Origin of the sequence: Nocardia sp. PE-7 (assembly GCF_030486425.1) — a bacterium.
Classification (GTDB): Bacteria; Actinomycetota; Actinomycetes; order Mycobacteriales; family Mycobacteriaceae; genus Nocardia; species Nocardia salmonicida_A.
In genome coordinates this window covers 4,866,448-4,981,790 of sequence record NZ_CP129614.1, presented here as the reverse complement: position 1 = coordinate 4,981,790, position 115,343 = coordinate 4,866,448, and the positions used below count along the sequence as shown (strand labels likewise).

At 67.3% G+C, this 115,343-nt stretch carries 100 protein-coding genes, 2 tRNA genes, 3 pseudogenes and 1 riboswitch (2 of these 106 only partly in view); of the genes and pseudogenes, 71 read left to right on the top strand and 34 right to left on the bottom strand.

Features of this window, described 5'->3' with window-relative positions; genetic code table 11:
• Positions 1–244 carry the 5' portion of a serine hydrolase gene (locus QX204_RS23470; RefSeq protein ID WP_301902349.1) on the bottom strand. The gene continues 653 nt to the left of window position 1, outside the view, so the window shows 244 of its 897 coding nt (coding positions 1–244); it begins with the start codon at positions 242–244; its stop codon lies beyond the left edge, outside the window.
• 156 nt (positions 245–400) lie between these two features.
• Between QX204_RS23470 and QX204_RS23465 the strand changes: the two genes are divergently transcribed.
• Positions 401–3,163, top strand: coding sequence for a serine/threonine-protein kinase (locus QX204_RS23465; protein ID WP_301902348.1), 2,763 nt, complete (start codon positions 401–403; stop codon positions 3,161–3,163).
• 59 nt (positions 3,164–3,222) lie between these two features.
• Here the strand turns inward: QX204_RS23465 and QX204_RS23460 are convergent, their stop codons facing one another.
• The 3 genes from QX204_RS23460 to QX204_RS23450 are packed head-to-tail and all read right to left on the bottom strand — an operon-like array spanning position 3,223 to position 6,785.
• The gene (locus QX204_RS23460; protein ID WP_301902346.1) at positions 3,223–5,715 is read right to left on the bottom strand and encodes an ABC transporter permease; all 2,493 of its coding nucleotides are present in this window, start codon (positions 5,713–5,715) and stop codon (positions 3,223–3,225) included.
• Positions 5,712–6,434 carry an ABC transporter ATP-binding protein gene (locus QX204_RS23455; protein ID WP_301902345.1) on the bottom strand — a complete coding sequence of 241 codons (723 nt, stop codon included), beginning with the start codon at positions 6,432–6,434 and terminating at the stop codon, positions 5,712–5,714. Before QX204_RS23455 ends, QX204_RS23460 begins: the two co-directional genes overlap by 4 nt.
• A 27-nt stretch (positions 6,435–6,461) precedes the next feature.
• Positions 6,462–6,785 (bottom strand): hypothetical protein, encoded by a 324-nt coding sequence (locus QX204_RS23450; RefSeq protein WP_301902343.1) that lies wholly within the window; start codon positions 6,783–6,785, stop codon positions 6,462–6,464.
• A gap of 157 nt (positions 6,786–6,942) precedes the next feature.
• On the opposite strand from QX204_RS23450, the gene QX204_RS23445 reads away from it, so the two are divergent.
• From QX204_RS23445 to QX204_RS23435, 3 genes and pseudogenes are all read left to right on the top strand, one after another.
• On the top strand, positions 6,943–8,262 hold the full coding sequence (locus tag QX204_RS23445) for a sensor histidine kinase (protein WP_301902342.1): 1,320 nt from the start codon (positions 6,943–6,945) through the stop codon (positions 8,260–8,262).
• Positions 8,259–8,948, top strand: coding sequence for a response regulator transcription factor (locus QX204_RS23440; protein ID WP_301902341.1), 690 nt, complete (start codon positions 8,259–8,261; stop codon positions 8,946–8,948). Before QX204_RS23445 ends, QX204_RS23440 begins: the two co-directional genes overlap by 4 nt.
• 101 nt (positions 8,949–9,049) lie before the next feature.
• A pseudogene (locus QX204_RS23435) lies at positions 9,050–9,820 on the top strand (serine/threonine-protein kinase); the annotation flags it as partial.
• A gap of 2,062 nt (positions 9,821–11,882) precedes the next feature.
• On the opposite strand, the gene QX204_RS23430 reads toward QX204_RS23435, so the two are convergent.
• Together QX204_RS23430 and QX204_RS23425 are read right to left on the bottom strand one after the other, a co-directional pair.
• A complete protein-coding gene (locus QX204_RS23430) occupies positions 11,883–12,383 on the bottom strand; it encodes an NADPH-dependent FMN reductase (RefSeq protein WP_301902339.1) in 501 nt (166 codons plus the stop codon).
• Positions 12,383–14,710, bottom strand: coding sequence for an FdhF/YdeP family oxidoreductase (locus QX204_RS23425; RefSeq protein WP_301902337.1), 2,328 nt, complete (start codon positions 14,708–14,710; stop codon positions 12,383–12,385). The genes QX204_RS23430 and QX204_RS23425 overlap by 1 nt, the downstream gene beginning before the upstream one ends.
• Positions 14,711–14,856: 146 nt before the next feature.
• Here QX204_RS23425 and QX204_RS23420 point away from each other — a divergent pair, with 146 nt between their 5' ends.
• The 7 genes and pseudogenes from QX204_RS23420 to gatB all read left to right on the top strand — a co-directional run bounded on the left by QX204_RS23420 (position 14,857) and on the right by gatB (position 21,369).
• Positions 14,857–15,027 carry a hypothetical protein gene (locus tag QX204_RS23420; RefSeq protein WP_165610217.1) on the top strand — a complete coding sequence of 57 codons (171 nt, stop codon included), beginning with the start codon at positions 14,857–14,859 and terminating at the stop codon, positions 15,025–15,027.
• A 69-nt stretch (positions 15,028–15,096) separates the two neighbouring features.
• Positions 15,097–15,448, top strand: a pseudogene (locus tag QX204_RS23415) (DUF1345 domain-containing protein).
• Between the two features lie 69 nt (positions 15,449–15,517).
• The gene (gene fdhD, locus QX204_RS23410; protein ID WP_301902336.1) at positions 15,518–16,327 is read left to right on the top strand and encodes a formate dehydrogenase accessory sulfurtransferase FdhD; all 810 of its coding nucleotides are present in this window, start codon (positions 15,518–15,520) and stop codon (positions 16,325–16,327) included.
• Positions 16,328–16,435: 108 nt separating this feature from the next.
• The gene (locus tag QX204_RS23405; protein WP_301902334.1) at positions 16,436–17,320 is read left to right on the top strand and encodes a serine hydrolase; all 885 of its coding nucleotides are present in this window, start codon (positions 16,436–16,438) and stop codon (positions 17,318–17,320) included.
• A 28-nt stretch (positions 17,321–17,348) separates the two neighbouring features.
• Entirely contained in the window at positions 17,349–18,383 is a 1,035-nt protein-coding gene (locus tag QX204_RS23400; RefSeq protein WP_062986953.1) for an ATP-dependent 6-phosphofructokinase, read from the top strand.
• A gap of 38 nt (positions 18,384–18,421) precedes the next feature.
• Entirely contained in the window at positions 18,422–19,801 is a 1,380-nt protein-coding gene (locus QX204_RS23395; RefSeq protein ID WP_301902333.1) for an alpha/beta hydrolase family protein, read from the top strand.
• A 44-nt stretch (positions 19,802–19,845) separates the two neighbouring features.
• Positions 19,846–21,369, top strand: a complete 1,524-nt coding sequence (gene gatB / locus QX204_RS23390; RefSeq protein WP_301902332.1) for an Asp-tRNA(Asn)/Glu-tRNA(Gln) amidotransferase subunit GatB — start codon at positions 19,846–19,848, stop codon at positions 21,367–21,369.
• A gap of 106 nt (positions 21,370–21,475) precedes the next feature.
• On the opposite strand, the gene QX204_RS23385 is transcribed toward gatB, so the two are convergent.
• Positions 21,476–22,597 (bottom strand): PQQ-dependent sugar dehydrogenase, encoded by a 1,122-nt coding sequence (locus QX204_RS23385; RefSeq protein ID WP_301902331.1) that lies wholly within the window; start codon positions 22,595–22,597, stop codon positions 21,476–21,478.
• A 197-nt stretch (positions 22,598–22,794) separates the two neighbouring features.
• On the opposite strand from QX204_RS23385, the gene QX204_RS23380 reads away from it, so the two are divergent.
• The gene (locus QX204_RS23380) at positions 22,795–23,643 is read left to right on the top strand and encodes a DoxX family protein (RefSeq protein WP_301902330.1); all 849 of its coding nucleotides are present in this window, start codon (positions 22,795–22,797) and stop codon (positions 23,641–23,643) included.
• Between the two features lie 84 nt (positions 23,644–23,727).
• Here the strand turns inward: QX204_RS23380 and QX204_RS23375 are convergent, their stop codons facing one another.
• Entirely contained in the window at positions 23,728–24,219 is a 492-nt protein-coding gene (locus tag QX204_RS23375; RefSeq protein ID WP_301902329.1) for a MarR family winged helix-turn-helix transcriptional regulator, read from the bottom strand.
• Positions 24,220–24,305: 86 nt separating this feature from the next.
• On the opposite strand from QX204_RS23375, the gene QX204_RS23370 reads away from it, so the two are divergent.
• A complete protein-coding gene (locus QX204_RS23370; protein WP_301902328.1) occupies positions 24,306–25,925 on the top strand; it encodes a DHA2 family efflux MFS transporter permease subunit in 1,620 nt (539 codons plus the stop codon).
• Between the two features lie 201 nt (positions 25,926–26,126).
• Here the strand turns inward: QX204_RS23370 and ilvD are convergent, their stop codons facing one another.
• Both ilvD and QX204_RS23360 read right to left on the bottom strand, forming a co-directional pair.
• A complete protein-coding gene (gene ilvD / locus QX204_RS23365) occupies positions 26,127–27,968 on the bottom strand; it encodes a dihydroxy-acid dehydratase (RefSeq protein ID WP_301902327.1) in 1,842 nt (613 codons plus the stop codon).
• A gap of 292 nt (positions 27,969–28,260) precedes the next feature.
• A complete protein-coding gene (locus QX204_RS23360) occupies positions 28,261–29,028 on the bottom strand; it encodes a PH domain-containing protein (RefSeq protein ID WP_301902326.1) in 768 nt (255 codons plus the stop codon).
• A gap of 315 nt (positions 29,029–29,343) precedes the next feature.
• Here QX204_RS23360 and QX204_RS23355 point away from each other — a divergent pair, with 315 nt between their 5' ends.
• From QX204_RS23355 to QX204_RS23325, 8 genes and pseudogenes are all read left to right on the top strand, one after another.
• Positions 29,344–31,272, top strand: coding sequence for an acetolactate synthase large subunit (locus QX204_RS23355; RefSeq protein ID WP_301902325.1), 1,929 nt, complete (start codon positions 29,344–29,346; stop codon positions 31,270–31,272).
• Positions 31,269–31,772: an acetolactate synthase small subunit gene (gene ilvN / locus QX204_RS23350; protein WP_019048314.1), complete on the top strand. Its 504-nt coding sequence runs from the start codon at positions 31,269–31,271 to the stop codon at positions 31,770–31,772. Before QX204_RS23355 ends, ilvN begins: the two co-directional genes overlap by 4 nt.
• A gap of 75 nt (positions 31,773–31,847) precedes the next feature.
• Complete coding sequence (gene ilvC / locus QX204_RS23345; RefSeq protein WP_174551969.1) at positions 31,848–32,849, top strand: ketol-acid reductoisomerase; 1,002 nt, start codon at positions 31,848–31,850, stop codon at positions 32,847–32,849.
• 120 nt (positions 32,850–32,969) lie between these two features.
• The gene (locus tag QX204_RS34470; protein WP_367620143.1) at positions 32,970–33,125 is read left to right on the top strand and encodes a hypothetical protein; all 156 of its coding nucleotides are present in this window, start codon (positions 32,970–32,972) and stop codon (positions 33,123–33,125) included.
• Entirely contained in the window at positions 33,122–33,706 is a 585-nt protein-coding gene (locus tag QX204_RS23340; protein ID WP_301902324.1) for a nucleotidyl transferase AbiEii/AbiGii toxin family protein, read from the top strand. Before QX204_RS34470 ends, QX204_RS23340 begins: the two co-directional genes overlap by 4 nt.
• Positions 33,707–33,749: 43 nt before the next feature.
• A pseudogene (locus QX204_RS23335) lies at positions 33,750–33,860 on the top strand (ketol-acid reductoisomerase); the annotation flags it as partial.
• Positions 33,861–34,018: 158 nt separating this feature from the next.
• Positions 34,019–35,098: a DUF4185 domain-containing protein gene (locus QX204_RS23330; RefSeq protein ID WP_301902322.1), complete on the top strand. Its 1,080-nt coding sequence runs from the start codon at positions 34,019–34,021 to the stop codon at positions 35,096–35,098.
• A 109-nt stretch (positions 35,099–35,207) separates the two neighbouring features.
• Positions 35,208–36,566: a DUF2252 domain-containing protein gene (locus QX204_RS23325; RefSeq protein ID WP_301902320.1), complete on the top strand. Its 1,359-nt coding sequence runs from the start codon at positions 35,208–35,210 to the stop codon at positions 36,564–36,566.
• Here the strand turns inward: QX204_RS23325 and QX204_RS23320 are convergent.
• Positions 36,536–37,204 (bottom strand): hypothetical protein, encoded by a 669-nt coding sequence (locus tag QX204_RS23320; protein WP_301902318.1) that lies wholly within the window; start codon positions 37,202–37,204, stop codon positions 36,536–36,538. The genes QX204_RS23325 and QX204_RS23320 overlap by 31 nt on opposite strands.
• A gap of 103 nt (positions 37,205–37,307) precedes the next feature.
• Here QX204_RS23320 and QX204_RS23315 point away from each other — a divergent pair, with 103 nt between their 5' ends.
• From QX204_RS23315 to QX204_RS23305, 3 genes are read left to right on the top strand one after another with little or no spacing between them, the layout of a single operon-like run.
• A complete protein-coding gene (locus tag QX204_RS23315; RefSeq protein ID WP_301902316.1) occupies positions 37,308–38,033 on the top strand; it encodes a TetR/AcrR family transcriptional regulator in 726 nt (241 codons plus the stop codon).
• Between the two features lie 54 nt (positions 38,034–38,087).
• Positions 38,088–38,972: an AAA family ATPase gene (locus tag QX204_RS23310; RefSeq protein WP_301902315.1), complete on the top strand. Its 885-nt coding sequence runs from the start codon at positions 38,088–38,090 to the stop codon at positions 38,970–38,972.
• The gene (locus QX204_RS23305) at positions 38,972–40,345 is read left to right on the top strand and encodes a vWA domain-containing protein (RefSeq protein WP_301902314.1); all 1,374 of its coding nucleotides are present in this window, start codon (positions 38,972–38,974) and stop codon (positions 40,343–40,345) included. Before QX204_RS23310 ends, QX204_RS23305 begins: the two co-directional genes overlap by 1 nt.
• A gap of 1 nt (position 40,346) precedes the next feature.
• Here QX204_RS23305 and QX204_RS23300 read toward each other — a convergent pair whose 3' ends face one another.
• The 3 genes from QX204_RS23300 to QX204_RS23290 all read right to left on the bottom strand — a co-directional run bounded on the left by QX204_RS23300 (position 40,347) and on the right by QX204_RS23290 (position 42,069).
• Positions 40,347–41,000, bottom strand: a complete 654-nt coding sequence (locus tag QX204_RS23300) for a hypothetical protein (RefSeq protein ID WP_301902313.1) — start codon at positions 40,998–41,000, stop codon at positions 40,347–40,349.
• A 125-nt stretch (positions 41,001–41,125) separates the two neighbouring features.
• Positions 41,126–41,581 (bottom strand): nitroreductase family deazaflavin-dependent oxidoreductase, encoded by a 456-nt coding sequence (locus tag QX204_RS23295; protein ID WP_301902312.1) that lies wholly within the window; start codon positions 41,579–41,581, stop codon positions 41,126–41,128.
• A gap of 32 nt (positions 41,582–41,613) precedes the next feature.
• A complete protein-coding gene (locus tag QX204_RS23290) occupies positions 41,614–42,069 on the bottom strand; it encodes a carboxymuconolactone decarboxylase family protein (protein WP_301902310.1) in 456 nt (151 codons plus the stop codon).
• Between the two features lie 176 nt (positions 42,070–42,245).
• Here QX204_RS23290 and QX204_RS23285 point away from each other — a divergent pair, with 176 nt between their 5' ends.
• A complete protein-coding gene (locus QX204_RS23285) occupies positions 42,246–44,735 on the top strand; it encodes a tetratricopeptide repeat protein (protein ID WP_301902309.1) in 2,490 nt (829 codons plus the stop codon).
• Here the strand turns inward: QX204_RS23285 and QX204_RS23280 are convergent.
• Positions 44,695–45,222, bottom strand: coding sequence for a DinB family protein (locus tag QX204_RS23280; RefSeq protein WP_301902308.1), 528 nt, complete (start codon positions 45,220–45,222; stop codon positions 44,695–44,697). The genes QX204_RS23285 and QX204_RS23280 overlap by 41 nt on opposite strands.
• An 89-nt stretch (positions 45,223–45,311) precedes the next feature.
• Here QX204_RS23280 and QX204_RS23275 point away from each other — a divergent pair, with 89 nt between their 5' ends.
• Both QX204_RS23275 and QX204_RS23270 read left to right on the top strand, forming a co-directional pair.
• Positions 45,312–46,271: a helix-turn-helix transcriptional regulator gene (locus tag QX204_RS23275; RefSeq protein ID WP_301902306.1), complete on the top strand. Its 960-nt coding sequence runs from the start codon at positions 45,312–45,314 to the stop codon at positions 46,269–46,271.
• Positions 46,272–46,308: 37 nt separating this feature from the next.
• Positions 46,309–46,686: a hypothetical protein gene (locus tag QX204_RS23270; protein ID WP_301902304.1), complete on the top strand. Its 378-nt coding sequence runs from the start codon at positions 46,309–46,311 to the stop codon at positions 46,684–46,686.
• Positions 46,687–46,693: 7 nt separating this feature from the next.
• On the opposite strand, the gene QX204_RS23265 is transcribed toward QX204_RS23270, so the two are convergent.
• The gene (locus QX204_RS23265; RefSeq protein ID WP_301902302.1) at positions 46,694–47,965 is read right to left on the bottom strand and encodes a hypothetical protein; all 1,272 of its coding nucleotides are present in this window, start codon (positions 47,963–47,965) and stop codon (positions 46,694–46,696) included.
• Positions 47,962–48,177 (bottom strand): hypothetical protein, encoded by a 216-nt coding sequence (locus tag QX204_RS23260; protein WP_301902300.1) that lies wholly within the window; start codon positions 48,175–48,177, stop codon positions 47,962–47,964. Before QX204_RS23260 ends, QX204_RS23265 begins: the two co-directional genes overlap by 4 nt.
• A 351-nt stretch (positions 48,178–48,528) precedes the next feature.
• Between QX204_RS23260 and QX204_RS23255 the strand changes: the two genes are divergently transcribed.
• From QX204_RS23255 to QX204_RS23220, 8 genes are all read left to right on the top strand, one after another.
• Positions 48,529–49,557: a DNA cytosine methyltransferase gene (locus QX204_RS23255; protein ID WP_367620204.1), complete on the top strand. Its 1,029-nt coding sequence runs from the start codon at positions 48,529–48,531 to the stop codon at positions 49,555–49,557.
• 45 nt (positions 49,558–49,602) lie between these two features.
• Entirely contained in the window at positions 49,603–50,712 is a 1,110-nt protein-coding gene (locus QX204_RS23250; RefSeq protein WP_301902299.1) for a DNA cytosine methyltransferase, read from the top strand.
• Between the two features lie 164 nt (positions 50,713–50,876).
• A complete protein-coding gene (locus QX204_RS23245) occupies positions 50,877–53,435 on the top strand; it encodes a Z1 domain-containing protein (protein ID WP_301902297.1) in 2,559 nt (852 codons plus the stop codon).
• A complete protein-coding gene (locus tag QX204_RS23240) occupies positions 53,435–54,451 on the top strand; it encodes a PD-(D/E)XK motif protein (protein WP_301902295.1) in 1,017 nt (338 codons plus the stop codon). Before QX204_RS23245 ends, QX204_RS23240 begins: the two co-directional genes overlap by 1 nt.
• Complete coding sequence (locus tag QX204_RS23235; RefSeq protein WP_301902293.1) at positions 54,448–56,442, top strand: hypothetical protein; 1,995 nt, start codon at positions 54,448–54,450, stop codon at positions 56,440–56,442. Before QX204_RS23240 ends, QX204_RS23235 begins: the two co-directional genes overlap by 4 nt.
• Positions 56,442–57,338 carry a hypothetical protein gene (locus tag QX204_RS23230; RefSeq protein WP_301902292.1) on the top strand — a complete coding sequence of 299 codons (897 nt, stop codon included), beginning with the start codon at positions 56,442–56,444 and terminating at the stop codon, positions 57,336–57,338. The genes QX204_RS23235 and QX204_RS23230 overlap by 1 nt, the downstream gene beginning before the upstream one ends.
• Before the next feature lie 113 nt (positions 57,339–57,451).
• Positions 57,452–58,159: a DUF6339 family protein gene (locus QX204_RS23225; RefSeq protein WP_301902291.1), complete on the top strand. Its 708-nt coding sequence runs from the start codon at positions 57,452–57,454 to the stop codon at positions 58,157–58,159.
• A 160-nt stretch (positions 58,160–58,319) separates the two neighbouring features.
• Entirely contained in the window at positions 58,320–59,210 is an 891-nt protein-coding gene (locus QX204_RS23220; RefSeq protein ID WP_301902289.1) for a hypothetical protein, read from the top strand.
• 16 nt (positions 59,211–59,226) lie between these two features.
• On the opposite strand, the gene QX204_RS23215 is transcribed toward QX204_RS23220, so the two are convergent.
• Entirely contained in the window at positions 59,227–59,871 is a 645-nt protein-coding gene (locus tag QX204_RS23215) for an ABC transporter permease family protein (protein ID WP_301902288.1), read from the bottom strand.
• Positions 59,872–59,948: 77 nt separating this feature from the next.
• Between QX204_RS23215 and QX204_RS23210 the strand changes: the two genes are divergently transcribed.
• Positions 59,949–60,392 carry an NUDIX hydrolase gene (locus QX204_RS23210; protein ID WP_301902287.1) on the top strand — a complete coding sequence of 148 codons (444 nt, stop codon included), beginning with the start codon at positions 59,949–59,951 and terminating at the stop codon, positions 60,390–60,392.
• Here the strand turns inward: QX204_RS23210 and QX204_RS23205 are convergent.
• Complete coding sequence (locus QX204_RS23205) at positions 60,382–61,674, bottom strand: hypothetical protein (protein WP_301902286.1); 1,293 nt, start codon at positions 61,672–61,674, stop codon at positions 60,382–60,384. The two genes, QX204_RS23210 and QX204_RS23205, sit on opposite strands and share 11 nt — an antisense overlap.
• A gap of 168 nt (positions 61,675–61,842) precedes the next feature.
• Between QX204_RS23205 and QX204_RS23200 the strand changes: the two genes are divergently transcribed.
• Complete coding sequence (locus QX204_RS23200) at positions 61,843–62,046, top strand: cold-shock protein (RefSeq protein ID WP_056815711.1); 204 nt, start codon at positions 61,843–61,845, stop codon at positions 62,044–62,046.
• A gap of 13 nt (positions 62,047–62,059) precedes the next feature.
• On the opposite strand, the gene QX204_RS23195 is transcribed toward QX204_RS23200, so the two are convergent.
• A complete protein-coding gene (locus QX204_RS23195) occupies positions 62,060–62,842 on the bottom strand; it encodes an MHYT domain-containing protein (protein ID WP_301902285.1) in 783 nt (260 codons plus the stop codon).
• A 421-nt stretch (positions 62,843–63,263) separates the two neighbouring features.
• Here QX204_RS23195 and QX204_RS23190 point away from each other — a divergent pair, with 421 nt between their 5' ends.
• The gene (locus QX204_RS23190; protein WP_056812000.1) at positions 63,264–63,467 is read left to right on the top strand and encodes a cold-shock protein; all 204 of its coding nucleotides are present in this window, start codon (positions 63,264–63,266) and stop codon (positions 63,465–63,467) included.
• 73 nt (positions 63,468–63,540) lie between these two features.
• Here QX204_RS23190 and QX204_RS23185 read toward each other — a convergent pair whose 3' ends face one another.
• Positions 63,541–64,344 carry a nucleotidyltransferase domain-containing protein gene (locus QX204_RS23185; protein ID WP_301902284.1) on the bottom strand — a complete coding sequence of 268 codons (804 nt, stop codon included), beginning with the start codon at positions 64,342–64,344 and terminating at the stop codon, positions 63,541–63,543.
• Positions 64,345–64,479: 135 nt separating this feature from the next.
• On the opposite strand from QX204_RS23185, the gene serA reads away from it, so the two are divergent.
• From serA to QX204_RS23170, 3 genes are all read left to right on the top strand, one after another.
• Positions 64,480–66,078, top strand: a complete 1,599-nt coding sequence (gene serA / locus QX204_RS23180) for a phosphoglycerate dehydrogenase (RefSeq protein ID WP_301902282.1) — start codon at positions 64,480–64,482, stop codon at positions 66,076–66,078.
• Positions 66,079–66,312: 234 nt separating this feature from the next.
• Positions 66,313–67,320 (top strand): 3-isopropylmalate dehydrogenase, encoded by a 1,008-nt coding sequence (locus QX204_RS23175; protein ID WP_301902281.1) that lies wholly within the window; start codon positions 66,313–66,315, stop codon positions 67,318–67,320.
• A 226-nt stretch (positions 67,321–67,546) separates the two neighbouring features.
• Complete coding sequence (locus QX204_RS23170; protein ID WP_301902280.1) at positions 67,547–68,155, top strand: Uma2 family endonuclease; 609 nt, start codon at positions 67,547–67,549, stop codon at positions 68,153–68,155.
• Between the two features lie 185 nt (positions 68,156–68,340).
• Here QX204_RS23170 and QX204_RS23165 read toward each other — a convergent pair whose 3' ends face one another.
• Positions 68,341–69,516 (bottom strand): MFS transporter, encoded by a 1,176-nt coding sequence (locus QX204_RS23165; RefSeq protein ID WP_301908085.1) that lies wholly within the window; start codon positions 69,514–69,516, stop codon positions 68,341–68,343.
• A gap of 303 nt (positions 69,517–69,819) precedes the next feature.
• On the opposite strand from QX204_RS23165, the gene QX204_RS23160 reads away from it, so the two are divergent.
• The 4 genes from QX204_RS23160 (at position 69,820) to QX204_RS23145 (ending at position 72,452) form a co-directional block, all read left to right on the top strand.
• Positions 69,820–70,593: a fumarylacetoacetate hydrolase family protein gene (locus tag QX204_RS23160; protein ID WP_056811986.1), complete on the top strand. Its 774-nt coding sequence runs from the start codon at positions 69,820–69,822 to the stop codon at positions 70,591–70,593.
• A 19-nt stretch (positions 70,594–70,612) separates the two neighbouring features.
• Positions 70,613–72,088 carry a glutamate--tRNA ligase gene (gltX, locus tag QX204_RS23155; RefSeq protein WP_062986898.1) on the top strand — a complete coding sequence of 492 codons (1,476 nt, stop codon included), beginning with the start codon at positions 70,613–70,615 and terminating at the stop codon, positions 72,086–72,088.
• Between the two features lie 191 nt (positions 72,089–72,279).
• Positions 72,280–72,351, top strand: a tRNA-Gln gene (locus QX204_RS23150).
• Between the two features lie 28 nt (positions 72,352–72,379).
• Positions 72,380–72,452: transfer RNA gene (locus QX204_RS23145), tRNA-Glu, on the top strand.
• A 51-nt stretch (positions 72,453–72,503) separates the two neighbouring features.
• Here the strand turns inward: QX204_RS23145 and QX204_RS23140 are convergent.
• Complete coding sequence (locus tag QX204_RS23140; RefSeq protein ID WP_056811980.1) at positions 72,504–73,205, bottom strand: IclR family transcriptional regulator; 702 nt, start codon at positions 73,203–73,205, stop codon at positions 72,504–72,506.
• Between the two features lie 63 nt (positions 73,206–73,268).
• Here QX204_RS23140 and leuC point away from each other — a divergent pair, with 63 nt between their 5' ends.
• The 3 genes from leuC (at position 73,269) to QX204_RS23125 (ending at position 76,140) form a co-directional block, all read left to right on the top strand.
• A complete protein-coding gene (leuC, locus tag QX204_RS23135; protein WP_301902278.1) occupies positions 73,269–74,693 on the top strand; it encodes a 3-isopropylmalate dehydratase large subunit in 1,425 nt (474 codons plus the stop codon).
• Between the two features lie 34 nt (positions 74,694–74,727).
• Entirely contained in the window at positions 74,728–75,336 is a 609-nt protein-coding gene (leuD, locus tag QX204_RS23130; protein WP_301902277.1) for a 3-isopropylmalate dehydratase small subunit, read from the top strand.
• 156 nt (positions 75,337–75,492) lie between these two features.
• Positions 75,493–76,140 (top strand): HU family DNA-binding protein, encoded by a 648-nt coding sequence (locus tag QX204_RS23125; protein ID WP_056811975.1) that lies wholly within the window; start codon positions 75,493–75,495, stop codon positions 76,138–76,140.
• Between the two features lie 121 nt (positions 76,141–76,261).
• Here QX204_RS23125 and QX204_RS23120 read toward each other — a convergent pair whose 3' ends face one another.
• The 3 genes from QX204_RS23120 to cofC all read right to left on the bottom strand — a co-directional run bounded on the left by QX204_RS23120 (position 76,262) and on the right by cofC (position 80,118).
• Positions 76,262–77,209: an NUDIX hydrolase gene (locus tag QX204_RS23120; RefSeq protein WP_301902276.1), complete on the bottom strand. Its 948-nt coding sequence runs from the start codon at positions 77,207–77,209 to the stop codon at positions 76,262–76,264.
• Entirely contained in the window at positions 77,206–79,374 is a 2,169-nt protein-coding gene (locus tag QX204_RS23115; protein WP_301902274.1) for an RNA degradosome polyphosphate kinase, read from the bottom strand. The genes QX204_RS23120 and QX204_RS23115 overlap by 4 nt, the downstream gene beginning before the upstream one ends.
• A gap of 72 nt (positions 79,375–79,446) precedes the next feature.
• Positions 79,447–80,118, bottom strand: a complete 672-nt coding sequence (gene cofC / locus QX204_RS23110) for a 2-phospho-L-lactate guanylyltransferase (protein ID WP_301902272.1) — start codon at positions 80,116–80,118, stop codon at positions 79,447–79,449.
• Between the two features lie 31 nt (positions 80,119–80,149).
• Here cofC and QX204_RS23105 point away from each other — a divergent pair, with 31 nt between their 5' ends.
• On the top strand, positions 80,150–81,145 hold the full coding sequence (locus QX204_RS23105; RefSeq protein ID WP_301902270.1) for an NAD(P)H-dependent glycerol-3-phosphate dehydrogenase: 996 nt from the start codon (positions 80,150–80,152) through the stop codon (positions 81,143–81,145).
• A gap of 44 nt (positions 81,146–81,189) precedes the next feature.
• Complete coding sequence (locus tag QX204_RS23100; protein WP_301902268.1) at positions 81,190–82,281, top strand: D-alanine--D-alanine ligase family protein; 1,092 nt, start codon at positions 81,190–81,192, stop codon at positions 82,279–82,281.
• A gap of 69 nt (positions 82,282–82,350) precedes the next feature.
• On the opposite strand, the gene QX204_RS23095 is transcribed toward QX204_RS23100, so the two are convergent.
• On the bottom strand, positions 82,351–83,094 hold the full coding sequence (locus QX204_RS23095) for a DUF3515 domain-containing protein (RefSeq protein ID WP_301902266.1): 744 nt from the start codon (positions 83,092–83,094) through the stop codon (positions 82,351–82,353).
• Between the two features lie 146 nt (positions 83,095–83,240).
• Here QX204_RS23095 and QX204_RS23090 point away from each other — a divergent pair, with 146 nt between their 5' ends.
• Genes QX204_RS23090 through QX204_RS23080 form a run of 3 tightly spaced genes read left to right on the top strand, consistent with a single transcriptional unit; the run spans position 83,241 to position 85,214 of the window.
• Positions 83,241–84,218 carry a thiamine-phosphate kinase gene (locus QX204_RS23090; RefSeq protein ID WP_301902265.1) on the top strand — a complete coding sequence of 326 codons (978 nt, stop codon included), beginning with the start codon at positions 83,241–83,243 and terminating at the stop codon, positions 84,216–84,218.
• 11 nt (positions 84,219–84,229) lie between these two features.
• Positions 84,230–84,913: a uracil-DNA glycosylase gene (locus QX204_RS23085; protein ID WP_301902264.1), complete on the top strand. Its 684-nt coding sequence runs from the start codon at positions 84,230–84,232 to the stop codon at positions 84,911–84,913.
• 49 nt (positions 84,914–84,962) lie between these two features.
• Positions 84,963–85,214, top strand: coding sequence for a hypothetical protein (locus QX204_RS23080; protein ID WP_062986963.1), 252 nt, complete (start codon positions 84,963–84,965; stop codon positions 85,212–85,214).
• A 186-nt stretch (positions 85,215–85,400) separates the two neighbouring features.
• Here QX204_RS23080 and QX204_RS23075 read toward each other — a convergent pair whose 3' ends face one another.
• The 3 genes from QX204_RS23075 to rpmB all read right to left on the bottom strand — a co-directional run bounded on the left by QX204_RS23075 (position 85,401) and on the right by rpmB (position 87,052).
• A complete protein-coding gene (locus tag QX204_RS23075; RefSeq protein WP_301902261.1) occupies positions 85,401–86,189 on the bottom strand; it encodes an enoyl-CoA hydratase/isomerase family protein in 789 nt (262 codons plus the stop codon).
• A gap of 86 nt (positions 86,190–86,275) precedes the next feature.
• Entirely contained in the window at positions 86,276–86,764 is a 489-nt protein-coding gene (locus QX204_RS23070; RefSeq protein WP_301902259.1) for a GNAT family N-acetyltransferase, read from the bottom strand.
• A gap of 96 nt (positions 86,765–86,860) precedes the next feature.
• Positions 86,861–87,052: a 50S ribosomal protein L28 gene (rpmB, locus tag QX204_RS23065; RefSeq protein ID WP_011210730.1), complete on the bottom strand. Its 192-nt coding sequence runs from the start codon at positions 87,050–87,052 to the stop codon at positions 86,861–86,863.
• 315 nt (positions 87,053–87,367) lie between these two features.
• On the opposite strand from rpmB, the gene QX204_RS23060 reads away from it, so the two are divergent.
• Both QX204_RS23060 and recG read left to right on the top strand, forming a co-directional pair.
• On the top strand, positions 87,368–89,215 hold the full coding sequence (locus QX204_RS23060; RefSeq protein WP_301902242.1) for a fatty acid kinase ATP-binding subunit FakA: 1,848 nt from the start codon (positions 87,368–87,370) through the stop codon (positions 89,213–89,215).
• A complete protein-coding gene (gene recG / locus QX204_RS23055; RefSeq protein WP_301902241.1) occupies positions 89,216–91,474 on the top strand; it encodes an ATP-dependent DNA helicase RecG in 2,259 nt (752 codons plus the stop codon).
• A 14-nt stretch (positions 91,475–91,488) separates the two neighbouring features.
• On the opposite strand, the gene QX204_RS23050 is transcribed toward recG, so the two are convergent.
• Positions 91,489–92,913, bottom strand: a complete 1,425-nt coding sequence (locus tag QX204_RS23050; RefSeq protein WP_301902239.1) for a short-chain fatty acyl-CoA regulator family protein — start codon at positions 92,911–92,913, stop codon at positions 91,489–91,491.
• Between the two features lie 383 nt (positions 92,914–93,296).
• Here QX204_RS23050 and QX204_RS23045 point away from each other — a divergent pair, with 383 nt between their 5' ends.
• Genes QX204_RS23045 through QX204_RS23035 form a run of 3 tightly spaced genes read left to right on the top strand, consistent with a single transcriptional unit; the run spans position 93,297 to position 96,879 of the window.
• Entirely contained in the window at positions 93,297–94,820 is a 1,524-nt protein-coding gene (locus QX204_RS23045; protein ID WP_301902237.1) for an MmgE/PrpD family protein, read from the top strand.
• Complete coding sequence (gene prpB / locus QX204_RS23040) at positions 94,820–95,734, top strand: methylisocitrate lyase (RefSeq protein ID WP_301902236.1); 915 nt, start codon at positions 94,820–94,822, stop codon at positions 95,732–95,734. The genes QX204_RS23045 and prpB overlap by 1 nt, the downstream gene beginning before the upstream one ends.
• Positions 95,735–95,736: 2 nt before the next feature.
• Positions 95,737–96,879, top strand: a complete 1,143-nt coding sequence (locus QX204_RS23035; protein ID WP_301902235.1) for a bifunctional 2-methylcitrate synthase/citrate synthase — start codon at positions 95,737–95,739, stop codon at positions 96,877–96,879.
• A 71-nt stretch (positions 96,880–96,950) separates the two neighbouring features.
• Here the strand turns inward: QX204_RS23035 and metE are convergent, their stop codons facing one another.
• Positions 96,951–99,215 (bottom strand): 5-methyltetrahydropteroyltriglutamate--homocysteine S-methyltransferase, encoded by a 2,265-nt coding sequence (gene metE / locus QX204_RS23030; protein WP_301902234.1) that lies wholly within the window; start codon positions 99,213–99,215, stop codon positions 96,951–96,953.
• A gap of 140 nt (positions 99,216–99,355) precedes the next feature.
• A riboswitch (cobalamin riboswitch) is annotated at positions 99,356–99,553 on the bottom strand.
• A gap of 290 nt (positions 99,554–99,843) precedes the next feature.
• Between metE and QX204_RS23025 the strand changes: the two genes are divergently transcribed.
• Genes QX204_RS23025 through coaD form a run of 3 tightly spaced genes read left to right on the top strand, consistent with a single transcriptional unit; the run spans position 99,844 to position 104,291 of the window.
• On the top strand, positions 99,844–103,242 hold the full coding sequence (locus QX204_RS23025) for a pyruvate carboxylase (RefSeq protein WP_301902233.1): 3,399 nt from the start codon (positions 99,844–99,846) through the stop codon (positions 103,240–103,242).
• Positions 103,239–103,802: a 16S rRNA (guanine(966)-N(2))-methyltransferase RsmD gene (gene rsmD / locus QX204_RS23020; RefSeq protein WP_301902231.1), complete on the top strand. Its 564-nt coding sequence runs from the start codon at positions 103,239–103,241 to the stop codon at positions 103,800–103,802. The genes QX204_RS23025 and rsmD overlap by 4 nt, the downstream gene beginning before the upstream one ends.
• A gap of 3 nt (positions 103,803–103,805) precedes the next feature.
• Positions 103,806–104,291 carry a pantetheine-phosphate adenylyltransferase gene (coaD, locus tag QX204_RS23015; RefSeq protein ID WP_063055873.1) on the top strand — a complete coding sequence of 162 codons (486 nt, stop codon included), beginning with the start codon at positions 103,806–103,808 and terminating at the stop codon, positions 104,289–104,291.
• Here the strand turns inward: coaD and QX204_RS23010 are convergent.
• Positions 104,288–104,836, bottom strand: a complete 549-nt coding sequence (locus QX204_RS23010) for a GtrA family protein (RefSeq protein ID WP_063055874.1) — start codon at positions 104,834–104,836, stop codon at positions 104,288–104,290. The genes coaD and QX204_RS23010 overlap by 4 nt on opposite strands.
• A 252-nt stretch (positions 104,837–105,088) precedes the next feature.
• Between QX204_RS23010 and QX204_RS23005 the strand changes: the two genes are divergently transcribed.
• The 10 genes from QX204_RS23005 to QX204_RS22960 all read left to right on the top strand — a co-directional run bounded on the left by QX204_RS23005 (position 105,089) and on the right by QX204_RS22960 (position 115,280).
• Positions 105,089–105,862, top strand: coding sequence for a DivIVA domain-containing protein (locus tag QX204_RS23005; RefSeq protein WP_301902225.1), 774 nt, complete (start codon positions 105,089–105,091; stop codon positions 105,860–105,862).
• An 87-nt stretch (positions 105,863–105,949) separates the two neighbouring features.
• Positions 105,950–106,555 (top strand): YceD family protein, encoded by a 606-nt coding sequence (locus tag QX204_RS23000; RefSeq protein ID WP_301902223.1) that lies wholly within the window; start codon positions 105,950–105,952, stop codon positions 106,553–106,555.
• A gap of 80 nt (positions 106,556–106,635) precedes the next feature.
• Positions 106,636–106,818, top strand: a complete 183-nt coding sequence (gene rpmF, locus QX204_RS22995) for a 50S ribosomal protein L32 (RefSeq protein WP_040708879.1) — start codon at positions 106,636–106,638, stop codon at positions 106,816–106,818.
• A 24-nt stretch (positions 106,819–106,842) separates the two neighbouring features.
• Positions 106,843–107,574 (top strand): ribonuclease III, encoded by a 732-nt coding sequence (gene rnc, locus QX204_RS22990; protein ID WP_056811913.1) that lies wholly within the window; start codon positions 106,843–106,845, stop codon positions 107,572–107,574.
• Between the two features lie 3 nt (positions 107,575–107,577).
• Complete coding sequence (gene mutM, locus QX204_RS22985; protein ID WP_301902220.1) at positions 107,578–108,438, top strand: bifunctional DNA-formamidopyrimidine glycosylase/DNA-(apurinic or apyrimidinic site) lyase; 861 nt, start codon at positions 107,578–107,580, stop codon at positions 108,436–108,438.
• Positions 108,439–108,502: 64 nt separating this feature from the next.
• Positions 108,503–109,084: a dihydrofolate reductase family protein gene (locus QX204_RS22980; RefSeq protein WP_194824137.1), complete on the top strand. Its 582-nt coding sequence runs from the start codon at positions 108,503–108,505 to the stop codon at positions 109,082–109,084.
• Between the two features lie 5 nt (positions 109,085–109,089).
• Positions 109,090–110,127 (top strand): PHP domain-containing protein, encoded by a 1,038-nt coding sequence (locus QX204_RS22975; protein ID WP_301902218.1) that lies wholly within the window; start codon positions 109,090–109,092, stop codon positions 110,125–110,127.
• Positions 110,128–110,219: 92 nt separating this feature from the next.
• A complete protein-coding gene (locus QX204_RS22970; RefSeq protein ID WP_301902216.1) occupies positions 110,220–111,683 on the top strand; it encodes a PstS family phosphate ABC transporter substrate-binding protein in 1,464 nt (487 codons plus the stop codon).
• A 286-nt stretch (positions 111,684–111,969) separates the two neighbouring features.
• Positions 111,970–113,139, top strand: a complete 1,170-nt coding sequence (locus tag QX204_RS22965; RefSeq protein WP_301908084.1) for a glycosyltransferase family 4 protein — start codon at positions 111,970–111,972, stop codon at positions 113,137–113,139.
• Positions 113,136–115,280, top strand: a complete 2,145-nt coding sequence (locus QX204_RS22960; protein WP_056811896.1) for an amylo-alpha-1,6-glucosidase — start codon at positions 113,136–113,138, stop codon at positions 115,278–115,280. Before QX204_RS22965 ends, QX204_RS22960 begins: the two co-directional genes overlap by 4 nt.
• A 54-nt stretch (positions 115,281–115,334) precedes the next feature.
• Here the strand turns inward: QX204_RS22960 and QX204_RS22955 are convergent, their stop codons facing one another.
• Positions 115,335–115,343 carry the 3' end of a potassium-transporting ATPase subunit C gene (locus QX204_RS22955; RefSeq protein WP_301902215.1) on the bottom strand. Its footprint extends 861 nt past the window's final position, so 9 of the gene's 870 nt are visible here — the last part of the coding sequence; the start codon falls outside the window, past its right edge — the gene reads right to left on this strand; its stop codon occupies positions 115,335–115,337.

Below are 115,343 nucleotides of genomic sequence, written 5' to 3'. Positions count from 1 at the left end.
TCAAGGCCATGCCCACCTGTCCGGGGAGCTTCGATTGCAGCTGGGTGAACTCCGCGGCCAGCGAATCGGGCAGCACGATGGACATTCCTGGATGCCAGGCGTCCTCGCTGTTGACGGTGACCGTGGGCGCGCTCACCGCCGTCGGGGTGCCGGGCGTGGCACACGAGGTGGCCAGCGCGGCCGTTGCCAGCGCCCCACAGAGCAGCAGCCTGCGACAGGCAGCCGCCGTTCCGGTCGACTTCACCACCGAATCCTCCCCACCACCCAGTGCGCGTGTGCTTCGGCGGTGCAAACTTCTCGTCGAGCGCGCCCGGACGCTACCGGACGACTGTTAGCAAGTTTCACCGATTTTCGGCGAGAATTCGAATGAGCGTGGTCACACGGTCGGAAGGGGGTCACAGTGCACGACATCGGTGAGGTGTTCGCCGGGTTCACCATCGAGGCGATGTTGGGCCAGGGCGGCATGGGCACGGTGTATCTGGCCCGGCATCCGCGCCTGGATCGGCTGACCGCGCTCAAGCTGCTCAACCGGGACCTGTTCGCCGACGAGCGGGTTCGCGCGCGGTTCGAACGGGAGGCCGACCTCGCCGCCCAGCTCGACCATCCGGGCATCGTCACCGTCTACGACCGGGGGACCGAGGGCGAGCAACTCTGGATCAGCATGCAGTACGTCGACGGGATCGACGCCGCGACCGTCGACCCGATGGCGTTGCCGCCCGAACGGGCCGTGCAGATCATCGAGGGGGTCGCCGACGCGCTCGATTACGCGCACGGCAGGGGAGTGCTGCACCGCGATGTGAAGCCCGCCAACATCCTGCTGGCCCGCTCCACCAGTGGCCAGGGCGAACGCGTCTTCCTCACCGATTTCGGCATCGCCCGCCTGCGCGCCGATTCCACCCACCTCACCCAGCAGGGAATGTTCACCGCGACACTGGCGTACGCGTCGCCGGAACAGATGACCGGCGCCGACCTCGACCACCGCTCCGACCAGTACTCGCTCGCGTGTTCGCTGTACTGGTTGTTCACCGGGTCGGCGCCCTTCGACTCCGCCGACCCGAACGAGATCATCCGCGGAACCCTCTACGCCGCGCCGCCGCCGCTCGCGCTGCGCCGTGCGGGTCTACCGCCGATCATGGACGCTGTTCTCGCCGCCGCGATGGCGAAACATCCTGCGGCACGGTTCGATTCCTGTGCGTCGTTCGCCAAGGCGGCCCGCCAAGCGCTGACTTCCAAGACTCCACCGGTCCTGCCGCGCCCACCCGCCAACCCGGCGCCCGGCTATTACCCGCCCGTTCCGCAGCAGGCACCCGTCGCGCCTTTCGCCCAGCCCGGCATGGCGCAGCCCGGCTACCAGGCGCCGCCGATGCCGCCTGTGCCACAACCTCATTGGCAACCCCCCTCCCGGCCGTTCGGGGCCGTCCCGCCGGTCGCCCAGCGCCCAGCCGCGCCCAGCCCCGCGGTGCCGCCTGGAGAGATGCCTCCGGTGGTCCAGCGTGGGGTGGCGGGTCCCGTTGCCGCACAGTCGAATGTGGGGCAGCCTGCGCCCGCGCCCGGCGCGACGCCCATGCCCGCTGCTTCGTCGGAGGTGGCCTCGCCATCGGTCGGCGCACAGCCCGCCCCGGGTGCCGCCGAAGCGACACCGGCGGAAGGGCGAGATTCCGGAATACCCGCCGGCCCAGTGTCTCTCGACAAGTCGCACGCCGAGGTGGCTCGATCGGACAGCGGGGAGGCGTCCGCTGACGAGGTATCAGCCACCGCGGCAACCGATGTGGTGTCGATGCGCGATGCGGGCGAGTTGGACGCGGCGAACGCGGCGGCCCTGACCGAGGTGACATCGATCGTCGGGTCATCGAGCGCGGCCTCAGCGGGGCCCGCGGTGCCGGACGCAGCGGCTGGGCAGTCCAGCCAGGCAAACCAGCCGGGCAGTGCACCGCAGAACCATCCGGGGCAGCCAGGCAGTGCCGCTCCGCTGGGTGGTCCAGCTCAGCCAGGTGGGACGGGTCAGTCAGGTGGCGCGGGCCAGTCAAGTGGCGCGGGCCAACAAGGTGGCGCGGGGCAACCAAGTGGTGCGGGGCAACCAAGTGGTGCGGGCCAGTCGGGTGGTCCAGCTCAGTCAGGTGGCGCAGGTCAGCCAGGTGGCGCGGGTCAGCAGGGTGGCGCCGGTCAGCAGGGTGGCGCGGGGCAGCCAAGTGGTGCGGGTCAGTTGGGTGGTGCGGTTCAGCCAGGCGGCGCGGGGCAGCCGGGCGGTGGTGCTCAGCCGGGTGGCGTGAGTCTGCCGAGCAGCGCGGGTCAGCTGGGTGGCGCGGGGCAGCCGAGCGGTGCGGGGCAGTCGGCCGGTGCGGGCGCTCAGGGTGACGTGGGTCGGCCGGGGGTGGCGGGGCATCCCGGTGGGCCGGTGGTGGCGGGTCCGCAGCCGGGTGGGGTGCGACCCGGGCCGCGCGGGCCTTGGATGGTGCCGCATCGGGGGTACTGGCCGGTGCCTCGGCGGGTGTCGGGGATCCAGCGGTTCGGGTGGGTGTTGTTGGTGGCGCTGGTTCTGGTGCTGGTGGCGTTGGTCGTCGCCTTGGTTGTGGTGGTGTTGCCGGGAGACGGCAGCGACGATCTCGACGCGGAGGGTGGCGCGAACGGTCCGTCGAATTCGGTGGCGGAGGTGGCGGATTCCTTCGCGGAGAGTCGGCGGGTGTTTCCGACCTTGGTTCCGCAGGGGGAGATGAGCGACGGTGTGGGGTATCGGGGGGCGCGGTGTGTGGGGGTACGCACTGTCAGTGAGTTGGCGTGGAAAGAACCCGCGCTGCAATGGACTCCGATCACCACCGGGTGGCAGTGCGAGCGCGCCGACAATCAGGCGGGTGCGGTGAGTTACCTGGTGCTGGAGTACGCGAACAAGAGCCAGGCGCGGTCGGTATTGGAGGCGCTGCCCTCGGCGGTTCGCTACGCGGGGGACAAGGACGGCGTGCCGTTCTCGTTGCAGCGGTGGGTGGTTCAGGATCCGGCGAGCACCCGCACGCAGACCGCCCATCAGGTGCTGAGCTTCCCCGACGACTCGGTCCGCGCGAATTACCTTGTCGTGGTGAGTCGCCGGGGCAGCAGCGGTATCGGCGGAGCCCCGCGCCCCTCCGCGCAGGACGAGGTCGTCGCGTGGTGGGAAGAAGTGCCGCTCTGATCCACCGCACCGGTCACTGCGGCGCCGGGCAAACCTGCCAGACGCCGCAGCGACCTGCTTCAGTCGACTGCCAGTGCGGCCACGATCGGCATCCTGGCCGCGCGCAAGGCGGGCGGGATCGATCCCAGCAGTGCCAGCACCAGCGCGACCGCACCGTAGACCGCGATCAGTGGGCTCGGGCGGTAGACGATGTCGATGGTCATCGCGTGGCCGATCGCCACGGTGGCCAGATACTGCACCGCGATACCGACGACGAGACCGATTGCCGCGCCGATGAATCCGATGCCCGCGGCTTCGGCCAGCACCGAGCGCAGCAGGAACTTGCGGTTGGTGCCCATGGCCCGCAGCACCCCCAACTCTCGGCGTCGCTCCAGAACCGACAGCATCAGGGTGTTCAGCAACGCCACCGTCGCCACCAGCACGACGATCCACAGGATCATGTTGCTCATCGCCGCGCCCTGCTGGACGCTCGACGAGATCGCGTCGACCATGTCGGCGCCGGTGTCGACATGGATTTCCTGGGGGACCATCGCGCGGACCGCGGCGCGCACCGTGTCGGGGTCGGCACCGGGCGCGTAGTGGATCGACAGGATCGTCTCGCCGGGCCGCTGATACCACTCCCGCATCTGGTCGAGGTTCATCATCACCACGCCGGAGACCGCGGTGAAGTACGGAATCACCTGCAGCACCGACGTTTTACGCTCGCCGGAAGGGGTGGGCATGGTGATCTCGTCGCCGACGGCGAGCGAGAGCGAACGTGCCACGTCACGGGTGATGACAACACCTTCGCGCCGCTCCATCCGGTCGATCACCGCCCGGTCCACCGCGCCGAGGCGAGTGTCGGCCGGGCTCGGCGGATAACCCTGCAACATCACCCGACCGCTGCCGATGGTCGCGAAGGCCATCTGGCCGGGGTTCACCCGTTCGACTCCGGGCACTGTCGCTACCCGCGCGGCCAGGCCGTCGGGCAGCACGGGGCCGGTCGGGAACTGTTCGACAGGGCTCGGGCTCACGTAAAGGTCGGTGTCGCCGAGACTTTCGAACGAATCGGTCGCCGACTTCACCATGTTGCCCGACGCTCCACCGAGCGCGACCACCGCCGCGACCCCGATCATCACCGTCATCGCGGTCGCCCACACGCGGCGGGGCGCGCGTTCCAGCGTCGTCGCCCCGAGCGCGCCCGGCGCACCGAACCAGCGGGCGATCGCCGCGGACCCGCGCACGATCGGCCCGGTCGCGGCGAAACACAGAAACACCGTCGCGGTGAACGACATCGTGATCGCGGCCAGCGAGAGCCGCCCGAGATCGAGGAACGCGACAACAACCGCTCCGGCGCCGAGGAGCAGCCCGACGGCCAGCCCCGCCCAGCGCAGCGTCGAATGGGTGGCGGCGGCATCGCTGGCCTCGACGGGGGCGAGCGCCTCGACCGGGGCCACCTTGTACACCTGCCTGGCCGCGATCGACGCCGCCAGCACCGTCGCCACCACACACGCGGTGATCGCCACCGGTATCGCATAGTTCGGCACCTGGAATTCGGTGCGCGCCTCGACCGATTGCACGATCGCGGCGGGCAGCCTGTCGATCGCGAATCGGCCCATCAACGCACCGATCCCCGCGCCGATCGCGCCACCGATCAACCCGAGCAGCGCCGCTTCGACGAGTAGATCCCGCACCATCGGCGCACGCTTGCCGCCGATCGCGCGCAACAGCGACAGCGTCGGCCTGCGTTGCGCCACCGCCATACTCATCGCGTTGTAGATCAGGAAGGCCGACACGATCAGCGCCGCCGCCGATGACATCAGCGTGGAGTACCGCATGATCTGGATCGCGCCGCCGGCCTGCGCGGTGCGCAGACTCGGCTCGGCCACCACGGCACGCCCGTCCACCGCTTCGGTGAGCGCGGTGCGCAGGGCACCCACATCGGTGCCGGGCAGCACGACGATCTGTACCGAATCGAGCTTGCCGACCCGGTCGGTGAGGATCTGGAGCAGCGGCAGCGGCCCGGCCACCACGTGGCCGCTGTTGAGTCGGTCGGTCGCCTCGGAGTCCAGGACGGCGGCCACCTTGGCCGTGCCTGCCCCGATCCGCACCGGGTCACCCTCGCGCAGGCCCATGGCCGCGCCGACCAGCACGCCGCGCTCGGTGCTGAGCAGCTTGGTGGTGTACTGCGACATCGGCCCGGCCAGATCGCTGCCGAGCGCGCCGATCGTCTGATCGGCCCCGATCAACAGTGCCCGATCGGGGCCCGCGCCCAGCGTTCCGCGCAGCATCGGCACCGCTGTCGCCACCCCGGGCGTCGCCGCGATCCGGGGGAGCAGTGACTGTTCGAACCCCGCGTCGGTGATGCCGGTGACCTCGAGCTCGGCGGTGCCCGCCAGGCCCTTGGTGAGCTTGTCGACCGAGCCGGTGACCGAGCCGGAGATACTGAGCACCGCCACGATCAACGCCGCCGACACCCCCATCACCGCCCCGGACATGAGAGTGCGCCCGGGATGGCGGAGCAGTTCACCGAAGTTGAACAGCCGCAGCCGATCCCATGCCGCGCCGATCATGCGTCGACCCGCGCGGAGGACAGCTCGTCGGCGCCGATCCGGCCGTCGCGCAACGTGATCACCCGGTCGCAGTAGTCGATCGAACTCATGTCATGGGTCACCATGACGATCGAATTGCCCTGCGCCGTGATGTCGCCGAGCAGGGCGAGGATCGCGGCGCCGGTCTTGGAGTCGAGGTTGCCGGTCGGCTCGTCGGCCAGAATCAGAGGCGGATCCATGATCAACGCCCGGGCCACCGCCACTCGCTGCATCTGCCCGCCGGACAGTTCCCCCGGCCGATGCTGTGCCCGATCGCCGAGGCCGACGAGGTCGAGGAGTTCCAGCGCGCGCGGCTTCGCCTTGCGTAAACCGGTGCCGTCCAACAACTTCGGGACGGCCACGTTCTCCCACGCCGACAGGGTCGGCAGCAGGTTGAAGAACTGGAAGACGAAGCCGACCTGTTCGAGCCGGAACGCGGCCTGCTTGTCCTCATCGAGATCGCCGATCTCGGCGCCGCGGAAGCGGATCGAGCCCTCGTCGGGGCGGTCGAGCGCGCCGAGCAGGTGCAGCAGGGTGCTCTTGCCGGACCCCGAGGGTCCGATGATCGAGGTGAACTGGCCTGCTTCGATGCGCATACTCACCTCGTCGAGCGCGCGTACCTCTTGATCGCCCACGCGGTACTGCTTGACCACCCGGGTCAACTCCAGCATCGGCTGCTGTGGCGATTCGATGTCGGGCATATCTTGTCCCCCAGGGAGTTTCGGATTTCAGCGTACGAGTGCGCGGTCGCGGGTAGTCTGCCCGATCGTCGTGCGCGCGTCGAGAAGCGCGCGCAGCGCCGGTTGTTCGGCGGCCAGCTCGAGATAGGCCTCCATCGGGGTCCGGCCGTCGATCTCGGCCAGTTCGAGCTTGACGCGAAGATGGTTGTCCCAGCGGTTGGCCAGGGCTCGCAGCAGTCCGTCGACGCCGCCGAAGAGCGTGTCGAGTTCGGCGATGTCGGCGAACAGCGCGGGGTCGTTCGGGTCGATCGTGGCCCTGGCGAGCACGGTGTGCACGATCTCGGTGCGGTGGTGCAGATCGGTCCAGGTCATGGGCTTCACCTTCCGTGAGCGGGTGAACCGAACGCTACGGGCGGTGCGGGGTGGAATCGTCGTGCCGGGGACCCGACTTCTTCTCCTACTGCGGTAGGAGATCGGTACCGTTCGCGGGACGATGCTACGCCCGGTAGGCGGCGACTAGCCTTAGATCATGGATGTGAGCCACGCCATCCCCGCGAAGGCGCCGGGTCGTGCGAACCTGCGGCAGCGGTTCGTGGCCAAGGCCGAGGCGTCACGTCTGTTCACCACAGTCCGCGAACGCATCGAATCGTTGCCCTACGACTATCCGCCCGCGGTGATTCTCGGCGCCGACCTCGCACTGCTGGTGATCACCGGTGCGGCGGTGATCCAGCGACATTCGTATTTCCCGAGCCCCCTGCCGTTGTTGGCGATGGCCGCCGCGTTCCTGCCGATCCCTCTGTTCGCGATCTTCGGCGTGAACCCGCACCCCTTCCTGTTGAAGGCGAGCGCGCTGCTGTCGTGTGGCCTGTTCCTCTTGCAACCGGTCAATGCCGACTTCGCGCCGTTCGTGCTGGTGATCGTCGCCGGTGAGGTGGCCGCGATCGCCTCCCGCGGGATGACGGTGGGGTTCACCCTGCTCGCGATCCTCGAACTGGTCGCCTTCGACCTCGCCGGGCATGTGCACTGGGGTGAGCCGGGGCAGCGGCTGCAAGGGCTACCGATGTACGTCATCGGCATCCTGCTCGGCATGTTCGTCGGGGTGCTGCTGCAGTATCAGCGGCGGTTTCTGTACCAGGAACGGGAGAATCAAGCCATCCGGTTTGGCCAGGCCGCCGACGAGGAGCGGCGCCGGATCGCTCGCGAAGTCCACGATGTGATCGCCCATTCGCTCTCGATCACCCTGCTGCACCTGACCGCCGCCCGGCGCGCGCTCCAGACCGACGACGACCCCGCCGAGGCGGTGGAAGCGCTCGTCGAGGCCGAACGCCTCGGCCGCCAAGCCATGGCCGACATCCGGCGCACCGTCGGCATGCTCGATGCGGGCCCGGCGCAGACGGCCCCCGAGCCGGTCGCCGCCGATATCGACGAGCTCGTCGGTGACTTCCGCCGGGCTGGGCTCACCGTCGACTACGCGCGCACCGGCGACTTGTCCACCGTCACCGGCGCCATCGGCCACGCGCTCTATCGGATCGGCCAGGAATCGCTGGCCAACGTCACCAAACACGCGCCGGGCACCGCCGCCACGGTCCGCCTCGACGTCACCGCCGACGCGGCGGTGCTGGTCGTGTCGAATCCGCTTCCGCTCGGCCCCGCGCCACGTCGCGATACCGGGATGGGACTGCGCGGCATGCGCAAACGCACCGAACTGCTCGGTGGGAAGATCACCGCGGGAAACGGTGACGACGGCTGGACGGTGCGGGTCGGCTTCCCGCTGCGGACGGGCGCGTGCGCCCACCTCTCGTCCATGCTGCCGGGCAAGCTCTGGAACAAACCCCAGGAGGACACGTGACAACCGCTTCGCCCATCGAGCAGTTGGTGGCAGTGCTCGTGGTCGACGATCAGGAACTCGTGCGCGGTGGACTGCGCCGCATCCTGCGCCGCCGCGACGGTTTCACCATCAACGAGTGCGCCGACGGTGACGAGGTCGCTGCCGCTGTCGCCACCCAGCGACCCGATGTGGTGCTGATGGATCTGCGCATGAAGCGGGTCGGCGGCATAGATGCGACCCGGTTGCTGCGCGCCCGCCCCGATGCTCCGCCGGTCCTCGTGCTCACCACCTTCGACGACGACCAGCTGCTCTCGGGAGCGTTGCGCGCGGGCGCCGCGGGATTTCTGCTCAAGGACTCGCCCGCGGAGGATCTGATCCGCGCGGTCCGCACTGTGGCGGGCGGGGGCGCGTGGCTCGATCCCTCGGTGACCGGACGGGTCCTCACGGCCTACCGAACAGTGAAACCGGTCGGTACCCGAACCGACCGCCGGCTCGGCGAACTCACCGCCCGCGAGTACGAAGTGCTCGAATTGATCGGTTCGGGCCGGGTCAACAGCGAGATCGCCGCCGAACTCGGGATCTCGGAAGTCACCGTGAAAAGCCACGTCGGACACATATTCGGCAAGCTGGACCTGCGCGACCGGGCCGCCGCGATCGTGTTCGCGTTTGACCACGGCGTAGTGACACCGGGAGAATCTTCCTACTGAGAAGCAGGCCCGGCGGACCTGCCAGAAGTGGGAGGCGGACGCTGGTGCAAGCACCTGGGTCACGGGCGGGGACCAGATTCGGCCCGTACGAGTTGCGGTCGATGCTGGGCAAGGGCGGGATGGGCGAGGTCTACGAGGCCTACGACACCGGCAAAGATCGAGTGGTCGCTCTGAAGTTGCTGGCGCAGGAGCTCGCGGCGGACCCGGCCTATCAGGTCCGATTCCGCCGCGAATCCCAAGCCGCGGCCAAGCTGGCCGAACCGCATGTCATCCCGATCCACGACTGGGGTGTGATCGACGGGGTCCTCTTCATCGACATGCGCCTGGTGCCCGGCAACGACCTGCGGACCGTGCTGCGCGGGGGCGGGCCGATGAGCCCGGACCGCGCGGTCGCTGTCGTCGAGCAGATCGCCGCGGCACTGGACGCCGCCCACGCGGGCGGCCTGGTGCATCGCGATGTGAAGCCCGCCAACATCCTGGTCACCCCCGCCGATTTCGCCTACCTCGCCGACTTCGGCATCGCGCACACCGAGGGTGACAGCGCGGTGACCCAGGCCGGGATGGCGGTCGGCTCCTATATCTACATGGCCCCCGAACGCTTCGACGTCGGCCCGATCTCGCATCGCGCCGACGTGTACTCCCTGGCCTGCGTGCTACACGAATGCCTCACCGGCGCTTCGCCTTTCCCCGCAGCGAGCATGAGCGTGCTGGTACGCGCGCACCTGTCCGAGGCACCGCCGCGGCCGAGTGAGTTGCTCCACGGAATACCCGTCGCACTCGACGACGTCATCGCGACCGGCATGGCCAAGGACCCGGCCGATCGGTATGCCTCGGCCGGTGAGCTGGCTGTCGCCGCTCGCCGCGCGCTGGCCTCGGCCGTGCGCGACGGTGGCGCGCCCGCGCCCGCACCGCCGGACGCTTTCGCGTCGTACGCCGGGGCCCGCCGAGTCCCCGGTGCGCATGATGTGACTCCGGGTTCCGCGCAAGGGCCCACGCTCCGCGGGCCAGCCGGTGCTCCGAACCGGGCGCCCGGTGGTGCAGGCTCCGCGCCCGGAGCCGGACGCGGGTTCGCCGCCGCGGCCGGGTTCGCCGCCGGTGCGGGACGTGGTGCCGCCGGGTCGCCGCCCGGTGTCCCCCCTGGCGCCGAGCGTGGCGTCCCGGCCGCGCCCGGTCCGGCGCGTGCGATGCCCATCGGTTCCGCCAGTGGCGCCCGGAAAGCGACGCCCGACTCGGACGAGCCGGAAAACGTCGGTCAGGTGCCGACGCCGACGGGGGAGTTCCGGGTGATCGGCGCGGTGACCGCGACCGGTGGCGTGGAGACCTCGCGCAGCCAGTCGTCCGCGACCGGCGCGCAGCCGACGTTGATCATCCGCCCACCCGCCGAGACACGCACCGGGGCGAACGACACCACCGGTTTCCGTCGCGTTCCCGCCGAGGGCACGGGCGAGATCTCGATCCCCGCGGTCATCCAGCCGACGGGCCCCGCCGAAATCCGGCCCGCCGACACCCACTTCACCCCCCTCCCGTCCGCCGATGAGCCGGAAGCGCCCGCGCCGCCTCCGGCCTACACTCCCGACCAGGGCCTCCCGCGAATGCGCCCGTTCCCGGACGCACACCTCTACGACGGCGCGCAGCCGGGCGAGACATCGGCTCCGCTTCTGCAACCCCCGCGGCCCACGTCGGCCACCCCCTACCCGGCGCCCACCGGCCCGCACCGCCTTCCGCCTCAGCAGGTCGGCCAGGAGCCCCACCGGGCAGCCCCCACTCAGCGCTACTCCGCTGAACACCCGCTCCCCGCGGCGTACACCCCGCCGACCGAGCAATACAACGCCGCCGCCTCGAACCCCGACCCCCGGTTCCCCGCCCCGGCACCGTTCGGTCCGCCGACCGAGCAATTCAACGCCCCCCCGTCGAATCCGCCCACGGGCTTCGCGCCGCCGACGCAGAAATTCGGTGCCGACCCCGACGACCCGCACGACCGATTCGGCGGTCCCGCCGAGCATTTCGACGATTACTCCGAGGACCGGTTCGGTGGCCCGCCCGGGCAGTTCAGTCCGCCGACCGAACAGTACGACCCCGCCGAGATGCAACGATCGGCGCCGACCCAGCAGTACGGCGCCGACGAACCGGATCCGCAGCGCTCGCAGCAGACGCACCGATACCGTGGCGGCGCGGCGCCTTTCGCCGCGCATCAGGCCCCGCCGGAGTACGACGATCCGGCGCGTTCGGCCGCGACCCGGCAGTACGTGGGTCAGGAGAACGCGTACTCCGACTACGACGAACCGCCCAGCGCCTACGGTGATCACGCCTACCGCGACCAGGCCTACGACCCCGGATACGGTCCCGATCCGGCCTATGGTCCCGACCCGGCCTATGGTCCCGATCCGGCCTGGGCGCACCAGGATTCGGGTCGCCGACGATCGGTCCTGCTGCCGGTACTGGTCGGCGTCCTCGGCGTGGTGGTACTGGCGGTCGCCGGTGCGATCGGCTGGCGCATGATGTCGGCCGCCGAACCCGACCGGACCTCCACCGCGGCGGCGACTTCGCAGGCGCCCGGTGGTTCCACCCAACCCGCGGGCACCACCCCCCGTGCGACCACCGCCGCTCCCACCACCTCGGCGGGACCGGTCACCCTACCGGCGGGCGCGCAGCTCTGTGAATCAGGTTCCGGCACAGGCTCGTACAGCAAGGTCGCGGTCGGCAGCGCGGTCACCAGTTGCGGTTTCGCCGAGGCGGTCCGGGAGGCCTACGCCGGCGCAGGCTCGGGAGCGCGCTCCGTGGTGGCGACGAGTCCGGTGACCGGGCGCACCTACACGATGACGTGCGCCACGGAGGGCAAGCTCGTCACCTGCACCGGTGGCGAGAACGCTGTGGTCTACGTCTACTGACCCGCACCGGCCGCGGCCCGACTTCGGGGCCGCGGCCGAAACGATCTCAGCTCGCCGAGGCGACCGCGACGACCGTGTTTCCGAGCAGACTCACCGTGTCGGGATCACTCCACGACCCGGTGATCGACACACCGTCGGCCACCACCTCGGCCCCTGCCTCGCGTAACGCATCCGCCAGGTCCTGATTGACCGCCTCGCCGGGTCCCACCGTGATCACCGCGACCGGTTTGCCCGCGACGGTCGACGCCGACTCGGGATTGGCCAGCCAGGCGATCACATTCGCCGCCAGCGGCGGCACGCTCGCCGCCTCGGCCGCGAACAGCAGCACACCGTCGGCTTCCAGTGCGGAGCGGCGTAGCTGGCCGGCGATCGGCGGGCGTTCGTCCTCGGTGTCGATCGCGGGCCGGTAGGTGGGCAGGGTATCGAGCTCGGCCAGGCTCACCACGTCGACCTTGTTGCGGATCGCGACCCGCTGGGTCTCGCTCGCCAGCTGTTGCACGGTGGAGTTCTCGCCGGGTTCGGCGACGAGTGCGAGCAGATAGGCCATCAGCTGTCCTTCGACGGTGTGACAGTCACTTTCACGCTTTTCATCATGGGCTGATCGCTCTCGGTGCTGTAATCGCCGATCGCGCACAGCACATTCATCTCCGGCATATACCCGGCGGCGCATCCCGGCGGAATGTCATAGGTGACGACCTTGTATTTGTAGAGCGACCGCGTCGACCCGTCACGGGCGGTGCTGGTGATGTCGACCTGGTCGAACTCTGTCAAGCCGCGGTCGCGCATGTCGCGAGAGTTCATGAAGATCAGCGTGCGCAGGTTCTTCACTCCGCGATATCGATCGTTGTTGGAATAGATGGTGGTGTTCCACTGGTCGTGCGAACGCTGCGTCGCCAGGGTGAGCACCCCGGCGGGGTTGGTCGTGTCGGGCAGCGTCGCCGCGGAGAACTCCGCCTTGCTCGACGGGGTGAGGAAGATCAGCTCACGCGCGGGCTGGCGGATCCGGAATCCGAGCCCGAGCCGCACCCGCCGGTTGTAGTCCTCGAAACCGTCGAGGACCTTCGACATGGTGTCGCGGATGCGGTCGTAATCCTCGACGTAGTACTCCCACGGCGTCTTCGTCTGCGGCAGTGCGGCTTTGGCGATGCCGGCCAGGATCGCGGGCTCCGACAACAGATGGGGCGACGCGGGCTTCTTCATGCCCTTGGACAGGTGCACCACGGCCATGCCGTTCTCCATCGAGACCACCTGCGGGCCACTGCGTTGCTCGTCGTATTCGGTGCGCGCGAGGCAGGGCAGGATCAGCGCCCGCTTGCCGTGCACGACGTGGCTGCGGTTGAGCTTGGTGGAGACCATGACGGTGAGGTCGGCCTTCTGGAATGCCTCGAAGGTGTAGGCGCTGTCGGGCGCGGCCTGGACGAGATTGCCGCCCATGCTCATGAAGAACTTCAGCGTGCCCTTGTGCATCGCCTCGATCGCGCCGACCACGTCGTAGCCGTTGGCGCGCGGCACGTCGATCCCGCACACCGCGGCCAGCCGGTCGAGAAACGCGGCGGGCGGATTGTTGTCGATGCCGCAGGTTCGGTTGCCCTGCACATTGCTGTGGCCGCGCACCGGCGACGGGCCCGCGCCCTCGCGACCGAGGTTGCCGCGCAGGAGAAGCAGATTGACGATCTCGCGGATCGTCTCCACGCCGTGCTCGTGCTGGGTGACGCCCAGACACCAGCTGATGATGCTGCGGTCGGAGTCGCAGTAGATGCGGGCGGCCTTGCGGATCTCGGCTTCACCGAGCCCCGACTCGGTCTGGATATCGGCCCAGGTGGTCGCCTCCACCTCGCGCACGTACTCGTCGAAGCCCACGGTGTAGCGCTCGATGAATTCGTGGTCGAGGGCCTTGGGGTCGGTCGCGGACTCCTCGAGGACGGCTTTGGCCATGCCGCGGATCAGCGCGAAGTCGCCGCCGATGCGCACCTGCAGGTTGAGTGTCCCGGTCTTGGTCGGGTGGAAGGTGGCCATCGCGAGGAAATCGTGCGGGATGATCGTGTTGCGCGAGCCCGCCTCGACCAGCGGATTGACGTGCACCACCTGGGCGCCGCGCTGATAGGCCTCGGCGAGCGAGGTCAGCATGCGCGGCGCGTTCGAGGCGACATTGAGGCCCATGACGAACAGGGCGTCGGCCTTGGCCCAGTCCTCGAGGTCGCAGGTGCCTTTGCCCGTGCCGATCGAAGCCTGGAGCGCGCGGCCACTGGCTTCGTGGCACATGTTGGAGCAGTCGGGCAGGTTGTTGGTGCCGTACTCGCGCACCATCAACTGGTAGAGGAAGGTGGCCTCGTTCGCGAGCCGACCGGAGGTGTAGAACGCGGCCTCGTTCGGGTCCGCGAGCTCGCGTAGCGCCTTGCCTGTCATCTCGAACGCGTCGGCCCAGCTGATCGGCACATAGTGGTCGGTCTCGGGGTCGTAGACCATCGGCTCGGTGAGCCTGCCCTGATCCTCGAGATCGAAGGAACTCCAGGTAGCCAGCTCGGTCACGGTGTGCTGGGCGAAGAACTCGGGGGAGCAGCGCTTGTGCGTCATCTCCCAGGTGACGTGCTTGATGCCGTTCTCGCACACATCCAGGACCAGGCCGTCGGTCGCGTCGGGCCACGCGCAGCCAGGGCAGTCGAAGCCGCGCTCCTGATGGTTCATCTTCAGGATGGCCTTGGTGCCGATGAACGGCTCGTGCTCCTTGCCGACCATGAACTTCCCGACCGCGATCGCCGCGCCCCAGCCCGCCGCGGGGTGACGGTAGGGCTTGGCTTTCGGCACGGCCGCCCGGTCGGCCTCTCCGCTCGGACCTCGATCGGGATCCCAGGTGGTGTGCGGACCGTCAGCCATGACAAATCTTCCCTTCGCGTGCATGCGGGTCGAGAAAGATGAGCTCTGTCCAGTGCCTCGCTTGGATTCTCTACCGCCGAGATCACGAAAAGGGTTAGGTGCCTACCTTCGGGACGCCGGTATGCGAAACGTTGCATACTGTCGGCATGGCTGACGACAACGAGTGGTACTACTGCCTCAAGCACCACAAGGCCGAACAGGGCAAGGCCTGCTGGTACGGCGATCGTATGGGCCCCTACCCGGACCAGGCCACCGCGGAGAAGGCGCTCGAGATCGCGAAGGCGCGCAACAAAGCGGCCGACGACCAGGACGACTGACCCGCCGCCTGGATGTCGGCTGATCCCGTTCGGCTATAACCCGGCAACTGTTGGGTACTGTCCACGACCATGAGCGCCCGGTTGCTGCTGTCGGCGGTCGCCCGCCTGGTCGGTTCGGTGGTCATCGGGGTGCTCGTCGGGCTGGCCGTCGGATCGATACACGAGCCGCCGCTGGGAGTTCTCGCCGGAATCGCTTCCGCAGCAATGGTATTCGTCATCACCGGGTGGTTCGTTCTGTGGCCGATGAGTCCTGAGGAGACCGAACGGGCGCCTCGGCATGACCTATCAGGTCTCCGACACCAACGTCTCCCACGAGAAGATTCGTGCCGTCGTCCTTCGGCACTGCCTGCTGTCCTACGTTTTCGGGACGGTCATCCTCGCGACGACGATCAATCTCGTCGCCGGACTGGCCACCGAATGATCGGTCGCTCCGATCAGCCGATCGGCAACCAGTGTTGATCGAAACCCACACAGTGAGCAGAGTCATGGGATGAGCAGAGTCACCGCACGGCGCAAGACGACCCGCCTTTCCCCGGCCGGGCGGATCGAGCGACCCGACACGCTCGCCGTCGAGGAGCCGCTCGAGATCCGGGTCGACGGGCGATCGCTCACCGTCACCATGCGCACCCCCGGCAACGACATCGACCTCGTCCACGGCTTCCTGTTCGGGGAGGACGTCATCGGTTCGGCCGAGGACATCGTCACCGCCCGCTACTGCGCGGGCACCGACAGCGAAGGCCGCAACACCTACAACGTCCTCGACCTGCGCCTGCGTAACCCGGTGCCGATCCACCCGCGCAAATTTCTCACCACGGGCGCCTGCGGGCTCTGCGGCAAGAGCGCGCTGGACGAAGTGCGCACCCACAGTCGCTTCCCGATCCCGCACGAGTCCGTGTCGATCGACACCGGCACCCTCGGCGAGCTGCCGAAACAGCTGCGCGCCGGGCAGAAGTTGTTCGATGCCACCGGTGGACTGCACGCGGCGGGTCTGTTCACCGCCGACGGCACGCTGCTCGCCCTGCGCGAGGACATCGGCAGACACAACGCCGTCGACAAGGTGATCGGCTGGGCGGTGCGCGAGAACCGTGTGCCCGCGCACGATCTGGTGCTGGTCGTGAGCAGTCGGGCGTCGTTCGAACTGGCGCAGAAGGCGGTGATGGCCGGGATCCCGATCCTGGCCGCGGTGTCGGCGCCCAGTTCGCTCGCCGTCGACCTGGCTGCCGAGTCCGATCTCACACTGGTCGGCTTCCTGCGTGGCGAAACGATGAATATCTATACAGGCGAACACCGTCTGACCTGAGGTTCGGTGCTCGAAGTGGGCGATCGGCATATGTCGCAGTACGGTAACGGTACGGGTCGCCAGCACCGAACGCCCCGGGGGAGTTTACAAAAGAAAATGCTTCAGATAATGAACAATGAACGACGCCATCGCGTCCGGGTGGCGCTGACCGCGTTGCTGGGCGCGGTCGCGCTCGTGACCGCGGGTTGCGGTACCGAGCCGAAAGCCGCTCGACCGAGCGTGACGACGACTGTCCCGGTCGCCGATCCCGGCGTCGACAGCGGGGCTGTTTCCGTCGCGGTGCCGGGCAGTCTGGCCGCCGATTTCACCGAACTCCAGCAGGGATTCCGCGGTAGCGCGGGGTTGGCGATCATGCCGGTCGGCGGCAAGAAAATGGTGACCTTCGGCAACTGGTCCTCCGGTCCGGCCTGGTCGACGATCAAGGTGCCGCTCGCCATCGCCGCCCTGCGCAACAGCGCCTCCTACGCCACCTATGCCTCCGCTGCCATCACCGCGTCGGACAACGGCGCCGCCGACACCCTGTGGGACTCACTCGGCGGCGGCGCCGCCGCGGCCCAGGCGGTGCAGAATGTGCTGCGCGAAGGCGGCGACATCCGCACCACTGTGCCGACGGCCCGCACCCGTGCCGACGCGTCGATCTACGGCCAGGCCGAATGGACCCTGGCCGATCAGGTGCGCTTCGCCTCGCAGCTGCCGTGCATACCGCAGAGCGAGCGCGTGGTCGGGCTGATGCAGCAGATCATCGCGAGCCACCACTGGGGTCTCGGCGCGTTCGGCAGCGCCGAGTTCAAGGGTGGTTGGGGTCCCGACCCGACGGGCAAGTACCTGGTCCGCCAGTTCGGCCTGATCGATTCGCCCAGCGGCCGGATCGCGATCGCCTTCGCCGCGCAACCGGATTCGGGTGGTTTCAGCGACGGCATGGCCATGCTCGACAAGATGGCGACGCTCATCTCGGGCCACCTGAGCGAGCTCGCCGGAGGTCACTGCTCCTGATCGGCGCCGGTGCGGCAAGATGAACAGCATGCGCATCGGAGTCTTGACCGGAGGCGGGGACTGTCCAGGTCTGAACGCGGTGATCCGGGCTGTGGTCCGCACCGCGAACGGACGCTACGGCGATGCCATCGTCGGTTTCGAGGACGGCTGGCGCGGCCTACTCGAGGATCGAAAGATCCGCATCCACAACGACGATCGCACCGACCGCCTGCTCACCAAGGGGGGCACCATGCTCGGCACCGCACGGACCAACCCCGACGTGCTGCGCGCCGGCCTGCCGCGGATCCAGCAGACCCTCGACGACAACGGCATCGAAGCGCTGATCCCCATCGGCGGCGAAGGCACCCTCACCGCCGCGAGCTGGCTCGCCGACGAGGGCGTGCCGGTGGTCGGCGTGCCCAAGACCATCGACAACGACATCGACTGCACCGACGTCACATTCGGCCACGACACCGCGCTGTCGATCGCCACCGAGGCCATCGACCGTCTGCACACCACCGCCGAATCCCACCAGCGGGTGATGCTCGTCGAGGTGATGGGCCGCCACGCGGGCTGGATCGCGCTGAATTCCGGTATCGCCGCCGGCGCCCATCTCACCCTGGTGCCCGAGGAACCGTTCGACGTGTCCCAGGTGTGCGCGATGATCAAGGCCCGCTTCCAGCGTGGTGACAAGAGCTTCATCTGCGTGGTCGCCGAGGGTGCGCATCCTGCGCCGGATTCCGGATTCGCGTTGCGCGAGGGCGGGATCGACGAGTTCGGGCACGAGCGGTTCACCGGGGTCGCCCAGCAGTTGGGTTCGGAGATCGAGCGCCGCATCGGCAAGGAGGTCCGCACGACGGTGCTGGGCCACATCCAGCGCGGCGGCAGCCCGACGCCCTACGACCGGATCCTGGCGACGCGGTTCGGGGTGCATGCGGCCGAGGCGGTACACGCGGGGCATTTCGGTCAGATGGTGGCGCTGCACGGCACCAATATCGGGCTGGTTCCCCTGTCGGAGGCGACCAAGCAGCTCAAACGCGTTCCACCGGAACGGCTCAGAGAGGCGTCGGCCTTCTTCGGCTGAGCGCGGCCCGGTTCACGCGCAGTCGGTACGGTGGGTTCATGCGCACCGGTCGAGTGGTCGTTTCGGTTCTGTTCGTCGTCGCGGCACTGGTGGCGGGGTGCTCGCAGTCCTCGGACGACGTGGCAACCCCCACGGTGCACGGCAGTTGGCACGGTGACATCGAGGTGCCGGGGCAGCCGATCGCGATCGGGGTGAATTTCGCCGAGGACGGGTCGGCCACCATCGACATCCCGGTCCAGGGTGTGCGCGAGGCACCGTTGAAAGACGTTCGCACCGAACCGGACCGGGTGGAGTTCGCCCTGCCCGACGTGCCGGGCGACCCGGGTTTCCGCGGCAAGCTCGACGGTGACCGACTCACCGGCGACTGGGTCCAGTTCGGTGAGAAAGCGCCGGTCACACTGCAGCGCGGCAAGATCGAGGGCCCCGCGCGCCCCCAGGACCCGAAACCGCCGTACCCGTACCGCAGCGAGGACGTCACCTATCGCAACGGCGACATCACCATCGCGGGCACCCTCACCGAACCCGAAGGCACCGGCCCGTTCCCGGCGATGCTGCTCATCACCGGCAGCGGCCCGCAGGACCGCAACGAAGAACTGATGGGCCACCGCCCGTTCCAGCTGCTGGCCGACACCTTCACCCGTGCGGGTTATGCCGTGCTGCGCGCCGACGACCGTGGCGTCGGCGGCACCGGCGGCGCCCTCGACGACGCCACCTACCCCGAACTCGCCGCCGACGCGGCCGCGGGCATCGCGTTCCTGCGCACCCGCGCCGAGATCGATGCGGCTCGCGTCGGTCTGTTCGGGCACAGTGAGGGCGGCTACCTCGCGCCGATGGTCGCCGCGCTGCCCGGCACCGATATCGCGTTCGCGGTCCTGATGGCGGGCCCGTCGGTGCCGGGCGCCGACGTGCTGATCGAGCAGAACAAAGTGATCATGGCCTCGTCGGGCGCGCCGCAGGGCCAGATCGACCAGCAGGTCGCCTACGTCACCACCTGGTCGACGTTGCTGCGCGCGGGCGACATCGAGGGCGCGAAGGCCTTCACCCAGCGGCACAACGATTCGCTGCCCGAGGCCGAACGCGCGCCACAGCAGGTGGTCGACGGGTTCAACACCCCGTACATGACCTCCTTCATCACCCATGACCCGAAGCCGACGTTGCAGGCGCTGCGCGTGCCGGTGCTGGCGTTCTTCGGCGACAAGGACCAGCAGGTCCTCGCCACCCAGAACGAGGGCCCGATGCGGGAGAACCTCGCCGGTTCCCCCGACGCGACCGTGCACACCTTCCCCGGCCTCAACCACCTGATGCAGCCGACCGCGACCGGCAAACCCAGCGAATACTCCACCATCGAGACGACCGTCGACCCCGCCGTGCTCACCTATGTCACCGACTGGCTCACCCAGCGCGTTCCGCCTCGCTAGGACCACCGGCCGAGTGCGTCGGCGGGCTTACCTAGACTGCTCGTATGAGCGCACCCACGGTCGAGTTGATGGATTACGCCGATGTCATCTCCCGGTACGAGCCGGTGCTCGGCATGGAGGTCCACGTCGAGTTGTCCACGGCGACCAAGATGTTCTGCGGTTGCCCCACCGAGTTCGGCGCCGAACCCAATACCCAGGTGTGCCCGGTGTGCCTCGGCATGCCCGGCTCGCTGCCCGTGGTGAACGAGAAGGCCATCGAATCGGCCATCCGCATCGGGCTCGCGCTGAACTGTTCGATCACCCCGTGGGGCCGGTTCGCGCGCAAGAACTACTTCTACCCCGACCAGCCGAAGAACTACCAGATCAGCCAGTACGACGAGCCGATCGCCACCGAGGGCTACCTCGACGTGACCCTCGACGACGGGTCCATCTTCCGCGTCGAGATCGAGCGCGCGCACATGGAGGAAGACACCGGCAAGTCCCTGCACGTCGGCGGCGCGACCGGTCGGATCCACGGCGCCAGCCACTCGCTGCTCGACTTCAACCGCGCGGGTGTGCCGCTGATCGAGATCGTCACCAAGACGATCACCGGTGCCGGTGAGCGGGCCCCCGAGGTCGCTCGCGCCTATGTCACCGCGCTGCGCGAGGTGCTGCGTTCGCTGCACGTCTCCGATGTGAAGATGGAGCAGGGTTCGCTGCGCTGCGACGCCAACGTGTCGCTGATGCCGATCGGCGCCAAGGAATTCGGCACCCGCACCGAGACCAAGAACGTGAACTCGCTCAAGAGCGTCGAGGTCGCGGTGCGCTACGAGATGCGCCGCCAGGCCGCCGTGCTCACCGCCGGTGGCGAGATCATCCAGGAGACCCGCCACTTCCAGGAAGCCGACGGTTCCACCGCCGCCGGTCGCCGCAAGGAGACCGCCGAGGACTACCGCTACTTCCCCGAGCCCGACCTCGAGCCCGTCGCCCCGGCGGCCGAGTGGGTCGAGGAACTGCGCTCCACCATCCCCGAGTACCCGTGGCTGGTGCGCGCCCGCATCCAGGCCGACTGGGGTCTGTCCGACGAGGTCATGCGCGACCTCGTCAACGCAGGTGCCCTCGACCTCATCATCGCCACCGTCGAGGCGGGCGCACCCGCCAACGAGGCGCGCTCCTGGTGGGTCGCCTACCTGACCGAGAAGGCCAAGGAACGCGACATCGCCCTCGCCGACCTGCCCATCACCCCCGCCCAGGTCGCCGCGGTGATCGCGCTGGTGGAGGCCAAGACCGTCAACAACAAGGTCGCCAAGCAGGTCGTCGACTTCGTCCTCGCCGGTGAAGGCGAACCCGCCGCCATCGTCGAAGCCAAGGGCCTCGGCATGGTCAGCGACGATTCGGCCCTGCAGGCCGAGGTCGAGAAGGCCCTCGCCGCGAACCCCGACATCGCCGAGAAGATCCGCTCCGGCAAGGTCGCCGCCGCGGGCAAGATCGTCGGGGACGTCATGAAGGCCACCCGCGGCCAGGCCGACGCCGCCCGCGTCCGCGACCTGGTCATCGCGGCCTGCTCGCCCGCCTCCCCGAGTCTTTAGGCCAGACCCAGGCGCCACTCCGCTTCCGTCGGCGTTCGGCGGAAGCGAAGTGGACCGGCTCGCCCGTACCCGGTGAGTTACCCATGTACGTGAGATATCTGCGCTTCTAGTCGGGGCCGCCTGCTCCGCCCTGCGGCGGTGGGATGCGCACGACGCGGTCGTCGAATTCGCCTGGCTCGCCGTCGGTTTTGTTGGTGGTGGTGACCCAGATGCTGCCGTCGGCGCTGGCGGTGGCGCCGAGGAGCTTGCCGTACTTGTCCTGGGCGATCAGGGTGGGCGCTGTCGTGACCGCGAAGGTGGTGGGATCGGCGGCGACGGCGGCCAGGGCCTTGGCCTCGTTCAGTGCGATGCCGACACCGTCGCCGGTGGCCGTGCAGCCGCCGACGCCGGGGCGATCGGGCCAGGTCCAGGAGACCGTGAGAGTGCCGTCGGCGCCCAGATGTTGGAGGCGGTCCTCGGCGGCGGTGCGGTCGGTGACCCACATGCCGTCTCTGCCGTCGCGGCAGATATCACCGGCCGAGCCGATGCCCGACGCCACCACCTGCGGTTTGTTCGCGCCCGCCGACGGCGATTCCAGGCGAAGCAGTTTGCCGCCGAGCGAACCGGGATCGGCTGCGGCGCCGGGGTTTCCGGCGTCGCCGGTGAGGATCATCAGCTGCGTCGGCGTCGCCCATTCCAGCGCGCCGCGATTTCCGCTGGCGCCCTTGGGAATTCCGGTGAGGATCGGCTTGGCCGCCCCGCCCTTGGACAGTCGCACGACCCGATTGTCGCTCCCGGTGGTGATATAGGCGTACATCAGCCCGTCCTCACCGAAGGTGGGGGAGAGCACGATATCGGAGATGCCGCCGTCGGTCGACCCGTCGACGGGCACGCTGGCGATCTCCACCGGCGTCTCCTGCGGTGTGCTCGCGTCGACCGGCTTCACCTGCAGGATCCGCCCGGTCTTGCGCTCCGCGACGAAGGCGCCCTCGCCCACCGTGATCAGCCCGGCGCCCGATTCCATGCAGGTCGCGATGACGTTGGGATCGGGATCGATACACGGCCCGGTCGGACGCGGCGGCTGCGACGGCTCGTCCTGCGGCTTCTTCGGCTCCGCGCCGGACCCGCCCAGCTGCGGTTCGGTGGTGAACGGACTCGAGGCCGACTCGTCGAAACGGGCGCACCCGGCTAGCAAAACGGTGCTGAGTGCCACCCCGACTGCCACGCGGCCCGCGATTCCCGAACTCATACGTCAGACGTTACCGGCACCGGTGCGGGCCCGACGCGCCCGTTGCGCCCGAATACATCTGCCAGCCGTCACCGCGCAGGTGAGCCGGTGACGGCTGAACTCATCTGTCTGGACGTCACCCGACTAGTCGAGCGGGCCTGACACGCCCGTTGCCGGGAAGGGCGGCACACCGCGACAGCACGTCATAAGGTGAGTCGGTGACCGATGACAAGTCGAATGACACTCCGAAGTCCGAAGGTTCGGCACCGGCCGGGCAGGGCGCGTCGGCGGCGGGTCGCCCGGTGACCAGCCCGTTCGACTCGCCGACGACGCAGATGCGCAAGCCGGATCCGAAGGACGTTCCGCGTACCGACGAGGACCTCGGTCTCGACCCCGGTGACGAGGTTCCCGGCGCGAGCACCGCCAAAACCGGCCGCGCCGACGGCGAGGACAACGGGTACGCGACGATTCCGCCCGCCTCCGCGGCCTCGGCAGCCACCGTCCGCTTGCAGCGCCGCAACCGGGAGGCCCGCCGCGGCACCCTGGATCTCGGGCTGTTCGTGCTGCGCCTGGTGGTCGGCTACACCTTCATCTACCACGGCCTGCAGAAGCTGACCGGCTGGTTCCACGGCCCCGGCCTCGACGGCACCGAAGCCATGATGGAAAGCGGCGGCTGGGACTACCCGTCCCTGTCGACCGCGCTGGTGATCGCCGGTGAACTCGGCGGCGGCATCCTGCTGGTGATCGGCCTGGCCACCCCGCTCGCCGCGGGCGCGGTCCTGGCCACGATCTTGAACGCGTGGATGTGGAAGCAGGGGATGGTTCCCGGTTTCCAGTACAACGCGGGCACCCCCACCGGCGTCGAACTGGACTCCGTCCTGGCCGGTTCCGCCCTGGCGATCATCCTCACCGGCCCCGGCCGCTGGTCCTTCGACCGCACCCGAGGCTGGGCCACCCGCCCCTCCTACGGCTCCTTCGTAGTGGTCCTACTCGCCGTCGCCGCCGCCATCCTCACCTTCTGGTTCCTCCACGGCGGCAACCCGCTGAAGGGCATCGGCCCGTTCTGATCCGGCTGTCCGCGCCTTTCGGTCAGACCGAGGGGCGCTGGGCGTTGATGACGCGGCCGCCGATGGTGGTGTGGCTGGATGTGCTCACGTGATCAGCGGCTGCGGCGGTGCCGGTTCAGCCAGGTGGGCGGCCATCGTGGCCTGTAGATCGAGGACGAACGCCTCGAACCGCCGCAGCTCCTCGGGGGTGTAGTTGCCCATCACCGTGTCGACCTTCGTGCCGAGCGGACCGAAGAACTCGTCGGCGAGGGTGTGGATGCGCGGTGTGCTGCGCAGCGTGATGACGCGACGGTCGTCGTGCTCTCTGCTGCGCACGATGTGACCCGCTTGTTCGAGCCGGTTCAGCAGTGCGGTGGTCGCGCTGTTGGACAACGAGATCCGTTCACTGAGCCGTGCCGGTGAGAGCGTGCTCCCGCGTTCCTCCGCGGTGAGAATCTCGATCAGGGCCTCGGCGTCAGTGGAGTGCAACCCGAGCCAGGTCGCGAACCGGCGGGTGAACTCCCGATAGTTCGCGCCGTAGGCACGCAGGCCTTCGTCGAGCCGTTCGTGCTGGGCCCGAGCGTCCGTCTGGCTCATAGGTTCCTTTCGCATCGTTTGACATCCTATTGCTCCGAATATACTTTGACCATGGAAATATTCCACCATGGAACTAGGAGTGTGCGATGAGTCAAGAGTCGTCCATCCGCCGATGGCTCGGCTTGATCGCCATCGCCCTCGGCGTGGCGCTGATCGTGGTCGACACCACGATCGTGAACGTGATCATCCCGTCGATCATCAGCGACCTGGATACGGGTTCCACCGAGGCGCAATGGATTCAGGAGTCCTACGCGATCGTCTTCGCGGCCCTGCTGTTGGTGGTCGGCCGGATCGCCGACATGGTCGGGGCGCGCCGGGTGTTCGTCGCCGGTGTCGTGGTGTTCGGTGCGACCAGCATCCTGGCCGGGCTCGCCCCCGACGGGGGACTGCTCGTCATCGCCCGATTCCTGCAGGGTGCTGGCGCGGCGATGATCCTGCCGACCTCCCTGGCCCTGCTCAATGCCAACTTCACGGGTAAAGCCCGTGGTCAGGCCTTCGCGGTGTGGGGTTCCACGATCGGTGCGGCGGCGGCGCTCGGTCCGCTGCTCGGTGGCTGGCTGGCCGAACACGTGTCGTGGCGCTGGGCGTTCGGCATCAATGTGCCGCTGGCCGTGTTGATCGTGGTCGGTGTGCTGGCGTGCATCGCGCCCTCGCCGAAGGTCGCTGGCCGGCTCGATGTGCTCGGGTCGATCCTGTCGGTGCTCGGTCTCGGGCTGCTCGCCTTCGGTCTGGTCGAGGGACGCACCTACGGCTGGATCACCACCATTCATCCGCTGGGCATCGCCGGATTCACCTGGGGGAGTGGGCCTTCACCGGTCGCGGTCGCGCTCGTGCTGAGCGTGCTGGCGTTGGCTGGTTTCGTCGTCAGGCAGGTGCTGTTGCGCCGCGGCGGCAATGCCGACAAGGCGCTGATGGACCTGAGCCTGTTCTCGCTCGCCTCGTTCCGCAACGGCAATATCGCCACCCTGATCATCGGGCTCGGCGAGTTCGGCATCGTCGCGGTGCTGCCGCTGTGGTTGCAGTTCACCCTCGGCTACAGCGCCCTGCAAGCCGGTCTGGCCTTGGTGCCGATCGCCATCGGCAGCTTCATCGCCAGTGGCGCCAGCTTCGGCCTGGCGGGCAAGGCGTCGCCGTTGAACATGGTTCGCCTCGGTCTCGGACTCGAGGTCGTCGGTCTGGCGGCGCTCGGCTTCTTCGCCGCCACCGACAGCTCGTGGTGGTCGATCGCGGTGGTCCTGTGCGTGTACGGCATCGGCGTCGGCTTCGCCACCGCGCAGGTGACCAACGTCGTCCTGGCCGACATCCCCGAAGCCGACAACGGCCAGGCGTCCGGCATCCAGAGCGCGTTCCGCCAACTGGGTTCGGCCCTCGGGATCGCCTTGCTCACCACCATCTTCTTCACCACACTGAGCTCGAGTGTCGATGACGACCTCACCGCCGCCGGCACGCCACCGGCCCAAGCCCAGCAGTACGCCCACGCCATCACCGGCAGCGCGGGCGCGGCGATCGAAGGTTTCGCCGCTCAGCCGGATACCCAAGAGGTAGCCACCGTCGGCCGATCCGCCATGACCGCCGGCGTCAACCTCGGCGCCTACCTGGCCGCGGGCTTCGTCCTGCTCGGCCTCGTGGCCACCGCGCTGATTCCTTCCAGCACCGGGCGCGACGACGAGTCATCAACGACGACAACACAACCCGCGCTCGTCTGACACCAAATATCTGGCCCCGTCGCACATCGTGACGGGGCCAGACCTACTTCGATCGGCGAAAAAACCCCTCATCTCGCAAGAACATGGGTAACTCACCGGGACGGGCTGACCCGACCAACAAGCGCGCCGCCGGTCGCATCAACGACCGGCGGCGCACCTGAGCCCGGCCGAAATACGCGGAGAGGCGGCTGAGCGAGGCGGCTACGGCACGTGCCGGACCGCGCCCTTGTCGGCGGAGGTGGCGAGCGCCGCGTAGGCGCGCAGGGCGGTGGTGACCGTGCGCTCGCGGTTGAGCGGCTGCCACGGACGCTCCGAGGCTTCCATCTTCGCGCGGCGTTCGGCCAGGACCTCGTCGGAGACGAGGACTTCCAGCGCGCGGGTGTGCACATCGATGCGGATGCGGTCACCGTTCTCGACCAGGCCGATCACGCCACCGGACGCGGCCTCGGGCGACACGTGCCCGATCGACAGACCCGAGGTGCCGCCGGAGAAGCGTCCGTCGGTGATCAGCGCGCAGACCTTGCCGAGGCCGAGGCCCTTGAGGAACGACGTCGGGTGCAGCATCTCCTGCATACCCGGACCGCCCGCGGGACCTTCGTAGCGGACCACGACCACGTCACCGGGCTGGATCTTCTTTCCGAGGATCATCGACACCGCCTCCTCCTGCGACTCGACCACCACGGCCGGGCCTTCGAAGGTGAACAGGTCTTCGTCGATGCCCGCGGTCTTGAGGATCGCGCCGTCGGGGGCGATATTGCCGCGCAGCACGCACAGCCCGCCCTCGACGGTGTAGGCGTTCTCGATGTCACGGATGCAGCCGCCCGCGGCATCGGTGTCGAGCGAGGACCAGCGGTTGTCGGTGGAGAACGGTTCCACCGTGCGCACGCCACCGGGGGCGGCGTGGAACAGCTCGACGGCCTCCTCGGAAGCCTTGCCCGAGCGCACATCCCAGGTGTCGAGGTACTCCTCGAACGAGGTGGTGTGCACGGTGGTGACGTCGGTCTCCAGCAGCCCGCCACGACGCAGCTCACCGAGGATGGCGGGGATGCCACCGGCGCGGTGCACGTCTTCCATGTGGTAATCGGAGTTCGGCGACACCTTCGCCAGGCACGGCACCCGACGGCTGATCTCGTCGATGCTCTGCAGATCGAAGTCGATCTCGCCCTCCTGCGCGGCGGCGAGAGTGTGCAGCACGGTGTTGGTCGAGCCGCCCATGGCGACGTCGAGGGCCATCGCGTTGCGGAAAGCCTTGGCGTTGGCCACGTTCCGCGGCAGCACCGAGGCGTCGTCGTCCTGGTACCAGCGCTTGGCGATATCGACGATCACCGTGCCCGCCCGCTCGAACAGCGCACGCCGCGCGGAGTGGGTGGCCAGGGTGGAACCGTTGCCGGGCAACGCGAGTCCGAGCGCCTCGGTCAGGCAGTTCATCGAGTTCGCGGTGAACATGCCCGAACACGAACCACAGGTCGGGCACGCGGACCGTTCGACCTCGTCCAGTCCTTCGTCGGACACGGCCTGGCTCGCGCTCGCGGAGATCGCGGTGATCAGGTCGGTCGGCGCCTGGGCGACACCGTCGACGATCACGGCCTTGCCCGCCTCCATCGGTCCACCGGAGACGAACACGGCGGGGATGTTGAGGCGCATCGCGGCGTTGAGCATGCCGGGAGTGATCTTGTCGCAGTTGGAGATACACACCAGCGCGTCGGCGGTGTGGGCGTTGGCCATGTACTCCACGGAGTCGGCGATGATCTCGCGCGAGGGCAGCGAGTAGAGCATGCCGCCGTGACCCATGGCGATGCCGTCGTCGACGGCGATGGTGTGGAACTCGCGCGCGATGCCACCGGCGGCGGCCACCGCCTCGGCGACGATCTCGCCCATGTTCTTGAGGTGCACGTGACCCGGAACGAACTGCGTGTACGAGTTCGCGATCGCGATGATCGGCTTGCCGAAGTCGGAATCGGTCATGCCGGTCGCGCGCCAGAGCGAGCGCGCGCCCGCGGCATTGCGGCCGATGGTGGTGGTGCGTGAACGAAGCGGTGGCATTGAAGTCCTCGTAGTGTCGCTGGGTGCGTGGCAGGCGTGCGAGCAGGGGGCTGACCTGCGTGGCACGTGCGTGTAAGCGGTGCGTCCGGCAAGCCGCAACGTTACTCCGGCGGGCGATGGTCGCGTCGCGCCGGTGGTAGGTCCGCGGGGGGATGAAACCGGGGCTCGGGGCGGGAGTGTCGCTCCGTGAGGTGTCGCCGCGGTGGTGCCGTCGGCGCGGGGTTGCCCGGTCGCCGTCAGCTTACCGCTACAACGGCCGACGCCGTCGAGCTGATTCCCGCAGTGCCGACGGTCACTGCTCGGACTTCGGCTCCGCGTCCGGTTCGGTCGCCTTCGCTTCGGTCTCGGCCTTCGCGTCGGATTCCGCTTTCGCCGTAGCCCGCTCGGCGGCAAGGCGTTCGGCCTCGGCCGCCTCGGCGGCGGCGAACACATCGGGCAGCCGACCCCCGGACGCCTCGATCAGCTCCCGCAGCCGGTCGTACCCGACCGCGGGCAGCTTCACCTCGGAGTCGTCGTCGAGCCGGGCTCGCACGTAGCCGCGCTTGGGAATGCTGATCCCCTTGACCCGCGCCCAGTCGAGGTGCTTCTTCTTGGTCATCGAGCTCAGGTCCAGCCCGGCCTCGGACACGGTCGTATGCGTGCGCACGACCCACCAGACGGCGATGACCGGGGCCAGCAGCAGCGGCCACAGCGCCACCGGCCACCCGACGAACGGGAAGAACACGCAGAACGCCAGTACCAGCACGCCGATATAGGCCAGCCGGGGAACGCCGATCACGTGCACACCGGGGGTGGGCGTGTCCGTCTTGCGCGGAACCAGCAGCCAGACGATCACCGCGACGGGCACGATCAACCCGATCCGCACCCCCAGCGACCAGTCCTGCACGGTCCCGACGACGACGAAGATCAGGTACGCCAGTACCACCGCGCCGATCGCCGCCAGCCGCCCCGGGCCGACAGCGCGCAGGCCGCCGGGTCGCGACGGGCGACCCGTATCGGTTCCCTCGTCGGTGGTGTGGGACGATTTAGCCGGTGGCACGGACTGATGCGGTGATGACACCCACCTATCCTCGCATCTTGGTACACGGACCCACGCAACCACTCGAGTCCCACAGAATGGGACCGGAGCGGAAAGCCTGTTTGACTCGACGCAGTACGCGCGCCTAACGTCGTACGTGTGATTCGAAACGAGCTCGTAATCGGCCGGCGCGTCCAGCGTCGAGCCTGACTGTCTAGTCAATACGTCAGCTCGCGTTTGCGACGCGCCACCCTCGAACAGCCATGTGCTGGGCGGGGGCTTTTTTGTGTTCGGGCGAATGCCAGCGGCCCTTCCGGGCCAGTCCGAGTCAGAACGAGACAGTGAGGAACCAAGACGGTGAGTGCACCAACCGCACGACCCGGGCCCTCGGCCCGCAGGTCAGCGCCTTCAGCTACCCCCGGTAGTCCGGCTACCGACCCCGCCCGTCGTCAGGTCGCGCCCGAGCGCGTCACCGGCGCCCAGTCGGTGGTCCGGTCGCTCGAAGAGCTCGACGTCGACACGGTATTCGGCATTCCCGGCGGCGCGGTCCTTCCTGTCTACGACCCGCTGTTCGACTCGAAGAAGGTCCGGCACGTCCTGGTGCGCCACGAGCAGGGCGCCGGTCACGCGGCGACCGGTTACGCGCAGGCCTCGGGCAAGGTCGGTGTGTGTATGGCCACATCCGGTCCCGGCGCCACCAACCTGGTGACCCCGCTGGCGGATGCCCAGATGGACTCGGTCCCGATCGTGGCCATCACCGGCCAGGTGCCGTCGAGCCTGGTCGGCACCGACGCGTTCCAGGAAGCCGACATCTCCGGCATCACCATGCCGATCACCAAGCACAACTTCCTGGTCAAGGACGCCGCCGAGATCCCGCGCACCCTGGCCGAGGCGTTCTACCTGGCCGCCTCCGGTCGCCCGGGCGCCGTCCTGGTCGACATCACCAAGGACGCCCTGCAGGCCCAGACCACGTTCTCGTGGCCGCCGGAGATGCGTCTGCCCGGCTACCGCCCGGTCACCAAGCCGCACGGCAAGCAGGTGCGCGAGGCCGCCAGGATGATCCTGGAGGCCAAGCAGCCCGTGCTCTACGTCGGTGGCGGCGTCATCAAGTCCGACGCCTCGGCCGAACTGCTCGAGCTGGCCGAGCTCACCGGCATCCCGGTGGTCACCACCCTGATGGCGCGGGGCGCGTTCCCCGACAGCCACACCCTCAACATGGGCATGCCCGGCATGCACGGCACCGTCGGCGCGGTGGCCGCGCTGCAGAAGTCCGATCTGCTGATCACCCTCGGCGCGCGTTTCGACGACCGTGTCACCGGTCAGCTGGACTCCTTCGCCCCCGACGCGAAGGTCATCCACGCCGACATCGACCCGGCCGAGATCGGCAAGAACCGCCACGCCGACGTCCCGATCGTGGGCGACGCGCGGGAGGTTATCGTCGAGCTGATCGAGACCCTCAAGGCCGATCCGCAGTCCGGTGCCGCGCCGCTGCTGACCCTCACCGAATGGTGGGCCTACCTCAGCGGCATCCGCGAGAACTACCCGCTCGGCTGGAAGACCCCCAGCGACGGCTCGGTCTCGCCGGAGTACGTCATCGAGACCCTCGGCCGGCTCGCGGGGCCCGAGGCCGTCTACTGCGCCGGTGTCGGCCAGCACCAGATGTGGGCCGCGCAGTTCATCAAGTACGAGAACCCGCGCACCTGGCTCAACTCGGGCGGTCTCGGCACCATGGGTTACGCGGTTCCCGCGGCCATGGGCGCCAAGATGGGCGCGCCGGAGAAAGAGGTCTGGGCGGTCGACGGCGACGGCTGCTTCCAGATGACCAACCAGGAACTGGCCACCTGCGCGATCGAGGGCGTGCCGATCAAGGTCGCCCTGATCAACAACGGCAACCTGGGCATGGTCCGCCAGTGGCAGACCCTGTTCTACGAACAGCGCTACTCCAACACCGATCTCGGCACGCACTCCCTGCGTATCCCCGACTTCGTGAAGCTGGCCGAGGCGCTGGGCTGCGTCGGCATCCGGGTGGAGAAGGAGTCCGAGGTCGAGGACGCGATCCGTCAGGCCCAGGCCATCACCGATCGCCCGGTCGTGATCGACTTCATCGTCGGCAAGGACGCCCAGGTCTGGCCGATGGTCGCCTCGGGCACCAGCAACGACGAGATCATGTTCGCCCGCGGTATCCGTCCGCTCTTCGACGAGGACGAGTCGGTGTCAGAACCGGCCGTCATCCACGAGGCGATGGAACGCGAGCAGGCCACCTTCGAGAAGGGCGACGACGAATGAGCACCACCCACACCCTGAGCGTCCTTGTCGAGGACAAGCCGGGCGTGCTGGCGCGAGTCGCGAGCCTGTTCTCGCGCCGTGGCTTCAACATCGAATCCCTCGCCGTCGGTGGCACCGAGATCCCCGAGATCTCGCGCATGACGATCGTCGTCACCGTCGATGATCTGCCGCTCGAGCAGGTCACCAAGCAGCTCAACAAGCTGATCAACGTCATCAAGATCGTGGAGCAGGACGCCGACGCCTCGGTGGCCCGCGAACTGATCCTGGTGAAGGTGCGGGCCGATGCGTCGGTGCGCACGCAGGTGATCGAGGCCGTGCAGTTGTTCCGCGCCAAGGTGATCGACGTCTCGCCCGACGCGCTGACCATCGAGGCCACCGGCACCCGTTCCAAGCTCGACGCGCTGCTGCGCATGGTCGAGCCGTACGGCATCCGCGAGATCGTGCAGTCCGGAGTCGTGGCCGTCGGCCGTGGCCCCAAGTCGATCACCGCGACCCGCTGAGTCGACCTCAGCAACCTCCGCGATAACTTTTCCTGACCATCATTGAAGAAGGGACCAACCAAAGTGGCAGTCGAGATGTTCTACGACGACGACGCTGACCTGTCGATCATCCAGGGCCGCAAGGTCGCCGTGATCGGTTACGGCAGCCAGGGCCACGCGCACTCGCTGAGCCTGCGCGACTCCGGCGTCGACGTCCGCGTCGGCCTGGCCGAGGGCTCGAAGTCTCGCCCGAAGGCCGAAGAGGCCGGTCTGACCGTCGGCACCCCCGCCGAGGTCTCCGCGTGGGCCGACGTGATCATGGTGCTCGCGCCCGACACCGCGCAGGCGTCGATCTTCACCAACGACATCGAGCCCAACCTGAAGGACGGCGACGCGCTGTTCTTCGGCCACGGCCTCAACATCCACTTCGGTCTCGTCAAGGCTCCGGCCGGCGTCACCGTCGCGATGGTCGCCCCCAAGGGCCCCGGCCACCTGGTGCGTCGTCAGTTCGTCGACGGCAAGGGCGTTCCGGCTCTGATCGCTGTCGATCAGGACCCGACCGGCGAGGGCCAGGCGCTGGCGCTGTCCTACGCCAAGGGCATCGGTGGCACCCGCGCCGGCGTCATCAAGACCACCTTCAAGGAAGAGACCGAGACCGACCTCTTCGGTGAGCAGGCCGTGCTCTGCGGTGGCACCGAGGAACTGGTCAAGATCGGTTTCGAGGTCATGGTCGAGGCGGGCTACGCCCCCGAGATGGCCTACTTCGAGGTCCTGCACGAGCTCAAGCTGATCGTCGACCTGATGTACGAAGGCGGCATCGCCCGCATGAACTACTCGGTCTCCGACACCGCCGAGTTCGGTGGCTACCTGTCGGGCCCGCGCGTCATCGACGCCGGCACCAAGGAGCGCATGAAGGCGATCCTGACCGACATCCAGGACGGCACCTTCGTCAAGCGCCTCGTCGCCAACGTCGAAGGCGGCAACAAGGAGCTCGAGGGTCTGCGCAAGGAGAACGCCGAGCACCCCATCGAGGTCACCGGCGCCAAGCTGCGCGGCCTGATGAGCTGGGTCGACCGCCCGATCACCGAAACCGCCTAAGGTTTCACCGCGTCCCGAAAGGCCCGTTCGCCACGCGCGAGCGGGCCTTTCGGCTCGCTGACGTAACCTTGTCGTGTGACGGAACAAACACCGGCTCAGCGACTTCGGCTCGCTCTGGAGATGTCGGAATTCGGCGTGCAGATGTACCGAACACGGATGCGCCGGATGTACCCGAATGCGTCCTCGACCGAGATCGCGGACAAAGTCGCATCCTGGCTCCTATCCCGGTCGAGCGTTGAAGACGCAGCTGGTCGGCCATCCGCCAGGTTTGCGTGAACGCCCTCGAATCAGCGCTGCGGCGTGCGCGCGCCGACATCGACAACCTGGGTTACCGCTGGGCCCTCGTCGGAGGCTTCGCGGTCTCGGCCCGCTCGATTCCCCGATTCACCCATGACATCGACCTCGCGGTCGCCGTAGCCGATGATGGCGACGCGGAAGCACTGGTGCGCAGCATGTTCGATGCGGGCTACACCATGTACGCGTCCGTCGAACACGACAACGGACGACTCGCCACGATACGCCTGCGAAGAAACTTCGACGGTGTCCCCGTTCTGGTCGATCTGCTCTTCGCGAGTTCAGGAATCGAGCACGAGATAGCCGCCGCTGCCGACGAGATCGAGATCGTCCCCGACCTCAGTCTGCCGGTGGCGACGACCGGACACTTGATCGCTCTCAAACTGCTCTCTCGTGATGACGCGACGCGTCCGCAAGATCTCGCCGATCTGCGTGAGTTGCTGAGCGTCGCCACCGAGGGCGACATCTCGATAGCTCGTTCGGCTGTGCGTCTGATAACCGAACGCGGCTTCGACCGAGACCGCGACCTGGGGTCGAGTCTCGATGCCCTGCTCGCATCCTGAAGCCCGCGCATCCCTACTACTCATTGGTCATCGCGGCACTCACGAGCTCGAGGGTCTGTGCAAGGAGAACGCCGAGCACCCCATCGAGGTCACCGGCGCCAAGCTGCGCGGCCTGATGAGCTGGGTCGACCGCCCGATCACCGAAACCGCGTAAGGTTTCATCGCGTCTCGAAAGGCCCGTTCGCCACGTGCGAGCGGGCCTTTCGGCATGCTGACGTAGCCTGGTGGTGTGACGGAACCAACACCGGCCCAACGATTTCGGCTCGAGTCGACGAGGGTGGGTGTGTCATCCGCGTCACGGATCTGAACCCTGTGCCTTCGGCCGACCTCGGCGGCGGCGATCTCGCGATTCCGTTCGAGCTGCCCGACGGCGATGTCGGCTTCATCTGGGGCGACTCGTTCTCCGGGGACGGCCCGTACGGCCCACCGATGGGCGGCATCGGGAACTGGCGTTCCCCCATCATCACGCGCACGTCGCAGCGCGACCCCGCCGAGCCGATCGTCATGGCCACCGCGCCGGGCACCGACGGCCGCCAGCTGTGGGACTACCAGCACGACAACGCCGAATACTCCACCGTCCTGCCCTGCGACGCGATGACCGTCGACGGCCGGATCTACCTGTGGGTCATGTACACCCAGGGCCTGGGCAACGAGAAGTGGTGCGAGGTCTGGACATCCGACGACAGCGGCATCACCTGGGCGCGCAGCGGTTCGAAGTTCTGGTGCGGCGCCTTCGCCGGCAAGCGGGTCATGATCTCCTGGGCCAAGGACCCGCACAGCGACTGGGTGCACATCATCTCCACCGGCGGCCTGGCCAGGAACAAGGACATGCTGTTGTGGCGCGCGACGGTCGAGGGCCTGTCCGATCCCCACGCCTGGCAGGGCTGGGGCTGGGACGGCGACAACTGGGCCTGGAACCGTGAGCCCACGCCGATCCTGCCCGGTTGGCGATTCGGCGAGATCTGCCTGCGCTATGTCGAGAACAGGGCCGTGATCTCCGGATTCGACGCGGGGGACTACTCGATCTTCGTCAAGGTCGGCGACCGGATCGACAACACGAACTGGATCACGACCCACACCCACCGGCCGATCACCGGGATGCCGCGCGGAGTCGACACCGTCCCGCGCCTCTACGGCGGCTACATACACCCCTACAGCAGGCTCGAGGACGGCAAGTTCACCCTCATCGTCTCCGAGTGGGCGCAGAACGGGGATCCCTATCGGGCGACCCAGTTCACCTGCACCGGGATTCGCCGAAAGGTGCTGGTCCCGGTACCCGACCCCGAACCGACGCCCGAGCCTCGGCCGACTCCACCACCGGACCCGCACCGAACCTGGTGGCAGGAACTCGTCCGCCGAGTTGACGAGTGGCGCAGGCGGCTCGGTCGGTAGCGCCACCCCTCGTGGTCGGCGGTCGATAGCTGGGCGGTGGCACACTCTGTCACCGCATGGTTATCCGCTGGTCCTTGCCGTAGCGGCCCGGTAGCGCGAGACTTGCTCGATGACGACGGTTGAGGATTTCGATCGGCAGGCGGCGGAGGTCGGCAAAGCGGCGCGGAAGCGGATTTCTCGTAGCGCGTTGGGGGAGTGGAAACCGGAGCCGGGGCGGGAGGACCCGGTGGAGATTCTGCAGAAGCAGAACGCGCAGCGGGTGCAGAGCCTGGTGCCGATCCGGATGGCGCGAATGGCGGTGTCGCCGTTCACCTTTCTGCGCGGTGCCGCGGCCGTCATGGCTTACGACCTGGGGAGCGGTCCCGATACCGGGCTCATCACGCAACTGTGCGGCGACGCGCACCTGTCGAACTTCGGGCTCTTCGGAACTCCTGAACGCAATCTCGTGTTCGATGTGAACGACTTCGACGAGACGCTGCCCGGCCCGTTCGAGTGGGACGTCAAACGCCTGGTCGCCAGTGTCACGGTCGCGGCGCTCACCAACGGATGCTCCGATGAGGACGCGGCATCGGCGGCGGAGGTGACCGCCCGCGGCTATCGCGAGGGCATCGAGGCGATGACAGAGCAGGACAGTCTCGAGATCTGGTACGACCGGGTCGACTCCGACAAGGTCCTCGAGCTGGTCCAGAAGAAGAAGGGCCGCAAGCTGGCCGAGAAGACGATCGCCTCGGCCAAGAAGCGCACCAGCCTGCAAGCGCTGGACAAACTCACCGAACCCGACGCCGACGGCATTCCGCGGATCAAGAATCAGCCGCCGCTGCTGGTACCCATCACCTCCCCTGACGCGGCGACCGTGAAGACGCTGTTCGCCGAATACCGGCGCACCCTGCCCGACCACATGCGCGTGCTGCTCAACCGCTACGCCTTCGTCGAGGCTGCCGTGAAGGTCGTCGGGGTCGGCAGTGTCGGCACCCGATGCTTCATCGCGCTGCTGATGGACAAGGAGTCCGGCGCTCCGCTGTTCCTGCAGTTGAAGGAAGCCGACACCTCGGTGCTGGCGCCGTATCAGAAGGCGAGCCGATACAAGCATCAGGGACATCGCGTCGTCGCCGGTCAGCGCTTGATGCAGGCGTCGAGCGACATCTTCCTCGGCTGGGCCACCGGCCCCGAGGGCGTGCATCACTACTGGCGTCAGTTCCGCGACATGAAAGGTTCTGTCGATATCGAGAATCTCTCCCACCGGCAACTGTCCAACTACGGTGCCCTCTGCGGCGGCGTGCTGGCTCGTGCCCACTGCCGCTCCGGCGATCCGCTGGCCATCGACGCCTACATCGGCGGCAGTGAGAAGTTCGACACGGCACTGAGCGATTTCGCGATGTCGTACGCGGACCAGACGATGGCCGACTATCGACTGCTGATGGCCGCGATCGCGGACGGTCAGGTGAAAGTCGCCGACAACCCGTATTGATCGGCCTGTTTCGGAGCCGACCGGTACAGCGCGATGCCGATCGCGAACAACCACAGCATGGTGAGCCCGCCGACGGTCGCCGTGGTGCCCCACCCGTTGGCCGCGTAGAAGTCGGCCGGGGTGTTCCCGAAGAACAGCGACGGCACGAACGCGAAGTTCACCGCCGCGAGCGCACAGCTGGTCACGATGCACCAGCGGGGCAGCAGCCGTGCGGCCGCGATGGCGAAGGCCACGAGGAACAGTCCCTCCAGCAGTCGCGAGACGGTTCCGTACAGGATGTAGGTCCCGGTGACGGTGATGGTGGGGTCGATCGGTTCGGGCGCCGCGATCACCGCACCGACCTCGAGGCCGGTCGACACGAGAACGACGGTGAGCCAGGCGGTTCCGGCCGCGGCGGCCAGCGACCCGAACCACTCACGTTCCGGGTCACGATGTCGCACCACGGCGGCGAGCCCGCTCATGAACACCACGAACAGCGTGACGCCGATCAGTCCGAGCAGGCATCGGGTGAGCACATTCGCGTCCGGCGGTGCCCCCGAGTACACGAAGTACAGCGGTAGTTCGATCAGCGTGCAGCCGGCTCCGGCGAAGGCGGCTGCTCCGGTGATGCGCTGAATCTGGTTGATGTCCACGGTCATTCGCCCCTCGCCTCCGAGCTGTCCCGCTCGGTCGAAATTAGTATAAGACTTAAACTATAACCCCTATGTTAAGTTGGGGGAACCCCGAACGAATGAGGAGACGGTGACCAGCAAGCAGCCCGGTCCGGCTCGACCGCGCGTCGGACGTCCGGCCGAACTGGACGCGGACCGCATCGTCGCTACGGCCATCGCGCTCGCCGATCGCGAAGGTCTGCGCGCCGCTTCGCTGACGAAAGTGGCTGCCGCGCTGGATGTCACGCCGATGTCGCTCTATCGCCACATCGGCTCGAAAGACGGCCTCACCGACTTGATGGCTGACACTGCCTTCGGCCCGCCGCCCGTTACCGGTCCGGCCTGGCGCCCCGCTCTGCGAGAGTGGGCGACGGGTCAGCGAACGGTGTTCGCCCGTCACCCGTGGCTGACCCAGATCCCCATCACGGGTCCGCCCCAGGGTCTCAACGCCCTGGCGTGGATGAACGCCGGTCTCGCCGCCTTGCGGGAGACCCAGCTGGACTGGGGCGCCAAAATCGGCGCGATCACCGTGATCGGCGGCTACGTCCGTCAGGCCTTCGTCACCGACCGTCACATGGCCGAGCAGCGCGGCGCCGAACAGCGCAGCGAGGCTCAATCCCTCGACGTGTACCAGCGTGACGTGTCGACCCTCGACCTGTCTGGCCTACCGGAGATCGCCGCCCTCTTCGCGGATCAGGCTTTTGCCGAGGTGCCCCCGGACGAAGAATCGGCGGCGGGCGATTTCGCCTTCGGTCTCGACCTCATCCTGGACGGCGTCGCCGCCGCGGTCGCCACGGCCGACACGGGGCGGTCGTAGTCACCGGGACTCGCGTCGCCGCCGTGTGGGCGGCAGTGGATACACTCATTACCGATGAGTAACTTCTTTTCCTCGGTGGACCAGGTAACCGACCGGCTGACGGCCGCCGGCTACCTGCCGTCCCTCGATGTCGCGACCGCGGTCTTCCTCGCCGACCGCCTCGGTAAGCCCTTGCTGATCGAGGGACCGGCGGGCGTCGGCAAGACCGAGCTCGCCAAGGCTGTCGCCGCCGCGGTGCGCGCCGAGCTCATCCGCCTGCAGTGCTACGAGGGCGTGGACGAGGCCCGTGCCCTGTACGAGTGGAACCACGCCAAGCAGCTGCTCCGGATCACCGCCACCTCCGGCGAGGACTGGGACAGCACCCGCGACCACGTCTTCACCGAGGAATTCCTGCTCGCCCGCCCGCTGCTGGCAGCCATCCGCAACCCCGACCCCACGGTCCTGCTCATCGACGAGCTCGACAAGGCCGACGTGGAACTCGAGGGCCTGCTGCTGGAAGTCCTCGGCGACTTCCAGGTGAGCATCCCCGAACTCGGCACCGTCACCGCCGTCCGCAAGCCCTTCGTCATCCTCACTTCCAACGCCCACCGCGACCTGTCCGAAGCGCTGAAGCGTCGCTGCCTGTATCTCCATATCGACTATCCGACAGCCGAATTGGAGAAGGCGATCGTCGCGCTCAAAGTCCCCGAGCTGGACGCGGCGCTGGCCGAACCGGTGGTGGCGACGGTGAGCGCGCTCCGGCAGCTCTCCCTGCGCAAGGCGCCCTCGATCGCCGAAACCGTCGACTGGGCAAAGACTTTGGTCGTCTTGGGAACGCGGACGCTGACCGGCGGTGTGGTCCGCTCGACACTCGGGGTGCTGCTGAAGTACCAGTCGGACCATCGTATCGCCATCGATCGGCTCGGTCTCGACGACCAGGCGGACGGCAGCGCGCGGTGATGAGCCCCGCGCGCGTCGTTCCCACGAGCGCTCGGCTCGTCGATTTCGTCACCCTGCTGCGCGAGCACAATATTCACGCGGGCCCCAGCGAAACCATCGATGCGGCAGCCGCGATCGTAGCCCTCGGTGATGCCGACCCCCGCGTCCTGCGCGCGGGCCTGGCCGCCTGTCTGCTCCGCCGCAACGGCCAACGCAAAGTCTTCGATCAACTCTTCGACCTGTACTTCCTCGGCGTCTCGCTGCCGCCCGCGCGACCGAGCGAGAACGCCGAAGACCTGCGCGAACGTCTGCTCGCCACCCTCGTCCAGGGTGAGGACACCGCCGAACTGGCCCGCGAAGCACTCGATACCTTCGGCGCCTACGGCGGTGCGGGGGAGAGCGCGGGCCGGGTCACCCAGGCGTCCGGTGCGGGTTGGTCCTCCTACCTGACCATGAAATCGCTACGCCCGGATGAGATCTCCGAGCAGCTCGCCCGAACCATGGGGGGTACAGGGCAGTTCGACACAGCGGTGCGCACCATCGAGGCCCGCCGCCGCGTCGACCGCTTCCGTACCGATGTGCAAACCGAGGCGCGTCTGCGCTCGGCCGAATTGCGCGGCACCGACTACATCGCCCGCCGCGGCGTCGAGAATTCGGCGGACCGCACGGATTTCCTCGGCGCCCGCGAACAGGACCTCGCCGAGATGCGCCGCCTCGTGCACCCACTGGCCCGCAAGCTCGCCACCCGACTGGCGGTGCGTCGCAAGAAGGCGGTCCGCGGCCAGATCGATCTGCGCCGCACCCTGCGTCGTTCCATGGCCACCGGGGGTGTCCCGGTCGATCCGGTACTGCGCGCCCGCAAGCGCGGGCGCCCCGATCTCGTTGTGCTGGCCGATGTTTCGGGCTCGGTCAGTGGCTTCGCCGAATTCACCCTGCAATTGGTGCAGGCCCTGCAGGACCAGTTCAGCAAGGTTCGCAGCTTCGGCTTCGTCGACACCTGCGCCGAGATCACCCAGTACTTCACCCCCGGCGAACCGCCACCGCCGGGCTTCGCGCAGAACATCGTGCGCGACGGCGGCGTAGCCCGGTTCGGATCCAGCAATTACGGTGAGGTCCTCCAGGGTTTCGTCGACCACTACCTCGACGCGGTCGGCCCACGCACCTGCGTGCTGATCCTCGGTGACGCCCGCACCAACCGCACCGACCCGAATCTCGCCGCGCTGCAGGCGATCACCGAGCGCGCCAAGGCGGTCTACTGGCTCAACCCGGAGCCGTCGCGCTCGTGGTCGACCGGCGACTCGGCCGCCGAGGACTACACCGAGATCGTCACCATGCACGAATGCCGCAACGTCGCCCAGCTCGCCGAGGTGATCGGCAGACTGCTGCCCGCCTGATTCAGCGGTACTTCGTGGTACCTGCCGAGCTGCGCGAATTGCTGACCAGCTTGGCGAAGCACTCGTCGACGGGGATCGCCCTGGCATCACACCAGGCATTGGCGGAGTCGGGATCGCTGTAGGTCGTTCCGGCCAGCGTTATCCACCATCCCTGCAGGTCGAACGTGGCCCAGTCGTCGCTCCAGACCAGTCGCGCCCCGGGGTACCGGGCGCGCATCCGTTGATGTTGGGCGAGGATCTCGCTGCTGGTCCAGTTCACCATCTGCCCGTCGACGTCGGGCGCGACCAATCCTGGCTGTTTGGCCGAGAGCTGAGGTACCCACCGGTCGGCCACCCCCGCGCTGACGAAGGGCTGGTCGGCTTCGGCTTGTGCGCGCAAGGTGGCGAGAGCCTGGGCTTGGAGGTCTACGGGGGCGGGCGCCGGGGCAGGGGCAGGCACCGGCACCGGTGCCGAGGCCGCAATGGTGGCGGCGGTAGGGGAAGGGGCGGCGGTCGAGGAGTTGCGGTCGCGTTGCAGAACGATGATCCCCGCCGCGATCACACCGACTCCCAACGCCATGACAACCACCAGTGCCCCCAGAATCCACGGCCACGGCGACGGCCGTTGCGGCGGTGGCATGGCTGGCTGGTAGCCGGGATAGCCGGGATAGCCCATGTTCGCCTCCGCTCTCGCAGCGGCCGGACGGTCCCCATCAGGCGCTCGGTCGCCCGTGCCTGCTGAGCAGTCTATGACTGTTCAGCAGGTCATTCGGCTTCCGTTGCGCAACCGACATCCGTATATCAGGCGCTCAGCCGCACGACGGCGTACTCGCGCCCGGCCTTGGTCTGGTACTTGTCGTAGCGCGGTTGGGCGGTGGTGATGTGTTCCCAGGCGGTTGCCCGCTCGGCACCGTCGAGCACGTGCGGTGTCACCGCCACGGCATCTCCGCCGGGTAGCTGAACAGTTGCCTGATCGGGGTGGCCCATCAGGTTGAGGAACCAGTCGGGGTGACCGTCCTTGCCGCCGGAGGCGACGAGCAGCCAGGACCCGTCCTCGCCGGGGAACCAGGAGATCGGGGTGTCGCGCGGCTGGCCACTGCGGCGGCCGACCGTGTGCAGGATCAGCACATCCATCCCCATGAAAGTGCCCTTGCCACGGCGGATCTTGCGGTTCATCCGCGCGTTCATCCGGTGCTGCATCCAGCGAGAGAATCCGCTGTGTGAGTTGGCTTTGCTCGTTTGCTGATTCGAAGACATGGTGACAGTTCCTTTCACGAGGAGGGGGAGCCTCAGCCCCAGGCGCCGGCGATCTGACGGGTGCTGGCGTTGAGCCGGTTGAACATGTTGGTGACGCCGATCATCAGCACGATCGACGCGAGCTGCTTCTCGTCGAAGTAGCTGGCGGCGCTGTCCCAGATCTCGTCGGTGACTGCGTCGGGACGGTCGGCCATCCGGGTGGCGGCCTCGGCGAGTTCGAGGGCGGCGCGCTCCTCCTCGGAGAAGAACGGGGTCTCGCGCCAGGCGACCACGGTGGCGAGGCGGTCTTCGCTGACGCCCGCTTTGCGCGCGGTGGTGGTGCCACCGAGCACGCAGGCGCTGCAGCCGTTGATCTGGCTCACCCGCAGGTGCACCAGCTCCAGGATCTCGCTGTCCACGCCGCCGGTCTCCACAGCCTTGAGCACCTGCTGGATCGGGCCCATCGCGTCGGTGAGGACCATGGCCGGGTTCTTCATCCGAGACTGCATGTCGTTCTCCTTGTTCGTTTCTCGTCCGCTGCTTGCGGTGTGTCTCCATAACAGCCCGTGCGACGCTGGAACAGAATGGCTGTGGGACACTGTGGGACAGCGAAAAACGGCCCTGACCATGGGCTTGTCGGTCGTGAGATTTATGGTCGCGGCCGGGACAACGGGAGTGGAACACGGTGGTTGCGCAACAGCGGACGGCACGGGCATACCCGCAGGACGAGCTCGCAACGCGGCTGCGACTGATCCAGGAACTCTCCGGCCGCGGCGTGCGCGCCCTGGCCCGCGACACCGGCCTGAGCTCGTCCTCGCTCTCGCGCTACCTCAGCGGCCAGACGGTCCCGCCGTGGCCCGCGGTCCTCGAGCTGTGCCGCCTGGTCAAACGCGACCCGCGCCCGCTGCGCCCGCTCTGGGAGCGTGCCAACAACCCCCTGCCCGCCCCGCCGAAGACCAGCCGTCAGCCCGCCCCGCCGAGCCCGCCGGCCGACGCCCCGCCCCCGCCGCGCAACGACCTGCCCCGCGACGTGCCCGACTTCACCGGCCGAGAGCAGGCGCTGGCCGACGTGCTCGCCGCCGTCCGTGCCGACCGCGTGGTCGCCATCGACGGCATGGCGGGCGTCGGGAAAACCTCCCTCGCCGTGCACGCCGCGCATCGACTCACCGCCGAATACCCCGACGCCCAGCTGTATCTCGACCTTCACGGCTTCACCGACGGACGCCAACCGCTCGACCCCGACGCCGCCCTTCGTGCGCTGCTGGCCGCCTTGCAGGTGCCCTCGGAGAAGGTGCCCCAGGACGGGGATGTCGAACTGCGAGCGGCCTGTTGGCGTTCGGAGCTGGCCCGGTTGCGCGCTGTCGTCGTGCTCGACAATGTCGCCGATGCGGCGCAGGTCAGCCACCTGTTGCCGGGTGCGGGCGAGTCGGTGGCCATCATCACCAGCCGCAACCGATTGCTCGAACTCGACGAGGTCCCGCCGGTGACCCTCGACGTGCTCACGCCGGAGGAGAGCGCCGAACTGCTGGTGCGGGCCAGCGGCGACGCTCGCGTCGGACGGCTGGCCAAGGAGCCCGAGCAAGCCGCCGAAGTGCTGCGCCTGTGCGGCAACCTACCCCTGGCGCTGCGCTTGGCCGCCGCTCGTCTTCGGCATCGCCCGGGCTGGTCGGTCGGCATCCTCGTGGAGCGAATGGCCGAGGGCGCCAGCGAATTCGACACCGCCTTCGGCATGTCGGTGCGTCAGCTCAACCGCGACCAGCGCCGCCTGTTCCGGCTGCTCGGCCTGATCCCCGGCTCCACGTTCACCGACTACGTCGCCGCCGCCGTGGCCGACGTACCGCTGCGCAGCGCCCGCGCCATGCTCGAGGACCTCCTCGACGCGCACCTCGTGCAGCAACCCGCCGACGGCCGCTACCGCCTCCACGACCTGGTCCGCCAACACGCCCGCACCGCGACCTTCGAGCACGACACCCCCGCCGACCGCGAACGCGCCCTGCATCGCGTCCTCGACTACTACGTCCACACCGCGGCCGCCGCCGACACCGCCATGCCGTTCCTGTCGCCGACCCGCCCCGTCTCCGCCGGTTCACCGCCCGCCGAGCTCCCGCATTTCCCCGGTCGTGACGCCGCGTTCTTCTGGTTCGTCTCCGAGTACACCAACCTGATGGCCGTGTTCTACGCCGCCGTCGAAGCCGGCGCCGACACCCACGTGTGCGAACTACCGCGCTTCATGCGCGCCTTCCTCGCCCGTCGCTGCGGCACCACACACCTCAATGCGCTCTTCGAGCAATCCCTCACCGCCGCACAGAATCTCGGTGACCCACGGCAACTCGCCGAAGCGCACAGCGATCTGGGATTCGCCCGCTACAACGCGGGCCGCATGACCGAAGCGGCCGCCGCCTACGCCGCCGCCGCGCCCCTGGTGGTCGAAGTGGGCGACCCGCTGCCCCGTGCCGAACTGACGATGCGCTGCGCCCAATTACGCTGGGACGAAGGCAGTATCGACGAACCGCTGGAACTGTTCCGGCAAGCCCGCGACCTCTACACCACCGGCGGTTGCCCGACCAGCGCCGCCGACGCCATCGCCGGTGAAGCCTGGGCCATGCTCCAGTTGGGTCAGCGCGACCGAGCCGCCCAATTGGCCCGCGAAGCCCTCGCCGTCCCGACCGGCAACCCCTCGCTCCAGGCCCAGATCACCCTCGGCGTGGCGATCGCGGCCGACGAACCCGAAGAAGCCCTCGACCACCTGAACTGCGCCCTCACACTCGCTCGCGAGGACGGCCACAAACACAACGAAGCCTGGTGCCTGAACTGTCGGGGTATCGCCCTGCGGGAGATGGGTCGCTACGAAGAAGCGCTCGCCAGCCACCGAGAGGCCTTCGCCCTGTTGGACGCCCTCTTCGAAGACCACTGGAAGATCCACTTCCTCAACAGCTACGCCGAAACCTGCCGTCTCGCGGGACTGCCCGACGAGGCCCTCGACCTCTATCGCCAAACCCTTACTCTGGCACCGGAACTGGGCCACCGGTTCGAGGAGGCGACAGCCCACCAGGGCATCGCCGACGTCCTCGACGCGACGGACCCGGCTGCCGCCACCGAACACCGCGCGGCAGCCGAGTCCCTCTTCGCCGACATCACCCCATCGACTTCGCTCCATCCAGCGACTCCCGGATGATGTCGGCGTGGCCGGAGTGCTGGGCGGTCTCGGTCATGATGTGCATCAGCGTGCGGCGCGCGGTCCAGCGTCCGCCGGGCTCGAACCACGGCGCCTCCGGCAGGGGCTGACTCACGTTCAGATCCGGGAGGGTGCGCACGAGCTCGTCGGTGCGTGCGGCCACCTGCTCGTATTCGGCCAGTACGCCCTCGAGCGTGTCGCCGGGCAGCATCCGGAAGATTTCGCCCCACTGCGCGATCTGCTCCTCGGTCATCGAGTCGAAGTCGGGGGCTTGCGCGGGCCCGTCGAGGATGAAACCCGCCCAGTTCGCTTCCACCGCGGCCACATGCTTGATCAGGCCACCCAGGCACAGCTCGCTGGCGGTCGTGCGCAGACCCGCCTGCTCGTCGGTGAGGTCGCGGACGGTGAAGCGCAGGAAGTGCCGATGCTTGGCGAGCATCTCGAGGATGTCGGTGCGCTCGGTGTCGATCTGGATGCTGCTGGTCATGAGCGGATCCTTTGCTTGTCGGTGTGGTGAAACCCAAGGTAGAACCCATTGCGGCCAGTTTCTGTCCGCAATTGCGAGATAATCGGAATATGGCCGATACGAGCGCACGCACCCTCCGACTGCTGTCGCTGCTGCAGACCCACCGCTATTGGTCCGGCACGGAACTCACTGAGCGCCTGCGTGTTTCGTCCCGCACGCTGCGCCGCGACATCGACCGCCTTCGTGAACTCGGCTATCCGGTCGACGCCCGCCCCGGTGTCGACGGCGGCTATCAACTGGCCGCGGGCGCCGCGCTGCCGCCCCTGGTCCTCGACGACGACGAGGCCGTAGCCATCACCGTCTGCCTGCAAGCAGGCTCCCAGGGTGCGGGCGACGGCCTGGCGGAACCCTCCATCCGCGCACTCGGCAAGTTGGTCACCGTCCTGCCCACCCGCCTACGCCGCCGCGTCGACGCCCTGCGCGCCATGACCGAGTCCTCGGCCTGGACCGCGGTCCCGCTCTCCGACGTCGACCCCGCCGTCCTCACCGACCTGGCCCTCACCTGCCGCCGCGAAGAACGCCTCACCTTCACCTACACCGCCGCGGACGGCCGGACCAGCACCCGAGAAGTGGAACCCCACCGCCTCGTCTCCCTCGGCCGCCGCTGGTACCTCGTCGCCTACGACCTCGCCCGCCACGACTGGCGCACCTTCCGCGTAGACCGCCTCACCGCCTCCGCGACCACCGGCGCCCGCTTCCGCCCCCGCACCCTCCCGGCTCCCGACGCCGCCACCTTCGTCCGAAACGCCGTCGGCGCCCGTCGATCCGGCTACACCGTCACCGCCGAAATAGAAGCCCCCGCCACCGACGTCCACACTCGAGTAGGCCGCTGGTGCACCATCACCGCCCTCCCCGACAACCGCACCCATATAGAAATGACCGTCGACGAGCTCGACTGGCCGATCCTGTTGCTGGGCAAAGTAGGAGCGGAGTTCCGCGTTCTCGGCCCACCGGAACTGGTTACGCAGCTGCGGGAATGGGGGAGCCGCTTCACCCGTACTCAGCCATGAGTTCGCCCCGTCTGCCTCAGCGCGCTATACCTAACCCATGAATCTGTCCCAGCTGAGCTCGGCGATCGAGGCGGCTGTCGCCCAACATCTCAACGAACTCGGCAAAGCGGTCGGCTTGCTGCCCCTGACCTGGTTCGTCGCGCCGTCGGTGACCAGCGACGACAGCATGGAGGCCATCCTGTCTGTCGAAGGTCAAGCCGGTAGCCATCTTTCGCAGCACCCGGGTCGGGTGGTCGATCAATGGGCCAACATCCTCGGACTACGCCGGGTGTTCTCGCCGACCCCCGGGGTGCACGCGGTGGAAGGTCTCCTCGAGCCTCAGCCCGGGGAGTATCGGTACGAGATCCGCATCTGGGGTGTCGTCGACCCCGCTGTGCTGCACGCCCAACGGGATTGGGGCCGATGGCAGGGCTGACCACCGGTCAGCCGCGATACCGCCCCTTCTGCCGCCGCTGATAGAACAGCAGATCCACTTCCACCGGCTCGACCAATGCCGTGATCTCGGCCAACCTGGTGTCGTACCGGAGCTCGGTGATGCACCGATGCAGATAGGCCCGCCGCTCCGGCGCCAACTGCGCCCAGATCGCGCCGAACCGCGCCTGACCTCGCTCGCCGGAGACCGCGACGAGATCGAGTAGCGCAGGCCAGCAACCGGTTTCGGTCGCCCGCGCGGGCAATTCCGCCACCGCCGATTCCGGTAGCAGAGCCAGCGCGTACCCCGCCGCGCTCCTGACCTCGCCATCCATCCGCGACATCAACGTGAACAGCCCACGCCAACTCTCCGCATCCTTACGCGCGTCCATCGGCGCGACGAGATCGACCCCCACATCCGGATCGTTGAACACCGGATTGCCGACCAACGTCCACAGCCCCAACGGCGTGAGATACCCAGCCAACGTGAGGAATTCGGGCACCGCGCCGAGCGCGAGCGCGTTGCGCACCAGCCGCGCGACATCACCGGGCTGCGCACTCCCGAACAGAATGTCGCCCACCCGGCGGATCACATCGGGCGCGCACCGCGAAAACACCGACAGCGCAGCGTGTTGCAGGTCGGAAGAACCCGACAACACCGTCTGCGCCATCTGCGGAACCCGCTTGTGTGGCCCATCGAGCAGCTGACGAATAACCGCACTCAGTACGACCACGTCGTAGGAAAACGCCGCCGAGAAGATCAGCCCGGCGTCATCGCGCACCCCCACTTCGACAGCGGCGAGCACTTCCGGTGTGGCACAGGCCAAGAACGGACCAACCGTGATGTAGTCGCGCCGCCGCAGCAGCTCGTTGAGGATCTCGACGATCGGCCCCGGCGCCATCTGATCGACCAACTGCTCGATGGCCCGCGGATCGAGATAGGGCGCACAGTCGGCCGCGTACCCCGCATCGAGCAGCATCAGCGTCTCAGCGGCCTTGCCCGGATGATCCAGCCCCACCGACCCCGCCGCCCGCCCCGTCATCATCGGCGGCACCAGCTTCTGCACCAGCGGAATCGACATGGTCAACGGAATGAACGGCACCAACGAACTGATCCGCCGAAAGGTCTCGGTGTGCTGATCGAACAACACCCCCGAAATCTGCTGATTCAGCGCATGCAACCGATCGGCCCCGAGATACCGCAGGTGATCCAACCGCTGAGGATGGACATGCAACGTGCGAGCCAACAGAATCAACTGCGCCCGAGTGATCAGGTCGGTCATCTGCCGCCGAACATGATCTTCTTCGTCACCCGGCGCAACGGCCGAGGCAACGCGGAGACCATCGAATCGATGGACTTGTCCAACGCGGCCGCCTCGAACGTACTCGCGGCCCTCATCAACTCGAACAGATCCCGAGCCTGATCCGCCGGCAGCTGCTCCAACGCGGGCAGTGTCTCCGGCAAGCCACCTTCACGGTCACTTCTGACAGTCATGCGGCTCCTGGGTAACGCGATCTCTCCTCCGAGGGTCCCCTTTTCCGCTGTCGCGCGCTACAACTTCGCCGAATCACTGTGCATGACAACGAAAACCCCAGTCCAGGTACATGTAAACCGACGTACCACTTTCTGTAGCGCGCTGCTGCGCCAAACATTGTCGGTTGTTCGATTGCCCTACCCGGACGCGGTAGCGGGGTCGCAGTCAGGACAGATGGACCTGACTCAACGCATATCGCGGGCGGCACTTTGGTCGGTCGCGGTGTCGCAGTATGCCCAGAGACGTCTGCGTTGCCGGTCTTCGGACGCTATTCTTGGTCGAGTTGCGGTCACTGCAGCGAGGGGGCATCGATGGGGGTCGAACCGGAACACGGTATGCGCAACGTGCTCCGAGCCAGTCGCCTGACATCGATCGAGTTGTGCGCTGGTGCAGGTGGACTCGCACTCGGGTTGGAGCAAGCCGGATTCGATCCGGTGCTTCTGCTCGACAACCGTGACGTGGCCTGCGAGACCTTGCGAGCAAACCGCCGCGGCTGGAACGTGCTGCACAAAGACCTGCTCCGATTCGAACCCAGATTCGACCTACCGGGACACTGTGAAATCGACCTTCTCGCCGCAGGTCTGCCGCGTGTGAAGTCAGCAGCGACCGCGTCCCGACCCAGGGGAAGCAGCTGGGAATTGGAACTGTTCGAGACGACCGCGCGGTTGACGGTGGAATTGCGTCCGCGTGCGCTACTGATCGAGAACGTTCCTGACCTGCTGAAACGGGACGAATACGCATCGAGTCGCACTCGGGTTGCCAAGCATCTCGAGGACGCCGGTTACGAGTACTGCTGGTTGCTTGTCGATGCGTGCGACTTCGGCGTGCCGCAGCACCGCGAGTACGCGGTCATGGTCGCACTCCGCGACGGCGGGACCGAGGCCTTTACCGCGAATCTGCGTCCGATCCCGCCCGCGCCGGGCCTGACAGTCGGAGCGGTTCTCCGTGGATCGATGGGTGCACGTGGGTGGTCGCAGGCCTCGGATTGGGCCGCAAAAGCGGATGGGATTTCGCCGACGATCGTAGGAGGGTCGTGGGATCGGGGTGGCGGTGACTTGGGCCCACAAGGTTCGGTCCGCGCATGGGCGAAGTACGGCGTGAACGGGCGTGCACTCGCCGACGACGTGCCGGCGGCGGAGTTCGTCTGGGATCCATCGATGGGGGTTGACCACATGCTGAAACTCACCGTTGATCAGGTCGCCGCGCTCCAGGGATTCCCGCCGTACTGGACCTTCGAGGGACGAAAGACAGCTAGGTATCGGCAGGTGGGCAACGCAACGCCGCCACCGTTCGCGCATGCGCTCGGACTGGCGGTGCGGTCAGCTCTGTCGACTCGCTGACGGCCGACTCGGCGTGCCTCGGTCGCGCCGCTAGGATCTCGAGGCATGCCCCCTGACCAACGCGAGCCGACGTTGCCACGCCGCGCGGACATGGTCGATCTGTTTGCTGGGCCCGGTGGCCTCGATGTCGCGGCCCGGTGGTTGGGTCTGGATGTTTACGGATTCGAGTGGGACCGCAATGCCTGTGCCACCAGGGCGGAAGCGGGTTTGAACGACCGACCACACGACGTTCGTGACTTCGGTCCGGAGGACGTCCCGGGTGCTTGGATTCTCGCAGGTGGGCCGCCCTGCCAGACTTTCACCGTCGCGGGTTCCGGTTCAGGCCGCAAGGCGCTTGACGAAGTGTTGAGCTACGTCGACCGGATGGGTGTCGGCGACGATATTTCTGAAGATCTTGCCAAGCTGAAAGATGAGCGAACTGGCCTCGTGCTGGAGCCACTGCGGTGGGCTCTGGAAGCGCACAAGCGCGAGGACCCCTACAAAATTATTGTCCTGGAGCAGGTTCCGGCTGTCCTGCCGATCTGGAAGCGGATGGGTGACGTCCTCAAAGGAATCGGCTACCAAGTTACCGCCGATGTCCTTCGCACCGAACAGTTCGGTGTCCCGCAGACGCGCAGGCGCGCCATCCTTATCGCACGGCTCAGCGGTGAACCCGAACTCCCGAACGCCACTCATCGTCCCTACCGCAAGGGAGTAGGCAGAGCGCTGGGCGCATCGGATCTTCTGCCCTGGGAGACGATGGGGGACGCGTTGAACCGCGGCTACGACTTTCAGGTCATCTCCAACTACGGCACCGGCGGTGACCCGAAGTTGCGTGGACGCCGCAGCTCGCTGGAGCCCTCGGCGACAATCACGGGGAAGGTCTCGCGAAACCAAATCGTCGACAGCACGGGCTTTCCCTGTCCACGATTCAGCCCGGCTGAGGCCGGTCGCCTGCAGACCTTCCCGCTGGACTATCCCTGGTCGGGTGGCGACATCGCGCAGCAGATCGGCAACGCGATCCCGCCGGTATTGGCATTGCATGTGCTCTCGGCGGCGTTGGGAAGTCAGGTGAGCCACGAAGAAGCCGCGAAGGTCGTCGATCGACCCTGGCTCGACACTCGCGCCTCAGCCCCGCTCGACCACTTGCAGCAGATGGGCCTGTTCTTCAGTTGAGGGTGTAGCGAACCGTCGTTGCCCACCGATAGCTCTCATCGACCGGGTAACAACTCTCGTACTCGCTTCCAACTGGTCGTATCGAGCCGATAGTGTTACCCACAATCTGGGGGAGTGAAACCTCCTATCGTCGACCAAGAGGTTCGTGCGCAGGTGGGAGTTCGATGACTGATCTGATTGACGGGCAGTACGAGGTGTACAAGGCGCTCCTTGACACGTACTCCCCGGCCGAAGCCATCAAGAAGCTCCGTCAGTTCGGTCCGTCGGAGGACATCATCAAGCGGATCATGGAGCGCTACGACGCGGACATGATCCGGATCAAGGAGATGCGCGAGCCGCACTCCGTGGTGATCGACAACTACGAAACCTGGTATGCGGGACCGCATCCCGGTGACAAGCTGTGGCCTGCGATCGAGGATGACCTCATCAAGCAGGGTTGGCCGCAGGATCCTGCGATCAACAGCCTGGACGACTCGTCTACGCGGATCGTGTCGTTGTTGCAGCATCCACGCAAGAACGAGTTCTCGACTCGTGGACTCGTCGTCGGTTACGTGCAGTCCGGCAAAACTACGAACTTCACCGCAGTCATGGCGAAGGCAGCCGACCGGGGCTACAAGCTGTTCATCGTCTTGGCCGGCATCCATAACGGGCTGCGAAGGCAGACCCAAGCGCGGCTCATTCAACAACTGGTGCAACCGAATCCGACGCTGTGGACGCAGATCACCGACCTCGATCGTGACTTCTCGCCGACCGCGAACCCAGCGAGCTTCTTCGGAAAGTCGAACAAGACTCATGTGCTGTGCGTGGTCAAGAAGAACGCGACGGTGTTGCGGAAGTTGGTCAAGTGGCTGGATGACGCCTCGGAGTACCTGGCGGATTGTCCCGCATTGATCATCGACGACGAGGCTGATCAGGCGACCGTGGCGACCAAATCGATCAATCCGTTGATCCGCGGGATCCTCAACACCCTGCCCAAGTCTGCCTATGTTGGGTATACCGCCTCGCCGTTCGCGAACCTGCTCATCGATCCGTCCGCTGATGATCTCTATCCCGAGCACTTCATCGTGAACCTGCCCAAACCGCACGGTCATTTCGGCACCGAGGTGCTGTTCGGTCGGTATGCCCTGGATGGGGAGGACCCGACCGAAGTCGATGACGGCTACGACATGATCCGCAACGTTCCCGACGACGATGTAGCACTCGTCAGGCCCAAGACCAGGGCGGATGCTGAGGATTTCTATCCGTCGATCACTGAAACGCTACGTCGAGCGGTCCTGTACTTCTGGTTGACTACAGCTGCCCGCCGGGTTCGGGGGACCGGAAATCCGCATTCCACCATGTTGATTCACACCAGCGTGCGGACGGCAGTGCACAACAGCTTCCGCGATCCGCTGCTGTTGCTTCGTGCTCGGGTCGGAAACAACCTCTCGGATCCCGCCCTTCGTCGTGAGCTTCGTGAACTGTGGGAAACGGAGACTTCGAAGGTGCCCGCCGAAGAGTTCGGTGAGAAGCCAGTCCTATTCGATGGTCTTGCGGCAGAACTGCCTGGTGTGCTGCGTGATTGCCGCGTTGTCATGGACAATTCCGAGAGCACCGATCGGCTCGACTACGAGAACGGTCCAGTCGTCGCTATTGCGGTGGGCGGCAACACGTTGTCGCGTGGGCTCACGTTGGAAGGGCTCTCGGTCAGCTATTTCGTTCGGGCGGTTTCCACCTACGACACGCTGCTGCAGATGGGGCGTTGGTTCGGATATCGCACTGGGTACGCGGACCTGCCCCGGATCTGGATGACCGAGGAACTCGAGGATTGGTTCCGGCACCTCGCGACGGTCGAGACCGAGATGCGTCGTGACATCGACGTTTACATGACCGAAGGTAAGACCCCGATGACCTTCGCCGTGCGACTGCGGACGCACCCCTCGCTTCGGGTGACTGCCGCTGCGAAGATGAAGGACGCTGTTTCGGCGCTGTCGTCGTACGGTGGGCAGCGGGTCCAGACTCGCTATTTCCGCAAAGACGCGGACTGGCTGCTTCGCAATCAGACGGCAGCGCGGAATCTCGTGAACTCGGCGCTCGCGGCAGGCGGCGCCGAAGGGAACGGCGCGGACGGCCGCTATTTGATTCGCGACGTGTCGAGTGAACTCGTCCTCGGCTTCCTGCGTGACTACCAGTTCCATGAGAAGTCGCAAGAATGCGACGCGGAGTTGATGGCCGGATACATCGAGAAGCGCATCCGAAACGCGGGTACGTTGCGCCGGTGGAACGTGGCCGTTTTCGGGAAGCCTGCGGTGGCAGAACAGGACCTGTTCGACTTCGCGCCGGGGGTCAGTGTCGGCCGGATCATGCGTTCGCAGTTCGCTTCCGGCGTGGACCACACCGATATCAAGACGTTGATGAGCCGTCGAGACGCGGGCCTGGATCTGGACGGGATTACTTCTGCCACCACTGAAGGCGATATTGCCAAAGCCCGCAAGGCTCAGCAGCCGGATGCAGGATTGCTGGTTTTGTATCCGATCGACAAGGTGTCGGAGCCCGAGCCATCCAAGGCCAAGCGGGAGCCCTTGAACGCACCGGAGCATGTAATCGGCGTCGGTCTCGTGTTTCCCTCACCGACCAACGATGACAGTACGGTTGCCTGGGAATCCGACTACATTTCCGCTGACCTTTCCGGTGTCGAGATCGAGGAGGAGGACTTCAGCCCCCTCGACTCCGAGGAAATCTGATGTTAAACGATCTGAAGAGCGTTCTCGACGATCAGTGGCGACTGCTGCAACGGCGCCCGAACTCTGAAGCTTCCGTCCTCACTGTGTCCGATCTTCCGGTGCCAACGCCGAACGGGTCGTTGGCCGCAGGTCTGGACAGTAATGGCAACCGCCATCTGCTTGTGCCGATCGGTGCGCACCAGGTCGTGCGAAAAGGTCTCAACGGTCCGGTGCTGCGGCTGAGTAAGCGGACACTGGAACATGATTCGAGGTTTCAGGACTTCGCCGACCTTGCGTGTCTTCGTTCGGATCTGAATGATATCTTCGCCACCCTGTGCGCCGATATTCTGTACGCGACCGAGGAGTCGCCGGACAACCCGGTAAAGGTGCTGCATCGCGTACTCGACCGCTGGCGGGCGCTGTTCCTCAACCCGGGTCCGCCGCTGGGAACGCAGCAGCTCGCCGGACTCTTCGGTGAATTGATTGTCTTGGAACTCCTGCTCGAACATGACAGTGGCGCGATCCGATCGTGGAAAGGGCCCTCCGGTCACCGGCACGATTTTGCGACCGATGCCGGCGCGGTCGAGGTGAAGACCTCGACGAACCCGAGTGGGCGAGCGGTTCGAATTCACGGGCTCGACCAGTTGGAACCACCGCTCGGCGGCGCACTCGGATTGGTGTGGCTGCGGCTGGAATCCGACATGCGGGGCGGCATCGGCTTCCTCGAACTGATCAAGCGTGTACTCGACCTCTCGGATGACGAGAGCGAGATCCTGACACGGCTGGCCGCTGTCGGATATCGCGCAGCAGACAATGACCACTACGCCCACTCGCGATACACGATCAACGAACAGCGTTGGTACAACGTCGATGTCGCGTTCCCCAGACTCACCACCGTCGATTTGGCAGCGGCGGCGATTTCCACCAATGTGCGCAATGTCGACTACACGATCGACCTATCTGGGGATTCACCCGCACCGATGGAAACCAACGACGTCGAGAGGCACATCAAAGCAATGCTCGAGGAATCCCGATGACGGCACCAGCGTGGGTCTCCCAAGCGTTTCCGCCCGAGGGCGCGAGCGCCGCTGAAGGCATCAGAAACCAGCTCGGTAAGCCCGAGTTGGACCACTTGACGATCCTGGTCCGTGAATCCGCGCAGAACAGTTGGGACGCTCGCCAGGGCGATGGAATCCCCGTCGACTACCGCATCGATCTGCAGACCGTCAGTGCAGCCGATGCGCCGGCGTGGCGCGAAAACCTCCTGCGCAAGGCACCGGCGAAACAGCGGCTTCCGCTTCGGGACGCATTGCAACAGCCCACAATCCGAGTGTTGTCGATTTCCGACCGTGGTACCCGCGGCCTCGGTGGACCGACGCGGGCCGATGCTGTCACCGATCAAGGCCGCGATTTCGTCGCGTTCTTGCGCAATATCGGTGAGCCCCGCGAGCGGGAACTGGGCGGCGGCACCTACGGTTTCGGCAAGGGAATCCTTTACCTCGCATCGGGATCGGGCACCATCCTTGTTCACACCCGCTGTCAGTACCAGGGGACGTTCGAGACGCGTCTGATGGCGGCGGCACTGTGGAAGAGCTACGACGCCAAAGAGGAAGATCGCGAACGCCGCTACACCGGTCGCCATTGGTGGGGTGATGTATCGGGTGACGTCATCGAACCGCTGGTGGGATCCGACGCCGACGCGATGGCCCGTAAGCTCGGCCTTCGGCCGTTCGGGGCAACCGAAACCGGAACGACGATCTCCATCCTCGATCCGAACCTCGAAGGCGGTGAACCCTCCGATATCGCTCGGTACCTCGCGGAAACCATCGTGTACCAGTTGTGGCCGAAGATGCTGCCCGACGGTAATGGTGTTCCGCCGATGAGGTTCTCGGTGACGTGTGACGGTATCGAGTACCCGGTGCCAGATCCGGCAAAAATGAAGACGCTGAAGTTGTTTGTCATCGCCTATCAGAAAATGGTCGGCCGTGATGCCGAGGAGCTACATTGCAGGCGACCCAAGAAGCTGCTCGGCCGTTTCGGAATTCAGCAGACAGTCGCGCTCCGGTTCGAACCCAGTCAGGCCGAGTACATGGCTGGATTCGAGACGGGCATGGTGCATCATGTGTGCCTCATGCGTCCGGCTGAGCTTGTGGTCACCTACTGGCCGGGGCCGAAGCCCGCGAGCGAAATATCCGCTTACGCAGGCGTTTTCCGTGCGGACAAGGATGTCGACGTAGCCTTCGCGAGGGCTGAGCCGCCGACGCACGACAACTGGAATTATCAGTCACTCGACCATCCCGAATACTCGTTCGTGAAGATGGCCTTCACCCGAATGAAGGAAGAGATCGACAAGGTCATCGGGCCGCGGGGGAGTAGCGGGGTCGAGGTCGCGCAGGTGTCGCTCGGTGCGGCAAGCGACCGGCTGTCTCCGCTGGTCGGTGGTGCATGGGGCGTCGGCTCGGCCACTGACTACGGCAAGCCTGGGGATACGGCGCCACCGCCGCGGCTCGCGCCGAAGCGGCGGCCGAGTGGCATGCGAAACGATCCCGCAGAATCCGAAGATCTCGAAACGCCGGATGCGTTCGAGGCCCGAGGTTCGGGTGGCGCTAATTCGTCAGGTGGTGACGCCTACGGAGGCACCGGGAACGGTCGGCCATTCGAAACGAATGCACAGCAAGCCCCGGCACGGCGCCGTCGCCCCAAGATCGAGTACGTCGGTGATCCCGAACCGGACGAGCTGTGGGGGCACGGCGTTGTCGTGCAGCGGTTCAAGCTGCCGGTCGCAGTACTTCAGCGGGTCAGTGCTGATGTCGCCGTCGCATTGGCCAGTGATGGTGGACTCGAAATGGATCCACCCACCGGTGCCGAGATACCCAACCTTGTGGGCTGGGAAGATCCAGCCGGAGAGGTTCATCAGACGCCGACATACGTCATCGAGGGCGGCGATGGCCGCGTGTGGAAGGCCGTAGTCAAGCCTGCCGCCGACACGATGACCGATATCGTCCTGTTCACTGCGGCGGTCGTCTGATGGCCAACCGTGTACTGCCGTACAAGAAGCCGACTGCCGGCGTGATTCGGGCAGGGGAGTGGTTGATCACTATCGGTGGCGAGGAGATGCCATTGCCGGATCACCTCCCGCACTGGGACTACCAGACGAATTTGTCGTTGCGCAGGGTCGTTCGCGTCGACCTCGCACGAGCACTGGCCGAGTCGACACTCGCGCCGGGAACGGAGTTGGCGTTGGCCGCGGTCTGGACCTCCACCGGATCCAAGCTGCGCGGAGCGCTGTCCCGCGCGATCGTTCCCGCCGTCGGTGAGGTCGAGTTGCGAGCCGATCTCGTCGGCGCGGACCTGGGTGGTGTCCTCACACTCGACACTGCATTGGTGCTGGCACGGCGCAGGCACGGCACCGATCGGCCGGTAGCACCTCGTCGTGGAGGATCTGTGCTGTGGAGTGATCGCACCCAGATCCGGCTGCAGGGCGATGCACCCCAATTTCCCATTGCCATCGTTGATTTCGAGCGCACCAATTATCCTGGCGAAGCCGCCTGGCATCTCGAGATCGGCACGGACCTCGATGTCGCCACCATGGGGTCACTGCTGCTGCTGGTCAATGAGAAGAAGACGTTGATCGCAGAAGCTCTGCAGCGCGCGGGAAGTCCCCGATTGCAAGACAAGATGGCACTGTCGATGCTTTACGCGGACGTGGCACGAACAATGGTCGACCACGCTCTGCGCATCAGTGAATTCGACGATGACGCAACTTATCTCGACGAGACGCTAGGAGCCACCTTGCAGGAGTTGTTCGGTCGCCTGTTTCCCGGCCGAACCATCACAGACGTCCGCCTCGCCGCGGAGCAATCCCCGAACCTCTTCGCCTCGCAGTTGCAGGCGGCGGTCAAGATATTCGAGGGGATCGTATGACACTCCTCTACCCGCGACTCCTCCGTCACCGCGCCAAACCTCTTGCCGCGGAATACAGAGAGCGCAGTCCGATCGAGTTGAACAGTCGGTGCTCACTCTCCGACAGCTCTGCGGTGTTCGTCGCAACTGGCGGCACACGGGTCGATCCGGCCACGCTCCAATTGCTGCGCGACATCGTCGTCGACTTGGCCAAGGAATCCGGCTTTCCGCAACCACCGGATGCCAAGCAAAAGGTCAGCTTCGACCTGCAGCTCGCCGTTATACTGCACCGCGAGATGCGAATCTCGCCTGCCGAGGCAGCCTCCGGCGACGTCTGGGCCTTTCTCGCGCTGATAGTCCTCCCTGACGTCGCGCACTGGCGCTACCCGAAGCCTCCAGGCGATCGAGTGCTCGGCTCCGATCTCACCCGCCACGTCCTCGGACGCATGTGGTGGAGAGCCCAGCTCGTATACGCCCCGACCGACTCCGACCCATACGCCGCGCTTTACGTCCTCGGTGAAGCAGCCTTCGACCAGATCTACGCCCGCCGCGCAGCCCTCGGCGGTAGCCCCCACCTGATCCAGTCGATTCTGCGCACCTGGAAGCAGATGGACTTCTCAGGCCCCGACATCACCGAACGAGACATCCTCCGCGACTTCCTCAAACGCCTTCTTCGGCTGGCGCCGTTCGTCGTCTTCGAGGCGCTGGACAGTCGGGCGCTGGACGAGGAACTGCTCGAAATCGCGAAGGAAACGGTGTTCGGCTACCTGTCGTTCGGCGGTCGAGTACCTGCCAACGAGGTAGAACCTCGGGCAGCGCGAGTCTTCGGCGCGGTGTCCTGAATTCCATGCGTCTGAGAAGGTGCGAAGGCGATACTGCGTCTCCGGATTCGAGCTGACGATTTTCGGCGACCAACGTTTCGAAGCGACTGCGCCGCAGGGCAGCCCGTGTGTGCCGATTGTCCGATTCGAACTCTAGTTCGAAGATTGATAGCCTTCGCGCATGGTCAGCTCATCGCATGAAGCGATGCACGGGATCTTCACTCACAACGCCGCGGCGGTCGGTCATGCCTTCCGCGTACTCGACCTACCGTTCCCTGATCCCGTTGCAGTGGAACAGATTTCGGTTGACCTGACCGAGACGGCGCCAGTTGAACGGCGGGCGGACACGATTCTGCGGGTCACGACCGCGGTGGACGAGTTCTTGCTCATCGTGGAGGCGCAATCGAGCAGCGACAACTCGCGGGTAGCCGCGTGGTCGTACTACGTGACTTTCTTGCACAATAAGTATCGGTTGCCTGTTGTGCTGGTGGTCGTCTGTCATGACAAGGAGACCGCCACCTGGGCAAGCAAGCCGTTGACGCTCATGTATCGGGGCTGGACGTGCTTCACTTTGCTGCCCATCGTCCTCGGCCCACATAATGTGCCTGCCATCACTGACCCGGCGGATGTCCTCGCCGACCTGCCTCTTGCTGCACTGTCGGCGATTACTCACGCCCGTGAGCCCGAGATCGGTGCGATACTGGAGTCGATCATCATCGCTTTCCGGCGACACGGATTGGATGGTGAGACCGCGTTCTACGCTGAACTCATCGAACAGGGAATTTCACATACCGACGCAGCCCAGCTTTGGAGGGACAAAATGGAAACGGATCTGTCGTTCTTCCGTTCGGAGTCTGCTCAGCGGCTGCGCGCCCAGGGACGCGAGGAGGGCCTCGAAGAGGGGGTTGGTTTGGGAGTCGCACGCTCGGTGCTGACTGTGCTCACTGGTCGCGGAATCGAGCTCTCGGCGGCCCAGCGCGAGCTGCTCGTTGGAACGACTGACCTCGATCAGCTCAACGCATGGCTGTTGCAGGCAGTGACCGCGACCAGGGCCGGCGAACTCTTCGATTGAGCGGTTTTCCCGCAGATCAGTCCGTCTGGCGGACCTTGATGGCGTCTCGGGAGATGTAAACGTCGTATTCGCCGGGGGTGGCGATGGTGGCGTTGCCGTAGGCGGAGCGGACGAAGGGGTTGGTGTACCAGCGGTTTTCGTTCATGTCTTCGAAGAAGTCGCGGTCGCCGCCGTTGAGGAAGATGTGGTCTTGGGCGGGGGATTTGCCGTCGAGGCGTTGGCCGTACAGGCGGCTGAGTTTGTAGCCGGAGTGGAAGCCGAGGGCGTTGACCCACGGTTCGAGTTCGACGATGTTGGACTGTAGGGCGAACATGTCGCCCTCGATGCGATGCGTTGTCGGCTGACCCGCGTTGCCGTCTTCGTCGAACTGGGTGAGGACGAGATCGAGCTGGTGTTCTTGGCCGGCAACGGGTTTGGCGACTACGTGCGCGGCTTTGATTTCGCCGGTGAGGCCGAGGTAGGTCTGTAGGAGGGTGGCGATCCAGAGTAGGAGGACCGCGACCACGAGGATGGCGGCGCCGGGAACCGCGCGGCCGAGAACGGCTCGGGGTCCGCGGCGGCGGGTGGCGGCCAGTGCGGCCATGATCAACAGGACGACGGCGAGGGCGATCATGGCCAGGAGACCGACCTGGGCCAACCCGAAGGACACCGGGAAACTCATGATGTGGGTATACCCCGAAACATCTGTGGCAGTCACGGTCTCGAAGTTCTCGAGCGGGGGAAAATCGTTCAGGAGGGGTGACGGTGGAGAAGTATCGGGTGCTGGTGGGGGTTCATCTGGTGTTGGTCGATGCGCGGGAACGGGTGTTGTTGGGGCGCAGGGCGAATACGGGGTTCGGGGACGGGTTGTTCCATGTGCCTGCGGGACATCTGGAGGCGGGGGAGTCGGCGGTGGCCGGGTTGATCAGGGAGGCACGCGAGGAGGTGGGCATCGACATCGATGCTCGGGATGTGGAATTCGCGCATGTGTTGCTCAGTGACGAACGGGTGCAGATGTTCTTCACCGTGCGGCGATGGACGGGTCCGGTCACCAATCGCGAGCCCGAGAAGTGTTCGGAACTCGAATGGTTCGATCCCGCGGGCTTGCCCGACGAGATCGTCGACTACTGCCGAGTGGGCATCGGCAAAGTGCTGTCCGGGCAGGTGTTTTCGGAATACGGGTGGGAATCGGCTACGGGCTGACGGTCGGCGTCGCCTCGCGGCGGCGCATCAGGGCCAGGACCGCGATCGCGCAGCCGAGGGCCACGACGATCGCGACCACGCCGGGGCCGACACCTCGGTCGACGTCCGCGGTGCGGTACCACGACGATGAATAGGCGAGGTGGCCGAAATTGCTGTCGCTCAAGGCGACTCCGATCGAGGGTACGAACAGGATCGCCAGGCCGACAGTCGCGGACGGGGGGCTCTGCGGAACCGACGTGCCGAGGCAGTACCCGGCGACCGAGCCGAGCGCGAGGCAGCCGAAGGTGGCGGTGAGCGTGGCGGGTGGGGCGAAGACGTCGGCGGCGAGGACGAGGCAGGCCAGGGCGAGCACGCTCACCGCGGCCACCAGCGGACGTGGTGTGCGCATGCCGAGCAGTAGGCCGGCGGCAGTGGCTGCCAGCGTGGCGAGGTCGACCCAGCCCGAGCGCGGCAGCGTGATGACGAGGCTGCCCGCGACGGAGAAACTGCTCATCAGCAGGACCAGAAGGCCGTCGCGTCCCGGCAGGATCAGCGCGGCGGCGACCGCGGTCGCGATGGCGGCGATCGAGGCGATGATCAGATAGGGGGCGCTGGTCTTGTGGGAGGCCACGGCGAGCGCGGTGATGATGGTCGCCGTGTAGGCGACGACGGCGGCGAACACAGGCGCCAGCGGAATGGCGGTTTCGGTGCTCCAGCGGGGTGTGGACGCGGTGGTGAGCGCGAAATAGGCGAGGGCGAGCACGCTGGCCGCGATGAACCACAGGGGCAGCGTGCCGCCGAGCGTGCCGCTGAAACCGTCGGAGTTCGGGTCGGTGGGCGACTGGGTCAGGTCACCGAGGATGGTGCCGCCGAGCGTGCCGAACAGGTAGACGGTTCGCAGCGGCGGTTCGTTCCAGACGGCGATCGCGAGCGCGCCGATGACGACACCCGCGAGCAGCGCGTCGATGAAGTTCAAGGTGGGCAGCGACAAAACGTCGAGGTGACCGTCGGCGCTGTCCGGGATCAAGGCGAGATGGTTCACCAAGATGCCGACCAGCGCGACCAGCGCGGTCCAGCGGGCCGTGCGCGCGCTGCCGATGGCCACCGTGATGGCGGCGGTGATCACCGCGATGAACGCCGCACCGGTCATCGCCCGCGGAACGTTGAACACCAGCAGGTCGACATGCAGCGACGCCGCCAACGACGAGAAACTGATCGGCAGCATGATAGCGAGCGCCGCGACCGAGGTGGCGACGAAGACCGTGACGGCTTCGGCCGCGCAGCGAACGGTCGAAGGCTGCACCGAATCCCCGTTCTCGCGGCTGACCCGGTCCGGGCGGACCGTGTCCGGAGCATATCCATTTCGTCACCGGGCGATCGGCTCCTGGAATCGAATGCCGTTCGTGTCGCGGGCGCCGGCATGCGACGATTGACGAATCAGGTTGGCAGGCACAGGAGTCGGAGGCCGATGATGCCAAGCGGGGTCGTGACCTGGTTCGACAGCGGCAAGGGTTTCGGGTTCATCACTCCCGACGCCGGTGGACCAGACGTGTTCGTCGAGTACACCGAGCTGGCCGGCGGGGGGTGGCGCACGCTGCGCGACGGTCAGCGGGTGGAATACACCGTCACCGAGACTCGGCGCGGACCCGAAGCGCACGATGTGCGGGCCGGGTGATCAGAAGAGAGCGTCAGTTCTGGCCGCTGGGCCAGAAGCGGCTCGCGCGCTGACCGTGGACCGGGCGGGCGAGGTTGGGATCCTCGGCCTCGGTGATGCCGACCTGCATCAGCAGGATCATGGTCACCATGCTGATACCGATGATCAGTGGGGTGAGCAGCTGGGCGGCGGTGGCGCCGGTGGCGTGGGCGACGTGGGCGCTGGTGTGCGCGCTCATCGAGAACATGCCGGTGTAGTGCATGCCGGTGACGGCCACGCCCATCGGCAGGGCGGCGCCGATGGTGGCGAGGAAGCCGTGGATGTGCAGGGCGAACCACAGTGCCGCGATCGAGGCGATCACGGCGATGGCGAGCGACGCGGCGACCACGACGGGGTCGTAGATGATCTCGGCATCGGTCTTCATCGCGTACATGCCCGCGTAGTGCATGGCCCCGACACCGAGTCCGGTGATCGTGCCGCCGACCGGTAACGCGACGCTGTCCCAGCTGCGGCGCACCACGATCGATAATCCGAGCCACACCACACCCATGGCGACGGCGGCGCTGAACAGGGTGATGGGGACGTTGTAGCGGATGGTCACGCCCTGGACCGAAAAACCGAGCATCGCGATGAAATGCATGACCCAGATACCGGTACCACCGAGTGCGATCGCGGCCGCGGTGAGCCAGCCGCCGTGCATGCCCGATGCGCGCGAGCGAACCATGCAACGCAGCGCCAGCATCGACCCGACGACCGACATGACATAGGCCAGCAGGGGTGTCACCCAGCCGTAAGTGAAATGGTTGATATCCAGCACCGTCTACTCCTTGCGTGATTTCTCGGCGAGGCGTGCGATCCCTCACGAACCCGGAAAATACGCTGGTAGGGAATTTGCCGTACTGGGTTTCTCGAAAATGTAAAGGGTCGCTGACGGTGGCTCGTCACAAATACGTAGGGCTCTCGATGGTGAAGCATTCCAGTCGGTTCGGTGCGTGCGTCCGCAGGCAATCCGGCATCCGCGGAGCAACTACCTCGGCATACGCTGAGCATCCGCCCGAAAAATGCGGGTTGCGTCACGTCCGTGACAGCGCCGGCTGGCAGCATCCACGGGTTGCGTTCCTCACAGTTCGCACACTTTGCACTGTGCGATGTGGCCGAATTCGTCGGATCATGGCATGGTGGACACCGAGACCAGGGCCGGACTATTAGGACCTAGCTCATCTACAGAAGGTTTTGAAATGGCACAGGGTGTTGTTAAGTGGTTCAACGGCGAAAAGGGCTTCGGCTTCATCGCCCAAGACGGAGGCGGCCCGGACGTCTTCGTTCATTACTCCGCGATCGGCGGCTCCGGCTTCAAGTCCCTCGAAGAGGGCCAGCGCGTGGAGTTCGAGGTCGGTCAGGGTCAGAAGGGCCCCCAGGCTCAGGACGTTCGCGCCATCTGATTCTGCGCTGACCAGCGTACGAATGTGAAGCTCCGCACCGGATGGTGCGGAGTTTCTGCTATTCAGGGGTAGGTCACCTCAGCGCTTCGGCGCGGAAGAACTCGCCGGTGACAGCCATCGACGTGGTGAGATCGCGTGGTCCGCGCGCGGCGAATTCCACCCTGGCTGTCTCGAATTCGGCATCGATGAACGCTGTGATCAGCGCGGGCGGGGCGGCCGAACCCATCTCCCTTGTCTTCGACTTGAGATCTGTCAGCTCGGTGATCGCCGCCACGAGGTCGGTCGGCAGTGCGCACTCGGCGATCAGCGTCGGCAGGTGCATCGGCGCCACCGCGGCACCGGGGTGCTCGCGCAGCCACCGCAGCGCCATCGCGGGCCGCAACGCGTAGAACACCTTCTTCAAGCCGCCGGTGCGCTCGAACAGCGCCCACTGACGCGCGCCCAGGTGCAGGTAGTGCCGGGCGATCCGGTCGCGATCGGCGACCTCCATGGCCACCTCGCGCAGCCGGGTGCGAAACGCCTCGTCGCCGCGGTAGACGATCGGCGACATCAACCATTCGACGAGCACCGCGTTGCCCGCCACCAACAGGCGCAGCGCCTTCGCCAGATCCCAGCCGTTCACGTCGAGCAGGCCGATCAGCGGTGTTTCGATCACATCGCGGGTGCGCCACGGGGACAGATAGGTGTCCAGGTCGGCCACATACACGAAACGGCAGTCGTAATCGGAGTCCGGCGAGGGGAAACCCCAAGCACGGCTACCGCTTTCGATGGCGAGCCGGATGGACACGTTGTGCTCGACCGCCACCCGATCGAGCTCGGTGTCGACGGCGGCCACCACGGCCGGGTCCATCGATTCGGGGACGGTGCGCAAGGACATGCGGTGATGGTAGAGGGGGCGGCGCCCAGGGTTCACCCGGTTTTCGGGCAGGGGGGTAAGGGCAGCCGAAGTTCGGGCGACTATTCTGGGCGGCGGTAATTGCCGACCCCCATTCTTCCCCAGGAGTACCCCACAGTGAGCCAAGCAGGCCGTCCTGTAGTTCTGATCGCCGACAAGCTCGCCCAGTCGACCGTCGACGCACTCGGTGACGGTGTCGAGGTTCGCTGGGTCGACGGACCCGACCGCCCGGCGCTGCTCGCCGCGGTTCCCGAGGCCGACGCGCTGCTCGTGCGCTCGGCCACCACTGTCGACGCCGAGGTGCTCGACGCGGGCAAGAAGCTGCAGATCGTCGCCCGGGCCGGTGTCGGCCTCGACAATGTCGACGTGCCCGCCGCCACCGAGCGTGGCGTGATGGTCGTCAACGCGCCGACCTCCAACATCCACACCGCCGCCGAGCACGCGGTCACGCTGCTGCTCTCGGCCGCGCGCCAGATCCCGGCCGCCGACGCGACCCTGCGGGAGAAGACCTGGGCGCGCAGCAAGTTCAACGGTGTCGAGATCTTCGGCAAGACCGTCGGCGTGATCGGCCTCGGCCGCATCGGTCAGCTGTTCGCGCAGCGTCTGGCCGCTTTCGAGACCAAGATCGTCGCCTACGACCCCTACACCTCGCCCGCTCGCGCCGCCCAGCTCGGCATCGAGCTGCTGAGCCTGGAGGAGGTGCTCGAGCGCGCCGACTTCATCTCCATCCACCTGCCGAAGACGCCCGAGACCAAGGGCATGCTCAACGCCGAGACGCTGGCCAAGACCAAGCCGGGCGTCATCATCGTCAACGCCGCCCGCGGTGGGCTGATCGACGAGCAGGCGCTCGCCGACGCCATCAAGTCCGGCCACGTGCGTGCCGCCGGTCTGGACGTGTTCGAGACCGAGCCGTGCACCGACTCGCCGCTGTTCGACCTCCCGCAGGTCGTCGTGACGCCGCACCTCGGCGCCTCCACCTCGGAAGCCCAGGATCGTGCGGGTACCGATGTCGCCAAGTCGGTGCTGCTGTCGCTGGCCGGTGAGTTCGTGCCGGGCGCGGTGAACGTCACCGGTGGCGCTGTGAACGACGAGGTCGCCCCCTGGCTCGACGTGGTCCGCAAGCAGGGTGCGCTGCTGGGCGCCATCGCCAGCGAGCTGCCCGTCAGCGTCGAGGTGCAGGTCCGCGGCGAGCTGTCCGCGCAGGACGTCGCCGTGCTGGAACTGTCCGCGCTGCGCGGTGTGTTCTCGGCGCTGGTCGAGGACCAGGTCACCTTCGTCAACGCCCCGGCGCTGGCCAAGGAGCGTGGCATCACCGCCACCGTCACCACCGCTTCGGAGAGCCCGACCCACCGCAGCGTCGTCGACCTGCGCGCCGTGTTCGGCGACGGTTCGACCCTGAACGTGGCGGGCACCCTGACCGAGCCGAACCTGGTCGAGAAGATCGTCAACATCAACGGCCGCAACTACGACATGCGCGCCGAGGGCCTGAACCTGGCCGTGCTGAACTACAGCGATAAGCCGGGCGCGCTGGGCAAGATCGGCACCCTGCTGGGCGAGGCCGAGATCGACATCCTGGCCGCGCAGCTGAGCCAGGACGTGGATGCCGAAGGCGCGACCGTGGTGCTGCGCGTCAACGCCGAGGTTCCCGCCGAGGTGCAGACCGCGATCGCCGAGGCCGTCGGTGCCTCGAAGGTCGTCCTGGTCGACCTGGTCTGATCTATCGGAGCGCCGGCGCGCTCGAGTCGCGGCCCCGCCGGTCCCGACGAAATGCGGGGCGATACTCGCGCCTTCGGCGCATTGTCTCGCCCCGCCTTTCGTCGAGGCGGCCGCGACGCCCGCTGCGCGGGCAAGCCTCCTCGGGGTCGGCCTCGACGGGGTTGAGTCGGTGCGTAACGGCACCGCTTCGGTCGGTCGTGGCGACCGCCGATTCTCTGAACGGGAGCTGGACTCATGAAACTCGCAGTTATCGCCGGTGACGGCATCGGTCCCGAGGTCATCGCCGAGGCGCTCAAGGTGCTCGACGTGGTGGTGCCCGGCATCGAGAAGACCGAATACGACCTGGGGGCCGCGCGCTACCACCGCACCGGGGAGATCCTGCCGGAGTCGGTGCTGCCCGAGCTCAAGCAGCACGACGCGATCCTGCTCGGCGCGATCGGCGATCCGTCGGTGCCCAGCGGTGTGCTCGAGCGTGGGCTGCTGCTCAAGACCCGTTTCGCGCTGGATCACCACGTGAACCTGCGTCCGTCGAAGCTGCACGTCGGCGTCACCAGCCCGCTGTCGGGCAACCCGGACATCGACTTCGTGGTCGTGCGTGAGGGCACCGAAGGCCCCTACACCGGTACCGGTGGCGCGATCCGCGTCGGCACGCCGCACGAGGTGGCGACCGAGGTCTCCAACAACACCCGCTTCGGCATCGAGCGCGTGGTGCGCTACGCCTTCGCTACCGCGCAGGCCCGTCGCAAGCACCTCACCCTGGTGCACAAGAACAATGTGCTCACCTTCGCCGGCTCGCTGTGGCAGCGCACCGTCGACGAGGTCGCCGTCGAATTCCCCGAGGTGACCACGGCGTACCAGCACATCGACGCCGCCACCATCCACATGGTGACCGACCCGGGCCGCTTCGACGTGATCGTCACCGACAACCTGTTCGGCGACATCATCACCGACCTGGCCGCCGCCGTGAGCGGTGGCATCGGCCTGGCCGCCTCGGGCAACATCGATGCCTCGGGCGTCAACCCGTCGATGTTCGAGCCGGTCCACGGCAGTGCCCCCGACATCGCGGGCCAGTCCAAGGCCGACCCGACCGCCGCCATCCTCTCGGTTTCGCTGCTGCTCAACCACCTCGGCAACACCGAGGGCGCGACCCGCATCGAATCCGCTGTGGCCAAGGACCTGGCCTCGCGCACCGGTACCGCCTCCACCGTGGAGGTCGGCGACCGCATCGCGGCCATCGTCTAGGACAACTCGACAGGAAGAGCCTGCACCGGAGCTCGATGGTGCAGGCCCTTCCCGGTTTCGGGTCGGCAGTATCGGCGAAAATGTGTGCGCTGGTTCGCTGAATGCGTAGGCGGTCCCGACGGTGGTGTCTATCCCATACCCCGGTGACTAGACTGATCACATCGTGGCGTGTCCAGTCGGGCGGACAGGCACATGGAGGGTGGAAGGCCCCAGATCGGGAGGCGAGATGACTGTTGACCGCGCTGCCGGTGACAGCGGCTTCGGCCCTTACACTGTGCTCGATCTGCACGACCTGTCGGAGGACGGCAAAGGGTTCGAACTCGAGGACGGATGGTTGGTCGAGGTGGCTGCGGGGGCTCGGCACAACTGGATCGCGCATCGGCTGGCTCACATGGTGCGAGGTGCACTGCCCAACGACTCACTTGTGGTTTTCGACGGCGGTGAGTGGGAGATCAGCACCCCTTCAGGTGTACGGAAGCCTGATGTTCTCATCGTTCCTCGTGACGTCGCGCGATCGGTGATCGTGGACGAGGTGCCGAGAATGCTTCCAGGACTCGACGTCTTGCTGGTCGTCGAGGTGGTCTCGCCGGGCAGCGGAAGTGAACGTACCGATCGGGTGCGAAAGGTCGGTGAGTATGCGGCGCTCGGGATTCCCGAATATTGGATTGTGGAGCACCGTCCCGGAATTCGAGTCATCCGGCTGGTGCTCGATCCCGTCGCAGGTACCTATCGTGCCGATCCGGCGGTCGGATCCGGCTCGGTGTTCGACGTAGTGTTGCAGGGGGACAGCGATGTTCGAGTGTCCTTCGATCCCGAACAGCTGATCGAGTTCTGACTGCTCGGCGGCAATGGCTCGCTCCGGCTGAATTCCGGAGCGAGCCATTGCCGTAGGTGACGCGGATCGAATTGTGTCCGGTGAGTGCGTGATCCGGCTACTCGACTGTCCCGACACGCCATTCATGGGGACGGTGCGAGCAGGGCAGATGGTGCCGTATCGCGATGAACCAGACTAGTGGGCCGCTATTTTCGGGATCCTCTTGGCACAAAGGGCACCGCTGCCAGAGCAGCGACCGCCGCCAACGCGTACACCACCGGGAAGCCGGTTGCGGTGATGACGGCACCGAAAAGTGGTGGGACGGCCGCTATCGCGAGGTTCTGGCCGGTGTTCTGGATGCCGAGACCTCGGCCGCTCCAGAACGGGCCCGCGATTTCGGCCACGGCGGTGAAAGCCAAGCCGTTGTCGGACACCGAGATCACCGAGGCCGCGACCATCAGGGGGACGGCGGCCCACCACCAGTCGGTCCAGGCGGTGATCGTCAGGGCGGCCATGGCGACGGCGGCGGCGACGGCTACCTGGCGCAGGGGGCCGAGGCGGGAGCCGACGCGGTCCGACCAGGCTCCCGCGCCGATTCTTCCCGCGGCGCCCAGGAATTGGGTGGCGGTCATCAGCGCGCCCGCGGCGGCCAGCGACCAGCCCAGGTCGACGTGCAGCCACAGCAGACCGAAGGTCCACAGGGTGGCCTGGGGGACGACCAGCAGGATCGAGACGCCGTGGATGCGCCACAGGGTGGAGTCCCCGCGATAGGGGTTGGCGCGGTCGGCGGCCTTCGCCGCCGGTCGCGGTGGGTCGACGATGCCGACCAGACAGCCGATCGCGGCGACACCGGCCATCAGCGCGGGCACCAACAGAGCCGCGGGGATGCCGTGGTTCGCGGCTACCCACGGGATGGTGAGTGCGCCGATGCCGACCCCCAGCGGTTGCGCGGTCTGGCGGATGCCCATGGCCAGGCCGCGTCGATCCGGCGGGAACCAGCCGACGATCACCCGGCCACTGGCGCCGTTGGAGCTGGCAGCGCCGATACCGCCCACGAACAGCAGCACGCCGAACGCGACCGGGTTGTCCACCACGGCCGCGCCGACGCCCGCCGCGAACATCAGTAGCGTTCCCGCTACCAGCACGATGCGTTCGCCGATCCGGTCGACCACGTACCCCCACGCGATCAGGGTGCAGACCAGACCTACCGTCGGTAGTGCCACCAGCGCGCCGGCGGACGCGAGCGAATCGCCACGGGCGGTGAGGGCGGGCAGCAGGAACGGGGTGCCGTGGATGAAGATCGAACTCGAGGTCTGCGCGAAGACGCCGAGGGCGAGCATCAACCAGCGTCTGCCGTCACCGATCTGCGTTACTTCGGCCATCGGCCGCGCGTCTGACACGATTCTCACCTCGCCGGATTGCACGATTGCATCTCACTATCTGAGATTGATGTCTCATTGCTTGAACATTGATGATCACGCTACACCTGTGACCCGTGGATGTTGCCTACCGGAGAGGTGTCTGACGGGTCACATCACGGCACGCGTGAATCCCGCACGCGGGCAGTGGCTTCGAATCACATCGATGTGATCTTGTCCACACTTCTCCCGAACCGCTATCGAGCTGCTCCGGTCGCATCCCGGGCGCGTTCGGGCAGGTAGCCCCGTCTCGTTAGACTCCGGGGCATGCGCTTAGGTCGAGTTGCCAGTCCCGATGGAGTTGCTTTCGTGAGCATCGAGGGCGACGGAAGCGATGCCGTCGCCAAGGAGATCGCCGAACATCCGTTCGGCTCGCCGACGTTCACCGGGCGGAGCTGGCCGCTGGCCGATATCCGCCTGTTGGCGCCGATCCTGGCGAGCAAAGTGATCTGCATCGGCAAGAACTACGCCGCCCACGCGGCCGAGATGGGCGGCGAGGCACCGGTGGACCCGGTGATCTTCATCAAGCCGAACACCTCGATCATCGGCCCGAACGCATCGATCATCCTGCCGCCCAGCTCTTCTCAGGTCGATTTCGAGGGCGAGCTGGCCGTGGTCATCGGCCGTCCGTGCAAGGACGTCTCGGCGGCGAAGGCATCCGAGGTGATCCTCGGCTACACCGTCGCCAACGACGTCACCGCTCGCGATCAGCAGCGCCACGACGGTCAGTGGACCAGGGCCAAGGGCTACGACACGTTCTGCCCGCTCGGCCCGTGGATCGAAACCGCGCTGGATCCAAGCGATCTGGAGATCACCACCGAAGTCGACGGTGAGGTCCGCCAGCGCAGCCGCACTTCGCTGTTCCTGCACGATATTCCGAAGATCATCGAATGGATCAGCTCGGTGATGACCCTGCTGCCCGGTGACGTGATCCTCACCGGCACACCGGAAGGCGTCGGTCCGCTGCAGGCCGGGCAGAACGTGTCGGTCACCGTCGAGGGCATCGGCACCCTCACCAATCCTGTTGCCACCAAGCGCTGATACAGCGGAGAAGAGAGTCATGACTGAAGTCCGGGTTCGTTTCTGCCCGTCGCCGACCGGCACGCCGCACGTCGGCCTGGTGCGCACGGCGCTGTTCAACTGGGCATACGCACGCCACCACGGCGGCAAGTTCGTGTTCCGCATCGAAGACACCGACGCCGCACGCGATTCCGAGGATTCCTACCGCGCGCTGCTCGACGCGCTGCGCTGGTTGGGGCTCATCTGGGACGAGGGCCCCGAGGTCGGCGGACCCTACGAGCCCTACCGGCAGTCGCTGCGCCGCGATCAGCACCTCGACGTGGTGCGCAAGCTGCTCGAGGCGGGCGAGGCCTACGAAGCGTTCTCGACGCCGGAGGAAGTCGAGGCCCGGCACCGGGCCGTCGGTCGCGATCCGAAACTCGGTTACGACAATTTCGATCGCGATCTGAGCGCCGAGCAGATCGCGGCGTACAAAGCCGAGGGTCGCCCCGCTGTGGTCCGCTTGCGGATGCCCGACGAAGATCTCGGATGGAACGATCTCGTTCGCGGGGAAACCACTTTCAAAGCCGGCACCGTTCCCGATTTCGCCCTCACCCGTGGCAATGGCGACCCGCTCTACACATTGGTGAATCCGGTCGACGACGCGATGATGCGGATCACTCATGTGTTGCGGGGTGAGGATCTGCTCTCCTCGACGCCGCGTCAGCTCGCGTTGTATGCCGCGCTGCAGCGTATCGGGGTTGCTGAGTTCACGCCCGAGTTCGGGCATCTGCCGTTCGTGATGGGCCAGGGCAACAAGAAACTGTCCAAGCGCGACCCGGAATCGAATCTGTTTCTGCACCGCGACCGCGGATTCATCCCCGAGGGTTTGCTGAATTACCTCGCCCTGCTCGGCTGGAGCATCGGCGAGGACCGCGATGTGTTCTCCATGCTGGAAATGGTCGCGGCTTTCGATATTTCCTCGGTGAATTCGAATCCGGCCCGCTTCGATCAGAAGAAGGCCGACGCGATCAACGCCGAGCAGATTCGACTTCTCGAGCCCGGCGATTTCGGCCACCGTTTGCGCGAGTTCCTCACCGCGCAGGGCCACATCGGCGCCGAAATCGACGAGAAGACTTTCCTGGTCGCCGCCGAACTCGTGCAGACCCGCATCGTGGTGCTCGGTGACGCGTGGGACCTGCTGAAATTCCTGTTCGTCGCGCCCGAGGAGTTCGCGATCGACCAGGCGGCGGGCACCAAGAACCTCGGCGCCGAGGCCGACCCGGTGCTCGACGCCGCGATCGCCGCTGTGGAGCCGCTGAGCGAGTGGACCACCCCGGCACTGGAGGAGGCGCTGAAAAAGGCGCTGATCGACGATCTGGGGCTCAAGCCGCGCAAGGCATTCGCGCCGGTGCGGGTCGCGGTGACGGGCTCCCACATCAGTCCGCCGCTGTACGAGTCGATGGAATTGCTCGGCCGCGAGGTCTCGCTCGACCGGCTGCGTGCCGCGCGTGGTTGGGCTCCTGCCGCGCAGTAGCTGTGCGGAGCGGATGCGGCCGCTGCGCCGCATCCGCTCCAAGGGTGCGAAAACAGCCGAAAAGCGGGTTCTGACCAGGCGATTTGTAGTTTACCCCCTAGTGTTTGGTAATCTTCTCATCGCCGCGGAACACGGCCTCGCAACACCGACAACCACTCGGTGGAGATTGCAAGGTCAGGCGTTTCGGTCTTTGGGGTATGGTGTAATTGGCAACACAGCTGTTTCTGGTACAGCCATTCTAGGTTCGAGTCCTGGTACCCCAGCAAGGTTTCACCCTGGTGAGATCGTCCTGGCCCCGTCGTCTAGCGGCCTAGGACGCCGCCCTCTCAAGGCGGTAGCGCGGGTTCGAATCCCGTCGGGGCTACAAAGCAAAGTAAGGCTCCCGGTCGAATCCGACCGGGGGCCTTCTTCGTTTCTACAATCGTTTGTGCAGTGCCTCGGCGGCCGCGACCAGATCGGCGGCCCAGCGCGCGCCCGGCCTGCGACCCATTCGATCGATCGGTCCCGATACCGAAACGGCGGCCACGATCACCCCACCGGCATCGCGCACCGGCGCCGACACACTCGCCACGCCCTGCGCCCGCTCGGCGGCGCTCTGCGCCCAGCCCCGCTTGCGCACCTCGGCCAGTGCCCGGTCGCCGAACACCGCGTCGGCGAGGACCGTGCGCTGCAACTCGGGATCGGCCCACGCCAGCAACACCTTCGCCGCCGAACCCGCGGTGAGCGGCAGCCGCGAACCGATCGGGACGGTGTCGCGCAGGCCGACCGGCGGCTCCAGCGCCGCGACGCAGACGCGTGCGTGTCCGTCGCGGCAGTACAACTGGACGCTTTCGCCGGTGATCTCGCGCAGACGGGGCAGAATGGCAGCCGCGGCCTCCACGAGTGGATCGGCCGCCCCCGCCGACAACTCGGTGAGCGCGGGCCCCGGCCGCCACAATCCGTTGCCGTCGCGCGCCAGCAACCGGTGCGTTTCCAGCCCGACCGCCAGCCGGTGCGCGGTGGCACGCGGCAGGCCGGTGCGGGTGCACAGGTCATTGAGACCGCAGGGCTCGTCGGCGACGGCGTAGAGCACCGCCACGGCTTTGTCGAGAACACCGATACCGCTATGCTGTCTCATAGAACGATACTAACGTCTCAAATGCTGAGATACCAAGTATGCCCGTCGAAAGGTGATCAAGCAATGGCCGAGCGCGCTCGCACACTGGCCGAGAAGGTGTGGGAACAGCACGTCGTCGCCAAGGGCGAAGGCGATGGTTCCTCCCGTGAACCGGACCTGATCTACATCGATCTGCACCTCGTGCACGAGGTGACCAGCCCGCAGGCCTTCGACGGGCTACGCGCGGCCGGCCGTCCGGTGCGCCGAACCGATCTCACCATCGCCACCGAGGACCACAACGTCCCCACCGCCGATATCGACAAGCCGATCGCCGACCCGATCTCGCGCACCCAGGTGGACACGCTGCGCCGCAACTGCGCCGAATTCGGCGTGCGCCTGCACTCGATGGGCGATGTGGAGCAGGGCATCGTGCACGTCGTCGGCCCGCAGCTGGGTCTCACCCAGCCCGGTATGACCGTCGTCTGTGGTGACAGCCATACCTCCACCCACGGCGCGTTCGGCGCACTGGCGATGGGCATCGGCACCAGTGAGGTCGAGCACGTGCTCGCCACTCAGACGTTGTCGCTGCGCCCGTTCAAGACGATGGCCATCACCGTCGACGGCGAATTGGCGCCCGGCGTCACGAGCAAGGACCTGATCCTGGCCGTGATCGCCGAGATCGGCACCGGCGGCGGCCAGGGCTATGTGCTGGAGTACCGCGGCGAGGCGATTCGCAAGCTGTCGATGGAAGCGCGGATGACGATCTGCAACATGTCCATCGAAGCGGGCGCTCGCGCCGGCATGATCGGCCCCGACGAGGTGACCTACGAATTCCTGAAGGGCCGCCCGCACGCTCCGCAGGGAGCCGACTGGGATGCCGCAGTGGCCTCCTGGGACGCGCTGGTCACCGAGGAAGGCGCGGAGTTCGACGCCGAGGTCCACATCGACGCGAACACGCTGACCCCGTTCGTCACGTGGGGCACCAATCCCGGCCAGGGCTTGCCGCTGGGCGCGAATGTGCCGGACCCGGCCCAGATCGTCGACGAGAACGAGCGTGAATCCGCCGAGAAGGCGTTGCGCTACATGGACCTGACGCCGGGAATGCCGCTGCGTGAGGTGAGCGTGGACACCGTCTTCGTCGGCTCCTGCACCAACGGCCGGATCGAGGACCTGCGGGCCGTCGCCGATGTTCTGAAGGGCCGCCAGGTCGCCGACGGCGTGCGAATGCTGGTTGTGCCGGGCTCGATGCGGGTGCGCGCGCAGGCGGAAAAAGAAGGACTCGGCGAGATTTTCACCGCCGCGGGCGCGGAATGGCGCCAGGCGGGCTGCTCGATGTGCCTCGGTATGAATCCCGATCAGCTCGAACCGGGCCAGCGCTGCGCCTCGACCTCGAACCGCAATTTCGAGGGCAGGCAGGGCAAGGGCGGTCGTACGCACCTGGTCTCACCGCTGGTCGCGGCCGCTACGGCGGTCCGTGGAACCCTGTCCTCGCCTGCTGATCTGGCCTGAGCCACCGATCACCACAGATCGAAAGGGAATCGTTATGGAAGCCTTCACCGTTCACAAAGGCATCGGTGTGCCGCTGCGCCGGTCCAATGTCGACACCGATCAGATCATCCCCGCCGTTTACCTGAAGCGCGTGACCCGTACGGGTTTCGAGGACGGCTTGTTCGCCGGTTGGCGTACCGATCCGGAGTTCATTCTCAACAACGAGCCGTTCAAGCGTGGCAGCGTGCTGGTGGCGGGCCCGGATTTCGGCACCGGCTCTTCGCGAGAGCACGCTGTGTGGGCGCTGTCGGACTACGGCTTTCGGGTGGTCATCTCGTCTCGTTTCGCAGACATCTTCCGTGGAAATGCGGGTAAGGGCGGGTTGTTGGCCGCACAGATGTCACAGAACGATGTCGAAATGCTCTGGAAGCTGATCGAGGAACAGCCCGGCATCGAATTGGTTGTCGACCTGTCCGCTCGCACCGTCACAGCGGGAACCGTCGTGTTGCCGTTCGATATTGACGACTACACCCGCTGGCGTCTGCTGGAGGGTTTGGACGACATCGGCCTCACGCTGCGACAGGCCGACGTCATCGGCGAGTTCGAAAAGGGAAGGCCGTCATGGAAACCCGTGACGCTGCCGGAGCCTATTTCACGGGCGTAATCAGCTGGCACGCTTAGGCGGGCTTCCCGGGCGGCGGTAGCTGGACGTGTGCTAAACCACATGAATTTTGGCGTGGCACATAGACTCTTGCTCAAACTGGGTTTACCGTGGTACCTAGTCGGTCCGACGACGGGCCATTAGTCTGCGGAGGATTCAATGAACAAGGCGGAACTGATCGACGTTCTGACCGAAAAGTTGGGTACGGACAGGCGGACGGCTACTGCGGCTGTCGAGAATGTTGTCGACACCATCGTCCGTGCCGTGCACAAGGGTCAAAGCGTCACCATCACCGGATTCGGTGTGTTCGAACAGCGCAAGCGTGCTCCCCGGGTTGCCCGTAACCCCCGTACCGGTGAAACCGTGAAGGTGAAGGCCACTTCGGTGCCTGCCTTCCGACCGGGCGCACAGTTCAAGGCGGTCATCGCGGGTAAGCAGAAGCTGGCCTCGTCCGGGCCTGCCGTCAAGCGAGGCGTGAATGCCCCGGTGGCGGCGAAGAAGGCGGCAGCCAAGAAGACCGCGGCGAAGAAGACCGCGGCCAAGAAGGCCACGCCGTCGAAGGGTCCCGCGAAGACCACGGCCCGCAAAGCCGCCACCAAGGCACCTGCCGCCAAGAAGACCACGGCAGCAAAGAAAGTGACGGCGGCCAAGAAGGCGCCCGCCAAGAAGGTGACGGCGGCCAAGAAGGCGCCCGCGAAGAAGGTCACAGCCGCCAAGACCACGGCGGTCAAGAAGACCACTGCTGCGAAGAAGGCTCCCGCTAAGAAGACTGCTGCTAAGAAGACTGCCGCCCGTCGTGCTCGTTGATCCTGCCGCAGCGGGATCAGGTCGGGGAATGTGCACGTAGGCCGCATCACCCACCACTGGACCGAGAACGGCCCCGGGAATCCCGGGGCCGTTTCGGCTGTTTCGAGGCCGTCCGATGGACTCAGGTGGTGACGATTGCCGTCGACAGCGAACGGTCCATATGGTTCGCGGCGACCAATCGGTCCCCGACGAACGACAATGCCCAGACGCTGCCCTTGCGATTGCGTGCCGAGGGCAGCGTGAGCCCGCCCTGCTCGGCCAGCCACTGTGTCAGATCGGGAATCACCCCGCCCTGACTACATACCACCGGTACCCCTCGATCGGTTACCAACGACAGAAATCGTTGCCGCGCGGCGCTTTTCGCTGAATCGTAACCTTGCTCGGAAAACATTGGCTCGCAATTGATTTCGGCGTCGAGCTGTTCCGCCAACGGGGTCACGGTTTGGATGCAGCGCAGTGGATCGGCGGAATAGATCTCGGATGCGCCGAACGCCAACAGATTCGGTGTCAATCCCTTCGCCTGCTGTTCCCCGGAGGCCTCGAGCGGACGCAACTCGTCGGGTCCGTCGAAGCGGTTGCGCTTGCCCGCCTTGGCGTGGCGCACCAGCAGCACCGTGTTGGTGCGGGCGGGCAGCCGGGCGAAGATCCGGACGATCTGGCGATCCATCGGATACGACAACTGGTCCATCACCTCGGCGAGGGGGAACCACCGCATCTGGTCGACTTCGTTGTTGACGGCGAAGTCGCCGTCGGCGGCCTCGGCGGCCCAGTAGTCGACCCGCTTGAGCTGACGGTGGCCCGGGATCGGATAGGTGACGTGGCCGAGATAGCGCCCCAGCGTGGCCGGTAGGCCGGTTTCCTCGCCTACCTCGCGCACGGCCGCCACCACCGGGGTCTCGCCGGGATCGAGCTTGCCCTTGGGCAGCGACCAGTCACCGTACTTCGGCCGGTGGATGACGCCGATCTCCGGGCCGACGGCGCCCGCACGCCACAGGACCGCTCCTGCCGCGTGAATATTGGGCCTTACCCGCGGGTCTCGCAACGACGCGTCCTTGCTCTCCGCGCTCATGGCTGGTCGGGGCGACGCAAACGCATGAGGAAGGCTTGGTGGTCACGGACCTGGTCGGCCTCGACATCGGTCGGACTGGCCTGCCAGGTCCCGTCCGGGAGCAGGATCCAGCAGCGAGTGGCCGGATCGAGCGCGGAATCGAACACCTTCCCGAGCTGGTCGACGAGCTTGGGATCTTTCACCTGCACCATCACTTCGACCCGGCGGTCGAGATTGCGGTGCATCATGTCGGCGCTGCCGATCCACGTCTGCTCCTGCGCGCCGAATTCCATCACCCGGGAATGTTCGAGGAACCGGCCCAGGATCGAGCGCACCTCGATGTTCTCGCTCAGGCCGGGCACGCCGGCGCGCAGGCCGCAGATGCCGCGCACCACGATCTGCACCGGCACCCCCGCCTGCGAGGCGCGGTAGAGCGCGTCGATGATCTGCTCGTCGACGATCGCGTTGGCCTTGATCCGGATCCGGGCAGCCGAACCCTGACCGGCCAGCTCGATCTCACGATCGATCCGCTCGATGATGCCCGCGCGCACGCCCAACGGCGCCACCATCAGGTTGCGGTAGTCCTCCTTGCGGGAGTATCCGGTCAGCGAATTGAACAGGTCGGTGAGATCGGCGCCGATCTCCGGTGCGGCGGTGAACAGCCCGACGTCTTCGTAGAGCCGGGCGGTCTTCGGGTTGTAGTTGCCGGTGCCGATGTGGCAGTAGCGCCGGATCGTCGAACCCTCGCGACGCACCACCAGGCAGGTCTTGCAGTGGGTCTTGAGGCCGACCAGACCGTAGACCACGTGCACGCCCGCCTGTTCCAGTTCGCGCGCCCATTTGATGTTGGCCTGCTCGTCGAAGCGGGCCTTGATCTCGACCAGCGCGACGACCTGCTTGCCCGCCTCGGCGGCCTCGATCAGCGAGTTGATGATCGGGGAGTCGCCGGAGGTGCGGTAGAGCGTCTGCTTGATCGCGAGCACCTGCGGGTCGGCGGCGGCCTGTTCGATGAAGCGCTGCACGCTGGTGGAGAAGGAGTCGTAGGGGTGGTGCACCAGCACGTCGCCCTCGCGCAGCGCGGCGAAGACATTGCGCGGGGTCTCGCGCTCGCCGAAGGCCGCCGGGGTGGCGGGCACATACGGCGCGTCCTTGAGTTCGGGTCGGTCGACGCCGTAGACCTGCCACAGGCAGGACAGGTCGAGCAGTCCGGGCACCTGGATGACGTCGGCGGGGTCGACCTCGAGCTCACGTAGGAGCAGCTCCAGCATGTGCTCGGTCATGTCGTCGGAGACCTCGAGGCGCACCGGCTTGCCGAAGCGGCGGCGGGCGAGCTCGCGCTCCATCGCCTGCAGCAGGTCTTCGTCGCGATCCTCGTCGACCTCGAAATCGGCGTTGCGGGTGATCCGGAACGAATGCGTCTCCACCACGGTCAGACCCGGGAACAACAGGTCGAGGTGGGCGGCGATGAGGTCTTCCATCGGCAGGAACGCCGCGATCGCCGACGGCGCGCCGGTGCGGCGCACACGCACGAAGCGGTCGACGTTGTCGGGCACCTTCACGCGGGCGAAGTGCTCGCCGCCGGTGCCGGTGTCGCGCACTGTCACGGCGAGATTGAGGCTCAGGCCGGAGATGTAGGGGAACGGGTGCGCCGGGTCGACGGCGAGCGGTGTGAGGACCGGGAACACCTGGTCGGTGAAGTAGTTGGAAAGGCGTTGGCGTTCATCGTCGTCGAGATCGCTCCAGCCGATGATGTCGATGCCCTCGGTCGCCAGAGCCGGGTTCACCTCGTCGATGAAGACGTTGGCGTGCCGCTCGGCGAGTTCTTGGGCGCGGGCGGTGATCATCTCCAGTTGCTCCGACGGTGAGCGACCGTCGGCCGAGCGCACCGACAGACCGGTCTCGGCACGGCGTTTCAAACCGGCGACGCGCACCATGTAGAACTCGTCGAGGTTGGACGCGAAGATCGCGAGGAACTTGGCCCGCTCCAGCAACGGCAGCGAGGCGTCCTCGGCCAGCGCCAGGACGCGGGCATTGAAGTCGAGCCAGCTCAGCTCGCGGTTGAGGTAGCGATCTCTCGGCAACCGCTGAGTGCTCGCGTCACCGCCCGAGGCGAGGGCGGCCGCAGGTGGCGGGGAAATCGGGGGCAGCTGCTTGATGGTTTCCGTATCGCTCACGAGATCAATCATCCCTCGAGGAAGGGCCGCCGTGCATCACGACATCGCACGGATCGTCGCGCTCGGTCCGAAGTCGGCGATCAGCTAGCACACACTGCGAACGGGATCACTTCTGTGCGGCGAGAATCCGATCTCGCGCAGGGCCGAGGTGGTGAATTCGCCGACGCCGAGCGCGCGGACGATCTCGAGATCCTCGGGGGTGTCGACATCGCAGCGCAGGCCGGGCCAGTATCCGGACAGCGGCACGGCGCCGCCGTCGCGGTGTGCGCGGGCGGAATCGGCGCCGAAGCGGGGCGACAGCGACGCGGCGGTATCGCGGACGAGCAATGCGGCGGTGCCGGTGCCCGTGTGGTCGATCACCACCGATCGAGCGCCGACGGCGACGGTGAGCACGTCGGCCAACTCGGACGGGCGGAGGGCGGGCAGGTCGGCCTGCAGTGCGAGCAGAGCGGTGGGGCCGTGGCGATCGCGCACGTCGGCGGCGCCGGCGGCGAGGGCGGTATTGAGCGGATCGGCGCCGGCCGCGGGTTCGTCGATCACGTGCGCGCCGAGCTCGCGGGCACGGTCGGCGACCAGGGGATCGGGGGTGACCACGGTCAGCGACGACAGCGCGGGCACGGCGGAAGCGGCCACGACAGTGTCGGTGAACATGGCGAGCACGAGCTGGGCGCGCTGCTCGGTGCTCAGCAGGCTCGCCAGCCTGCTCTTGGCCCGGCCGATGTGTTTGACCGCCATCACGGCGTGCACGGTGTGCATGCCTTCGATCCTTGCATGGCATATTGGGCTGATGACGAGGGCGGCGGTTATGGGTGCGGGGTCGTGGGGTACGGCGTTCGCGAAGGTGTTGGCCGAAGCAGGGACCGACGTGACGATCTGGGCCCGGCGCGACGAGGTGGCGCGGGCGCTCGATACCGAGCACCGCAATCCGTTCTACCTACCCGGCGTTGCGCTGCCGCCGGTGCGGGGAACCGATGATCACCGGGTCGCCCTCGACGGGGCCGACCTGGTGGTGCTCGCGGTTCCGTCGCAGTCGCTGCGGGCGAATCTGGATCTGTGGAAGGGCGATATCGGCTCCGACGCCACCCTGCTGAGTCTGGCCAAGGGGATCGAGACCGGGACGCTGCTGCGGATGAGTCAGGTGATCGCGGAGGTCACCGGGGCCGAGCCGGGGCGGATCGCGGTGTTGTCGGGTCCGAACCTGGCCCACGAGATCGTCGAACGTCAGCCCGCGGCGACGGTGATCGCCTGCACCGATACCGAGCGTGCCGAAGTCGCGCAGCGGGCGTGTGCCACCGGTTATTTCCGGCCGTACACCAATACCGATGTGATCGGCTGCGAGATCGGTGGTGCGTGCAAGAACGTCATCGCGCTCGCGTGCGGCATCGCCTCGGGAATGGGGCTGGGCGACAACACGGTGGCCAGCCTCATCACGCGCGGGCTCGCCGAGGTGATCCGGCTCGGTGTGGCGCTCGGGGCGCAGCCGGTGACGCTGGCCGGGCTCGCGGGCGTCGGCGATCTGGTGGCTACCTGTACTTCGCCGTTGTCGCGCAATCGGTCCTTCGGGTACGCGCTCGGCGCCGGCGGCACGATGACCGCGGCGCAGGAAGCGACCAATGGGCAGGTGGCCGAAGGTGTGAAGTCGTGCACATCGGTGCGCGCCCTGGCCGCCGAGCACGGGGTGGAGATGCCGCTCACCGACGCGGTGCACAGGGTGTGCCATGAGGGGCTATCGGTGAGCGAGGCGGTCGGCAGCCTGCTCGGCAGGCGGATCAAGCCCGAGTAAGGGCGATGGCGCCATGACGGCGAGAACCTACTACGGTGACGTTCATGACGGAACGGATCAGGGTAGCTGTGGTGTTCGGCGGGCGCAGCAGCGAGCACGCCGTCTCGTGCGTATCGGCGAGCAGTGTGCTGCGCAACCTCGATCCGACGCGCTACGAGGTGGTACCGATCGGCATCACCCCCACCGGCGGCTGGGTGTTGGCCGACGGGATCGGCGATCTGGCGCTGAGCCACGGTGTGCAACCACAGGTCGACGCGTCGGGAACCGCTCTCACGCTGGCCGCTGACCCGAGCCGCTCCGGTGCGCTGGTCGCGCTCGACTCGCGCGCGGTGCTCGGCAATGTCGATGTCGTGTTCCCGATCCTGCACGGTCCCTTCGGGGAGGACGGCACATTGCAGGGGATGCTCGAACTGGCCGGAATTCCCTATGTCGGCGCGGGCGTGCTGGCCAGCGCGGCGGGCATGGACAAGGAGTTCACCAAAAAGTTGCTGGCGGCCGAATCATTGCCCGTCGGCGTGCAGGTTGTGCTGCGTCCCGGCGTCGAGACGCTCGCCGAGGCCGACCGGGCCCGAATCGGTCTGCCCGCCTTCGTGAAGCCCGCGCGCGGTGGTTCCTCGATCGGCATCACCAAGATCACCGATTGGGCCGACCTCGATGCGGCCATCGCCGTCGCCCGTGCGCACGACCCCAAGGTGATCATCGAAGCGGGCATCGTCGGACGCGAAGTCGAGTGCGGCGTACTGGAATTCGCCGACGGCGAGGTGCGTGGCAGCGTCGTCTCCGAGATTCGGATGCCCGATGCCGACGCCGCCGCGCCCGAGTTCTACGACTTCGCCACCAAATACCTCGATGACGTGTGCGAATTCGACGTGCCCGCCAAGCTCGACGACGATGTCGCCGACGAGATCCGTGCGCTGTCGGTGCGCGCGTTCCGCGCGCTGGACTGCCAGGGGCTGGCGCGGGTCGACTTCTTCGTCACCGAGAACGGTCCGGTGATCAACGAGATCAACACGATGCCCGGCTTCACGCCGATCTCGCAGTACCCGCGGATGTGGGAAGCCACCGGCATCGACTACCCGACGCTGGTGTCGACGCTGATCGAGACGGCGGTCGCCCGCGGTACCGGCCTGCGGTAGTAGTTCGGTTCGGCCGCAGGGCTTTCGACGGGGTCGTCCTCGAAAGCTCGGCGGCGCCAACTGGTTAGCTCAGAGTTCACCCGGAGTCGGTTCGCGGGCAGGCAGATTCGCGGTGATGATGTCGGACACGCTCTGCACCGCGCTGGTGCCGGAGCCGTCGGGGACAGTCAGGGCGATGTAGGTTTCGCGGTCGACGGCGAACCAGGTGCCGGTCTTTCCCACCTCGTCGCGGACCTGGAACCACTTCACGCCGTCGATCACCGTCAGCGGGGACGCGCGGTTGAATTCGAGGGGGCGGTCCAGGCCGCAGCGCAGCGTGATCGGGTCGCCGCCGTCGGGGAGCTGCCAGGCGCGGGTGGCAGGCGGGCTGGGTTCGACGAGGGTGGCCTTGGTGTAGTCGCCGAGTTCGGCGGGCAGGGCGGGCAGCAGGGTCTGACAAGCGGGACCGTCGGCGGCGGGGGCGGGGACGGGCCCGAGGGCGAGGGGTTCGCGTTCGACGGGGGCGCGCAGGGCGATGAAGGCGGCGACCAGCACGGCGACGATCAGCACGACGGGCAGGGCGACCGCGGTGGCGATGAGGGCGGGGGAGTGATGCGACTCGAAGTCGTCATCGTCATCGTCGGAGTTGTCCGCCTCGGCGTCGGAGTCCGCGTTCGAGTCGTCGTCGGCCGGGGCGGAAGCCTCAGCGGTCGCGTCGGCTGCTCGAGCGCCGGTGGTGGGTGTCGGCTCGTCGCCCGGCGATGCCGCGTCGGCAGTGGCGGTGTCGTCGGGGGTGCTCGCCTGGTCGCGATCCTCCGGTGTCGAGTCCGCCATAGCTGTGTGGTCCTTCCGTTCGCGGGTTCGCCTGCGCCGTCGGTGGTGCCCGATCGCCTTCGAAAGGGTACCGTCGGGGCGATTTCGTCGGTCAGCAGCACAGCGGGAAGGGATCGGTCATCAGCGAGGACAGCCGTCCGCAGACGGTGCGTGAGCTGGGCGAATTCGCCCTGATCGACCGGATCAACGCCGGTCGGGAGCAGGCCGCGCACGTACTGCTCGGACCCGGTGACGACGCCGCGCTGGTCGCCGCGCCCGACGGTCGGTTCGTGGTGAGCACCGACATGCTCGTCGAAGGCAGGCACTTCCGGCTCGACTGGTCCTCGCCCGTCGATATCGGCCGCAAGGCCATCGCCCAGAACGCCGCCGACGTGGTGGCGATGGGCGCGCGGCCGACGGCGTTCGTGGTCGCGCTCGGCTGCCCCGCCGACACCCCCGTGACGGTGATCGAAGGGATCGCCGACGGGATGTGGATCGAGGCGAGCCGCGCCGGGGGTTCCATCGCGGGCGGCGATCTGGTGCGCAGCGAACAACTGGTCGTCTCGGTGACCGCGTTCGGCGATCTCGGCGGGCAGAACGCGATCACTCGATCCGGCGCCGCCGTCGGCGACATCGTCGCTGTGGCAGGCGAACTCGGCTGGTCCGGCGCCGGGCTGGCCGTATTGACCGGTGGCGCGGACACCTCCGATCCGGACTTCACCTATGCCCTTGCGACACATCGTGTTCCGCAACCGCCCTACGCCGCGGTCCTCGATGCCTTCGGCACGCACATCCCGACCGCGCTCACCGATGTCTCCGACGGCCTGCTCGCCGACCTCGGCCACCTCGCCGCCGCCTCGAACGTCGCCATCGATGTCCACCGCGCCGCACTGGCCGACCCCGATCTGGACGCTGTGGCGAAATTGCTCGATGCCGATGCGGCGCAATGGATTCTGGCCGGCGGCGAAGACCACGCCTTCGTCGGAACCTGGCCCGCCGGTGCCTCGGTTCCCGCGGGCTGGCGGCCGATCGGTGTCGTAACCGCAGGCAGTGGCGTCACCGTCGACGGCGTGGCCCCCACCGGCGGCACCGGCTGGGAATCGTTCCGTGGGGTGGACGCCACGCCCGCCGACAACGAACGATAGGTTGTGCGGTCATGGGTGCCAAACCACTGTCGGAGATCATCGATCCGGGCTGGGCCCGGGCACTGGAGCCGGTCACCGACCGCATCAGCGAAATGGGCGAGTTCTTACGTGAAGAGAACGCGGCAGGCCGCGGCTACCTCCCCGAAGGGGAGAACGTGCTGCGCGCCTTCCAGCGTCCGTTCGACGCGGTGCGCGTGCTCATCGTCGGCCAGGACCCGTACCCCACGCCCGGCCACGCGATGGGTCTGAGTTTCTCTGTCACGCCACAGGTTTCGCCGGTGCCGCGCAGCCTGTCCAACATCTTCGCCGAATACAGCAAAGACCTCGGCTTCGATACCCCGAGCTGTGGTGACCTGAGCCCCTGGTCGGATCAGGGTGTGCTGCTGCTGAACCGAGTGCTCACCGTCGCCCCCGGCGCGCCCGCCTCCCATCGCGGCAAAGGCTGGGAAGCGGTCACCGAGCAGGCGATCCGGGCGCTGGTCGCCCGCGACGAGCCGCTCGTCGCCGTGCTGTGGGGCAACGACGCTCGCTCGCTGAAGCCCACCCTCGTCGCCGCCGAGGTGCCCTACGTCGAATCGGCCCACCCCTCACCGCTTTCCGCCTCGCGCGGGTTCTTCGGTTCCCGACCCTTCTCGCGGGTCAACGAACTGCTCGACGAACTCGGCGCCGATCCTGTCGACTGGCGGCTGCCCTGACCCGGGGCGTCGCCCGCACCAGAAGAGAATGATGAAGGAGCACAACCCGATGCACATCTCCACCGTTCGCGCTGCCCTCGCGACCGCCGCCGTGGCCGCCGCCATCACCGCGGGCGCAGGCTCGGCCACCGCCGCAGGCCTGCAGCTCGAGCCCTACGACGAGCAGGCCGCCCCGGTGGCCACCACCCAGGTCGGCGAGGAATGGACCTCCACCGGCACCTCCACCATCTCGTCCGGCGTGAACGCGAAGGTGACCTGCCTGCTGCAGAACACCTTCAGCGCCCTCGGCGCTGCCTGCTGAGTTATCGGCGGCTGGCGCCGCGGGGGTTTTCGGCCCTGCGGGCCTCGCATCCGAAGGGCGATACTGCGCCTTCGGCGTTCCGTCTCGCCCTTCGGATGCGAGGCGGCCGAAAACCCGTGGTTGCTGAGTTCCGGCGTGGCGTTGGTCGCGCCGGGTTGTCAGTTCAGTCGCGGGAGTTGGTGACTTCTATGTGAGGCCGACGTAGTTCGGCTTGCGCTTGCCTACGAAGGCGTCGACGCCCTCGCGGCCGGTGTCGCTGTTGGCGGCGGCGGAGATGCTGTCGCGTTCGGAATCCAGCTGCTGGTCCAATGTTGCCGTCGGTGACTGGGCCAGCAGCTTTTTCATGGCCGTGTAGGTGGGGCGGGGGCCGGTGACGAAGGTCTGCGCCACGCGCAACGCTTCGGCGCGGATGTCCTCGTCGGCGACCGTGCGGCTCAGGACGCCGAGGCGCACGGCCTCGTCGGCGTCGAGTACGGCGTCGGTGAGCAGGATCTCGGTCGCCCGGCTCCGGCCGACGATGCGGGGCAGCGACCAGGACATACCGCCGTCGGGGGACAGGCCGATGCCGGGGTAGGCGGGGCGCAGTTTCGTCGAGGGGCCACCGATCGCGATGTCGGCGGCGCAGACCAGGCTCATGCCCGCACCCGCCGCCCAGCCCTGGACGGCGGCGATCACGGGGACCGGGGCGTCGGCGAGCGCGCGGACGAAATCGTGGAGCTGGTCGGCCAGCTCGTGCAGGTAGGCGCCGCGGTCATCGGCGGCGGCGAAATTGCGGACATTGCCGCCCGCGCAGAAGTTCGCGCCCGCGCCGGTGAGCAGCACGGCGCCGACCGACGGGTCGAGCGCGCGCAGGGCGGCGGTGCCCGCGTTGATCAGGTCGAAATCCATCGAGGTGCCTGCGGCGGCGGTGGCGATGGTCAGCTGCAGGACGCCGTCGATGACCTCGGCGGCAAGGACCGGTTCGGTGGTACTCATGGGCGTCACCTTAATCGGGCCCGCACGCGCGGCGTTCCGCAGCCTTTGCGCACGGAGGTACACCCCCGGTGCGGCGGCGGCGTTTCTCAGTCGCGGCGCCACCATTGTTCGGGCAGCAGGGTGAACGGATCGGTTCGGCGGATACCGGTGTCGGTGAAACCGTGCCTGCGGTAGAAGGCGTGGGCACGCGGATAGTCGGCGAAGACCCACAGGGTGCACGGTGATCCGGGAGTGGCGGCTTCGATCAGGGCGTCGGCGATGCCGGTGCCGTGCCAGGCGCTGCGGACGTAGAGCGCTTCGAGTTCATCCTCGGTGGACGCTGAGCGGCCCGGTACGGACGACTTCGTCCCGGAGGCGAAGCCGATCAGCCGGTCGCCGACCAGCGCGACCGGCAACCGGCGGATGCCGTCGGCGCGACGACGTTCCCAGGTGAGCGCGGAGCGTTCCAGGTCGAAGCCGTCGAGGATGTGATCGGGGACGAGCGTTCCGTAGGCTTCGCGCCAGCTGGCGATGTGGCAGGCGGCGAGTTCGGTGACCCGGGTCGCCGTCAGCGGCGCGATTCGCCAGTCAGCCACGTCGAGCCCGTTCGGCGCTCGGCCGTTGTACGACAAAACCCCGGATCACCCGCGAGGGGTGCCGGGGCACTGTCGGCAGAATGTACGGGCTGAAAATCAGCCGCGGACGACCTTGCCCGCCTTCAGGCAGGAGGTGCACACGTTCATCCGGCGGGTGTTGCCAGGGGCAACCTGCGCACGCACGGTCTGGATGTTCGGGTTCCAGCGACGGTTGGTGCGCCGGTGCGAGTGCGAGACCGACTTCCCGAAACCGGGGCCCTTGGCGCAGACGTCGCAAACGGCAGCCATGTCGCGAGCTCCTTCATGTCATAAGCGGACAGCGGCGCACGTATGCCCGCTGAACCGGAAACTGATGTCGTCAAATGCCTTGCCGACTGATGTCGGCCAGCGCAGACCCACGTGGGCCGCACGAGGCAACCCTGCAAGACTAGCGGGCCGGGCCTCGAACTTCCAAACCGGGGTATCCCGGTCGACAGGCCGAGCGTAGCCCGGATGAGGGCCCTTCCGAGGTCAGCATAGCGCTGTCGGTCGCTGACGCTAACCTGGCGTGCGTGCTCGGCGCGCGAGCACGCAGAATGGGGAAGCGAGGTGGCGGTGTCGCACGTGCGGGAGTCTCTCGACGGCCCCGATCTGCTGGTCTGGGCTCGCGGTTGCCGCACCGACCTGGAACTACGCCGCGCCGAGATCGACGCGCTCAACGTGTTCCCCATCGCCGACGCCGACACCGGCACCAACCTGCTCGCCACCATGCGAGCGGCCGTCGCGACGGCCGCTCAGATCACCGACGACGCGCCTTCCGCTCATCTGATCGCGCAGGCGTTGGCCCGCGGCGCGACGACGGGCGCGCGGGGAAACTCGGGGATCATCCTGTCCCAGGTTCTGCGTGGCATCGCCGAGGCTGTCATCGCCGGTCCGCTGACCGGTGAACGGCTGCAGGTGGCACTGCGGCGCTCGGCGGTGCTCGTCCGCACCGGGCTCAGTGCCCCGGTCGAGGGCACCATCCTGACCGTGCTCGAGCGGGCCGCGGTCGCCGCGGCCGAGTCGGCCGATCAGTCCCTCGTGACCGTCGCCCGCTGCGCCGCCGACGGCGCCGCGCGCGCGTTGAGCGAGACGCCGGCCCAGCTGGGTGTGCTTCGCGCGGCCGGGGTGGTCGACGCCGGGGCGCGGGGACTGCTGGTACTGCTGGACTGTCTCGTGGCCGAAGTCTGCGGTGAGCCGACCGATCGGGTCAGGTACACGCGGGGCGAACGACCCGATCACGGGCCGCATCGGCGACCGGTCGACGGACACGACGAGAGCGACCCCCGTGCGATCGGTCACGGCGACGACGAAGCGGACAGTCGACGCGCGAACGCGGACGGCCACGAGCGCCGGACCGCCGACGCCCGCGTCGACAACGATCACCGGGACCAGGACGCCGATCCGCACTTCGAGGTCATGTACGTGATCTCCGGCACCGACGACACGGCCGCGAGCGGGCTGCGTGATCGGCTCGCGGTGCTCGGTGACTCCGTGGTGGTGGTCGGCGACGGCGCGACCACCTGGTCGGCCCATGTGCACTGCCGCGACGCGGGGGCCGCCATCGAGGCGGGCCTCGCGGTGGGCACCGTGACGGGCATCCGGATCGAGAGTTTCGCGGTGACCGCGCCCCACAGCGGCAACCACGGGCACGGCGCCGACGCGCTCGGCCACACCCACCACTCACACGTCGACACCGCGGCGATCGAGTCGCGCACCCAGCACGACGGCGACCGGCCACCCGGTCTCGCCGACCGAGACGTCGCCACCCCCGACGCCGACCGCGGCGTGTTGGCGGTGGTGGGCGGCGCCGCCGCCGCGCGCCTGTTCGAGGACGCGGGCGCGGTGGTGTTGCGGGGGGATCGGCAGCTCGACACGAACACCCTGCTGCGGGCGATCCGCGGTATGCCCAATCGTGAGGTGCTGGTCCTGCCCAACGGGGCCCTGCCCGCGCAGGAACTCGTCGCGGTCGGTGCGGCCGCGCGTGACGGGTCGCGTGATGTGTTGTTGCTGCCGAGCGCGTCGATGGTGCAGGGCCTCGCGGCGCTGGCCGTGCACGATCGGGGACGGATCGCGGTCGACGACGCCTTCGCGATGTCGGAGGCGGCCGCGACCACACGGTGGGGTGCGCTGCGCGCGGCGCGGGTGCGGGCGCTGACGATGGTCGGAATGTGTTCTCCGGGAGACGGATTGGGTCTGGTCGGCCACGATGTAGTGGTGATCGACCCCGACGTGGTCGGTGCGGGAAGCCTCCTGCTGGACCGAATGCTCGGTCTCGGTGGGGAATTGGTGACATTGCTGATGGGCGCCGACGCGGGGCCCGAGTTGGCGCAGGTGCTCGCCGATCATGTGAGAGCCGGTTTCCCCGGTGTCGAGGTGGTCGTGTATTCCGGTGGACAGCAGGCGGATCTGGTGCAGATAGGGGTCGAGTAGATGGCGACGTTGAGTGACCGGCTCGACCACGTGCTCGGCGTCAAGGCGGCCGACCGGCTGACCGAGGCGTTCGACATGACCACCGTCGAGGATCTGTTGCGCCACTATCCGGTGCGCTACGCGACCCAGGGTCAGCCCCTCACCGAGGAGGAACCCGAAGAGGGCGCGCACATCACCGTCATCGGTCGCATCGCGAAAACCGAACTGCGCCCGATGAAGAACCGCCGTGGCTCACTGCTGAAGGTGCAGCTCGACACCGGAGCGCAGCGTCCGCTCGAGGCGACTTTCTTCAATGGCGACAAGGTGCGCTATCTGGTGAAAGAGGGTGTTCGAGCGATGATGTCGGGCACCGTGCACTGGTGGCGTCCCGACCGCTGGAACCTCTCGCACCCCGACTACCTGATCCTGCCCGACAAGCCGGAAGCCGGCGTGGAGGAACTCACGTCCGTGCGTGGCAGCGGTGCGCTGCGCGGCCTCGCGCAGAGCGCGAAAGGCGCGGGGGGAGTGGATGCCTCGTTCTTCGAACGCGAATTCGTTCCGGTGTATCCGGCGACCGCCAAGGTCCAGAGCTGGGACCTGTTGGCCTGCATCCGCCAGGTGCTCGACCAGCTCGACCCCATCGAGGACCCGCTGCCCGCCGACCTGCGCGAGGAACGCCGACTCCTCCCGCTGTCGGAAGCGCTGCGCCTGATCCACCTTCCTGAGCACAAGTTGGACATCGAGAAGGCAAGGGACCGGCTCCGTTTCGACGAGGCGCTCGCGCTGCAGCTCGTGCTGGCCGAGCGCCGTCACGAGGTGGAGGGCCGCACCGCCCCGGCCTGTCCGCCGTCGACCGAGGGAATCGCCGCCGCCTTCGACGAACGTCTGCCCTTCGAGCTCACCGAAGGCCAGCAGCAGGTGCTCGCGGAGATCTCGCGAGATCTGTCGCGTACCCGGCCCATGCACCGGCTGCTCCAGGGCGAGGTGGGCTCGGGCAAGACGATCGTGGCGCTCGACGCCATGCTGCAGGTGGTGGACTCGGGCCGCCAGTGCGCGCTGCTCGCGCCGACCGAAGTCCTCGCCGCGCAGCACTATCGGTCGCTGCGCGCCATGCTCGGTGACCTCGGCAACGCGGGCGAACTCGGCGCCGCCGAGAACTCCACCAAGGTCGTCCTGCTCACCGGATCGATGTCGACGGCCGCGAAGAAAGCGGCGCTGCTGGACGCGATGACCGGTGAGGCGGGCATCGTCATCGGTACCCACGCGCTCATCCAGGACGCGGTCGAGTTCTACGACCTCGGCCTCGTGGTGGTCGACGAACAGCACCGCTTCGGCGTCGAGCAGCGAGACGCGCTGCGCGCGAAGGCGAAAGACGGCATCAGCCCGCATCTGCTGGTGATGACGGCGACGCCGATCCCCCGCACCATCGCGATGACCACCCTCGGCGACCTCGAAACCTCCACGCTCACCCAGCTTCCCAAGGGGCGCTCGCCGATCGTGTCGAAAGTCGTTCCGCGCAAACTGCATCCGGGGTGGGTGGATCGCGCCTGGGAGCGCATCGTCGAGGAGGTCGGTCAGGGTCGGCAGGCCTATGTCGTGTGCTCGCGCATCGGCGAGGACCCGGACGCGCCACCGGCCAAGGGCAAGAAGGCGGAGAAGGAAGGCCCCACCACCGCCGCCGCTGTCGAGATGTACGAGACGCTGGGCGCCGGTCCGCTCGCCGGTGTGCGCGTCGGCCTGTTGCACGGCAGGCTGCCGGCCGACGAAAAAGACCACGTGATGCGCCAATTCAACGACGGCGCGATCGATGTCCTGGTCTGCACCACCGTCGTCGAGGTCGGTGTCGACGTGCCGAACGCGACCGTGATGGTGATCGTCGACGCCGACCGGTTCGGCGTGAGTCAGCTGCACCAGTTGCGCGGCCGCATCGGCCGTGGCAAGCATCCCGGTCTGTGCCTGCTGGTCACCGATGCCGCGCCCGGCGGGACGGCGATGGCGCGGCTCGAGGCGGTGGCGGCGACCACCGACGGCTTCGAACTCTCGGTGCTCGATCTGCGCCAGCGTCGCGAAGGTGATGTGCTCGGTTCGGCGCAGTCCGGTACCGCCCGGTCGCTGCGCCTGCTCTCGCTGCTCGACGACCTCGAGGTGATCACCGCCGCACAGGAACTCGCTCGCCAGGTCGTCGCCGAGGATCCCGGTTTGGTGAACCACCCGGGCTTGGCGGGCATGATGTCGGCCGCGGTCGACGGCGAACGCATCGAATACCTCGCCAAGTCCTGACCGCCGAGGCGGGGTCAGCGAGGGAGGCGCGGGTACGGCAGGTCGGTGCTGGTGTGTTCGGTCACGGCCAGCGGACGTCCGATCTGCGGGAACGCGCGCTGTGGGCACGCGGGTCGCTCGCACACCTTGCACCCGGCCCCGATCGGGACCGCCACCTGTGGATCGTCCAGCTGCAGCCCCTGCGAATACACCAGCCGGTCGGCGTATTCGATATCGCAGCCGAGGCCGATGACGAAGTTCTTCGACGCCGCCCCGAACCCCTGCGCGGCGGCGGGGGTGGTGCGCGCGATCCACAGATACCGACGCCCGTCGGGCATCTCCGAGACCTGGGTGAGGATGCGGCCGGGGTGGGCGAAGGCCTCGTGGGTGACCCACAGCGGGCAGCTGCCGCCCACCCGGGAGAAGTGGAACGCGGTGGCGGACTGTCGTTTCGAGATATTGCCCGCCCGATCGGTGCGCACCAGGAAGAACGGCACACCGCGCTGACCCTGCCGCTGCAGGGTGCTGAGCCGATGGCAGACCGTCTCGAAACCGACCTCGAAGCGCAGCGCGAGCAGGTCGACGTCGTAGCGCAGTTCCTCGGCCGAGCGCAGGAACCGCCCGTAGGGCAGGATCAACGCCCCGGCGAAGTAGTTGGCCAGCCCGACCCTGGCCAGCGTGCGGGATTCGCCGGTGAGCGCCCGGGATTCGGCGAGCACATTGTCGATCTCGCGGCCGTAGAGCAGCAGACCGAGCGTGGTCGCGATCTGGAAGGCGCGCTGCCCCGGGCGCAGTCGCCTGGCCAGCGTGAGGGTGCGGGTGTCGGGGTCGTAGTGGCGTTTCGGGATGGCCGGGTCGGCGCCGTCGCCACGTACCAGCACCGTGACGCCCGCGCGCTCCTCGGCGATCCTGGCGAGCTGGCGATCCAGCGAGCCGATGCTCAGCCCGGATTCCTCGAACAGCTGCTCGGCGGCGTGGTCGAGGGTCGAGATGTGGTTGCGGTGGTCGTAGAAGAAGTCGCGCACGTCCTCGTAGGGCATGGGGGTGCCCGGCGCGCCCGCGGGCGTGTCGACGCGCGAGGACAGCAGGTCGAGCTGGTCGGTGGCCGCGCGCAGCCGCCGGTGCATCGCGATCACGATGCGCGCCACCTCGGGCAGCCTGGTCGCCAGTTCCTCGACCTCGGTGATCGGCGCGGTATCGCCGCCGCCCGCGGCCTCGACCAGCACCTCGTGCAGGTCCGAGACCAGCCGCGCATCGGAGTCGGCGGCGAAGAACTGCACGTCGAGGTCGAAGGTCGAGTTGAGTTTCAGCAGCACGGGAATGGTCAGCGGACGCTGATCACGCTCCAGCTGATTGAGATAGCTGGGTGAGAGGTCCAGCGATTTCGCGAGCGCTGCCTGGGTCATCCGCCGTTCTTCGCGCAGCCTTCGTAGCCTGGCCCCCGCGTACATCTTCCGCACGTCGCAGATCCTAACGCGAGCTGTTCGCAATGTTTGCTGAAAGTGGCGAATGCCTCGGGAGAAGTCCAGTGCTGCAAGGGATTTTACCTGTGACTACCCGTGCGTAACATGCGAAGGAGTAGGTGGGGGCATGAGAAAGTTTCGCTCGCGACGACGGAATCATCGCCTGCGGCGACTGGGGCTGTCCCGCGTGGTGGCCGGGAGAAAATCACCATAGCGCTTCGGTATCACCGATTCGAGGCTGATCGGAAATCTTCGCAATAGTTGCTGATCTGTCGTCCATCGCACACAAAAATACGCTTGTTCAGCCTGTATCCGGTGGTTACTCCGATGCGTAGCGTGCGAAGCATGGCTGGGATCGACCGGCTGGAATCGGAGGATCAATGAAAACCCATATCGTGCGCAGCGTCGGGGCCGCCGAGGACTTCCCGCGGTCGCGGCATCTGGCCACGCTGATCGCGGAGGTGGCTGCCGATCCGGTGGCGGTGTCCGGCGAGGTCGCCGAGATGATCGTGAACCGAATCATCGACAACGCCGCGGTGGCCGCGGCGTCGGTGCTGCGCGGTCCGGTCCGCACCGCCCGCGCGCAAGCGTCGGCGCATCCGCTGTCCGCTACCTCCGCACGTTACGGCGCCACCGTCTTCGGACTGCCCGGCGCGCAGCGTGTTTCGCCCGAGTGGGCAGCATGGGCGAACGGAGTGGCGGTGCGCGAGCTCGACTTCCACGACACCTTTCTCGCGGCGGAGTACTCACATCCGGGCGACAACATCGCGCCGATTCTGGCCGTCGCCCAGCACACGGGGCGCGGCGGCGCCGAGCTGATCCGCGGTCTCGCCACCGGCTACGAGATCCAGATCGACCTGGTGCGCGCCATCTGCCTGCACGAACACAAGATCGACCACGTCGCACACCTCGGACCATCGGCCGCCGCGGGCATCGGTACCGTGCTCGGACTCGACCCCGAAACCATCTATCACGCCGTCGGCCAGGCGCTGCACACCACGACCGCGACCCGGCAGTCACGCAAGGGCGAGATCTCCAGCTGGAAGGCGTACGCGCCCGCGTTCGCCGGGAAGACGGCCGTCGAGGCGGTCGACCGGGCGATGCGCGGTGAAGGTGCGCCCGCGCCCATCTGGGAGGGCGCCGACGGAGTGATCGCGTGGCTGCTCGGCGGCACGGACGTCGAGTACCAGGTGCCGCTGCCGAATCCGGGCGAGGCCAAGCGCGCCATTCTGGACAGCTACACCAAGGAGCACTCGGCCGAATACCAGAGCCAGGCCCCGATCGACCTCGCGCGTCGACTGCGCGACCGGATCACCGATACCGACCGCATCGCCTCGATCGTGCTGCACACCAGCCATCACACGCACTCTGTGATCGGCACCGGATCCGGCGACCCGCAGAAGTTCGATCCACACGCCAGTCGAGAGACCCTCGACCACTCGCTGCCCTATATCTTCGCGGTCGCCTTGCAGGACGGCACCTGGCACCACGAGCGCTCCTACGCGCCCGAGCGTGCCCAGCGACCCGACACCGTGGCGCTGTGGCACAAGATCGCCACGGTCGAGGACCCCGAGTGGACCCGCCGCTATCACGCGACCGATCCCGCCGAGAAGGCCTTCGGCGCCCGCGCGGTGGTGACCCTCGACGACGGCGAGGTGATCGTCGACGAACTGGCGGTCGCCGACGCGCATCCGCTGGGCGCGCGGCCGTTCGCGCGCGAGCAGTACCTCGAGAAGTTCCGCGTCCTCGCCGACGGTGTGGTCACGCCCGCCGAACAGGACCGCTTCCTCGATGCCGCCCAGCGCACACCGGAACTCGGCGCGGGTGAGCTCGATCAGCTGAGCTTCGCGGTCGACCCCGCGCTGTTCGACCGGCTGCCCGCCGCGCGGGAAGGGTTGTTCTGATGACTGTTTCGGGACTGCTCGCCGCGCACACCACCGCCGCGCAGAAGCGGGCGAGCTTGCGTGCCGGGCTGGCTTCCGGTCGGCTGCAACGACTGCCCGGAGCGGTGAACCCACTGGTGGCCAAGCTGATCCAGGAGATCGGCTTCGACGGCGTCTACGTGTCGGGCGCGGTGATCTCGGCCGAACTCGCCCTGCCCGATATCGGCCTGACCACGCTCACCGAGGTCGTCGAACGTGGCCGTCAGATCGCGCGCGCCACCGATCTGCCCGTTCTCATCGACGCCGACACCGGCTTCGGTGAACCGATGAACGCGGCCCGCACGGTGACCCTGCTCGAAGACGCCGGCCTGGCCGGATGTCATCTCGAGGACCAGGTGAACCCGAAACGATGCGGACACCTCGACGGCAAGGCCGTCGTCGACACGGCCGAGATGGTGCGCCGCATCCGCGCCGCCGTGGCGGTGCGCCGCGATCCGGACTTCGTGATCTGCGCCCGCACCGACGCGCGCGCGATCGAGGGCCTCGACGCGGCGATCGAGCGGGCCAGGGCCTACGCCGACGCGGGCGCGGATCTGATCTTCACCGAGGCGCTGGCCGAGGAAGCCGAGTTCGCGAAGTTCCGCGCCGCCGTAAATATCCCGCTGCTCGCGAACATGACCGAATTCGGCAAGACGCCGCTGCTGAGCGCGCGGACACTGACCGATCTCGGCTACAACGCGGTGATCTACCCGGTCACCACGTTGCGACTGGCGATGGGCGCGATCGAGGACGGGCTGCGCGAAATAGCCACGGCTGGAACGCAATCGGCGCTGCTGGACCGCATGCAGCACCGGTCTCGGCTCTATGAACTGCTCGGTTACCGGCACTACAACGAATTCGACTCCGGCATCTTCGATTTCATGGTGGGTGAGTGAGCATGACCAGTGGACACACGACACGATCCGCCATCGCCAAGGGTCTGGCCGGGGTGGTGGTCGACACGACGAGCATCTCCAAGGTGGTCGCCGAGACCAACTCGCTGACCTACCGGGGCTACCCGGTGCAGGACCTGGCCGCGCGGTGCGGTTTCGAGGAGGTCGCCTATCTGCTGTGGCACGGCGAACTCCCCGACGACGGCCAGCTGCAGCTGCTCTGCCAGCGAGAACGCGCTCAGCGTCGGATCGACCGGTCGGTGCTCGCGCTGCTGGAGAAGATGCCCGACACCTGCCACCCGATGGACGCGGTCCGCACGGTCGTGAGCTACCTGGGTACCGAAGACGTCGCCTCGGACAGCGAGAGCGAGCGCGAAAGACTCGACGCCGCACTGCGATTGACCGCCCTGTTGCCGACGGTGATCGCGACGGCGATGCGCAGACGACGCGGGCTCGACCCGATCGCACCGCACTCCCAGCTCGGCTTCGCCGAGAACTTCCTGTACATGTGCTTCGGCGCGGTGCCGGAACTGCGGATCGTGCGCGCGTTCGAGATCTCCCTGATCCTCTACGCCGAGCACGGTTTCAACGCCTCGACCTTCGCCGCGCGCGTGGTGACCTCCACCGGCTCGGATATGTACAGCGCGATCACCGCGGCGATCGGCGCCCTGAAGGGTCGCCTGCACGGCGGCGCCAACGAGGCGGTGATGCACACGATGCTGGAGATCGCCGACCCCGCGCTCGCGAAGGCCTGGGTCGCCGAAACGCTCACCGCCAAGCGCAAAGTGATGGGCTTCGGGCATCGGGTGTACCGCAACGGCGATTCCAGGGTGCCGACCATGAAGGCCGCCCTCGACGACGTCGCGGCGGTGACCGGTGGCCGGCAGTGGGTTCGGATGTACGACGAACTCGCCGCCGCGATGGCCGACAAGACCGGCATCGCACCGAATCTCGACTTCCCCGCGGGTCCGGCCTATTACCTGATGGGCTTCGATATCGAGATGTTCACGCCCATCTTCGTGATGAGCCGGATCACCGGCTGGACCGCGCATATCGCCGAGCAGTCGGCCGCCAACGCGCTGATCCGGCCGCTCTCGGAATATCGCGGCGTGGCGCAGCGCCCGGTCCCGGTCGCCCGGGCGAGCTGAGTCGCCGACCACACTGCCCCGGACGCAAGATCTTTCGTCCGGGGCAGTGGTCTATGGACTGATCCGGTCGGTCAGCGCAGTGCTGCGGCCGCCGTCACCAGATTCCGCAGCGACGCTTCGACCTCCACCGGTCCGCGAGTCTTGAGTCCGCAGTCCGGGTTCACCCAGAGGCGCTCGGCCGGAACCGCTTTCAATGCCGCCGACAGCGAGGCCGTGATCTCCTCGACCGACGGCACCCGCGGCGAGTGGATGTCGTAGACGCCCGGCCCGACGCCGAGCGCGAAACCGGCCGCGTTCAGATCGTCGAGGACCTCCATGTGCGAGCGCGCCGCCTCGATCGAGGTGACATCGGCGTCGAGGCCCGCGATCGCCGAGATGACCTCGCCGAACTCCGAGTAGCACAGGTGGGTGTGCACCTGGGTGGTGTCGGCGACACCCGCGGTGGCCAGGCGGAACGAATCCACCGACCACTGCAGGTACGCGGGCTGTTCGGCGGCACGCAGCGGCAGCAGTTCGCGCAGGGCGGGCTCGTCGACCTGGATGATCCGCGTGCCCTGAGCTTCCAGGTCGACGGTCTCGTCCCGGATGGCGAGCGCGACCTGGCGGGCCGACTCACCCAGCGGCTGGTCGTCGCGGACGAACGACCACGCCAGGATGGTCACCGGGCCGGTGAGCATGCCCTTGACCGGCTTGGTGGTCAACGACTGGGCGTACCCGATCCAGGACAGCGTCATCGCCTCGGGCCGGGTCACATCGCCGAACAGGATCGGCGGGCGCACGCAGCGAGTTCCGTAGGACTGCACCCAGCCCGCGTCGGTGACGGCGAAACCGTCCAGCAGTTCGGCGAAGTACTGCACCATGTCGTTGCGTTCGGGTTCGCCGTGCACCAGTACGTCGAGACCGAGTTTTTCCTGCAGGGTGATCACATCGGCGATCTCGGCCCGCATCCGCCCGACGTACTCGGCCTGGTCGATCTCGCCCTTGCGCAGCGCGGCGCGGGCCAGCCGGATGGCGGAGGTCTGCGGGTAGGAGCCGATGGTGGTGGTCGGCAGCGCCGGCAGGTCGAGGTGATCGCGCTGCAGGGTGCGACGCTCGTCGGCGGGGGAGCGGGTCAGGTCGTGCTCGTCGAGTTCGGCCAATCGGGCCCGGACCTGCTCGTTGTGCAGTCGCGGGTCGGTCCGGCGTGAGTCGGCGGCGGCGCGGGCCGCGGCCAGGTCGTCGGCGACGGTGTCGACACCCGCGGTGAGCGCGGTGGCCAGCACGCGCACCTCGTCGACCTTCTCGGCGCCGAAGGCCAGCCACGAGCGCAGCCGCTCGTCCAGTCCGGTCTCGGGGGCCAGCGAATACGGCACGTGCAGCAGCGAGCACGAACTCGACACCGCCACCGAATCGGCGCTGCCGAGCAGCGTGCCCAGGGTGCCGAGAACGGCGTCGAGGTCGGCGCGCCAGATATTGCGGCCGTCGACCACGCCTGCCACCAGCAACTTACGAGCCAGGGCAGGCAGCGCGGCGACCGCCGCGATATCGGCGCCCGCGGTGAAATCGAGAGCGACACCCTCGATCTCGGTCTCGGCCAACACCGCCAGGGCGGCGTCGGGGTGCCCGAAGTAGGTGGCGACCAGGATCGCGGGCCGGTTCTGTGCGGCCGACAGCGCGCTGTAGGTCTGGCCGACCAGGGCGATCTCCGCCTCGGTCAGGTCGGTGACCAGCACCGGCTCATCGATCTGTACCCACTGCGCGCCCGCGTCCGCCAGCTGGGCCAGCAGGTCGAGGTAGAGCGGCACCAGCTCGGGCAGACGCTCGAGCGCGGCACCACCGGTGGCCTTGGCCAGCTTCAGGAAGGTGATCGGACCGATCACCACCGGACGTGCGGGGACGCCGAGCTCGATCGCTTCGTCGAGTTCGGTCAGCAGCTTGCCGGGATGCAGTGAGAAGGTGGTGGCCGCGTCGATTTCGGGCACCAGGTAGTGGTAGTTGGTGTCGAACCACTTGGTCATCTCCAGCGGAGCGACCGTGTCGGTGCCGCGCGCGGCCGCGAAATAGCGGTCGAGCGGATCGGCGATGGTGGCGACGCGCGGCGGCAGAGCGCCGAGCAGTTCTGCGGTGTCGAGCATCTGGTCGTAGTAGGAGAAGGTGCCCACCGGCACCGAATCGAGTTCCGCCGCGGCCAATTCGGTGAGCTGGGCTCGACGGAGCTGACGGCCGACCGCGTGCAGGTGCGCGGCATCGGCGCGGCCCGCCCAGTAGGACTCGGTGGCGCGCTTGAGTTCCCGGTTCGGGCCCACTCGCGGTAGGCCGAGAACCGTTGCGGTGAAAGGGGTGTGCGAAACAGTCACGGAGATTCTCCAGTGTCGTGCAGGGAGAGCCGTCGCCTTTTCGCGGGCGCACGCCACAGGACCGGACACGTCGCGAAAGATACGACAGTCGGCATCGGTGGTCCGCGCGCCCGATCCACGAGGCGGTGGCCGCCGGATACGGCGTATCCGGCACAGTCGGCAGGTCTTCGGACTCGCGGGCACCGGTCGTGTGATCGACCGACCTACTGGCCGTCGCTTCCCAGGCATGATGCCCAGTGCTGTTGACGGCGGTCGTTCCCGCTCACCGCTGCGGGACAGTCCCGGATTCTCACCGGGTTCCCTCTCACCCGGTGCGGAACATGATCCGCACCCGGGTTTCGACGCCTACGCGGGAGGTCGGGGCTCCGACTCTTCCACCGCGCGGGCGAACCAGCTGCGCCCTCAGCATAGGCCCTCGACGGGGGCGCGGGACACCGCCCCGTCGCGAACAGGGCCGTGACCTGCGGTTGCGCCGAGGTCCACCACGCGCACCGCGGGCGGCTCCACGCGGTGAGATGTGACGGCCTGATGAACGCAACTTCGCAGGTGGGCGGGTGTGCGGTGTGAAGATTGCTGCGAAGCCACCTTGCGTGTCCGACCGCGCCTCACGGCCGGGTACCGTAGGCCAATGTTCTCGAAAGTCTTGGTCGCAAATCGTGGTGAGATCGCTATCCGTGCCTTCCGCGCGGCCTACGAACTCGGCATCGGAACGGTCGCGGTATTCCCGTACGAGGATCGCAATTCGGTGCATCGCCTCAAGGCGGCCGAGTCCTACCAGATCGGCGAAGAGGGCCACCCGGTTCGCGCGTATCTGTCGATCGAGGCGATCGTCGAGGCCGCCAAGAGCGCGGGCGCCGACGCGATCTACCCCGGCTACGGCTTCCTGTCGGAGAACCCCGACCTCGCCGCGGCCTGTGCCGCCGAGGGCATCACGTTCATCGGCCCCACCGCCGAGATCCTCGAGATGGCGGGCAACAAGGCCACGGCCATCGAAGCGGCCAAGGCGGCCGGTCTGCCGACGCTGAAGTCCAGCGCGCCCTCGGCCGATATCGACGAATTGCTCACTGCCTCAGCCGAACTCGAATACCCGATCTTCGTCAAGGCCGTCGCCGGTGGTGGTGGTCGTGGCATGCGCCGGGTCGCCACGCCGGAGCTCTTGCGTGAGTCGATCGAAGCGGCGTCGCGGGAAGCGGAGTCGGCGTTCGGTGATCCGACGGTGTTCCTCGAACAGGCGGTGGTGAATCCGCGCCACATCGAGGTACAGATCCTGGCCGACCAGCACGGCAATGTGATGCACCTGTTCGAGCGCGACTGTTCGCTGCAGCGTCGCCACCAGAAGGTGATCGAGCTCGCGCCCGCTCCGAACCTGTCGCCCGAACTGCGCGAACGTATCTGCGCCGACGCGGTGGCCTTCGCCCGCCAGATCGGCTACATCAACGCGGGGACTGTGGAGTTCCTGCTGGACGAGCGTGGCAACCACGTGTTCATCGAGATGAACCCGCGCATCCAGGTGGAGCACACGGTCACCGAGGAGATCACCGACGTCGACCTGGTGCAGTCGCAGCTGCGGATCGCGGCGGGGGAATCCCTGGCTGACCTGGGTCTGAGCCAGGAGACGGTGCAGATCCGCGGTGCCGCGCTGCAGTGCCGCATCACCACCGAGGACCCGGCCAACGGGTTCCGCCCCGACACCGGCCGCATCACCGCCTACCGCACGCCGGGCGGCGCGGGCATCCGCCTCGACGGTGGCGCGAACCTGGGCGCCGAGATCGGCGCCTACTTCGACTCGATGCTGGTCAAGCTCACCTGCCGTGGTCGCGACCTGCCCGCCGCCGCCGCACGCGCTCGTCGCGCGCTGGCCGAATTCCGTATTCGCGGCGTGACGACCAACATCCCGTTCCTGCTGTCGGTGCTCGACGATCCCGATTTCCAGGCAGGCCGGGTGACCACGTCGTTCATCGACGAGCGTCCCGAGCTGCTCACCTCGCGCGGGTCGGCCGACCGCGGCACCAAGATCCTGACCTACCTGGCCGACATCACCGTCAACAAGCCCAACGGCGACCGCCCGACCACGGTGTACCCGTACGACAAGCTGCCCGCCGTCGACCTGACGCTGCCGCCGCCGGACGGCTCGCGCCAGCGACTGCTGGCCCTCGGGCCGGAGGGTTTCGCCCGTGCCCTGCGCGAGCAGAAGGCGCTCGGCGTCACCGACACCACCTTCCGGGACGCGCATCAGTCCCTGCTGGCCACCCGCGTGCGCACCAACGGTCTGCTCGGTGTGGCGGGGCACGTCGCGCGACTGACCCCGGAGCTGCTCTCCATCGAGGCGTGGGGCGGTGCGACCTACGACGTGGCACTGCGATTCCTGCACGAGGACCCGTGGGAACGCTTGGCTGCCCTGCGCGAAGCCGTGCCCAACATCTGCCTGCAGATGCTGCTGCGCGGTCGCAACACCGTCGGCTACACGCCCTACCCCGAACAGGTCACGCGCGCGTTCGTTTCCGAAGCCGCCACGACCGGTATCGATATCTTCCGCATCTTCGACGCGCTCAACAATGTCGACCAGATGCGTCCGGCGATCGACGCGGTCCGCGAAACCGGTACCGCCGTCGCCGAAGTGGCGCTGAGCTACACCGGCGACCTGCTCGACCCGAACGAGTCGCTCTACACCCTCGACTACTACCTGAAGCTGGCCGAGCAGATCGTCGACGCGGGCGCGCACGTCCTCGCGATCAAGGACATGGCCGGTCTGCTGCGCGCCCCCGCGGCCGCGAAACTCGTCACCGCGCTGCGCAGCAACTTCGATCTGCCGGTGCATGTGCACACCCACGACACCCCCGGCGGACAGCTGGCCACCTACCTGGCGGCCTGGCAGGCCGGAGCCGACGCGGTCGACGGTGCGTCCGCGGCGATGGCGGGCACCACGAGTCAGCCCGCGCTGTCGGCGATCGTCGCCGCCACCGCGCACACCGAACACGACACCGGCCTGAACCTGCAGAACGTGTGCGATCTCGAGCCGTACTGGGAGGCGTTGCGCAAGGTCTACGCGCCGTTCGAGTCGGGCCTGCCCGCGCCGACCGGGCGGGTGTACACCCACGAGATCCCGGGTGGTCAGCTGTCGAACCTGCGTCAGCAGGCCATCGCGCTCGGCCTGGGCGACCGGTTCGAAGAGGTCGAGGCCAAGTACGCGGCCGCCGACCGGCTGCTGGGTCGCCTGATCAAGGTGACCCCGTCGTCGAAGGTGGTCGGCGACCTCGCGCTGGCGCTGGTCGGCACCGGCGTCGATATCGAGGACTTCGCCGCCGATCCGGGCCGCTACGACATCCCCGACTCGGTGATCGGCTTCCTGCGCGGCGAGCTCGGCACCCCCGCGGGCGGCTGGCCCGAGCCGTTCCGCAGCAAGGCACTGGCCGGGCGCAACGAACCCAAGCCCGAGACCCCGCTGAGCCCGGCCGACCAGAAGGCCCTCGACGGCTCCTCCGACGAGCGCCGCGCCACGCTGAACCGGCTGCTGTTCCCCGGCCCGACCGCCGAGTTCAACACCCACCGCGAGAAGTACGGCGACACCACCGGGCTGTCGGAGAACCAGTTCTTCTACGGCCTGCGCCGCGGCGAAGAGCACCGCGTGCAGCTGGAGAAGGGCGTCACCCTGCTCATCGGCCTCGAAGCGATCTCCGAGCCCGACGAGAAGGGCATGCGCACGGTCATGTGCATCATGAACGGGCAGCTGCGCCCGGTCGCGGTGCGGGACAGGTCCGTCGCCTCCGAGGTGCCCGCCGCGGAGAAGGCCGACAAGAACAACGCGGGCCACATCGCGGCGCCGTTCGCCGGTGTGGTGACCCTGGCGGTGTCCGAGGGCGACGAGATCCACGCCGGTGACACGGTCGGCACCATCGAGGCGATGAAGATGGAAGCCGCCATCACCGCACCGCGCGGCGGCGTCGTCGGCCGGATCGCGACCGCCAAGGTGCAGCAGGTCGAGGGCGGCGACCTGCTGGTGGAACTGGTCGCACGCGAGTCGGAATGACACGCATCGTCGCGGGTGTGGCGGGCGGGCGGCGCTTGAAGGTGCCGCCCGCGGGCACCCGGCCCACCTCGGATCGGGTGCGCGAAGCCCTCTTCAGCGCGATCGACGCCCGCCTCGATCTGGACGGCACGCTGGTCCTCGACCTGTACGCGGGCTCGGGCGCGCTGGGGCTGGAAGCCCTCTCGCGCGGGGCCGAACAGGCGTTGCTGGTCGAGTCCGACCGCAAGGCGGCCGAGGTGGTGCGCGCCAATATCGCCGAGCTCGGTCTGCCCGGTGCGGAATTGCGGCTCGGCACTGTCTCCTCGGTGCTGCGACAGACCGCGCCGAGGGCCTATGACGTGGTGTTCTCGGATCCGCCGTACGACGTGAGCACCGAGGACGTGATCGCCGACCTCGCCGCCCTGGCGAGCAACGGCTGGCTCGCGCCCGACGCGCTGGTTGCGGTGGAGCGATCGAGCCGTTCCCCCGAGATCACCTGGCCCGCAGGCTATGTGGCGGTGAAGGTGCGCAAGTACGGGGAGACCCGGATCGAGCTCGCCGAGTTCGGTGCTAGCGTCTGAGGTATGGCTGCAGCACTGTGCCCCGGCTCCTTCGACCCGGTCACCAATGGTCACCTCGACGTGTTCGCCCGCGCGGCCGCACAGTTCGACGAAGTGATCGTCACGGTGAACGTGAATCCCAAGAAACAGGGCATGTTCACCGTCGAAGAGCGCATGGAACTGCTGCGCGAATCAGTCGCCCACCTGCCGAACGTGCGCGTCGCGTCCTGGCAGGGGCTGACCGTCGATTTCGCCAAGCAGGAGGGCATCAGCGCGATCGTCAAGGGTCTGCGCGACGCGGGCGACTTCGGCTACGAACTCCAGATGGCCCAGATGAACCACAAGCTGGCAGGCGTCGACACCTTCTTCATCGCCACCAACCCGTCACTGAGCTTCCTGTCCAGCTCGCTGGTGAAAGAAGTGGCGGCCTACGGCGGCGACGTGAGCGACATGCTCCCGCCGGCGGTGCACAAGCGGCTGCTGGACCGCTTGGCCGAACGCCGGGGCTAGCCGGCAGTCGCGGGGAGACGGAAGAGCCCTCGCAAGGCGAGGAATCGCAGCCCGCCGACGGCGGCGGTGATCGCCAGGACCGTCAGTGCCTGCGTGATGTCACCCAGGCTCGGCGCCCAGAAATCCAACCCGGCCAAACACGCGGTCGTGATCGCGAGGCCGATCAACGCGATCCCGCCGCCTTCCCACTGCGCGGTGAACCAGGTGACCCGGTCCGTGGCGTGGAACGTGAGCTGGCGGTGGAATTCGTTGGCGATGATCGTGCTGACCACCGATCCGGCCACATTGGCGACCAGCGGACCGATGCTGTGCATCGCGAAGAACAGCAGGACGTAAGCGATATTGCTCGAACCGCCGACGAGGGCGAATCGGAAGAGCTGGGGAAGCGCGCGGTCGCCGCGCAGGTAGGTGAGCGCGCCCTCGAACTGCGGGCGCAGCGCGGGTGCGACTTCACTCGGCGTCACCACGGGGAACGGGCCGGTCCAGGGAGTGAACATGCCCGCGACGTGCGACACCGGACTCCTAGGAGTTTCCAGGAGGGTCATGTTCGACTCCGATCCCACATGAACAGACGTCGAGGAGTACAACAGCGAAAAGGTTGCGGTGCTTCCCGGCGGACGGCGTTGTCGTGCTCACCGATGGTAGCCGAAGTGGAGGGCTGCACTCCACTTGATATCTGTGCGATCTTGGACACTGTCGCGACACACCGCGCCGACATTCGGCACAGCCGCCCTCGGCAGGCACACTGGGCGTCGGCGGTAGTGGTTTCGCCGTGAGTCCGCAGGAGGGTAGTGAGCATGTATCGCGTATTCGAAGCACTCGACGAACTGGTCGCCATCGTCGAAGAGGCGCGCGGCATCCCGCCGACCCGCAGCTGCATCGTGCCGCGCGGTGACGTCCTCGAACTTCTCGACGACGTTCGCGACGCGCTGCCCGGTGAACTCGACGACGCCCAGGACGTGCTCGATCACCGCGACAAGATCGTCGGCGACGCCCGCTGCGGCGCCGAAACGACGGTCACCACGGCCAACGAGCAGGCGCGCATCACCATCGACTCCGCGCGGGCCGAGGCCGATCGCATCCTCGCCGACGCCAAGGATCACGCCGACCGCATGGTCGCCGAGGCCACCGCCCACGCCGACCGGCTGGTGACGTCGGCCCAGGCCGAGGCCGATCAGGTCGTGGCCGACGGCAATGCCGAATACGACGAGCTCACCGGCCGCGCCCAGATCGACGCCGACCGGGCCATCGAATCGGGCAAGGCCTCCTACGAGCGCTCGGTCGCCGACGGCTTGGCCGAACAGGCTCGCCTGGTCGCGCAGACCGAGGTGGTGCGGGTGGCGCACGCCGAATCCGCCCGCCTGATCGACGAGGCACAGGCCGAATCCGACCGGGTGCGCGCCGAATGCGACGACTATGTCGACGAGCAGATGGCCGATTTCGGCAACCGGCTCGCCGCCATGGAAGAGACGCTCAACACCACCCGGCGCTCGATTACTCGCGGTCGTCAGCAGATGCGCGGCGCACCGGGCGTCGAATACCCCGAATACGCTGCTGAGCACCGCCGCTGAGCCGAGCCCGCGTTTTGAGTTCCGGCGGGGTCCTGCCGTACTGTGGAGTGGTTGCCCATTATCCCCTCGACGGTAAGTGAGTCAGTGATGTCCGCCGGTTCCGGTTCGTCCGCGCGTCCACGCAAGACCAATGGTCCTGTGTCGGAGGCGGGTTTCGTGCTGGACGTCCGCAATCTCGGCCGTCGGCCGGGAACCATGCGGGAGCTGCGTCGCACGGCCACCGACCACGAGCGGCTGGGTCTCGACCTGATCGCCATCCCGGCCGATGCCGAGGTGGAGCTCGACCTGCAACTGCAGGCCGTCTCGGAGGGTGTGCTGGTCACCGGCACGGTATCCGGGCCGACGGCCGGGGAGTGCTCGCGCTGCCTCGAACCGTTCGACGACCGGGTGGAGATTCGTCTGACGGAGTTGTTCGCCTATCCGGACAGCACCACCGAGCAGACGACCGAGGAAGCCGAGGTCTACCGCATGGAAGACGACCTCGTCGACCTCGAACCGGTGATTCTCGATGCCATCGGGCTGGAGCTTCCGCTGCAGCCGCTGTGCACGCCGGACTGCGCGGGCCTGTGCCCCGAGTGCGGTGTGCGGATGGCGATTGCGGGTCCTGATCATGGGCATGAGATACTGGACCCTCGCTGGGCGAAGTTGGCGAATTTCGCCACTGAAGAGCCCGGTACCGGCGACCCCGCCTGAGGGTTCCACCACCAAGACCAAACCGCTGCCGCGGCATCTGATGCCGGTGTAGTCAGCGAAAACCAAGAGGAGAAGTAGCCGTGGCTGTTCCCAAGCGTCGGATGTCGCGTTCCAACACCCGGTCGCGGCGCAGCCAGTGGAAGGCCACCGCGCCGACCCTGGTCACCTGCCCGAACCGCGCGTGTGGTGAGAAGACCCTCCCGCACATCGCGTGCCCGTCCTGCGGCACCTACAAGGGCCGCCAGGTCACCTCTGCAGTCTGATCGTTGTAGATCATTCCTAGCAACGTGACAGCCAGTAAAGACAATGTAGGCGCGGCGGATCACGCCAGCCTTCTCACCGCCCTCGGTGTCGACGTACGACCGGAGCTTCTGCGCCTAGCGCTGACGCACCGGTCGTACGCGTACGAGAACGGCGGTTTGCCGACCAACGAGCGCCTGGAATTCCTCGGCGACTCGGTACTCGGCCTCAGCATCACCGAGCGCCTGTATACCGAGCATCCGGAGAAGTCCGAGGGTGAACTCGCGAAACTGCGCGCCAGCGTGGTGAACATGCACGCGCTCGCCGAGGTGGCGCGTGGTCTCGGTGACGGCGGACTCGGCCAGTACCTGCTGCTCGGTAAAGGCGAAGAGCTCACCGGCGGCCGCGACAAGCCGAGCATCCTCGCCGACGGCATGGAGTCGCTGCTCGGTGCGGTGCACCTCGAGCACGGCATCGAAACCGCACGCGGTGTGGTGCTCCGGCTGTTCGCCGACCTGCTCGAGCGTGGCCCCCGCATGGGCGCCGGCCTCGACTGGAAGACCAGCCTGCAGGAGCTCACCGCCGAACGCGGTCTCGGCGTGCCCGCCTACGAGATCACCTCCACCGGACCCGACCACAACAAGGAGTTCACCGCCACCACGGTGATCGCCGGTCATGCGTACGGGTCGGGCATCGGCCGTTCCAAGAAGGAAGCCGAGCAGAAGGCAGCCGGTACGGCCTACAAGGCTTTGACCGACGAGTCCACGACCGAAGCCTGATCCGTGCCCGAATTGCCCGAGGTCGAGGTCGTTCGTCGCGGTCTCGCCGACCACGCTGTCGGCCGGGCGATCGAGACCGTCACCGTCACCCACCCGCGTGCCGTGCGCAGGCACGTCGCGGGTGGTGCCGATCTGGCGGCACGGCTCACCGGGCTGCGGATCGACTCCGCGCAGCGGCGCGGGAAATATCTCTGGCTCACCTTCGACGAGCCCGATACCGCGCTGGTCGTGCACCTGGGCATGAGTGGTCAGATGCTCGTGCAACCCGCCGACGCGCCCGTCGAGAAACACGCGCACATCCGGGCCGTGCTCGGTGACGGCGCCGAATTGCGATTCGTCGACCAGCGCACCTTCGGTGGTTGGGCGCTGGCCGACCTCGTCGAGGTGAACGGGACCGTGGTGCCCGAGTCCGTGGCCCACATCGCGCGTGATCCACTCGACCCACTCTTCGACCGCGAAGCCGTGGTCGCGGCCATTCGAGCCAAGACCACCGAGATCAAACGCGTGCTGCTCGATCAGACGGTGATCTCGGGCATCGGCAACATCTACGCCGACGAGGCACTGTGGCGGGCCGGCCTGCACGGCACCCGCGTCGCCGCCGATCTCACCCGCCCGGTCCTGCGCACCCTGCTCGACGGGGTCACCGCGGTCATGACCGAGGCGCTGGCAGTCGGCGGCACCTCCTTCGACGCCCTGTATGTGAATGTGAACGGCGAATCCGGCTATTTCTCCCGGTCGCTGGCCGCTTACGGGCGCGAGGACCAGCCGTGCGATCGGTGCGCGACGTTGCTGGTTCGGGAACAATTCATGAATCGGTCGTCGTTTTCCTGTCCCAAGTGTCAACGGAAGCCGCGCCGCCGCTGATCCGGGCACGCTAACGTTTCTCCTGACAGGTCGTGACAGACCGGGTCCGTGCAGGGAGGACGTTATGCGCAAGCTGACCTATTTCGTGGCATCGACGATCGACGGCTTCATCGCCGCCGAGGACGGGACGCTGGACTTCTTTCCGGTAGGTGGTGACCACGGGCCCGCGATCATCTCGCAGTACCCGGAAACCCTGCCGACCAAGGTGCGCGAGGCGCGCGGGATCGCCGCGGGCAACATCTACTTCGACACCGTGATCATGGGCCGCAAGACCCACGACTTCGGCGTCCGCACCGGCACCGCCAGCCCGTATGAGCACCTGCGCCAATACGTGGTGTCCACGACGCTGCCCGAAGCGCCCGCGCCGGGCGTGGAACTGATCGCCGAGGACCCGACCGCCGCGGTGCGTGAACTCAAACGCGAGGACGGACTGGGGATCTGGCTCTGCGGTGGCGGTGAACTGGCGCAGGCGCTGCTGCCCGAGATCGACCAGGTGTTCCTGAAGCTGCACCCGGTGGTGCTCGGTACCGGAAGGCCGCTGTTCGGCGGCGGAGCGAAACTGCCCGCGCCGGAGCGGTTCCGGGTGATCACCAGCCGGGTATACGCCGACGGCGTCGCGTTCCTCAAGTACGGCCGGATCAAGTAGCCGCGATGACATCGGCGGCGAGTCCGGGTCCGGTGGCGGCGCTGCGTGAGGTCGGGTTCTGGCTCGAACGCGGCCGTGCCGAAACGCACCGGGTGAAGGCTTACCGCCGAGCCGCCGATATCGTCGCCGGACTCGCCGACGCCGAGTTCGCCACTCGTGCGAGCGAACACAGCTGGCGCGAGCTCGCCGGGATCGGGCCGAAGACGGCGGCCATCATCGAACAGGCCTGTGCCGGTGAGGTTCCCGACTATCTGGCCGAGCTCCGCAAGGAGGCGAAGCCGATCGCACCGGCGGGCGAGCAGTTGCGCGCCGCGCTGCGGGGGGATCTGCACACCCACTCGGACTGGTCCGATGGTGGCAGTCCGATCGCGGAGATGATGGGCGTCGCGGCCGCGCTCGGCCACGAATACTGCGCGCTGACAGACCATTCGCCCCGCCTCAAGGTCGCCAACGGCCTGTCCGCCGACCGGCTCCTGCGCCAACTCGACGTGATCGCCGAACTCAACGAGCAGATGGCACCGTTTCGCATCCTCACCGGCATCGAGGTCGACATCCTCGACGACGGCACCCTGGACCAGCGCGCAGATCTGCTCGAACGCCTGGATGTCGTTGTCGCCAGCGTGCATTGGCACCTGCGCGACGACAGCGACACCATGACCAAGCGCATGGTCTACGCGGTCGCGAACCCCCACGTCGATATCCTCGGCCACTGCACCGGTCGCCTCGTGGAAGGGGCCAGAGGCACCCGCCCGGAGTCGTCGTTCGACGCCGAACTCGTCTTCGAAGCCTGCCGCCGCTACGGCACCGCCGTCGAAATCAACAGCCGTCCCGAACGCCGTGATCCGCCCGGGCGTTTGATCGAACTGGCCGTCGAGATGGACTGCATGTTCAGCATCGACACCGACGCCCACGCGCCGGGCCAACTGGCGTGGCAGGGTTACGGATGCGAGCGGGCACTGGCACACGGGGTCACCGCCGAGAAGGTGATCGACACCTGGCCGGTCGAGGAGCTGCTGGCCTGGTGTCACGGGTCCGCCGGGTGAAGTCTTGTCCAACAACTGATTCGAGCCGCTGACTCGTCGCCCTCGCGTGGTATGAATCTACTCGCGACACGGGGCGGTGAGTTGGGGGACTGGTGAACGAAATTCCGATCGACATCGTGCTGTCGGTGATCGGCATCGCGGTGGCGGTAGCGGCCTTCCTGCGGGAGTTCGTCTTCGTCGGACGCAAGCATCTGGGCTATCGCGTGCAGATGAACACGCCGGTGAGCCGGATTCCGCTGATGGTGCCCAACGGGTCGGACATGACGATGGTGCTGATCCGGATCGAGAACGACGGCGGCACAGTCATCGATGACGACGACTACCGACCGGCCGATCGTCCGAGCCTGATCTTCCCGGGGCACAGTGTGCAGGCGACCGAGGTGACCGAGCGGGTCACCAGGTCCGGCGAGCGCCGGGCGCACGATCATTTCAGCAGCGAACTGCGCGCCATCGAAACCAGCACCACGGCCCAGGGGCAGGGCCGGATCGTGCTGCCGAGAGAGATCCTGCAGCGCGGCGAGCACTACAAGGTGCTGGCCTTGCTGCAGGCACAGGGTGCCGATCCGATCACCGATGACCGCGAGATCGTGGTCCACGGTGGCAATCTCAAGGGCGGCAGCATCCACATGACCACCACGCGGTCTCGGCGCGAGCCGTTGCTGTTGGGCTTCAGCCTGTTTCTGGCCGTCGTGTTCGTGATCCAGCTGATCTACGCTGTCGTGCAGCCGGATCCGCCGCCGAAGGACTGTGCCGACGGTCGACTCACCATTGTCGGGTCCACCGCCATGGCGCCGATGATCCGTCGGGCCGCGCAGAGTTACGAGAAGACCTGCACCGAAGCGAGTTTCGCCTTCGATTTCACCGGCACCGATCCCGGCCTTCGCACGCTGGCTCGCGCCGGACAGACCCCGAACATGCTCGCGATCGGTGACGGCGCCAAGGGCAACACCTTCGAGGGATTGATCGGGCGCCCGCTGGCAGTCGGCTCGTTTTCGATGGTCCTGCACCCCGGCGTCGGCCTGAAAGACCTCACGACCCAGCAGATCCGCGACCTGTATCGCGGAAATGTGAAGAACTGGAGCCAACTCGGCGGTCCCGACCTGCCCGTGGTGCTCATCGACCGGACGGCGGGCTCCGGCACCCGGCGTGCGCTGGAGTCGCGTCTGCTCGAGGACAACCGCAAGGTGTTCCGCTACACCAGCTGCTTCGGGATGGCGTCAGGTGGCGAACAGTGCGAGGTCGACCTCACCGAGGAAGTGGCAACGTTTGTTGCCAAAATCCCTGGAGCGGTGGGATACCTGGAGACCTCGGCGGTCACCGCGAAGATCGGCGCCACGTCGATCGACGGGGTGAGCGCTTCGCCGGACGCGGTGCGCGCGGGCCGCTACCCGTTCACTGGAGTCGAGTACGCCTACACCCACGGTCCGGTCGCCGGTGATTCGCTGGTTGCCCAGTTCATCGACTATCTGACCCACGGTAAGGCCAGGCTCACCATGATCGAGTTCGGAAATATTCCGTGTGTGGATCCCGTAGAGCCCGTCGTCTGTACGCCGTAGACCGCATCTGACCGCGTAATCTCCTGTCAGGCTGTAGGAATCGAGACCGAACATTTCCAGCAACACGCTGGTTTACTCTGCGGTAGCGGGGTACGTTCCTTGACGGCCCCTCTGTTCAGGCGGGCACCCGAAACGGTGCGCACTGCGTCTGGCCAGGCCAACCATGCCCCATGGACGGCGGTGAAGCTCTTGTCTCCACCTCCGCCGAGGCGGCCATCTCTTGTTCGCGCAAGTGTTGCGAGGTTGCGTCCCTGGAAGGAAGGTCATGAGTACAGACACGTCGGCAATGTCGCCGGTCGGTTTGTCCGCGTCCGATCTCTATTCGATCGATCACCACGGTGGTCCACTGCGGATCGCGATGGTTGTCCCACCCTATTTCGATGTCCCACCCAAGGCCTACGGCGGCGTCGAGGCCGTAGTCGCCGATCTGGTCGACTCACTGTGTGAGCGCGGCCATCACGTCACGCTGTTCGGTGCGGGTATAGATGGTACCCAAGCGAACTTCGTTCCGCTGTGGGACCGGATTCAGCCTGAACGATTGGGCGATCCGTTCCCGGAAATCGTGCACGCGCTACGGGTGCGCCGCGCGATCGAGCGGCTGGCCGATACCGAAGGCATCGACCTGGTCCACGACCACACTTTCGCGGGCCCGCTGAACGCGCCCGCCTACGCCAATCTCGGGTTGCCGACGGTGGTCACCGTGCACGGCCCGGTGCAGGACGACTGCTACCGCTATTACAAGGAACTGGGCCAGGAGTGTTCGCTCGTCGCGATCAGCGACCGTCAGCGCGCGCTGGCGCCCGATCTGCCGTGGGCAGGCCGGGTGCACAACGCGCTGCGGCCCGATCAGTGGCCGTTCGAGACCGAGAAGCAGGACTACGCGCTGTTCCTCGGCCGTTTCAGCGACGACAAGGGTCCGCATCTGGCGCTCGACGCCGCGCACGCCGCCGGCATGCCGCTGATCCTGGCGGGCAAGTGCAGTGAGTCGCCCGAAAAGGCCTACTTCGAGGAGTTCGTGCGCCCGCGGATGACCGACCAGGATCAGATGTTCGGTCTCGCCGACGCGGCCGCCAAGCGTAAACTCCTGTCCGGAGCAAAGTGTCTGCTGTTCCCCATTCGATGGGAGGAGCCGTTCGGCATGGTGATGATCGAGGCGATGATCTGCGGAACGCCGGTGGTCGCGTTGCGCGGCGGTGCGGTGAGCGAAGTGGTGGTCGACGGGGTGACGGGGCGGATCTGTGACGATCCCTCCGAACTGCCCGCCGCCATCGCCGAAGTCCAGACCTACGATCCGGCCCTGTGCCGGAAGCACGTGGTCGACAACTTCAGCGCCGACACCCTCGGCCGCGGCTACGAACAGGTCTATCGGGAACTGCTCGCCCGCACCACGATCGGGTACGACAGCGCGTATGCGATGCCGTTGCCCATCGGGGTGGCGGCCAACGGGCGCGCATGAGCACGGACAGCGCCTCGGCGCCGAGCCCCTTCAACGCGGGGGAACCCGCGGGGCTCGGTGGCGGCGGCGGCAACATCACCCTTGTCGAAGGCGGCACGTTCTGCCTGTCCGACCGGCTCGGCGATATCGAGCCGGGCAAGCCGCAGGGCCTGTTCTTTCGTGACGCCAGGGTGATTTCGCGCTGGGAGCTGATGATCGACGGCAAACGGCCCGAGGCGCTGTCGGTGCTGAGCCCGGAGGCCTTCGCGGCACGGTTCGTGCTGCGCAGGCCTCCGCAGCAGGGTCGGGCAGACAGCACCCTGCTCGTGGTGCGTGATCGGCTCGTCGCCGAGGGCATGCACGAGCTGATCACGCTGGAGAACATGAGTCGCGAGGCGACGGCGGTGGTGCTGGAACTGCACGTCGACGCCGATTTCGTCGATCTGTTCGCGGTGAAGGAAGGCCGCACGCACGGGCGCCGCGCGGAGATGACGACCACCGACGGTGAACTGTTGCTCCACGACCGTGCCGATCTGTCGCGTGGGCTCGCGCTCACCTCGACGATCGAGCCGATGGTGTTGCCCGGCACCATGATCTGGCGGGTCGTGGTCCCGGCCGGTGGGCGCTGGCAGACCGAGATCACCGCGCAACCGGCGGGCGCCGCGCAGCGCCCGCAGACCAGCGGCACGCCGGGCGAGCGCTACCGGGCGAGCGAGCCGGTGCGCAAGATCCAGGCATGGCGGGCCACCGCCACCGATATCTCCGCCGATTCGGGTCTGCTCAACCAGATCCTGCGCCGCAGTGAAAGCGATCTGGGCGCGTTGCAGATCCACACCGATTCGGGCACCAACCGGCCCTTCGTAGCGGCGGGCGCGCCGTGGTTCATGACGCTGTTCGGCCGCGATTCACTGCTCACAGCGTGGATGTCGCTGCCGTTGGAAACCGATCTGGCACTGGGCACTTTGCAGCAGCTGGCCGAGTTGCAGGGCCAGACGATCGACCCGCTCGTGGAGGAGGAGCCGGGCCGGATCATGCACGAGATGCGGCGCGGTCCCTCGGTGGGTCAGGTGCTCGGCGGGCAGATCTATTACGGAACTGTCGACGCCACACCGCTTTTCGTGATGCTGCTCGCCGAATGCCTCCGGTGGGGCGCGGATCCGGGATCGATCGCCACCCTGCTGCCCGCGGCCGACGCCGCGATCAGCTGGATCACCGATTTCGGCGACCGCGACGACGACGGTTTCGTCGAGTACGTGCGCGCCACCGACCGCGGCCTGATCAATCAGGGCTGGAAGGACAGTTTCGACGGAATCAACGACGCCGCCGGACATATCGCCGAAGCGCCGATCGCCTTGGCCGAGGTGCAGGGGTATGTGTACGCGGCGTTCCTGGCCCGCGCGGAACTGGCCGACCAGTTCGACGACCCCGATCTGGCCGTGCGGATGCGGGAGCGGGCCGACGAGTTGCGCACCAAGTTCGCCGAGCAGTTCTGGCTACCCCATTACGGGTGGTACGCGGTGGCCTTGGACGGTCGCAAGCGGCAGGTCGACGCGTTGACCAGCAATGCGGCGCACTGTCTGTGGTCGGGCATCGCGACCGACGAACACGCCGAGATCCTGATCCGGAATCTGGCTCGGGCAGAGATGGATTCGGGATTCGGCCTGCGCACGCTGGCATCGGATATGGGTGCGTACAACCCGATGAGTTACCACAGCGGGTCGATCTGGCCGCATGACACGGCGATCGCAGTCGCCGGGTTGATGCGGTACCAGCATGTGCCGGGCGCGGTGGAACTGGCGACGAAGCTGTCGGGCGGTCTGCTCGACGCCGCCGCCGCGTTCGACGGTCGGTTGCCCGAGTTGTTCTGTGGTTTCCCGCGATCGAGATTCGCGGCCCCGGTGCCGTATCCGACCTCGTGTTCGCCGCAGGCGTGGGCGAGCGCGGCGCCGTTGCTGCTGGTTCGATCGTTCCTCGGGCTCGACCCCGATGTGCCCGCCAAGACGTTGACGTTGCGGCCGCAGGTGCCCCCGGCGTGGGGATGTGTGCGGATGTCGGAGTTCCGGCTGGGCGAGGGGGTGACGGTGGATCTCGAAGTGTGTGGGTCCGCGGTGACCGTGACCGGTCTGCCGGATGGGTGGGCATTGGTGACAGACGAGGACTAGCGAGACAAGCGAATCGGGGCCGGATCTGCCCAGATCCGGCCCCGATCGCTGTGTTCAGCCCGC

Bases quoted from the DNA above. Each gene is read 5' to 3' on its own strand.
- QX204_RS23460 (WP_301902346.1), bottom strand. From the start codon at position 5,715: ATGATCGGCGCGGCATGGGATCGGCTGCGGCTGTTCAACTTCGGTGAA.
- QX204_RS23455 (WP_301902345.1), bottom strand. From the start codon at position 6,434: ATGCCCGACATCGAATCGCCACAGCAGCCGATGCTGGAGTTGACCCGG.
- QX204_RS23450 (WP_301902343.1), bottom strand. From the start codon at position 6,785: ATGACCTGGACCGATCTGCACCACCGCACCGAGATCGTGCACACCGTG.
- QX204_RS23445 (WP_301902342.1), top strand. From the start codon at position 6,943: ATGGATGTGAGCCACGCCATCCCCGCGAAGGCGCCGGGTCGTGCGAAC.
- QX204_RS23430 (WP_301902339.1), bottom strand. From the start codon at position 12,383: ATGGCCTATCTGCTCGCACTCGTCGCCGAACCCGGCGAGAACTCCACC.
- QX204_RS23425 (WP_301902337.1), bottom strand. From the start codon at position 14,710: ATGGCTGACGGTCCGCACACCACCTGGGATCCCGATCGAGGTCCGAGC.
- QX204_RS23420 (WP_165610217.1), top strand. From the start codon at position 14,857: ATGGCTGACGACAACGAGTGGTACTACTGCCTCAAGCACCACAAGGCC.
- fdhD (WP_301902336.1), top strand. From the start codon at position 15,518: ATGAGCAGAGTCACCGCACGGCGCAAGACGACCCGCCTTTCCCCGGCC.
- QX204_RS23405 (WP_301902334.1), top strand. From the start codon at position 16,436: ATGAACAATGAACGACGCCATCGCGTCCGGGTGGCGCTGACCGCGTTG.
- QX204_RS23400 (WP_062986953.1), top strand. From the start codon at position 17,349: ATGCGCATCGGAGTCTTGACCGGAGGCGGGGACTGTCCAGGTCTGAAC.
- QX204_RS23395 (WP_301902333.1), top strand. From the start codon at position 18,422: ATGCGCACCGGTCGAGTGGTCGTTTCGGTTCTGTTCGTCGTCGCGGCA.
- gatB (WP_301902332.1), top strand. From the start codon at position 19,846: ATGAGCGCACCCACGGTCGAGTTGATGGATTACGCCGATGTCATCTCC.
- QX204_RS23385 (WP_301902331.1), bottom strand. From the start codon at position 22,597: ATGAGTTCGGGAATCGCGGGCCGCGTGGCAGTCGGGGTGGCACTCAGC.
- QX204_RS23375 (WP_301902329.1), bottom strand. From the start codon at position 24,219: ATGAGCCAGACGGACGCTCGGGCCCAGCACGAACGGCTCGACGAAGGC.
- QX204_RS23370 (WP_301902328.1), top strand. From the start codon at position 24,306: ATGAGTCAAGAGTCGTCCATCCGCCGATGGCTCGGCTTGATCGCCATC.
- ilvD (WP_301902327.1), bottom strand. From the start codon at position 27,968: ATGCCACCGCTTCGTTCACGCACCACCACCATCGGCCGCAATGCCGCG.
- ilvN (WP_019048314.1), top strand. From the start codon at position 31,269: ATGAGCACCACCCACACCCTGAGCGTCCTTGTCGAGGACAAGCCGGGC.
- ilvC (WP_174551969.1), top strand. From the start codon at position 31,848: ATGTTCTACGACGACGACGCTGACCTGTCGATCATCCAGGGCCGCAAG.
- QX204_RS34470 (WP_367620143.1), top strand. From the start codon at position 32,970: ATGTCGGAATTCGGCGTGCAGATGTACCGAACACGGATGCGCCGGATG.
- QX204_RS23325 (WP_301902320.1), top strand. From the start codon at position 35,208: ATGACGACGGTTGAGGATTTCGATCGGCAGGCGGCGGAGGTCGGCAAA.
- QX204_RS23320 (WP_301902318.1), bottom strand. From the start codon at position 37,204: ATGACCGTGGACATCAACCAGATTCAGCGCATCACCGGAGCAGCCGCC.
- QX204_RS23310 (WP_301902315.1), top strand. From the start codon at position 38,088: ATGAGTAACTTCTTTTCCTCGGTGGACCAGGTAACCGACCGGCTGACG.
- QX204_RS23305 (WP_301902314.1), top strand. From the start codon at position 38,972: ATGAGCCCCGCGCGCGTCGTTCCCACGAGCGCTCGGCTCGTCGATTTC.
- QX204_RS23300 (WP_301902313.1), bottom strand. From the start codon at position 41,000: ATGGGCTATCCCGGCTATCCCGGCTACCAGCCAGCCATGCCACCGCCG.
- QX204_RS23295 (WP_301902312.1), bottom strand. From the start codon at position 41,581: ATGTCTTCGAATCAGCAAACGAGCAAAGCCAACTCACACAGCGGATTC.
- QX204_RS23290 (WP_301902310.1), bottom strand. From the start codon at position 42,069: ATGCAGTCTCGGATGAAGAACCCGGCCATGGTCCTCACCGACGCGATG.
- QX204_RS23280 (WP_301902308.1), bottom strand. From the start codon at position 45,222: ATGACCAGCAGCATCCAGATCGACACCGAGCGCACCGACATCCTCGAG.
- QX204_RS23275 (WP_301902306.1), top strand. From the start codon at position 45,312: ATGGCCGATACGAGCGCACGCACCCTCCGACTGCTGTCGCTGCTGCAG.
- QX204_RS23270 (WP_301902304.1), top strand. From the start codon at position 46,309: ATGAATCTGTCCCAGCTGAGCTCGGCGATCGAGGCGGCTGTCGCCCAA.
- QX204_RS23265 (WP_301902302.1), bottom strand. From the start codon at position 47,965: ATGACCGACCTGATCACTCGGGCGCAGTTGATTCTGTTGGCTCGCACG.
- QX204_RS23260 (WP_301902300.1), bottom strand. From the start codon at position 48,177: ATGACTGTCAGAAGTGACCGTGAAGGTGGCTTGCCGGAGACACTGCCC.
- QX204_RS23255 (WP_367620204.1), top strand. From the start codon at position 48,529: ATGGGGGTCGAACCGGAACACGGTATGCGCAACGTGCTCCGAGCCAGT.
- QX204_RS23250 (WP_301902299.1), top strand. From the start codon at position 49,603: ATGCCCCCTGACCAACGCGAGCCGACGTTGCCACGCCGCGCGGACATG.
- QX204_RS23245 (WP_301902297.1), top strand. From the start codon at position 50,877: ATGACTGATCTGATTGACGGGCAGTACGAGGTGTACAAGGCGCTCCTT.
- QX204_RS23240 (WP_301902295.1), top strand. From the start codon at position 53,435: ATGTTAAACGATCTGAAGAGCGTTCTCGACGATCAGTGGCGACTGCTG.
- QX204_RS23235 (WP_301902293.1), top strand. From the start codon at position 54,448: ATGACGGCACCAGCGTGGGTCTCCCAAGCGTTTCCGCCCGAGGGCGCG.
- QX204_RS23230 (WP_301902292.1), top strand. From the start codon at position 56,442: ATGGCCAACCGTGTACTGCCGTACAAGAAGCCGACTGCCGGCGTGATT.
- QX204_RS23220 (WP_301902289.1), top strand. From the start codon at position 58,320: ATGGTCAGCTCATCGCATGAAGCGATGCACGGGATCTTCACTCACAAC.
- QX204_RS23215 (WP_301902288.1), bottom strand. From the start codon at position 59,871: ATGAGTTTCCCGGTGTCCTTCGGGTTGGCCCAGGTCGGTCTCCTGGCC.
- QX204_RS23200 (WP_056815711.1), top strand. From the start codon at position 61,843: ATGCCAAGCGGGGTCGTGACCTGGTTCGACAGCGGCAAGGGTTTCGGG.
- QX204_RS23190 (WP_056812000.1), top strand. From the start codon at position 63,264: ATGGCACAGGGTGTTGTTAAGTGGTTCAACGGCGAAAAGGGCTTCGGC.
- QX204_RS23185 (WP_301902284.1), bottom strand. From the start codon at position 64,344: ATGTCCTTGCGCACCGTCCCCGAATCGATGGACCCGGCCGTGGTGGCC.
- QX204_RS23175 (WP_301902281.1), top strand. From the start codon at position 66,313: ATGAAACTCGCAGTTATCGCCGGTGACGGCATCGGTCCCGAGGTCATC.
- QX204_RS23170 (WP_301902280.1), top strand. From the start codon at position 67,547: ATGACTGTTGACCGCGCTGCCGGTGACAGCGGCTTCGGCCCTTACACT.
- QX204_RS23165 (WP_301908085.1), bottom strand. From the start codon at position 69,516: ATGGCCGAAGTAACGCAGATCGGTGACGGCAGACGCTGGTTGATGCTC.
- QX204_RS23160 (WP_056811986.1), top strand. From the start codon at position 69,820: ATGCGCTTAGGTCGAGTTGCCAGTCCCGATGGAGTTGCTTTCGTGAGC.
- gltX (WP_062986898.1), top strand. From the start codon at position 70,613: ATGACTGAAGTCCGGGTTCGTTTCTGCCCGTCGCCGACCGGCACGCCG.
- QX204_RS23140 (WP_056811980.1), bottom strand. From the start codon at position 73,205: ATGAGACAGCATAGCGGTATCGGTGTTCTCGACAAAGCCGTGGCGGTG.
- leuC (WP_301902278.1), top strand. From the start codon at position 73,269: ATGGCCGAGCGCGCTCGCACACTGGCCGAGAAGGTGTGGGAACAGCAC.
- leuD (WP_301902277.1), top strand. From the start codon at position 74,728: ATGGAAGCCTTCACCGTTCACAAAGGCATCGGTGTGCCGCTGCGCCGG.
- QX204_RS23125 (WP_056811975.1), top strand. From the start codon at position 75,493: ATGAACAAGGCGGAACTGATCGACGTTCTGACCGAAAAGTTGGGTACG.
- QX204_RS23120 (WP_301902276.1), bottom strand. From the start codon at position 77,209: ATGAGCGCGGAGAGCAAGGACGCGTCGTTGCGAGACCCGCGGGTAAGG.
- QX204_RS23115 (WP_301902274.1), bottom strand. From the start codon at position 79,374: ATGATTGATCTCGTGAGCGATACGGAAACCATCAAGCAGCTGCCCCCG.
- cofC (WP_301902272.1), bottom strand. From the start codon at position 80,118: ATGCACACCGTGCACGCCGTGATGGCGGTCAAACACATCGGCCGGGCC.
- QX204_RS23105 (WP_301902270.1), top strand. From the start codon at position 80,150: ATGACGAGGGCGGCGGTTATGGGTGCGGGGTCGTGGGGTACGGCGTTC.
- QX204_RS23100 (WP_301902268.1), top strand. From the start codon at position 81,190: ATGACGGAACGGATCAGGGTAGCTGTGGTGTTCGGCGGGCGCAGCAGC.
- QX204_RS23095 (WP_301902266.1), bottom strand. From the start codon at position 83,094: ATGGCGGACTCGACACCGGAGGATCGCGACCAGGCGAGCACCCCCGAC.
- QX204_RS23085 (WP_301902264.1), top strand. From the start codon at position 84,230: ATGGGTGCCAAACCACTGTCGGAGATCATCGATCCGGGCTGGGCCCGG.
- QX204_RS23080 (WP_062986963.1), top strand. From the start codon at position 84,963: ATGCACATCTCCACCGTTCGCGCTGCCCTCGCGACCGCCGCCGTGGCC.
- QX204_RS23075 (WP_301902261.1), bottom strand. From the start codon at position 86,189: ATGAGTACCACCGAACCGGTCCTTGCCGCCGAGGTCATCGACGGCGTC.
- rpmB (WP_011210730.1), bottom strand. From the start codon at position 87,052: ATGGCTGCCGTTTGCGACGTCTGCGCCAAGGGCCCCGGTTTCGGGAAG.
- recG (WP_301902241.1), top strand. From the start codon at position 89,216: ATGGCGACGTTGAGTGACCGGCTCGACCACGTGCTCGGCGTCAAGGCG.
- QX204_RS23045 (WP_301902237.1), top strand. From the start codon at position 93,297: ATGAAAACCCATATCGTGCGCAGCGTCGGGGCCGCCGAGGACTTCCCG.
- prpB (WP_301902236.1), top strand. From the start codon at position 94,820: ATGACTGTTTCGGGACTGCTCGCCGCGCACACCACCGCCGCGCAGAAG.
- QX204_RS23035 (WP_301902235.1), top strand. From the start codon at position 95,737: ATGACCAGTGGACACACGACACGATCCGCCATCGCCAAGGGTCTGGCC.
- QX204_RS23025 (WP_301902233.1), top strand. From the start codon at position 99,844: ATGTTCTCGAAAGTCTTGGTCGCAAATCGTGGTGAGATCGCTATCCGT.
- rsmD (WP_301902231.1), top strand. From the start codon at position 103,239: ATGACACGCATCGTCGCGGGTGTGGCGGGCGGGCGGCGCTTGAAGGTG.
- coaD (WP_063055873.1), top strand. From the start codon at position 103,806: ATGGCTGCAGCACTGTGCCCCGGCTCCTTCGACCCGGTCACCAATGGT.
- QX204_RS23010 (WP_063055874.1), bottom strand. From the start codon at position 104,836: ATGACCCTCCTGGAAACTCCTAGGAGTCCGGTGTCGCACGTCGCGGGC.
- QX204_RS23005 (WP_301902225.1), top strand. From the start codon at position 105,089: ATGTATCGCGTATTCGAAGCACTCGACGAACTGGTCGCCATCGTCGAA.
- QX204_RS23000 (WP_301902223.1), top strand. From the start codon at position 105,950: ATGTCCGCCGGTTCCGGTTCGTCCGCGCGTCCACGCAAGACCAATGGT.
- QX204_RS22980 (WP_194824137.1), top strand. From the start codon at position 108,503: ATGCGCAAGCTGACCTATTTCGTGGCATCGACGATCGACGGCTTCATC.
- QX204_RS22975 (WP_301902218.1), top strand. From the start codon at position 109,090: ATGACATCGGCGGCGAGTCCGGGTCCGGTGGCGGCGCTGCGTGAGGTC.
- QX204_RS22965 (WP_301908084.1), top strand. From the start codon at position 111,970: ATGTCGCCGGTCGGTTTGTCCGCGTCCGATCTCTATTCGATCGATCAC.
- QX204_RS22960 (WP_056811896.1), top strand. From the start codon at position 113,136: ATGAGCACGGACAGCGCCTCGGCGCCGAGCCCCTTCAACGCGGGGGAA.